Genomic DNA, 113,875 nt, shown 5'->3' on the forward strand with positions numbered 1-113,875 from the left:
CTCGGCGCCGAACAGCAGCTCCGCCCGCGGCCCGGTCACCAGCATCCGGTGCTGGCGGCTGACCCGCATGTCGCGCGCCGGCAAGCCGGGGCCGAGCGCGCCGGCCCGGATCAGCACCGGCTGCAGCTTCGGCTCGGCGGCCAGTTCGGCCGGGCCGAGCAGCTTGCGGCCGACCCAGCGCAGCTCTTGCAGCCCATGGTCGCGGGTCATCACCCGGTCGCCGGGGCGCAGGTCCTCGACCAGCCGCTCGCCGGTCTCGCAGGCGATCAGGGTGCCGGGGGTGAAGCAGGGGATGACGTTCTCGATATTGCTGAACGTCATCGTGCCGATGACCTGGCGGAGACCGTTGTAGAAGGTGACGGTGCCGTTTTCCGGGTTCAGCGGGTCATAGGTGACATGCAGCGGGCCGAGGCCGGTCAGGTCCAGCACGTCCCATTCGGACCCGCCCTCGCCGCCGTCGATATGGTCGGCGGGAACGCCCTGGAACAGGTCGTTGCCCGAGCCGCCGTAAAGCGATGCGGCGCCCGAGCCGATGAAGACGTTGTCGCCCGCCCCGCCGTAGACGGTATCGCCCGCGGCCACGGTGAGACTGTCGTTGCCGTCGCCGCCGTAGATCAGGTCGTTGCCGTCGCCGCCCGACAGGACATCGTCGCCCGCATCGCCGTAAAGCGTGTCGTTGCCGGCGCCGCCGTGGATGACATCGTTGCCCTGGCCGCCATAGAGCGAGTCGTGGCCCGCGCCGCCGTCCAGGCTGTCGTTGCCGAGATCGCCGTAAAGCGTGTCCTGTCCGTCGCCGCCCAGCAGCGTGTCCTGACCCGCGCCGCCGGTGAGAAGGTCCTGCCCGGTGCCGCCGGACAGGCTGTCGTTGCCCGTCCCGCCCGACAGCGTGTCGTTGCCCGTCCCCCCGAAGAGCCGGTCGTCGCCCTCGTCGCCGGCCAGCAGGTCGTTGCCGTCGCCGCCGTCGACGCTGTCGTTGCCCTCGCCGCCCTCGGCGGTGTCGTCGCCCGCGCCGGCCAGGATGGTATCGTTGCCGGTGCCGCCGTAGAGGCTGTCGTTGCCGGCGCGGCCGTCGATGTGGTCGTTGCCGCCGCCGCCGTAGAAGAGGTTGGTGTAGATGTCGCCGGACAGGCCGACCTGGTCGAAGCCGATCAGCGTGTCGTCGTATTCCGAGCCGATGATCCCGTCGATGCCCTGCAGCACATCGCCGGTGGCGTGGCCGCCAGAGGCCGTCCAGTCGGTCAGGTCGATGTTCACCGCCGCGTTCGAGGTGCTGTAGTCGGCGATATCCAGCCCTTCGCCGCCGGTCAGCGTGTCCCGGCCCTCGCCGCCCTGCAGGGTGTCGTCGCCCTCGCCGCCGTAGATCTGGTCGTTGCCGGCGCCGCCGTAAAGGTAGTTCGCCCCGGCATCGCCGGTCAGCGTGTCGGCATAGTTGGAGCCGAGGATGTTCTCGATCCCCGAGAGCGTGTCACCCGCGGCCTCGTTGCCGCTGCCGCTGCCCGAGGAGAGGTTGATGTTCACCCCGCCGGTGGCGCCGGAATAATCGGCGGTGTCGATGCCGTCGCCGCCGTAAAGCGCATCCGCCGAGGTGCCGCCCCGCAACGTGTCGTCGCCGTCGCCGCCGTAAAGCGTGTCGAAGCCGGCGCCGCCCGACAGGAGATCGTTCCCCGCGCCGCCCTCCAGCCGGTTGGCGCCGGTGGTGCCGGTCAGGGTGTCGGCATGGGCCGAGCCGGAAAGGTTCTCGATCGACGAGAAGCTGTCGCCCTGCGCATCGCCGCCGCTGGCGGTGTTGGCGCCCAGATCGACGTTCACCCCGGCCGAGGAGTCGGAATAATCCGCGGTGTCGGTGCCGTTGCCGCCGTAGAACTGGTCCGCCCCCGCGCCACCTTGCAGGGTGTCGTTGCCGGACCCGCCGTAAAGCCGGTCGTTCCCGGCCCCGCCCGACAGGCTGTTGGCGCCGCTGTCCCCCGTCAGCGTGTCGGCGAAGGCCGAGCCGACAAGGTATTCGATCCCGGTCAGCGTGTCGCCCTGCGCATCGCCGCCGCTGCCCGTGCTGCCCAGGGTGACGTTCACCGCCGCCCCGGAGCCCGAGTAATCCGCAACGTCGGCCGAGCCCGTGCCGCCGTCCAGCAGGTCGTTGCCGGCCCCGCCGATCAGGACATCGTTGCCGTCGCCGCCGTAAAGCCGGTCGTTGCCGGCGCCGCCGTCCAGCACATCGGCGCCGCTGCCGCCATAAAGCGAATCGTTGCCGATGCCGCCGTCCAGCGTGTCATCGCCATTGCCGCCGGTCAGCGTATCGTTGCCGCCCAGACCCGAGAGAGAGTCCGCGCCGGTCGTGCCGCCAATATTGTCGTTGCCCGCCGATCCGCTGATCGTCGCCACTTGCCCTTGCCCGCCTCATTCGCGGCGGGGTTGTTCCCCGCCTGTTCTGGGCGCGAGATTGCGGTCAAATTGTGTCAAAATTTGGACGGACGCCGCGGGGCGCACCGGGCAGAGGCGCGAAAATCACTTGCGCGGCTTGCCCTTCCAGCTGCCCAGCCAGCCGGTGAAGCGGCCCCAGACGCCCTTCACCTCACCCGCCGCGGCATCGGCCCGGGCATCCACCCGGTCCCAGGCGTCGCCGGCCCGGTCCAGCGCCGGGTCCACCGTGCGTTCGCGGAACTGCAGCCACATCTTGCGGATCATCAGCAGGACGAAGGCGAGGAAGCCGAGAATGACGATGTTGACCCAGGGAATAATCGTCGCATCCGGCCCCTCGACCTGCTTCACCGCCACCGCATTGGGGAAGATGGTGAACAGCTTGTTGCGCCAGCCGTAATGGGTGACCGAGACCCAGATCGGCTTGTCCACCGTCGAGATCAGTTCCTTCGCCTGGGTCTGCAACCCGAAGCTGTCGACCTTGAAATAGGGCGGCCAGCCCCAGCCGGTGTCCTCGTTGCGGTATTCCATCGTCTTGCCGTTCGGGTAGACGGCATTGATGAAGAACACGTCGCGGCTGGTGCTGTCCGCCATGCCGACCTCGGCCCGGCTCCAGAAGATCGAGTTGTCGCCGATGTCGACCCGACGGTTCTCGGTGCCGACGATGCGCACGATGTCGTGCTGCGGCAGGGTGTAGTGGAAGAAGCCGAAGACCAGCAGCGCCAGCAGCAGCCAGACCGTCCATTTCACATAGCGCATCGCGTCAATCCCAGTTCACATAGAAGAAGATCGCGGTGAAGGCCGCCATCGGCAGGATGTAGATAAGCCAGAGGAGCCGCCTTTTCAGCCCCCCGTCATAGGCTTTCATCCCCGCCTCGATCCAGGCGTCGCGGTCGCCCTCCATCTGCTCGGCCGCCCAGCGTTTCTCCAGCTTCTCGCGCCGGACCGAGCGGGAGTAGATGCCGACGAGGAAATAGGCGACCGTCAGCACGATCATCGCCATCGCCGCCAGCCGCAACCATCCCAGGATCATCTGCGCCCTCCCCAGGGTCCTGCCGCCGGTGCGCCCCAGGGCCCGCGGATGCCCGGGGCCGCCTTCGGCCCCTCGCGCATCTCGGGCCGGCTGAGTTCGTCCATCTTCGGCTCCGGCCCGAACAATGCCTCACGCGCGCCCTCGCGGTCCACCTTGTATTCGCGGGCGAGGAAGTCGGCGACATAGGTCTTCTTGGCGTCGGACCAGCCGGCATATTCCTCGTAGAAGCGTTCCTTGTGGGTGATGAACATCTGCCGCACGTCCATCGGCGACAGTTCCGCCAAGAGCATGTTCACCAGGTCGCGGTCGCGGCCCGGCCTTGCCCGCAGGGTATAGAAATAGGCCGGATGTTCGCTGGAAATCTTCGGCCATGCCCCCGCCCCCTCCACCCACCGCAGCATGGCGGCGAGGCCCAGGAACTCGGGCGGCAGCGCCGTGCCCAGTCGGTAGGCCACCTTGCGCAATTCGGTGCGGCGGGCATCGCCGACCTCGATCCCCAGCCGGTCGGCGGCATCGACCAGGATGAAGTCCATCTTCTGCCGCAGGATGGCGCCGGCATCGGCGCCCCGGGCCTGCACGATGGGCTCCACCAGCTGGTTGCGGTCCAGCCAGTCGGCGATGTGGTTGCGGTGGCTGAAATCCATCACCTGCGCCACCGGCACCTTGCCGAGCGAGCCGATGCCGAGGCGGCTGATGGCGGCGGGGAACTTCACGTCGCGGAAGACATAGATGCCGCCGAAGAAGCCGGTCCAGAAATTGCCCTGCTCGAAGGTCATCGCCGGCAGGCTGATCGGCACCCGCGTCACGTCGCCGGTCTTCCGCGCCAGCCCGATCATCTCGGTGACCAGCGCCTCGTCGCGCCAGCCGTCCGGCTCGCGCCGGAACGTCTCGATCAGCCCGGCCAGCTTGCCCGCATCCGCGACATGGCCGCCGATGGTATCGGCCTCGACCGTGACCTGCCTGATCTCGAACAGCTGCGCCGGGGTATCGACGGCATAGACCGAGCCCTGCAACTCTCCCGCCACCACGTCCCGCGCCGTCAGCGCGAACAGCTGCGCCTCGTTCTTCTCGATGAACTGGGTGAGGATGCCGCGGCTGGTGGAGAACTTGATGTTCAGAAGCGGCGCCTCCTTCTGCGCCGTGGTCAGCAGGATGAACTGCCGGTTGGCCCCGGTGGGGTTCAGGTAGACCGGATCGCCGAATTCATCGCCGATCTCGGGGGAATAGCCGGAGAGGTCGATGTGGAAATCCTTCAGCGCGGTTTCCCTGCCGGTGAGGTGCTTCAGCGCCCGGTTGTAGCGATCCACCAGTTGGGGAGAGGAGACCTCGATGAGGTTCCCGAACATCAGGCCGCGCTGGATGAGGCGTTTCATAGTTTAGACCAACTTAATACCGTCTCTAGTCTTTGGTTCATTTGGTTTCGGACGCCTGATCCTGACCTTGGCTGGGCCAAACTCTGAAACAGTCTTTCGTAGAGTCGTGAGAAATTCGTCATCGTATGACTTATTAATATTTTTCCTGATAATATGGAAGCTTACAAGTCTGAGGCCCATTCGATTCAAGTATGCCTTGATCTCATCTCTTGCTTTTACCTGCTTTTCTGACAGATTCGTTTCTGTGATGGAGTCGCCATCAATCGATCCTCCTTCTGGATCACTCGGCACATCGTCGACCTTCTCAGACGCTTCTAGAACTTCTCTGATCCGCTGAATAAGCTCCTGCCAACTTGCGTCAGAGTGTTGGCGAAAGTCCATATACTGTAGAGGTTCCAATTTTGGATGCAGGTCACAAGTTTCAAGTAGAACCGGAATAATTGGCTTTAGCTTTGCCATCGCGGTGGCCCACTCGTAAGTGACGTAGTGTGATGCACTTGAGTCTTTGGAGAGCGCAAGAATGAGAGCATCAGCACTCTGAATTCCTTTATCTATAGATTGCCTCCAATTATCGCCAGCCCGAAATGACCTTGTATCTCTCCATACGCCAATGTTGCTTGCTTCAACCTTCAGTTGAAGCAGTTCTGCAAAGAACTTATCGCTGTGAGCGTAGCTCAAAAAGACTGTGACGCTCACCCCCGCCCCTCCTGATACCGCCGCCTCGCCTCTTCCATCCGCCGCATGTCCCGCATGGCATTCTCGATGGCCACCTCGTCCGACTTGTCGGCATAGCGGAATTCGGAATCGGCGTAGCGGTTGACCTCCTGGATCACCATCTCCACCGTGATCGGCTGCATCAGCCCCTTGATCATCGCCAGCTTCTCGTCATAGGGCCGGAACAGGAACAGCTCCGGGTCTTCCATCCATTCGTCCGGCAGCTCGAAGTCCATCGCGCGGACCTTCACCGCATCGGTGATGTTCTTGATCGCCCGGCCGGTGAAGCGCTCGTCCGCCCCCTGGATCGCCTTCAGATAGGCGCCGATCTTCGCAATCGTATCCAGCGGGCCGATCTCGGCGGCGGTCTGCTCCCAGACCCGCAGCAGCCCCTCCTCATGCGGCTTGGAGTGCCCCTCGAAACTCGCCGCCACCGCCTTCCTGATCTCCTGCGCCGCGAACAGGTCGTGGTCGCCCACCGGGATGGCATGGTTCTTGCCCAAGAGCAGCGAGAGGATGTCGATGTAATCCTCCTTCGTCTGCGGCCCGTCCACCAGGAAGCGCGCGCCGGCCCTTTGCCGCAGGGCATCGTCCACGTTCTCGGGGTAGTTCGAGAACATGCCGAAGGTGCAGTTCCCCCGCACCACCGTGCCCGCCCCGGCGAAGGCCTGCATGAAGACCGCCGTCACCTCCTGCTGGCCGGCGCTGGACTGCCGGTCCCCCCGCTTGCCCGCCACCTGGTCGATGTCGTCGATGGTGCCGAAGCCGATCACCGTCGGGTCCAGCACCGCGTCGATGAAGGCCTTGGCGTTCTGGCCCGACTTGCCCTGATAGCTGTCGATCTGGTCGATGGAGAAGTTCTGGTAGCGGAACGGATAGCCCGCCGCCTTGCAATAGCCGTCCAGCAGCCCCGCCATCATCTGGATCAGCGTGGTCTTTCCCGTCCCCGGCTTGCCGTCGCCCATGAAGGTGAAGATGAAGCCGCCGAGTTCGGCGAAGGGATTCAGCCGGCGGTCGAAGTCATAGGCCATCAGCATCTTCGCCAGCCGCAGGCTCTGGTATTTGGCGATGTGGTTGCCCACCACCTCATGCGGCTGCTTGAAGGCCATGGCGATCTGCCCGCCCTTCGCCGCCTTGGCCGGCTTGAAGCCGGCGATGGTCAGCTGGTCCGCCTCCACCTTCCAGCTGCCGGAGGTGAAGGCCGAGGTCCGCGCGCCGTTCTCGGCCCGGATCTGCACCTTCTTCATCAGCGCCTCGGCGAAGCCCGAGATCACCGCGACCAGCCGCGCATCGTCGGTCGCCAGCGCGCCGATGTCCTGGTCCAGCTCCCACAGCACGCCTTGCAAGGCCAGCGGCGCGTTGTCGGTCAGCACTTCCTCCACCTCGCCCAGTTCCACCGGCTGGCTGCCGACATGGGGGGCGATCAGATAGGCGGTGGCATTGGCGAAAGTGAACAGCACCACCAGCGCCTCGGCCTGCAGCAATTCGCCGAATTCCGCCCGCTTGGCCTCCGGCACCCGGCCTTCCAGATTGGCCCGCTTCAACTCGGCCAGCCCGGATTGCGCCGCGAAGGTCTCCCCCATCGCCAGCGCGATCGCCAGCGCCCGCCGCAGGGCGTTCAGCGCCGCCGCCTGCACCGGCGAGACGAGGCCGTCCGACAGCCCCTCCACCCGCTCGGCGATCCGCACGCCGCCGGGCCGCACGGTGGACCGCGCCGCCATCCCCGGCACGGTGGAGCGGAACCGCGGCCGGGTGCCGATGCCCGGAGACCGCTCGGCCGCCACCGCCGCCTCCAAAGGCTTCGCCAGCCGCGGCGCATGGTCGAAGCCGGAAATCAGCCCGAGCGCGGCGTCATACTGCGCCCGGATCGCCTCTTCCTTCAGCTCCATCGTGTCGCGCACGCTCATCGGCAAACCCCTTCATCTGTCCACAAATATCCCGGGGGGCCCGGGGGGCTGGCCCCCCGGCGCCTGCCACCGGGCTCAAACCCCCGGGATCAGCCGCCCCCCGGCCCCCACCACGAATTTCCGTATCCCGCGCAGGCCGGGCGGGTCCTGCTCCACCAGCACCTGATAGGGCCGCTCGGGCAGGATGATCATCCGCTCCTGCAGCGTCGCGCCCGTATCGGCGCCGGTCAGCGGGTCCAGCCGGTAGATCTGCTTCGGGCGCGAGGAGAACCAGCCGTCCTTCACCACCTCCTCGCGGTCGGACACCAGATCCTCCACCGTCCAGACCAGCGCCCAGTCCTGTCCCTCCGGCGCGCGGGCATCCTCCAGCACGCGGGAGATCGGGCCGGATTGCAGGGTGAAGCCGGCCGAATACATCGGGCCGAGGGTGATCCGCCGCAGCCGCTTCGGGTGCAGCGCTTCGAAATCGGTGTCGAAGCCGGTGGCGATGGTCAGCAGTTTCAAGCCCCCCACCGATTGCGCCAGCACCTTCTGCTGCAGCTGCGGCCAGCGGTAATCGTCGTTCGGCAGCGGCTTCTTCCCGGAATCCTCGACATCCATCAGATAGACCACCGGCAGGTTCACCCCGGTGTCCCAGACCGCCCAATGGACCAGATACTTCCGCCGCTCGCCCTCCTGCCCCAACCATTGCGCATCGGCATCGTTGCGCAGCCAGAACAGGCCGCCTTCCTTCAGCGCCTCGAAGTAGAGCCGCTGCGACAGCGCGAATTGCAACCCCACCGGCAGCTTCAGCTCGCCGACGATGGTGCGGATCATGCGGTCCTTCAGCTCGGCCTCCGAGGCCATGCCGGCCAGGTGCTTGTCGGCCTGCTGGGCGTCGACCGCCATCATCATCAACTCCTGCGCCACCGGGAAGCCGCTCTCGTGCCGGTCGATGGTCAGGCGCGAGGCCGCCTCGGCCTTGCCGGTCATCAGGTATTTGTCGTTCAGCGCCCGGAAGGTGGCGATGATCCCGGCCAGATACTGGCCGAGGATGCGCGCCTCGGTCCGCGTCAGCCGCCCCTCGGCCTCCAGCTCGGCCGCGACCCGGGCCAGATGGCCGCCGATGGTCTGGAACTTGGCGAAGTAGCGCCGGGCGACCAGCGGATCGTAAAGCTCGGCATGGTCCGAGGTCAGGGCTTCCTTGACGCTGTTATCCGACATCGCGGTCCCGTCCGTTCCCGTCCACCCACAGCCACCAGCGCAACGCAGGCCGGCGCAGCGCGAAGCCGCGCAGCCGGCCGGAGGGCATTCCGTGGCGGAACATCCGGCGCTGCGCCGGGCGGACCACGCCGCCCGCCAGCCCCAGCATCGCCCCGCCCGCAATCAGCCCCATGGTCGCCATTCCCGTCACGCCCGACATCAGCCGGTATTCCCGCGCCTCAAGCAGGACCGAGACGAAGGCCAGCAGCACCCCCGCCAGCCCTGCCCCGACGCCCCATCTCAGCGCCCGCCGGACCTGAGCCGCGAAATTCATCCGCCATAGGCGTTCTTGTCGTGCTTCTCGACGATGGCCGCGAACCGCCGGGCAAAGCGCTCATCGGCCTTGGCCTTGTCCTCCAGGATCTTGCGGGCAAAGACCATGTGGCCCTCATGCGCCTCCAGCATGTCGGCCATCTTCGCATTGGTCGCGGCGCCGATCCCGGCCATGGCGGCCTGCGCCTCCTGGTCGGTCTTCACCCCGATCTCGTTGATCCGGTGCGCCACGTCCTGCTGCTGCGCCGTCTTCAGCGAAGAGGTCAGCGCATCATACAGCACCACCCGCTGCTTGGTGTCGGTCTGCAGCTTGTTGATCAGCACCAGCTGCGTCGCCGCCTGGTTGGTCAGCGAATCCACCCAGGTCTTGCCCTTCTCGATATAGCGCTCCAGCGTCTGAGACCGCGCCAGCTTCACCTGCTCGTCCTGCACCAGCGCGTTGTGCTTGGCGTTCAGGTTGGCAAGCTCGGTCTCCAGCTTTGTCCGCGCCGCCGCGTCGGTCTCGACCGCGATCTTGTTCTCCAGCTCGATCAGCTGGGGGTCCATCGCCGCGATCTCGACCCGCACCGCCTCCAGCGCCGCCACCGTGCCCTCGCGGTCGGTCAGGGTGGAGGCGAGGTTGGCCTCCACCTTCGACTTCTGGCCGTTCAGCAGGTCCAGCTGGCCCTGCAGCAGCTTCACGATCACGTCCGACTTGGCGATCAGGTCCTGCAGCTTGTCGTCGATGCTGGCGTCCCGCAGCCGCTCCTGCCGCAGGCTTTCGGACTTCCCGCGCGAGAAGATGCCGATGAAGCTTTCCCAGCCGGTCTTCGAGCGCATCTCGTCGAAGTCCTTCGAGAACCCCGCCGTCACGTCGTCGAGGCCCATGATCAGTTCGGCGATATTGGCGTTCATCACCTCGGTGTGCTTGTGCACATCCTCCAGCGTGGCGTTCTCCACGTCGATGGCGACGCCCTCGTCCAGCTTGATCCGCGCCTTCTCGATGGTCTCGGTGATGGCGCTGATCTTCGCCTGCGCCGCGGCCACCTGGGCCTGGCTTTCCTTGATCTGGGTCTCGAAATCCGCCATCGCGCCCTCCAGCTTGCGTAATCCCAATTCACATAAGAATGTAATGCGTCATTACATCCCCGGCATGGGGGAATTTTGCGTGCCCCGCCGCATCCCGGCAAGGCGGGCATTCCGCATCCGCCGACACGCCATTCTTGCCGCAGAGACCGCCCGCCGCCAAGAGCGGATCGGCATGGGCCGGGCACCCGATTTTTCGCCGAAAAATCGTGCCGCTCAGACCGGGATGTTGTCGATCAGCCGCACCCCGTCCAGCCAGGCCGCCGCCAGCATCCGGCGCGGCCGCGCGGGATCGTCCGAGGGCATCAGCGTGGCGGCATCGCGCAGTTCGATATATTCCACCCGGTCGAAGCCGGCGTGGCGCATCGCCTCGGCCGCCTCGCGGATCGCCATGCGGTCGGACTGGCCGGCGCGGATGTCGTCGGCCGCCGCGGTGATCGCGGCGTAAAGCACCGGGGCCTTGCGCCGCCCCGCCGCCGTCAGCCGGACATTGCGCGAGGACATGGCGAGGCCGTCGCCTTCGCGGATGGTCTCGCAGCCGACGATCTCGATGGGCAGGTTCAGGTCGCGGGTCAGCCGCAGCACCACCTGCAACTGCTGCCAGTCCTTCTGGCCGAAGTAGCCGCGGTCGGCCAGCGTCATGCCGAAGAGCTTGGTCACCACCGTCGCCACGCCGTCGAAATGGCCCGGGCGCATCCGGCCCTCCAGCGGCTCGGCCACGCCGCCCACGGAAACCGTGGTGATGAAGCCCTCGGGATAGACCTCCTCCGGTTCCGGCGCGAAGATCGCATCCACCGGAACCGTGCCCAGCAGGGCGGCGTCGGCCTCCTCGCTGCGGGGGTATTTCTTCAGGTCCTCGGGGTTGTTGAACTGCTTGGGGTTGACGAAGATCGTGGTGATCACCCGGCCGCATTCCGCCCTTGCCCGGCGCGCCAGGCTGAGATGCCCGTCGTGCAGCGCGCCCATGGTCGGCACCACGCCGATGCTGTCGCCCGCCTGCTTCCAGCCGCGCGCAAGGGCGCGGACCTCCGCCACCGTCCGCAGGATGGGGATCATTTCTTCACCGGCAACTCGTCAGGGAAGGCATGTTCCGCCGCCGGGAAGGCGCGGGAGCGGACATCGGCGGCATAGGCGGCGATGGCCTCGTCGGCGGCCTTGCCCAGTTCGGCGTAGCGCTTGACGAACTTCGGCCGGAAATCGGTGAAAAGGCCGAGCATGTCGTCGACCACCAGCACCTGCCCGTCGCAGCGCACCCCGGCGCCGATGCCGATGGTGGGGATGGTCAGGCTTTGCGTGATCCGCGCTGCCAGCCCCTCGGGCACCTTCTCCAGCACCACCGAGAAGGCCCCGGCCTCCTCCACCGCGCGGGCGTCGGCCATCACCTTCTCTGCCTCTTCCGCCCGGCCCACCACCTTGTAGCCGCCAAGGGTGTTCACCGCCTGCGGGGTCAGGCCGACATGGGCCATCACCGGCACGCCGCGGGCGGTCAGGAAGGCGATGGTCTCGGCCATGTGCAGCCCGCCCTCCAGCTTCACCGCCGGGGCGCCGGTCTCGGCCATCAGGCGGCTGGCGTTGCGGAAGGCCTGGCTCGGGCTTTCCTCGTAGCTGCCGAAGGGCATGTCGATCACCGGCATCGCCTTCTGCGCGCCCCGCACCACCGCCCGGCCGTGCAGGATCATCATCTCCATCGTCACGCCCAGGGTCGAGGGCAGGCCATGGATCACCATCCCCACCGAATCGCCGACCAGAACGATGTCGCAATGGGCGTCGACCAGCCGGGCGACCGGGGTGGAATAGGCCGTCAGCACCACCAGCGGCGCAGCCCCCTTGCGGGCGCGGATGTCGGGGGGCAGCACGGGCCGGAGGGGGGAGGTGGCGCTCATGGCTGGCCTTCCTTTGGGCGAACTGCCCGCATTTAGGGCACAGCGCCGCCGCCCTTGCAAGAAGATTACGCCGCAGCGCAGCGTCACACCCTTGCAGCCGCAGGCTTGACGCCGCCCGCCCGGCGCGGGCCAATGGCGCGAAACCGGAAAAGGAAGCTCCCGATGTCCCTGCTCCAGCGCGTCGCCCGCGACGGCATCACGCCCGAAGTCACTCGCCCCGAAGCCGCGAAGGTGCTGGCCGGCGATCCCGTCCACAGCACCTGGAGCCTGGAAGAAGCGGACGGCCTCTACTGCGGCCTCTGGCAATCCACCCCCGGCACCTGGCGGGTGTCCTATGCCGAGTGGGAATATGTCTACATCCATGAAGGCCATTCGGTGCTGACCGATGCCGGGGGCAAGGCCACCCATCTGCGGGCCGGTGACAGCTGGATCATCCGCCCGGGCTTCGAGGGCACCTGGGAGGTGATCGAGACGACGCTGAAGGACTATGTGATCCGGACCTGAGGAGCGGCAGAGGCAAGGTGCTCCTCACCCCCTCAGTTCGGGCGGAAAAAGGCGAGGCATTGCCTCGCCCCGCCCGTGCGAGTGAGATCACCCGGAGACGGTGGCAGCCCTGAACCCCGAGAGGCCAGCGCCCGACCCGGCGGGCGAGAAGCGCCCGCCGAGGGCGGGGCGGGCGCTGGCCGGGCCTTTGAGGCCCGGCCGGGATAAGGAGAAGCGATGCACTGTGGCGAAGGCACGCGCCTTCGCCAACGCACAGGCGGAATGGCGGGGTGAACCCCGCCCTACGGCAGTTCGCGGCCGGTCCGATGGACGGAGGCCGGTAGGGCGGGGTTCACCCCGCCGTCTGACCCGCACCCCTCTCACGCAAAAGGCCGCCCCTGCGGGCGGCCCCTCTCGTGTTGTGTTGCCGCAAAGCGCTCACCCATGCGCGCCGCTGGTGCCCGCCATGGCTTCCACCGCCTCGATGTCCTCGACATGCAGCGGCGGGCAGTCGTCTTCCGGGATGCCGCGGCGCTTGCACTGGCGCAGGCGCTTCGCCTCGGCCTTCTCGGCGGCGACGCGATCCTCTTCGGCCTTCCGCGCCAGCTTCTCCTCGTCCTCGGCCCGCTTGGCGCGGTTCTCCGGCGTGTCGGGCATCACCCGGCCGAAGGCGTCGTCCATGTAGGGCCCCTCGACCGCCAGGCTTTCCGCCTCGGTCCGCACCTTGACCCGGGTGCCGATGGGGGCCTTCTCGAACAGGTCGAGCGCATCCTGGTTGAACAGCCGGATGCAGCCGGCGCTGGTGGCGCGGCCCACGCTGGCATTGTCGATGGTGCCGTGGATGCGGAACATCGTGTCCCGCCCGCCGCGGTAGAGATAGAGCGCCCGCGCCCCCAGCGGATTCTCCAGGCCGCCCGGCAGGCCGCCGGCATATTCGGCGTAAAGGTCGGGGCGGGTGCGGATCATGTTGGCGGTCGGCGTCCAGCTGGGCCATTCCGCCTTGCGCCCGACATAGCCGGTGCCGCGGAAGCTGATCCCCTCGCGCCCGACGGCGATGCCGTAGCGGGTGGCGGTGCCGTCGCCATGCACCCAGTAGAGCTTGCGCGCATAGACATCGACCACGATCGAGTCCGCCGGGTCGTCGGCAGTATAGGGCACCACTTCCTTGACGTTGCCCTCGATCAGGTATTTCGGGTCCACCGCCGGGATCAGGATGTCGCCGTCCTGCACCGCCTCGTAGCCCGGCACCCCGGCGGGGGGCGCTTCCGGCTCGGATCGTGGGCCGCAGGCGGCAAGCGCCGGGATCAGAAGGAAAACTGCAAGACGCAGGGCAAGGCTGTTCACGGTGAGACTCGATGCTTGCGGCGGATTGACACGGCACCATGTCCCTGCCCGCCCCCCCGGCGTCAAGACCGCAATGCGACATTTCCGAACAAAGCGCGGGGCTGGTGCCACAGGGGACGGCGGTTTCCCGCCATTTTCCGGCAGGCGGACCCGGGGCGGCCCCTTGCAGCCGGAAAAAGCCTGCCCATGTAAAGGGCTGCAACATGAGAGGGGATCGACCAAGATGCAATGTCCGGTGGATGGCGAGACGCTGGTGATGGCCGACCGTGGCGGGGTGGAGATCGACTATTGCCCCAAATGCCGCGGAGTCTGGCTGGACCGCGGGGAACTGGACAAGATCATCGACCGCGCCGGCGCGGCATCTCCTGCCCCGCAGGCGGTGGCGCCCCAGCCGGCCGCGCCGGTCTACCAGCCCGAGCCCCGCAGCGCCGCCCCGCAGGAGCGCCGGCGGTCGCGCGATCACGACGATGATGACGACGACTACCGCTACGGCAAGCGCAAGCGGCGCGAGAGCTTCCTCTCCGACCTCTTCGACTTCTGAGCCTTTCCGGCTAGTCTGGCCGCAAAGGGGCGGAGGAAGACGATGCGGCCGGGCAGACGGAACCTGATCACCGATGTGCCGGGCCTGCTGGTCGGCAATGCCGAGGACGCGGGCCTGCGCTCCGGCGTGACCGTGCTGACCGCGGAGCGGCCCTTCGTGGCGGCGGTGCAGGTGATGGGCGGGTCGCCAGGCACCCGCGAGACCGACCTGCTGGCCCCCGACCGCATGGTCGAGCGGGTGGATGCGCTTTTCCTCTCCGGTGGATCGGCCTTCGGGCTGGATGCCGGCACCGGGGTGATGGCGGCGCTGCGCGAGGCCGGACGGGGCTTTCCGGTCGGGCCGGTGCGGGTGCCGATCGTGCCGGGAGCGATCCTGTTCGACCTGCTGAACGGCGGCGACAAGGACTGGCGCGACAGCCCCTATCCCGCGCTCGGCCGTGCCGCCTTCCTTGCGGCGGCGGATGTGTTCGCCTTGGGCACCGCCGGCGCGGGCTTCGGGACGATGACCGGAAATCTGAAAGGCGGCCTCGGCTCGGCCTCCTGCACCCTGCCCTCGGGCGTCACGGTGGGGGCGCTGGTCGCGGTGAACGCGCTCGGTTCCGCCACGGTGGGCGAAGGCCCGCAGTTCTGGGCCGCGCCCTTCGAGGAAGGGGCGGAGTTCGGCGGCCTCGGCCCCGCGCCGGCGATACCGCAGGACGCCCCGCTGCCGCGCAAACGGCTCGGTGAGGCCACCACCATCGCCATCGTCGCCACCGACGCCGCCCTGACCAAGGCGCAGGCGCAGCGGATGGCGGTGGCGGCGCATGACGGCATGGCGCGGGCGCTGGTGCCCTCGCACACGCCGCTGGACGGCGATCTGGTCTTCGCCGCCGCCACCGGAGCGCGGCCGCTGGCCGACCCGACGACCGAGGGCTTCCAGATCGGCCATGCCGCCGCCACCTGCCTGGCCCGCGCCATCGCCCGGGCGGTCTTCCTGGCCCGGCCGATGCCCGGCGACCTGCAACCCTGCTGGGCCAGCCGCTTCGGCTGACGTTGCGTCCCCCTTGCGGGAACGCCGTCCCGGGCGCAGGCTTCCCCCTGTCAGCGAGGGAGGAGACGATGCTTGGCGGACGCCCGATGCAGGACTGGGTCGAGGATTATCGGCGCAGCCACATGAACCGCTGGAACCAGCTGACCCACAGCATCGGCATCCCGATGATCGTGATCTCGCTGGCGCTGTTCCTGCTGTCCCCTTTCATCTCCGGCCTCTGGCCCTGGGCACTGGCCCTGTTCGTCGTCGGCTGGGCGCTGCAATTCATCGGCCATGCCATCGAGGGCAAACCGCCCGAGTTCTTCCGCGACTGGCGCTTCCTGCTGGTCGGCACCCGCTGGTGGTGGGCCAAGGTGACCGGCAAGATAAGATAAGGGCCGCCCCTGCGGAGCGGCCCCGGTTCTTTCCCGTGTCCTGCAACGAACGTCAGCCGTCCACCCGGATGCGGGCGTTGGTCGGGTCGAAGGGGCTGTCCTCGGTCACCACCGCGTCCCATTCCTTCAGCTGGATCTTCACCTTCAGCTTCGTGCCCGGTTCGGCCAGGTCGGGGCGGACATAGCCCATGCCGATCTGCTTGCCGAAGGCCACCGAATACCCGCCCGAGGTCAGCCGGCCGATCTTCTGGCCGTCATGGATCAGCGCCTCCTTGCCCCAGGGATCGGTGTCCGAAGGCCCGTCGATCAGCAGCGTCACGCATTTGGCGCGGATGCCGGTCTCCAGCATCTTCGCCTTGCCGCGGAAGTCTTTCGACAGGTCGACGAAGCGATCCAGCGCGGCCTCCAGCGGGGTGGCGTCGCGGCCGAGTTCGTTGCCGAAGGCGCGGTAGCTTTTCTCCTGCCGCAGCCAGTTCTGCGCCCGGGCGCCGACGGGTTTCAGCCCGTGCTTCTCACCCACAGACCAGATCAGGTCCCAGAGGTAGCGGCCGAATTCGATCGGGTAGTGCAGTTCCCAGCCGAGTTCGCCGGTATAGGCCACCCGGATCGCCCGGACCGGGCACATGCCCAGTTCGATGTCGCGGTAGCTGAGCCAGGGGAAGCGCTTGTTGCCCAGCACGGTCGCCGGATCGCGATCCTTGACGATGTCCTTGAGCAGGGCGCGGGCATTCGGACCGGCCAGCGCATAGACGCCCCATTGCGTGGTGATGTCGTGGATCTCGATATGGCCGCCGCCATCCGCCATCCAGTCGTCGGCGCATTTTTGCAGGAAATCATAGTCATAGGCCGTCCAGGCCCCGGCCGAGATCAGGTAGTATTCGTCCTGTTTCAGCCGGACGATGGTGTATTCCGTCCGCGTGGTGCCATGCTCGGTCAGGGCATAGGTCAGGTTGATCCGGCCCACGTTCGGCAGCTTGTTGCAGGTGAAATGGTCGAGGAAGGCCGTCGCCCCCGGCCCGCGCAGCAGGTGCTTGGTGAAGGCGGAGGCGTCGATGATGCCTACGGTGTTCCTGACCGCCTCGGCTTCGGCCTTGGCATAGGGCCACCAGGCGCCGCGGCGGAAGCTGCGGCTGTCATGGTCGAAATTCGCCGGCGCATCCTTGGGCCCGTAGTAGTTCGGCCGTTCCCAGCCGTTCACCTGCCCCATCTGCGCGCCCATGCCGATCTGGCGGTCATAGGCCGGCGCGGTGCGCAGCGGCCGGCAGGCTTCGCGCTCCTCGTCCGGATGGTGCAGGATGAAGACGTGGTTGTAGCATTCCTCGTTCTTCCGCGCCGCATATTCCGTGGTCATCCACGACCCGTAGCGTTTCGGGTCCAGGGAGGCCATGTCGATCTCGGCCTCGCCTTCCGTCATCAGCTGGGCCAGGTAATGGCCGGTGCCGCCCGCCGCGGTGATGCCGAAGCTGAACCCTTCCGCCAGCCACATGTTGCGCAGGCCCGGGGCCGGGCCGACCAGCGGGTTGCCGTCGGGGGTGTAGCAGATCGGGCCGTTGAAATCGTCCTTCAGCCCCACGGTCTCGGAGGACGGCAGTCGATGGATCATCGACATGTATTCCGCCTCGATCCGTTCAAGGTCCAGCGGGAACAGGTCGGCGCGGAAGCTGTCGGGCACTTCATACTCGAACCGCGCCGGGGCGCCGTATTCGTAAGGCCCCAGAATCCAGCCGCCGCGTTCTTCCCGGACATACCACTTGGCATCGGCATCGCGCAGGACCGGATGCTCCGGGTGGTTTTTCCGATATTCCACCAGCATCGGGTCCGGCTCGGTGACGATATACTGGTGCTCCACCGGGATCGCCGGGATCTTGATCCCCAACAGCCGCGCCGTGCGCTGCGCGTGGTTGCCGGTGGCGGTCACCACATGCTCGGCATGGATCTCGTATTTCTCCTCGGACGGAACCAGCATCCCGCCCTTCTCCTCCATCCGCATCACCGAGACGATCCACTCGCTGCCGGTCCAGCGATAGGCATCGACCTGGATCTTCCGCTCGATGGTCACGCCGCGCTGGCGGGCGCCCTTGGCCATGGCCTGGGTCACATCGGCCGGGTTGATATAGCCGTCCTGCGGGTGGAACAGCGCGCCCACAAGGTCCTCGGTCCGCACCAGCGGCCAGCGCTCCTTGATCTGCGCCGGGGTCAGGAATTCATGGTAGACCCCGGCGGTTTCCGCCACCGAGGAATACAGCATGTATTCGTCCATCCGCTCCTGCCGCTGCGCCATCCGCAGGTTGCCGACGACGTAGAAGCCCGCGTTCAGCCCGGTCTCGGCCTCCAGCCCCTTGTAGAAATCCACCGAATACTTGTGGATGTGGGTGGTGGCGTAAGACATGTTGAACAGCGGCAGCAGCCCCGCGGCGTGCCAGGTGGAGCCCGAGGTCAGCTCGTCGCGCTCCACCAGCATGGTGTCCCAGCCGGCCTTCGCCAGGTGATAGGCGATCCCCGTGCCCACGGCACCCCCGCCCACCACCAGCGCCTTCACATGCGTCTTCATCGGACCGACTCCCCGGAAAGTTTCGGCCCATATCTGCCAGAGCGCGCCCCCGCCGGACAAGCCGGCCCGACCCTTCGCATCCGAAAACGACATGCGCCACATGTCGCAGGCAGGCAAGGCCGCGCTTGACCGCCCGCCCCGTGCGGCTGTAGCGCTGGCGGCATGGCAAGGGGAATGCGACAGGGCCTGCGGGCCGCGCTGGTCTGGGTGCTGCTTGCGCCCTTCCTGCTGATGTCGCTGCTGCCTGCCGCAGCCATGCCCGCCCGCACCGCCGAGGGCACGCTGATCATGGTGCTTTGCACCGACGGCGGCCCGGTCGAGATAGTGCTGGACCTGGCCACCGGCCAGCCCGCCGAAAAGGCGCCGCAGGGCAAGACCGGCCATTGCGACTGGTCCTGCGGCCAGTTCGCCGCCGATCTGACGCCCGCCCCGCTTGCCGTCCTGACGGCAGTGCTGTCCACGACACGGCTGGCCCCGCCCGCCCCGCCGCCGGTGCTGGCCGATGCCGCCGCCACCGGCCTGCCGCCCGCCACCGGCCCCCCGCCCGCTGCCTGACGTTTCCCGACGAAACCTCAGACAACGGAGCAACCATGACCGACACCTTCCGGGGGGCGAGCGCCCCCGCGGCCCCCGCAGCCGCAAGCAAGCTCTATTTCGCCGCCTGGCGCTGGCATTTCTACGCCGGGCTCTATGTCATCCCCTTCCTGCTGATGCTGGCCGTCACCGGCCTGATCATGCTGTGGATCGCCTTCCTCTCCGGCATCGGCGACGAGCGGATGACCGTCGCGCCCTCGGGCGCGCCGCTGGCCGTCAGTGCCCTGCAGGCCGCGGCCGAGGCCGCCGTGCCGGGCGGCAAGGCCACGCAATATGTCTCGCCGCTGTCGCCCGCACATACCGCCGCCTTCGCGGTGGCCGATGGGGAAGCCACCACCGGCGTCACGCTGGACCCCTATACCGGCGCGGTGCTGAACACCTTCCCCTGGCGGGCCGGGTGGTATGATTTCGCCACCACCCTGCACGGCACGCTGATGCTGGGCACGCTCGGCGACCGGCTGATCGAGGCCGCGGCCAGCCTGGGCCTGCTGCTCTGCGCCACCGGCCTCTACCTGCACTGGCCCCGCGGCGGCACAGGCTGGGGCCGGGCGCTGAAGGTGCAGGCCTCCGCCCGGGGCCGCGCCTTGTGGAAATCGCTGCACGGGGTGGTCGGCCTCTGGGTCTCGGCCCTCCTGGTGCTGTTCCTGATCTCGGGCCTCAGCTGGTCCGGGGTCTGGGGCGAGAAGTTCGTCCAGGCCTGGTCCACCTTCCCGGCCGAGAAATGGGACAACGTGCCGCTGTCCGAGGACCTGCACGCCAGCATGAACCACGGCGCCGCCAAGGAAGTCCCCTGGGGGCTGGAGCAGACGCCGCTGCCGGAAAGCGGCTCGCTGGCCGGGGCGGCGGCGATAGCCGGGCCGGTGACGCTGGATGCGGTGGCGGGTTTCGCCGATGCCCTGGGCTTCCGGCACCGCTACCAGATCACCCTGCCGAAGGATGGCACCGGGGTCTGGACCGTCTCGCACGACAGCATGTCGAACGACGGGCCGGACCCGGCGGCGGACCGCACCCTCCACATCGACCGCCATACCGGCAACGTCCTGGCCGACGTGCGCTATGCCGATTACTCCGCCTATGCCCGGGCGATGGCCTGGGGCGTCGCCTTCCACGAGGGCGACCTGGGCCTGTGGAACCTCGCGCTGAACACCGGCTTCTGCCTGTCGGTGATCTTCCTTGCCGTCTCGGGGCTGGTGCTGTGGTGGAAGCGCCGGCCCGCCGGGGCGCTGCGTCTTGCCGCCCCGCCGCGGCCCGAGGACCTGCCCTATGCCAAGGGCGCGCTGCTGATCATGCTGGCGCTGTCGATGGCCTTCCCGATGCTGGGGCTGGCGCTGCTGGCGGTGATCGCACTGGACCTTGCGGTGCTGGGTCCGATCCCGGCGCTGAGGCGGGCGCTGTCCTGACGGCAGGCGTCCAGCGCAGAAGGTTCGGCCGGGCGGGAACAGGCGAGGCACTGCCTCGCCCCGCCCGTGCGCAAGGGTTGCACCCGGAGACGGTGGCAGCATGAACCCCGAGAGGCCAGCGCCCGACCCGGCGGGCGAGAAGCGCCCGCCGAGGGCGGGGCGGGCGCTGGCCGGGTGCTTTGGGCACCCGGCCGGACAAGGGGAAGCGTTGTGCTGTGGCGAAGGCACGCGCCTTCGCCATGGAGGCCAGGCATTCCCGGCCTCAGGGCCGCCGCATCCGCCCGAACAGCGCTGCCGCCGCGAAGACCGCCGCGGCGGCGACCACCATCGACGGCCCGGCGGGCGTGTCCTGCCACAGCGACAGCCGCAGCCCGGCCAGCGCCGAGACCGCCCCCACCGCCACCGCACCGAGGGCCATCCCCTCCGGGCTGCGCGCCAGCCCGCGCGCCGCCGCCGCCGGGATGATCAGCATGGCCGAGATCAGCAGCGCCCCCACCACCTTCAGCGCCACGGCGACCACCAGCGCCAGCGCGATAACCAGCACCAGCCGCTCGCGGGCCGGGCGGATGCCGGCGGAATGGGCGAGGTCCTCGTTCAGCGTCGAGGCCAGCAGCGCCTGCCAGCGCCAGGCCAGAAGCGCCACGACCGCCGCCGCGCCGCCCCAGATCAGCGCCAGGTCCGCCTTCGACACCGCCAGGATGTCGCCGAACAGCCAGGCCGACAGGTCAGTGCGCACCTGCGGCAGGAAGCTGACCGCCACCAGCCCGAAGGCCAGCGCCGAATGCGCCATCACCCCCAGCGTGGTGTCCAGCGCCCAGCCCTTTGCCGCCAGCCCGGCCACCGCGACCGCCATCGCCAGTGCCACCACCAGCGTGCCCGCCGCCACCGGCAGGTCGGTCGCCAGCGCCAGCGCCACGCCGAGGATCGCGGCATGGGCGGTGGCATCGCCGAAATAGGCCATCCGCCGCCAGACCACGAAGGCGCCCAGGGGGCCGGTGGCCAGCGACAGCCCCACCCCGGCCAGCGCCGCCCGCACCAGGAAATCGTCAAGCATGATGGTGGCCGTGATGATCGTGCCCATGATCGTGATCATGGACGTGCGGATGGTCGTGGTCGTGCTCGTGGCGATACAACGCCAGCGCGCCTTGCGTCCCCAGCCCGAACAGCGCCCGGTATTCCGGGGCCGAGGACACCACCTGCGGCGTGCCCTCGCAGCAGACATGGCCGTTCAGGCAGACCACCCGGTCGCTGGCCGCCATCACCACATGCAGGTCGTGGCTGACCATCAGCACCGCGCAGCCGGTATTGGCCCGCACCTCCTCGATCAGCCGGTAGAACGCCGCCTCGCCGGGCTGGTCCAGCCCCTGCGTCGGCTCGTCCAGCATCAGCACCTGCGGCCGCGACAGCAGCGCGCGCGCCAGCAGCACCCGCTGCAACTGCCCGCCCGACAGCGCCGCCATCTGCAAGGCTCCGCTGTCCTCCATGCCCACCCGGGCCAGCACCTCGGCCGCCTGCGCATCGGTGACGCGCAGCGGCAGCGACAGGAAGCGGCGGACCGTGATCGGCATCGAGCGGTCGATCTGCAACCGCTGCGGCACATATCCCAGCCGCAGCCCCGGCGCCCGCACCACCTGCCCCCCGGCCGGCGGCAGGATGCCGAGAAGCGCGCGCAGCAGCGTCGACTTGCCGGACCCGTTCGGCCCGACCACGGTGATGATCTCGCCCGGCCGCACCGCCAGCGAGATGTCGTGCAATATCTCCGCCCCGCCCAGCCGGACGCAGAGATGCCGCGCCTCGATCAGGTTCATTCCTGCGCCTCCCGGCAGGCGGGGCACAACCCCAAAGCCTCGATGTTCGACCGCTCGACGGTGAAGCCGACCGCGCCCGCGGCGGCCTCCAGCGCGACGCGGACCGGGGCGGCGGGGGCCTCGGCCACGGCGTCGCAGCCGCGGCAGATCAGGAAGGCGGGGGCATGGGCCTCGCCGGGGTGCATACAGGCGGTGAAGGCATTCAGCCGGCGGATGCGATGGGCGAAGCCCTGGTCCACCAGGAACTCCAGCGCCCGATAGGCCACCGGCGGCTGGTTGCCGAAGCCCTCGGCCGCCAGCCGCTGCAGCACGTCATAGGCGCCAAGCGCCTTGTGCTCCTCCAGCAATATCTCCAGCACCCGGCGCCGCACCGGGGTGAAGCGCGCGCCCTGTTCCGCCGCCAAGGCCTCGGCCCGTTCCAGCACATCCGCCGCGCAATGGCCGTGGTCATGGGTCGAGAAGGCCGCGCCGGGATCGGCGCAGCCGGGGCAGGTTTCGGCATGGGAATGCGGTGCGGCCATGATCGCCCCTTGACACGTTATGATATAACATACATACCCCTCGCCATTCCGACAAGCCCGGGGTCTTCCGATGCGTTATATCATATCCTTCCTGCTGACCAGCGCCGCAGCGCTTCCCGCCCTCGCCGAGGTGCCCGCGGTGGTGGCCGATACTCCGCCGGTGCATTCGCTGGCCGCCGCGGTGATGGGCGACCTCGGCACACCGGTGCTGCTTCTGGACCGCGGCGCCTCGCCGCACGGATTCCAGCTGCGGCCCAGCCAGATGGAATCGGTCGTGGGCGCAGACCTGGTGCTCTGGGTCGGGCCGCAGCTGTCGCCCTGGCTGAAAAAGGCGCTGGCCGCCCGGCCCGAGGGAGCGGAGGCGCTGGCCCTGCTGGAAGCGCCCGGGACCTACCGGCAGGACTTCGCGGCGCAGGACGAGCATGGTCACGATCATGCGGAAGGCGAGGCGCATGAGCACGGCGACCATGACCACGAAGCGGAGCATGATCACGACCACGACGACGCCGAGGGCCATGATCATGTCCACACCGGCCTCGACCCCCATGCTTGGCTCGACCCCGAGAACGGCAAGCTCTGGACGCAGGTGATCGCGGCGGAACTGTCGCGGCTGGACCCGGAGAACGCCGCCGCCTATGCCGCCAATGCCGCCGCCGCCGTGGCCGCCACCGAGGCCGCCGATGCCGAGGCCGCCGCGCTGCTGGCGCCGGTGAAGGACCGGCCCTTCATCGCCTTCCACGACGCCTACGGCTATTTCACCGCCCATTACGGCCTGACCGTCGCCGGCACCGTCTCGGCCGGCGATGCCGCCGCCCCCGGCGCCCGGCACCTGGCCGAATTGCAGGAAAAGGCCGGCGCCGCCGCCTGCCTCTTCCCCGAGGCGCAGCACGACCCCGCGCTGGTCACCCGGCTGGCCGAGGCGACCGGCGCCAAGGTCGGCGGCGCGCTGGACCCCGAGGGCACGACCTTCGAGCCCGGCCCGGCGCTCTACCCCGAGATGATCGTGACGCTGGCCCGCACCATCGCCGCTTGCAATCCCTAGAGCATCCGGCGTTCCCGCCTGTGCTGGCGAAGGCCATCGCCTTCGCCACAGCGCACGGTTTCAACCTGGACCGGACGGGACCACAAGTCCCGGCCAGCGCCCGACCGCCCCTCGGCGGGCGCTTCTCGCCCGCCCGGGCGGACGCTGGCCTCCCGGGGTCTTGCGTTGCCTTCGTCTCCGGGTGAACCCGCTCGCACGGGCGGGGTGAGGCAATGCCTCGCCGGTTCCCGCCCGGCCACCCATCCTTCCCAGACCCCTTGCATCCGCCGCCGCTTTGCGATCAGCCTGCGGCGCATGGACTGGGTCAAGATCATACATATCCTCTGCGTCATGGGCTGGATGACCTCCATCTTCGCCGTGCCGCGCGCGCTGATCTACTGGCGGCGCGAATGGCAAAGGCTGGGGGAGTTCGGCCCGCTCGGCGATCTGACGGTGCGGCTTTACCGCTTCTCCGCCGGCTTGGGGGTGATCGCGCTGATCACCGGCCTGTGGCTGGCCTGGAGCGTCTGGGGCTTCGAGCCTTGGGTCCACCTGAAGCTGACCCTGGTCGTCCTGCTGGCCGCGCATTACGTCTGGACCGGCGTCCTCGTGGTCCGCGCCCGGCGGGGGGAGTTCCGCGAGAGCGAGATGTTCCTGCGCATCTTCAACGAGATCAGCGTGATCGGCGTGATCGCCATCCTCTGGGCGGTGGTGGTCAAGCCGTTCTGACCGGCTCAGGCCGGGATCGCCGCCATCACCTCGGCCGCCACCGCGGCGCCCGACAGCCGCGCCCCCGCCGCGGTCTGCATCAGCCCCTGCCCGGCCAGCGCCTCGCCGGCGAACCAGATACGGTCGCCGACCGGCCGGCGCAGCACCTCGCGTGCCGCCGCCCGCCCGGGCCGCGCCGCGGCATAGGCGCCGCGGACATGGCGCTCGGCTGCCCAGTTGGTCATGCTGCCGTGGCCGACGGCGCGCCGCACCTCGGACCCGAACAGGTCGGCCAGCCGGCCGATGGCGAAGTCCACCGCCGCTGCCCTGCCCGCCGCCTCGATCTCCCAGGCGAAATCGCCGCCGACGAAGCCGACCATCAGGTCGAGGTCGAAGGGGAAGCACAGGAAGAACAGGTCGTTGCGTCCCCGCCCCTCGATCAAGAGATCGTCGAAGGCCCGCAGCCCCAGCCGGTCGCCCTTCACCTGCAGCGGGATCTTGGTCAGGAGGCCCATCGGCAGGTCGAAGACCGCCTCCTGATGCGCCTCGGGCAGGGCCGGGTAGAAGCCGGGGCTGCCGAATTGCAGCACCCCGGGCGAGACGGTGATGATCGCCGCCCGCCCGCGCAGGGTGCCCTGCGGCGTTTCCACCTCCACCCCCGGCCCGTCCCAGCGGATGCGGGTGGCCGGGCAGCCGGTCGTCACCGGCACGTCGGCGCCCCAGCGGTGGACCAGCGCGCCGAAGCCCTCGCGGGTGAAGAAGTTCGGGTCCAGTTCCGCCGCGGCGTTGAAATCGGCGATGCTGATCTCGTCGTCATCGGCGGCGAAATCCATCGGCCCGCAGAAGGTGGCATTGGCGCGCAGGCAGTGGCAGTCGGCGATCAGCGCGGCCAGCCGGTCGTCGGCCCCGGAATGCGCCGCCATCGCCGCCGCCAGCGCCGCATCGGCGGCCTTCACCCGCGCCATCTCGTCGTCGCTGGCGCGGCGGTTGCCGAAATAGAGGTGGTCCAGCCCCATGTCGTGGTGATAAAGCGTCCAGCCCGCCGCCAGGGCCTCGGGGTAGAAGGGATTGCGGTCACCGGCATGCAGCCAGGCGCAGCCGATGTCGAAGGGCACGCCGAAGTCGCTGTCGGTGGTCCAGGCCCTTCCGCCGATGCGGTCCATCGCCTCGACCACCGCGAAGGAGCGGCCCGCCGCCCGCAGCGCCTTGGCCGCCGCCAGCCCGGCGCAGCCGGCGCCGACCACCACCACATCCACATCGCCCATGGCAAATCCCCCGGGTGAAATACGGTCTGAAATGCCGCCAGCATGGCCCCGCCGGGGGATTCGGCAAAGCCCTTTCCCCGGGGCCGGTTGTCAGAGCCCGTAGGACCCTGGAAGGATCGGAGATCGACGGGTCGGCCGGGCGGGATCAGGCGAGGCACGGCCTCGCCCCCGCCCGTGCGCGACGGTTGCACCCGGAGACGGTGGGGGCACCAGACCCCGAGAGGCCAGCGCCCGACCCGGCGGGCGAGAAGCGCCCGCCGAGGGCGGGGCGGGCGCTGGCCGGGACTTATGGTCCCGGCCGGGACAAGGGGAAGCGTTGCGTTGTGGCGAAGGCGATGGCCTTCGCCAAGGAGGCCGCGCGGGAGGGGAGTTTCCCCTGCCGAAGCGATTGCCGTAGGCCCCTAGACCTTCGCGCCCTTGCGCCCCTCGACCAGCCAGGCCGCCACTGCCAGCCCCGCGGCCAGCAACAGCCAGGCCCAGCCGGGCAGCAGCGCGGCGACCCGGATCTCCTCGGTCTCGTAGGCGCCGCGCGGGGTGATGCCGATCCAGCCGCGGCCGGAGGCGGGGCGGCCCTCGGCCACCTGACGGATGTCCGGCACCCCGTCCTCGATCCGCGCGACGGAGCCGCCCGCACCGTCCGCCACCGGCTCCAGCATCCCGCCCGAGGCGATGGTCTCGACGAATTCCCGCGGCGCGGCCGGGCCGACGCCGATCACCCGGGTCAGCTCGCCCTGCTCCAGCCGGTAGAGGCCCAGAAGCGGCGCATCCCATTCCACCTCGAACCGGCCCGGGCGGGTCTGGCGCATCTCCAGCACCACCTGCGCGCCGTCCGGTCCGGTCACCGTCAGCGGCCCCGGCACCGCCTCCTCGATGCTGCGGCGGACGATGGTCAGGTGCTGGCCCTCCGCCGTGGCGGTCAGGGTCTCCTCCTCCAGCTCCGGCTCCTTCAGCATCCAGTGCGCCAGCCGGCGCAGCAGCTCCAGCTGCGGCCCGCCGCCCTCGTAGCCGCGGCCCCAGAGCCAGGCCTGGTCCGAGGCCAGCACCGCGATCCGCCCCTCGTCCACCCGGTCCAGCACCAGCAGCGGCAGGCCCTGCGGCCCCTCCATCACCGTCTGACCCGACAGCTTCTCGACCTCGGCGATGCGGAACCAGCGGCCCCAGCCGGGCGCGCCTTCCTCCCCCTCGGGGGCGAACTTCTCCAGCCCCTCGGTCACCGGATGGCGCTTGCCGATCTCGGTGATCTTCGGCTTGAACCCGCCCTCGATCACCTGCGCCGTGGGCGCCACCGGCAGGATTTCCGCCAGCGGCGAACGGTAGAGCGAATCCACCACGCCGAATTCCGGCCCCGCCGCCACCAGCACCGTGCCGCCGTTCCGCACATATTGCACCACGTTGTCCAGATAGGACATCGGCAGGATGCCCCGCATCCGGTAGCGGTCGAAGATGATCAGGTCGAATTCCTCGATCTTCTCGACGAACAGCTCGCGGGTCGGGAAGGCGATCAGCGACAGCTCGTCCACCGGTACGCCGTCCTGCTTCTCCGGCGGGCGAAGAATGGTGAAATGCACCAGATCGACCGAGGCATCCGATTTCAGCAGGTTCCGCCAGACCCTTTCGCCGGCATGGGGCTCGCCCGAGACCAGCAGCACCCGCAGCCGGTCGCGCACGCCGTTGACCTGCACCACCTGGGCGTTGTTGCGGTCGGTCAGTTCTCCCTCAATCGGGTCGACGCTGAACTGCAACACGTTCATGCCGCCATGCGGCAGCGTCACCGGCAGGTCCAGCTCCACCCCCACCGGGATGGTGTAGACCTGCGGCGGCTCGGCATCCACGGCGATGGTCAGGTCGACCTCGGCCCCGGCCGAGGACGGCACGGCGCCCACATCCTCGACCATCAGCTTCATCACGAATTCCTCGCCGATGATGGCGAAGGCGGGGGCGTTGCGGATCACCAGCCGGCGGTCCCAGTCGGCCTCCTTCCCGGTCAGCAGCACATGCAGCGGCGCGGGAACGGAGGGCGTCATCTCCATGTCGTGCACCCGCCCATCGGTCACCAGCAGCACCCCGGCCACCCTTGCCCGGGGTTCCTCGGCCAGGGCCTCGGCCATCGCCGTCATCGCCAGGGTGCCGGCATCCTCCTCGCCGTCCGAGAAGCGGCGGATGCGCAGTTCCGTCCCCGGCATGGCGGCGATCTCGGCTTCCACCCGCGCCACCGCCTGCATCACCTGCGCCGGGCGGCCGCCGAGGGTCTGGCTGGCGCTGTCGTCCACGATCAGGATCACGATGTCGTTCAGCCCGGCGCGTTCCTCCTCCTGCAAGGAGGGGTTGGCCAGCGCCGCCACCAGCGCCGCCACCGACAGGCCGCGCAACAGCCAGCCGCCGAGGCCCCGCCACAGCGCCAGCGCCAGCAGCAAGAGCCCCGCGCCGGCAAGCGCCCAGATCACCGGCCAGCCGACCAGAGGATCGAAGACCAGCGTCATTGGCCCAGCCTTTCCAAGAGCGCAGGCACATGCACCTGGTCCGACTTATAATTCCCGGTCAGCACATGCATGATCAGATTGATGCCGAAGCGATAGGCGATCTCGCGCTGCCTTTCGCCCGCGAACCCCCGCCCCACCGGCAGCATCGGCACACCGCTGTCATCGGTCGCCCAGGCCGAGGCCCAGTCGTTGCCGCCGATCACCACCGGGGTCACGCCGTCGTTCAGGTTGCGGAACGGCATCCCCTCCTCCAGCGCCACGTCCGGCGGCGCGGCCTCGACCCAGAGGCTGCCCTCCTGGAAGCGGCCGGGGAAATCCTGCAGCAGGTAGAAGGTGCGGGTCAGCACGTGGTCCGGCGGGATCTGCTCCAGCGGCGGGATGTCCAGTCCGGCGGCAATCCGTTGCAGCGCCTCGCTTTCCGGGGTGGCGCCGCCGAAGGACGCCACATCGGCATCCCGCGTGTCGAACAGGATCAGCCCGCCCGAGCGCAGGAACTGGTTCAGCTTGTCATAGGCCGCGGCCGAGGGGGTGGGGCTGTCGGCGGTGACCGGCCAGTAGAGGAAGGGGAAGAAGGCCAGCTCGTCCTTCTCGATGTCCACCCCCATCGGCATGGCGGGCTCGATCGAGGTCCGCTCCCAGAGCCGGTCGCCGAGGCCGCGCAGCCCGGCCTCCGCCAGTTCGTCCACCTGCGCATCGCCGGTCAGCACATGGCCGAGCACCACCGCCGAGGTCGCCTCGATGGCGAAATCGTCGCCGGGCAGCGGCTCCTGCGCCCGGCCCTCCTGCGGCTGCAAGGACAGCACCGCCACGGCCAGCACCGCCGCCCCCCGCCGCAGGCCGGAAAGCCGCCCGGCCACCCAGAGCGCGGCCAGGATGTCCACCAGCAGCAGGGCCAGCGCGCCCGCCAGCAGCGGCCCCTTCAACGACTGCTCCGCCGCTTCTTCCAGCGTCTCCACCGCCACGCCCGCCGGCCAGACCGCCGGCTTCAACTCGGTCTCCGCCCCGATCACGTTCAGCGCCACCCGCCGTTCCTGCCCGGCATAGAGGCCCGGCGGCTGGTCCGGCCCCGGGCCCTCCTTCAGCGCCTGCGCCAGCACCGCCCCTTCGACCCCGGCCACCTCGCCGGCATCCCGCGCCGCACCCCAGGCGTCCAGCACCTCCTCGGGCACCCAGGTCTGGCCCTCAAGGTCCCCCGCCTCCGGCATCGCCGGCCGGGTGGAGACCGCCAGCCGCTCCAGCATCTGCACGAAAAGGCCCGACAGCGGCAGCGTCGACCATTCGGCATTCGCCGTCACATGCACCAGCACCACCTGCCCCTGCCCCACCGCCTTGCGGGTGACCAGCGGCGTGCCGTCCTCCAGCGCGGCGATGGTGCGTTCGGCGAGGTCGGGGTCCGGCTGGGCCAGCACCTGCTCCTTCACCTGCACGTCATCGGGCAGGGCCAGACCATAGAACGGGCTGCCCTCGGGGAAGGGCGCCAGCGCCTTCGGCTCGCCCCAGCTCATCGCACCGCCCACCGTGCGCCCGCCCTCGCGCAGCCGCACCGGCAGCAGCGGGTCCTCCTCGAACCGGCTCACGTCGCTGGCCGCCAGCCGGGGGCCGGCGAAGCGCAGCAGGAGGCCGCCCTCCTCCAGCCAGTCCAGCATGGCGTCCTGCTCGGATTGCGTCACCCGGGCCACATCGGCCAGCACGATCACATCCGGCTTCGCCACCAGCACCTCGGAGAGCGAGCCTTCGACCAGATCGGCCACCGGCACCAGCGCCTGCCGCAGGTAGTGGGTTGGGGACAGCAGTTGCAGCCCCTCCTGATCCGCTCCTGCGCCGATGATCGCCACCTTGCGCCGCTTCAGGCTGTCGTCGGTCAGGCTGACCGCTCCCGCAGACCGCATCCCCGGGATCTCGAACCGCGTCACCCGGTTGCGCAGCTCGGGCGGCAGCTCCATCGCCGCCTCGGCCTTGGCCTCTCCGGCCGCGAAGGTCAGTTCCACCCGCGCCAGTTCCCGCTCGATCCCCGCCGGGTCCGGCCCGCGCGCCGCCACTTCGACGGCGACCGCATCCGCCGCCGGCACGCGGGATGCCGAGACCATCACCTTGCCCTCGGCGAACCCCGCCGGATGCAGGGCGAAGACCGGCCGCGGGCTCTCGATCACCGTCACGTTGCCGCGGTCGCGCAAGGCCTGCGCCAGCGTCTCGCGCCCTGCATGGGCCAGCCCGTCCGCCAGCCAGACCGTATCGAAGCCGCCCTCCGGCAGCGCGGCGATCCAGCTCTCCATTCCCGAGGGCGCCCAAGCCGCCGGTTCCATCCCCGCCAGCCGGCCCGCCCAGGCCTCGGCGGACTGGAACACCGTCTCGCCCGGCCGGTCGGTCAGCCGGATCACCGCCACGGTGCGGCCCTCGCGCCCGGCTTCCTCGACCAGCTGCCCGGCCCGGGCCACCCGCCGCGCCCAGTCCCGCGCCTCGGCCCAGCCTCCGTCCAGCACCACCAGAAGGGGGCCGGAGCCCGCCTGCCGCTCCTCGGGGTTCAGCACCGGGCCGGCGAAGCCGATGATCGCCGCCGCCACCGCCAGCACCCGCAACAGCAGCAGCCACCACGGCGTCTTGTCTGTCTCGGCGTCCTCGTCCTTCAGGCCCAGAAGCAGCGCCACCCCCGGGAACCGCCGCCGGATCGGCGCCGGCGGCACCGCGCGGAGAAGCAACCACAGGATCGGCAGCGCCACCAGCACCGCCAGCAGCCAGGGGTTCAGGAAGCCGATGGGGCCGAGCGTGAACATCTACCGCCCGCCCTCCAGCGCCCGATAGAGCCAGAGCAGCGCCGCTTGCGCCGGCTGCCCGGTGTGATGGGTGGAGAAATGCCAGCCGACCGCGCGGGACAGTTCGGCCATGCGGTCCTTCCGCTCGGCCAGCCGGGCGAGATAGCGGTCGCGCAACTCGCCCGCCTTGCGGGTCTCGTGCCGGAGACCGCCGCCCATCGACTCGAAGATGGTGCGGCCGTCGAAGGGGAACTCCTCCTCCGCCGGGTCCAGCACCATCAGCGCCGCACCCTTGACGCCGCGGTCCGAGGCACGGGCGAACCCCGCCTCCACCGCCGCGATGTCGCCCATGAAATCCGACAGGAACACCGCGCGGCCGTGGGACACCATCCCCTCGGCCTCCGGCGCGCCGTAGTCGGCGGTCTCCTCCGCCCCAGACAGCCGCGCCGCCAGCCGCACCAGCTGCGTCCGGCCCGAGCGCGGCGCGGCCAGCCCGGCCAGCCCCACCCGCTCGCCGCCGCGCAGCAGCAGCACCGCCAGCGCCAAGGCCAGCAGCCGCGCCCGGTCGGCCTTGGCCACCCGGCCCTTGGCGCCGGTGAAGGACATGCTCTTCGACGGATCGACCCAGAGCGTGACCGACTGCGCCGCCTGCCATTCGCGTTCCCGCACGAAATGCGCATCCGACCGGGCCGAGCGGCGCCAGTCGATCATCCGCGCCGGATCGCCCTGATGCGCCGGGCGGTATTGCCAGAACTCGTCGCCCAAGCCAGCCCGCCGCCGGCCGTGTTCGCCCAGCATGACGGTATGCGCCAGCATCTCCGCCTCGGCCAGAAGCGGCGGCAGGGTCTGGCCCAGGGTCTCGGCCCGGGACCGCAGGTCTCCGCTTTGCCCGGTCGGGATCACGCTGCCGCCTCTAGCCCCAGCACGCGGGTGGCGGTGCGGGCGATGATGCCGGTCAGCGTCTCGCCCCGTGCGCGGGCGGCGAAGGACAGCGCCATCCGGTGTTCCAGGCAGGCCTGCGCAAGCGCCGCCACATCCTCGACCGAAGGCGCCAGCCGCCCCTGCAGCAGCGCCCGCGCCCTGACGGTCAGCATCAGCGCCTGCGCCGCCCGCGGCCCCGGACCCCAGGCGAGGCTGTCGGCGAGGTCGCGCCCCTCCGGCTCGCCCGGGCGGCAGGCGCGGACCAGATCGAGGATCGCCTCCACCACCTTGTCGCCCACCGGCATCCGGCGAACCACCGACTGCGCCGCCAGCAGCGCCTCGGTGGTGAAGACCGGATGCGATTCCGCCTCCTCGGCCCCGGTGGTGGCGATCAGGATGTCGCGCTCCACCGCGCGGGCGGGATAGTCCACGTCCACCTGCACCAGGAAACGGTCCAGCTGCGCCTCGGGCAGGGGATAGGTGCCCTCCTGCTCGATCGGGTTCTGGGTCGCCAGCACATGGAAGGGGCGGCCGAGCGGGCGGTGCTCGCCGGCGATGGTCACTTCCTTCTCCTGCATCGCCTGCAACAGCGCCGATTGCGTCCGGGGGCTGGCGCGGTTGATCTCGTCCGCCAGCAGAAGCTGGCAGAACACCGGCCCCTCGATGAAGCGGAAGGCGCGGCTGCCGTCGGCGCCGGTCTCCAGCACTTCGGAGCCGAGGATGTCGGCCGGCATCAGGTCCGGGGTGAACTGGATGCGGCCCGCCTTGAGGCCCATCACCGTGCCCAGGGTGTCCACCAGCCGGGTCTTGCCCAGGCCCGGCAGGCCGACCAGCAGCGCATGGCCGCCGCACAGGAGGGCGGAAAGGACAAGGTCCACCACCCCGTCCTGCCCGATGAAGCGCCGGTTTATCGAGACCTTGGCCCGGCCCAGGGTCTCGCCCAGGGCTTCGATCTCGGCCACCAGCGCGTCTTCACCAGCCATCATCGGTTCCTTCCTGCAAGTGTCGGGCACATTAGACCGGAGTCTCGGGCCGGGCACAAATGGCAAAAAGCGACTTGACACAAATGATCGTGACAGCGGCGCGAGCCCGCCTGCCGCAAGTCGGCGGCATTCTGCCCCGGCCCCCTTGAGGATATTTATGGTCCAGAAAGAGGAAAGCGCCCTGCCTCTTTCTGGACGACAAATATCCCCGCCGGAGGCATCCGCCGCGTGTCCCGGGAGACCGGCCCGATAGAAGCGCCCTTGCCGTTCGGGCCGCATCGCGCGACAGTCGCGCCATGACCAAACCCACCGCCGACACGCTTGCCGCCGCCGCCAGGGCCGCCTCGAAGGAGAAGGGTCTGCCGCCGGTCCACCTGTGGAACCCGCCCTTCTGCGGCGACATCGACATGCGGATCGCCCGCGACGGCACCTGGTATTACCTCGGCACCCCCATCGGCCGGGCGCCGATGGTCAAGCTGTTCTCCTCGATCCTGAAACGCGAGGGCGACAGCTATTTCCTCGTCACCCCGGTCGAGAAGGTGGGGATCAGGGTCGACGACGCCCCCTTCCTGGCGGTGGATTTCGAGGTGGAGGGAAAGGGCCGCGACCAGCGCCTGACCTTCGTCACCAGGACCGAGGACCGCGCCGCCGCCGGGCCGGAGCATCCGCTGCGGGTGGAGCGGGGCGAGGACGGCGAGCCCGCGCCCTACGTGCTGGTCCGCAGCGACCTCTGGGCGCTGATCGACCGGAAATCCTTCTACCGGCTTGTCGATCTGGGTTGCCATGAGACCCATGAAGGGGATAGCTGGTTCGGCCTCTGGTCCGGCGGGGTCTTCTTTCCGGTCATTCCCTCTTCCGAGCTGCCCAACCCCTAGATGCCCCGTTTCGCCGCCAACCTGACGCTGCTCTTCACCGAAGTCCCGATGCTCGACCGGCCCGACTGGGCGCGACGCACCGGCTTCGACGGGGTGGAGGTTCTGTTCCCCTACGACCACCCGGTGGCCGAGTGGGAAAAGGCGCTGGCCGGCCTGCCCTTGGCGCTGATCAACGCGCCCCCGGGGGACTGGGCCAGCGGCGACCGCGGCTTCGCCGCGCGGCCCGGCTACGAGACCGCCTTCCGCGACAGCTTCCTGCGCGCCGCCGACTATGCCACAAGGCTGGGCGCACCGCGCATCCATGTCATGGCCGGCGTCGCCAAGGGACCGCAGGCCGAGGGCACCTATGTCGAGAACCTGACCTGGGCGCTGGCGCAGGCACCGGACCTGGGGATCTGCATCGAGCCGCTGAACCCCGAGGACATGCCGGGCTATTTCCTGAACGACTACGACCAGGCGGCGCGGATCCTCGACGACATCGGCAATCCGCGGATCGGGCTGCAATTCGACCTCTGGCACGCGGCGCGGCTGCACGGCGACCCGGGCGCGGTCTGGCGCGACCATGCCTGCCGCACCGCCCATGTGCAGATCGCCGGCTTCCCCTCGCGCAACGAACCCGGCGGCGGCGGCTTCTCGCTGCCCGCCCTCTGCGATGCGGTGGACGGGATGGAGGGGGTCTGGATCGCCGCCGAATACCGCCCCGCCCGCGGCACGGCGCAGGGTCTGACCTGGCTGCAGGCGCTGAAGTCGCGCGGGATGCCGATCGGCGGCTGAGGCCTCAGATCGACCGCAGCAGGATGGTGTTCGACCGCACCGCCGTCGAGATCGCCACGAAGCCCGCGGCCTCGGCCGAGGTCTCGGAGGACCGCAGCAGGATCGTCCCGGTCTCCTCGATCACGCCGATCGCCGCATCCGTCGCCACCTCCATGCGCGAGGTCTCCACCGCCCGGATCGGCCGCGGCGTGGCATGGCCGGAGTCCCGCGCCACCCCCGCAGGCAGCGAGGAGGAGCGGTTGTCGGTCACGATCTTCGCCAGCTTGCGCGAGCCGTCCTTCAGCGCCGCCTTCGCCGGGGCGTATTCCGGGGTCGAGGGCAGGGCATCGGCCGCCGAATCCATCTCGGCCGCAAGGCAGTCGATCACATATTCCTTGCGCTTCAGCCGGCTGCAGAAGTCGCGCGCAAGGTTGATCTCCTCCACCGCCTGCGCCACCGCCGAGGGTTCGGCCTCGGCCAAAGGCGGCACGAAGACCGGGCCGACATCCACCGCATCCTTGCCCGCCAGCGCCGGCACGCCCGAGACCGGAACCAGCGCGAAGGCCAGCGCGCCGCTCAGGGCCATCCATTCCGCCTTCCGCATCAGAACTTCCCTCCGAACAGCCTGTCGGTCGTCAGCGTCACCTGCAGGGTGAAGCGCCTTGCGTCGTTCTGGTCGAAGGCATCCTCGACCGAGGCGGTGAACTGCATGTCCGGCAGCGCCGCCAGCCGGAAGCCGGTGCCCAGCGTCACGTCCTCGCCGGTCCAGGCCGCCGACAGCGCCCAGTTGTCGTTCATCGCCATGCCGGCGCCGAAATAGACGCCCGGGTCGCTGTCGTTGTTGCGGATGTTGGTGCCGGCGCCCAGCGTCAGCATCAGCCGCCGGTCCACCCCGCCGATGGCCGCGGTGGGAAAGGCGGTCAGCGTCAGGTCGAAGCTTTCGTCCGGGGACTCGGCCACGCCCCAACCGGCGATGTGATCGGCGGTCACGCCCAGATACATCGGCGTGCCGCCGCCCTGCAGCCGGGTCGCCGCCTTCAGCGTCAGGTAGCCCGCATCGCCGAAATCGTCCTTCAGCGAGGTGATGTTGGCCGTCACCTGGAAGCCCAGGCCCTGGTCCGCATTGCCGAAGCCCATGCCGAGGGCGATGGAGCCGTCCCTCTTGTCCCAGAACCCGCCGGAGGTTGCATAGCCGGTGCCGATGTCGCGCCGCGACGACAGGCTGACCGAGACGAAGGCCAGCCCGCCGGGCGCCACGGTGCCCGCCCGGATGCCTGCGATGGTGACGTAGTTGGCGTCCTCGGCCCCGGCGCTGCCCGCCATCAGCGCGGCAAGGACGACGGAAGTGGAAAACCGCGCAATCCCCTGCATGAAAACTCCTTAACGTTACGTCAGGCCCTTGCAGCGTGAACCGACTTCCCACAACTGTCGAGCGATTTCATTTTCCCCAACTCAGGTTTCTTCGATGCCGAAGGCCTTGCGCATCGCCGCGGCGGTTCCGGGGCCGATGGCGCCGTCTTCTTCGCCATCGTAGAAGCCGTTCTGGCGCAAGGCGCGCTGCAGGGCGCGGCGGGTCGCCGGCTCGAACTGCTCTTCCATCTTCGGGATCATCGCCAGCACCGCCGCATTGCCCGACCGCAGCGCCTGGTAAAGCAGCACCGCCGCATCCTCGGGGCCGCGGCCGGGCACCGCGCCGTCGTCGATCAGCGCCGCCAGGTTGTATTGCGATTCCGGGTCGCGCTCGGCGGCGGCGAGGGTGAAGTAATGGATGCCCTTCACCGGATCGGCGGGCAGGCCGTAGAGCCCCTGGTAATGGATGAAGCCCAGTTCGTTCAGCGCATTGCCGTAGCCCTGGTCGGCCGAGGCCTGGTAAAGCGCCAGCGCGCGCGCCGGATCGGCCGGGCCGCCGATGCCCTTCTCCACCAGCCGGGCCAGCTCGAACTGCGCCTCGGGAGAGCCCGCTTCCGCCGCGCGCTCGAAATACCCGCGCGCCTCGGCGGCATCGAACTTCGGGTCGTTCCGGTTCAGCCGGATGTAGCCCAACCCCAGCAGCGAGCGGGTGTCGCCGCTGTCGGCCAGCGCCAGCAGCAGGTCCTCCTGGTCCGGGGCCAGCTTCGCCCAGCCGTCCTCGCGGTCCGCCGCAAGGCTGACATCCGCCTCGCCCTCGCGCGCGCCGGCCAGGTAGAACGGCGTCCCGGGCAGCGAGCCGTAGGAGAACGGCTCCTGCAGGTTGCCGGTCGAGGCCAGCACCTCGTCGCGCACCCGGCGCAGCATCACCCCGATCTCCAGCCCCGGCACCTGCATGTTGTCGATCAGCGCCTGGGCGAAGGGGCTGTGGCTGCCGCCCACGCCGTCCAGCGCCGCCATGCCGTGGCGGGCGGCGTAGAACACCACCGTGCCGCGGTCCGGGTCGGTCGGCGCCAGCCCCGCGGTGCCGCCGCCGCGGGTGCCGCTGTCGCCCGCATCGGCCGCGGCGTCCACGGGCGAGATGCCGCCGCCGAAGGGGTTGTCGCGGCAGCTGTCCAGAAGGATCACCCCCATCCGCCGCGCCTTGCCCACCGCCGCCTCCAGCTGCCGCAGCGAGATCGAGGCCGCCTGCACGTCCTGGTTCGAGGCCACCTTGGCATCCACCGGGATCAGGAAGTTCTCGCCCTGCACCTCCACCCCGTGGCCGGCGTAGTAGACCAGCGCCAGTTCCGCCGTCTCGGCGCGGAAGGCGAAGTCGTCCAGCGCCGCCTGCACCTCGGCCAGCGGCGCGTCGGTGACCAGCACGACCTCGAACCCCGTCTTCTCCAGCGTGTCGGCGATGCCCCTGGCGTCGTTGACGCTGTTGGCCAGCGCCGGGATGCGCGAATAGGCCCCCATGCCGATCACCAGCGCCAGCTTCTCGGCCAAGGCCTGAAAGGGAAGCGTCAGCAGGAACAGGGTCAGGACCAGAAGGCGAAGCATGTCACGGATCCGGGAAACAAGCGGTTCTTGGTCAAAGCGGCAGGGGCGGCCGGGACGGCGACCGCCGGGAATGCGGGGATGATGCCCGATCCGCGGCGGATTGCAATTCAACTCTGCCGCACCGCCTCTGGCACCGATTCGGCCCCGCCTGCCCGGCGCCCGTTGCGGCCCCTCCGGCCCCAGCCGGCGCGACAGCAGGCCGCCCGGCATCGGCCGGACCGGCGCAGCGGGCGATTTCGCCGCGATCTCATCGGTTTACGCCGCCCGTTGGCCCCCTGCGGCAGCGCTACTCTTGCCCGCCCCCGCCGCATCCGTAATATGCCGCGGGCCTAGCCCAAGCCAAGGATGCAAGCGATGACCCTCGACGCCCCGGAAACCCAAGTCGTCACCACCTGGAAAGTGGCCTGCGACGGCGGCGAGGGCGCGCTCGGCCATCCCCGCGTCTGGCTGACCATCCCGGCCGACACCGGCTTCGTCGAATGCGGCTATTGCGACAAGAAATACGTGATCGACCGCGACCACGCCCACGACGACCACTAGGCAGACCGGTGTTTGGCGATGCCGCGCCCGTCCCGACTGGCGAAGGCCATCGCCTTCGCCACGGCGCACCATGGCAACCGGGACCGGCCGGACCTCAATGGCGCGGCCAGCGCCCGCCCGCCCCTCGGCGGGCGCTTCTCGCCCGCCCGGGCAGGCGCTGGCCTATCGGGTCTCGTGCCACCGCAGTATCCGGGTGATCCGCCGCGCACGGGCGGGGGCGAGGCAGTGCCTCGCCTTCTCCCGCCCGGCCAAGCCGCGGAATTTCCGGTGCTGAATGCCGCTCCGCGTTAAGGCCGCCTTGCGGCTTCTCCTCCGCGCCCTCACCACGCTGGTCGCGCTGCCGGTGCTGTTCTTCCTTGCGGGCTTCGCCGGCGCCCTGCTGCCCGGCGGCGGCAGCTGGCAGGACGACCCGCCCGAGGTCCGCATCGGCCTGCTGCACGGCCTGATCCACTACGACTTCGTCCTGCCGCTGGACGACCGCCTGCGCGCGGACTTCGCCTTCGCCGGCGGGGCCGCGGGCGAAACCGGCTGGCTTCTGGTCGGCTGGGGGGCCGAGGGCTTCTACACCTCAACCGGCAGCTATGCCGACATCTCGCCGGCCATCGCCTGGCAGGCCGCCACCGGCGACGCCGCGGTGATCCGCATCGACCACCTGCCCCATATCCCCGAGGATTTCGAGGCGGTGACCTGGCTCGACCTCAGCCGGCGCCAGTATGACGCCCTTGTGCAGGGCATCCTGGCCGACCTGCCCCGCGACGCGGAACGACGGCCCCTGCCCGATTCCGCTCCCGGCTTCACCGCCACCGACAGCTTCTGGCAGGCCGAGGGCCGCTTCTCGCTGCTCGATCCCTGCAACCAGTGGATCAGCCGCCGGCTGCGCGCCGCCGGGGTGCCCTTCGGCCTCTGGACCCCGACCATCCAGGCGGTGGACCTGTCGCTGTGGCGGAACGCCCGCCCCGAGGCTGGAAGCGACCCCCTCTTCGTGCCATAGAAAGGCCGACACAGGGGGGAGAGACCGCATGACCTTCGGCAAGGGCCATCACCTGCATCTGATCGACGGCTCGGCCTATATCTTCCGCGCCTACCACGCGCTGCCGCCGCTGACCCGCCAGTCGGACGGGCTGCCGGTGGGGGCCGTGGCGGGCTTCTGCAACATCCTGTGGAACGAGATCTCGCGCTCGAACGGCGCTGCCGCCACGCATCTGGCGGTGGTCTTCGACCATTCGCCGAAGACCTTCCGCAACGAGATCTATCCGCAATACAAGGCCAACCGCCCGCCGCCGCCCGAGGACCTGCGGCCGCAGTTCCCGCTGACCCGCGACGCCACCCGCGCCTTCAACGTCGCCTGCCTGGAGCTGGAGGGCTACGAGGCCGACGACATCATCGCCACCCTCGCCCGCCGGGCGGCCGAGGCCGGGGGCAGCTGCACCATCATCTCCTCGGACAAGGACCTGATGCAGCTGGTCCGCCCCGGGATCGACATGTTCGACCCGATGAAGAACCGCAGCATCGGCCCCGACGAGGTGCTGGAGAAGTTCGGCGTCCCGCCCGAACGGGTGATCGATGTGCAGGCGCTGGCCGGCGACAGCACCGACAACGTGCCCGGCGCGCCGGGGATCGGGCTGAAGACCGCGGCGCTGCTGATCCAGGAATACGGCGACCTGGACGGGCTGCTGGCCCGGACGGGAGAGATCAAGCAACCCAAGCGGCGCGAGGCGCTGGAGGCCAATGCCGAGCTGATCCGCATCTCGCGGCAGCTGGTGTCGCTGGAGGACGACGCGCCGGTGTCCGAGACGCTGGACGAACTGGAGATCACCCCGCCCGATCCCGAGAAGCTGCTGAAGTTCCTGACCGAGATGGAGTTCCGCTCGATCACCCGCCGGGTGGCGGAGCGGCTGAAAGTGGCGGTGCCGGCCATCACCACCGCCACGCCGCCCGACGATACGCCGGTGCAGGAAGAGCCGCCGAAGCCTTTCGACCATTCCGCCTATGTCGCCATCCGCGACCGCGCCACGCTGGACCAGTGGATCGCCCGCATCCGCGAGGCCGGTCATGTCGCCGTGGACACCGAGACCACCAGCCTGGACGAGATGCGGGCCGAACTGGTCGGCATCTCGCTTTGCGTCGAGGCGGGGGATGCGGCCTACATCCCTCTGGGCCACCGGCAGGGCGGCGGCGACCTGTTCGGATCGAACGCGCCGGTCGAGGGGCAGCTGGACCTGGACGAGGTGCTGGCGGCGCTGAAGCCGGTGCTGGAGGACCCGGCGATCCTGAAGATCGGCCAGAACATGAAATACGACTGGAAGATCTTCGCCCGCCACGGCATCCGCACCGCCCCCATCGACGACACCATGCTGATGAGCTACGCGATGCAGGCCGGGCTGAACCTGCACGGGATGGACGTGCTGGCGGAAAAATACCTCGGCCACCAGTGCATCCCGATCAAGTCGCTGATCGGCAGCGGCAAGGCGCAGGTCACCTTCGACCGGGTCGCCATCGAGGATGCGGTGAAATACGCGGCCGAGGATGCCGACGTGACCTTCCGCCTGTGGGACCTGTTCAAGCCGCAGCTGCACCGCGCGCGGGTGACCACCGTCTACGAGATGCTGGAACGGCCGCTGGTGCCGGTGCTGGCCGAGATGGAGATGGCCGGCGTCCAGGTGGACCGCGACACGCTTGCGCGGATGTCGAACGCCTTTGCCCAGACCCTGGCGCGGCTGGAGGACGAAATCCAGGACATCGCCGGCGAGAAGTTCAACGTCGGCTCGCCCAAGCAGCTGGGCGAGGTGCTGTTCGACCGGATGCAGGTGCCGGGCGGCGAGAAGGGCAAGACCGGGGCCTACGGCACCGGGGCCGACGTGCTGGAGGACATCACCACGCTGGAGGACAGCCACCCGCAGGGCGCCCGGCTGGCCGCGCGGGTGCTGGACTGGCGGCAGATCGCCAAGCTGAAATCCACCTATACCGACACCCTGCAGGAGGCGATCAACCCCGATACCGGCCGGGTCCACACCTCCTATTCCATCGCCGGGGCCAACACCGGGCGGCTGGCCTCGACCGACCCGAACCTGCAGAACATCCCGGTGCGGACCGAGGAAGGGCGGCGGATCCGCGAGGCCTTCATCGCCCCGCCGGGCAAGGTTCTGGTCTCGCTCGACTACAGCCAGATCGAGCTGCGCATCCTGGCCCATATCGCCGACATTCCGGCGCTGCAGCAGGCGTTCCGCGACGGCATCGACATCCATGCGATGACGGCCTCCGAGATGTTCAACGTGCCCTTGGACCAGATGACGCCCGAGATCCGCCGCAAGGCCAAGGCGATCAACTTCGGGGTGATCTACGGCATCTCGGGCTTCGGCCTCGCCCGCAACCTCCGCATCCCGCGGGCCGAGGCGCAGGGCTTCATCGACCGCTATTTCGAGCGGTTTCCGGGCATCAAGGAATACATGTCCGAAACCATTAAGTTCGCGCAGGAGAACGGCCATGTGCAGACCCTGTTCGGCAGGAAAATCCACACGCCCGAGATCAACGCCAAGGGGCCCGGGGCGGGGTTCGCCCGCCGCGCCGCGATCAACGCGCCGATCCAGGGCACCGCGGCCGACGTGATCCGCCGCGCCATGGTGCGGATGCCCGAGGCCACCCGCGACCTGCCGGCGAAGATGCTGCTGCAGGTCCACGACGAACTGCTGTTCGAGGTGGAGGAGGCCGCCGCGCCCGATCTGATCCGCATCGCCCGCGGGGTGATGGAGGGGGCGAACCTGCCCGCGGTGGAACTGAAGGTGCCGCTGACGGTGGACGCCGGCCAGGGCCGCAACTGGGCCGAGGCGCATTGACATGATCCGCGACTGGGCAGAACTGAAGGCCTTCGCCCTGTCGCTGGGCCTGCCGCGGGTCACGCTGGAGCATCCCTGGGGCAACGAGGCGCTGAAGGCCCACGGCCGGATGTGGTGCTGGTGGAGCCCCTTCGAGGACGCCGCCGTCTTCCGCGCCGGCCGCGACGAGCGCGAGATGCTGATGGAGGCGGACCCGGAGACCTTCTTCCTGCATCCGCACTACCGCAACCACGACCTAATGCTGGTCCGCGCCGGCCGGATCGACCCGGACTGGGCCCGGCCCCGGCTCATCCGCGACTGGCGGGCGGCGGCGCCGAAGCGCTGGCTGAAGGAGTGGGACGCGGAAAACCCCGCGACCTAGGTGGGTCGACATCCGTTCCGGCCCGTCTGGCGAAGGCGCGTGCCTTCGCCACGGCGCAACGGTTCCGCTTGACCGGCCGGGACCATCAGTCCCGGCCAGCGCCCGACCCGGCGGGCGCTTCTCGCCCGCCGGGTCGGGCGCTGGCCTTCCGTGGTCTCGGGCTGACAGGTCTACAGGGTGAACCCATCCGCACGGGCGGGGGCGAGGCAATGCCTCGCCTTCTCCCGCCCGGACAGGCCGCGGGCCTGGCCGGTGGGGATGGCGGTGAAACGCATCGGGCTCTCCTTCCGGGACCGGGGCCGGAAGATGGCCGGGCCGGGGCGCGGCGGCGACCCGGATGTTGCGGCTTCGGCGCTCAGCCGTCCATGTCGACGATGCGGAAGGCATGGACCTCGGCCCGCATCAGCCCCTCGGCCACCGCCGGGTCGGCTTCGGCCACCGCGCGGGCCTCGGCCTCATCCGCCGCCTCGACCACCGCCAGCCCGAAATCGCCGTTCTCGGCCCGGCCGACGAAGCGCAGCCTGCCCGCCGCATGGAGCCCTTGCAGATAGCCGAAGTGCCGGCCCATCACCGCCATCTCCGCCTCGGTGACCGTCGCCGCGAAATCGGCGCGCGGCGGCAGGATGCGGTAGAGGAAGGTCGGCATCAGGCCGGTCTCACCAGCATCGGCCCCAGCGGCCGGCCGGCGAGGATGTGCAGGTGGTAATGCGGCACCTCCTGATGGCCGTGGGCGCCGGCGTTGGTGATGGCGCGGAAGCCGTCGCCGTTCACCCCCAGCATCTCGCAGACCCGGGCGCAGGTGCGGTGGAAATCGGCGATCTCGGCCTCGGTCGCCTCGGCGGCGAAATGCGCGAAATCGACATAAGCGCCCTTCGGGATCACCAGCACATGCACCGGCGCCTGCGGGCGGATGTCGTGGAATGCCAGGGTGTCGGCGGTTTCCAGCACGGTCTTGTTCGGGATCTCGCCCCTCAGGATGCGGGCGAAGATGTTCGAGGTGTCATAGGTCCAGGGCATGTTCTCAATCCACGAAAAGATACTCGGTCGCCACGATCTCCCGCGCCTTTTCCACCGGAATGTCAAGGAACTCGGCCAGCGGCAGGGTGTTCTCGTCCACGCTCGCCGACTGCCGGATGCGGTGGAAGCCGGGAAAGTCGAACTCGCGGATGCGGTCGGACTCGAAGCGCACATCGTAGCGGATGGTCGGCAGCAGGCGGTCGATGGTCTCCTGCGGGGTGCGGTCGCCGGCAAGTCCCACCCTGCGGGCATGGCCGATCAGGTAATCGTCGGTGAAGTCGCATTCGATCTCCAGCAGCCGCACCTTGGCCCGGTCGTTGTAGAAATCCTGCATCAGCTCGGTCGAGGCCGGGTCGATGCAGAAGATCAGCCGGTCGGTCTGCCAGTAATCGAACAGCATCCGCACCAGCGCCCGGCGGTGCCGGGTGCGCTTCTCCAGGTTGGACTGGATGCCGCCCAGGTCGGGCAGCTGGGTCGCGGCCTCGTTGAACAGGTAGTCGATGGCGGGCGTGTTGGTGACGTTCCTCACCCGTTCGACCAGCCGCTTGGCGACGTGCCATTTCTTGCAGGTCACCATCATCAGCGTGCGCTCGCGGCCGATGCTGGTCTCGGCTTCCCAGAACCGCGGCGCGAAGCGGCGGCCGATGCGGCCGCGGCCGGTCAGGAACTTGAACAGGCTGCGGCCCTCGTTCGAGATCTGGAACCGGGTGCCGGTGGCGGAATAGAGCTTGCCCAGCCTTTCCTTCAGCTCCTTCGCCTCGGGGCTGATCTTGCGGGCGAAGAGGTAGTCCTGGCTGATCAGCAGCTCGTAATGGTCGTTGTAGAAGGTCACCGGCATCCCGTAGTCGGTGAACATCAGGAAGGTCAGCGGCCGGGTCCTGATCTCGCTTTCGCGCACCAGATGGCGGACGATGGTCTGGAAGAAGGTCTCGTCCGGGATCCAGGTGGTGCGGAAGAAGCGCAGCACGTCGGGGCGCTTCCTGATGAACTCCAGCACCCATTCGACGGTGCGCCGGCGCAGGCACCACCACTGGCTGCCGATCTGCATCACCAGATCGGCGGGCACCTTGCGGGCCAGCCCCAGCTTCTTCTGCCACTCCATCGAGCGGTAGAACCAGTCCTTGCGGTTCCGCTCGTTGAACCAGTGGCGGTAGATCAGCCGCTCTTCCTTGATGCCGGTCTTGATCCAGTCGGAATTGTAGAAATCGAAGCTTTCGATGTAGTCGACATCCTCGCGTTCCAGGAAGGACCGGGCATATTCCGCCGATTTGATCGGCATGCAGTCGCCCGACAGCATGTAGAAATGCGTCGCCCGCGGAAAGGCGTCGACCGCGGCGCGGACCGCACCCAGCGTGGCCTCGACCAGCGACCATTCGCCCCAGCCGCATTTCACCCGCCGCCGGGCGAAGGCGACCGAGGGGTTCTCGGCCAGCGCCGCCCTGATCCGGTCGAAATCCTCGCGCTTCGCGTTGGCGTCGAAATGGATGGCGATGAAGTCGCCCGCCGCCGTCAGGCGCTCGGCCTGGGCGATGATCCCCTCGGGGTCCTTGTGACAGAGAAGGATATAGGCGATCTTGGCCATGTCGGGGTGGGTCGGCGCTGCCTCTGCTGCTGACTGTTTCCATAAAGTGCTTTGTGCTTCCTTGAAAAGTCAAAGTTTCTTTGCTTTTTTGCCGGGGATTGGTTCCAGGCCGGAAATAACGGCCGGACGGCAGCGACGGGCAGGAGTGTGTGGCGATGGGGTTCCCCGGCACCTGGATGACGGAAAGCGAAAGCGTGGTCTACCGCGTGGTGCCGAAATGCGCCTGCTCGACCATCGGGCAGATCATGTTCTATTCCGACCATGGCCGCTTCTTCGACGGCGACATCCACGACGCCATGTCGGGGATGCACAAATGGGCGATCGAGGCCAGCCAGCCGCTGATCGAGAAGAACGTCAAGAAGCACAAATCCTACGCCTTCACCTGCGTGCGGAACCCCTATACCCGGATTCTCTCGTCCTTCTTCGACAAGATCTGCGGCATCCAGCGGAACGGCAAGCGCTACCGCGGCAACCTGGTGCCGCTTCTGGTGCAGAAATACGGGGTCGAGGTCGGCGGCGACGACGGCAAGCAGGAGTTCGATCAGATCAAGAGCTTCCGCCGCTTCCTGCTGTTCGCGCGCGACACCATCCGTTTCAGGAAGCCGATGGAGCCGGACATCCACTGGTCGGCGATGGCGGGGCATATCAGCACCTTCATCGTCAACGGCGGCCGCTACGACCACATCTTCTTCACCGAGGATTTCAACGCCGGAATGCAGGTGGTGCTGGACAACATCAAGGTCAAGCATCCGGTCGACCTGAAGAAGATCCCCCGCTTCAACGAGAGCGAGGGCCACGGCCCCGCCCGGGCGCATCCGGTCGAGGATTACTTCGACGACCTGTCGATGCACATCGTCTGGGAAATCTACAAGCGCGACTTCCAGCTGTTCAAATACGATTTCGACAACCCGGGCAACAAGATGCCCAAGGCCGAGGTCGACCTGGACGAGGTCCACGCCAAGCTGGGCGACTGAAGCGGAACTTTCAAAAATTCCGCAGCGGAGCCTTTGAAGGCTCCGCCCGATTTCTCCAAAGAAATCGGCTCAGGCCTCGTCGGGCAGTTGCCGGACCGCGCCCTTGTCGGCGGAGGTGGCCAAGAGAGCATAGGCCTTCAGCGCCGTGGTCACCTTGCGGCTGCGCGGCGCCGCGGGCTTCCAGCCCTTGGCATCCTGCTCGGCCCGGCGGGCGGCCAGTTCGGCGTCGGAAACCCGCAGGCTGATCTTGCGGCCCGGGATGTCGATGTCGATCATGTCGCCCTCGCGCACCAGGCCGATGGCGCCGCCGGCCGCCGCCTCGGGCGAGACATGGCCGATGGACAGGCCCGAGGTGCCGCCGGAGAAGCGCCCGTCGGTCAGGAGCGCGCAGGCTTTCCCCAGGCCCTTCGACTTCAGGTAGCTGGTCGGATACAGCATCTCCTGCATCCCAGGGCCGCCCTTCGGCCCTTCGTAGCGGATCACCACCACGTCGCCTTCCTTGATCTTGCTGGTCAGGATGGCCGAAACCGCGGCATCCTGGCTCTCGAACACCCGCGCGGGACCGGAGAAGACCAGGATCGACTCGTCCACCCCCGCGGTCTTCACGATGCAGCCGTCCAGCGCGATATTGCCCTTCAGCACCGCCAGCCCGCCATCCTTGGAGAACGGATGCTTCGCGGACCGGATCACCCCGTTCTCGCGGTCGAGGTCCAGCTCGACATAGCGGGCGGCCTGGCTGAAGGCGGTGGCGGAGCGGACGTTGCCCGGGGCGGCCATGAAGAACCGGCGGACGTTGTCGTGGTTGCTGCGGCTCACGTCCCAATGGTCCAGCGCCGCGCCCATGGTCGGGCTGTGCACGGTGGTGCAGTCGCGGTTCAAGAGGCCCGCATTGTCCAGCTGGCCGAGGATCGCCATGATCCCGCCGGCGCGGTGGACATCCTCCATATGCACGTCCTGCTTAGCGGGCGCGACCTTGCAGAGGCAGGGCACCTTGCGGGACAGCCGGTCGATGTCCTCCATGGTGAAGTCGACCCCGCCCTCATGCGCCGCCGCCAGGATGTGCAGCACGGTGTTGGTGGAGCCGCCCATGGCGATGTCCAGCGCCATCGCGTTCTCGAAGGCCTGCTTGTTGGCCACGTTGCGCGGCAGGACCGAGGCGTCGTTCTGCTCGTAGTAGCGGCGGGTCACGTCGACGATCAGGTGCCCGGCCTCGATGAACAGCCGCTTCCGGTCCTCATGCGTCGCCAGGGTAGAGCCGTTCCCGGGCAGCGACAGGCCCAGCGCCTCGGTCAGGCAGTTCATGGAATTCGCCGTGAACATGCCCGAGCAGGAGCCGCAGGTCGGGCAGGCCGCCTTCTCGATGGTGGCCACGTCCTCGTCGCTGTAGCTGTCGTCCGCCGCCACGACCATGGCGTCCACCAGGTCCAGCGCGATCTCCTTGCCCTTGACCACCGCCTTGCCGGCCTCCATCGGCCCGCCGGAGACGAAGACCGCCGGGATGTTCAGCCGCATCGCGGCCATCAGCATTCCGGGGGTGATCTTGTCGCAGTTGGAGATGCAGACCATGGCATCGGCGCAATGGGCGTTGACCATGTATTCCACGCTGTCGGCGATGATCTCGCGCGAGGGCAGCGAATAAAGCATCCCGTCGTGGCCCATGGCGATGCCGTCGTCCACCGCGATGGTGTTGAATTCCTTCGCCACGCCGCCCGCCGCCTCGACCTCGCGGGCGACCAGCTGGCCCAGGTCCTTGAGGTGGACATGGCCCGGCACGAACTGGGTGAAGGAGTTGACGATGGCGATGATCGGCTTGCCGAAGTCGCCGTCCTTCATCCCCGTCGCGCGCCAGAGCCCGCGGGCGCCGGCCATGTTGCGGCCATGGGTGGTGGTGCGGGAACGGTAAGCGGGCATGGGGATTCTCCGGCGTCTGGCTGCGGAAGAGGTAGACCCGCAGGGCGTCGGATACAATGCCTGTTGCAGGAAAGGCACCGGCCCCGCCGTGCCGGAGGCACCGGGTTTTCGCCGAAAACCCGAAAATCCGATCCTTCGGCGAAGGATCGTGCCCCTCAGCCCTGCCCGGCGGCGCGGAACCAGTCGACGATGGCCTGCCGCTCCTGCGGTTCCATGAACGACAGATTTCCGGGCGGCATGGCGTGGGAATAGCCCGACTGCATGGCGATGCGGCGGGCCTCGTGGGCGATCTGCGCCTCGGTCTCCAGCACCACGCCCTTCGGCGGCCAGTGCAGCCCCTCCCAGACCGGCTCGGCGGCGTGGCACATGCTGCACCGCCCCTGGACGATGCCGACCACATCCTCGAACCCCGCCGCGCCGGCATAGAGCTGCGCGGTGGCGTCCAGCTGCGCCTCGGCCTCGGGCACGGTGCGCATCGGCGCGGTGGACAGCCAGGCGATCAGCAGGAACAGCACGGTGGTCGCGGCCCAGGTCCAGTGCGGGCTGCCCTGGCGGGCGTGGCGGGTGTTGAACCAGTGCCGGATCGTCACCCCCATCAGGAATACCAGGCTGGCGATGATCCAGTTGTAGCTGGTGGCGAAGATCAGCGGGTAGTGGTTCGACAGCATCAGGAAGATGACAGGCAGCGTCAGGTAGTTGTTGTGGGTGCTGCGCTGCTTGGCGATCTTGCCGTATTTCGGGTCCGGCTTGCGGCCCGCCTTCAGGTCGGCCACCACCACCCGCTGGTTCGGCATGATGATGAAGAACACGTTGGCCGACATGATGGTGGCGGTGAAGGCCCCCAGGTGCAGCATCGCCGCCCGGCCGGAGAACACCTGGGTGTAGAACCAGCTCATCCCCACCAGCACCGCGAACAGCGCCAGCATCAGCGCGTTCTGGTTGGCGTTGACGAAGACCTTGCACAGCGTGTTGTAGGCGATCCAGCCGAAGGCCAGCGAGGCCATCGAGATCGCCACCGCCTGCCAGACCTGCAGCTCCATCACCGCGGGGTCGATCAGGTAAAGCTCGGCCCCCAGGTAATAGACCAGCACCAGCATGGTGAAGCCGCTGATCCAGGTCATGTAGCTTTCCCACTTGAACCAGATCAGGTTGTCGGGCATCGCCGCCGGGGCGACGAGGTATTTCTGGATGTGGTAGAAGCCGCCGCCATGGACCTGCCATTCGTCGCCGTCCGCCCCCGAGGGCAGGTTGCGGTCGCGGTGCAGGCCCAGGTCCAGCGCGATGAAGTAGAAGCTGGACCCGATCCAGGCGATGGCGGTGATGACATGCAGCCAGCGGAATGCGATCTCGACCCATTCCCAAAGAACGACCCAGTCATACATGGCGGCCCTCTCCCCCGTTGATCCCGAAACGCTATACCGGCAAGGGTTTTGCTGTTAATCCTGTCAAATGCCGGATCACTTTCAAGCCACCGCGTAAAATCGCAGGCCGCCGATGAGCTACGTCAACAATATCCGCATGTTCGTCCGGGTCTACGAACTTGGCAACATGAGTGCTGCGGCGCGGGACCAGCGCACCTCGCCCGCGGTGGCCTCGGCGCGGATATCCGAGTTGGAGAAACACCTCGGCGTGCGACTCTTCAACCGCACCACCCGCAGCCTGCAAGCGACCGAGAACGGCCGCATCTTCTACGACGGCGCCCGCAAGATCCTGGATGCCATCGACGAGGCCGAGGCGGCGGTGATGGACGTGACCCAGAACCCGCGCGGCACGATCTTCGTGGCGGCGCCGCTGGGGATCGGCCGGCGGCTGATCGCGCCGCATGTGCCGGCGTTCAAGGACCTGTATCCGCAGATCGACGTGCGGCTGAGGCTCAGCGACCGCTCCATCGACGTGGTGAGCGAGGGGATCGACGTGGCCTTCCACCTGGGCCTCCTGGACGACAGCACGCTGAAGGTGCGGCTGATCGCCGATTGCCCCCGGGTCCTCTGCGCCTCGCCCGATTACGTGGCGCGGCGGGGGATGCCGGCGGACGGGGCGGCGCTGGTGGCGGACCGGCACGATTGCCTGAACCTGCGCTTCCCGGGCGCGAAGGAATTCCAGTGGACCTTGCAGACCCCGGAAGGACCACGGCGGTTCGAGATCACCGGCCCCTTCGAATCGGATGACGGCGACGTGCTGACCGGCTGGGCGCTGGACGGGCGCGGCATCGTGCTGAAGCCGATCTTCGACGTGGCCGACCACCTGCGCGCGGGCCGGCTGGTGCCGGTGGCCACCGCCACTCCGCCGCTGCCGACGCAGCTCTCCAGCCTGTCGCAGCACCGGCGGCTGAAGGACCCCAAGGTGCGGCTGTTCACCGATTTCATGGCCGCCCGCGTCAAGGACGAGATGCGGCGGGCGACCGAGGGGTAGGCCGGTCCTGACCGGGCGGGAGAAGGCGAGGCATTGCCTCGCCCCCGCCTGTGCATGCGGTTTCCACCGGAGACCTGTCAGCACGAGACCCCGAGAGGCCAGCGCCCGACCCGGCGGGCGAGAAGCGCCTGGCCCAAGGGCGGGGCGGGCGCTGGCCGGGCCTTGGAGGCCCGGCCGGGATGGTTGATATGGCGGGATGTGGCGAAGGCGATGGCCTTCGCCATGGATGCCCCCCAAAGAAAAAGGCGCGGGGTTTCCCCCGCGCCCGGTTCCGCCCGCAGGCGCAGTCTCACATCGGCAGCGGCTGGCCGTTCACCAGGATCTGCATCCCCTCCTTGACCTCGATGTCCGAGGTCAGGCTGTCGTCGCCGTTGCCCGAGGGCTTCATGAACATGCCCATCATCATGCGCACGCCCATGGCGTCCTGCTCCTGCACCAGCCCGGTCTTGATCAGCCCGTCGATCAGCGCATTGGCGCCGTCCACGTTCACCTTGGCGGTGCCGACCGGCATCGGCATCCCCATGGAGTTGTCGAAGGTGAAGGCCCCGGTCGCGTTCAGCGCCGCGCCCGCCACCTTCAGGGTGATGTCGGTGATGTCCAGCTTCTCGGGCGCCGGCACCGGCGGCGTGGCGCCGGTTTCCTCGGCCTCGGCCATCGCCAGAAGGTCCAGCGTGGTGCGGCCGCTGACGTCGATGTTCAGGTCCAGCGGGTCGCGCTTCAGCGCCGCGCCGGGGTCGAACATGCCCCAGACGCCCTCGCTCAGCGCCAGCTGGTCCAGCTTCATCTTGATCCAGGCGTCCTGCGCCTCGGTGGCGATCACCGGCAGGTTCAGGTCCATGGCGGCCTCGGCCAGCGTCATCTCCATCGGCGCCGGGAAGGCGGTGCTGGTGATGTTCAGCTGCACGTTGCCGCTTTGCGAGACCATGGTGAACTTGTCCTTGTCGAACGAGGCCGAGCCCTCGCCGCCGGCGCTGGCCATGGTCATCTCGTAGGGGAAGAACTCGCTCTCCTGCTTGGCGGAGCCGGTGCCGGCGCCCTGGCCGAAGGTCAGCGCGATGGCGAAGCCCTCTTCCAGCGCCTTGCGGAAGCCGGCCGGGCCCTGCAGCTCGGCCAGCGGGGTGGTGGAGGGCAGGGTCACGTCGAAGCCGGCGGTGAAATCCGCGGTCTCGCTGACCGAGGAGGTCTTCATCCCCATGCCCGGGTCGTCGGTGGTGCTGTCGAACAGGAATTTCGCCGCCGTCAGGTCCAGGCCGAACATCCGGTTGTCGCCGGGCGTGTCGGAATAGGAGCCTTCCAGCGCCTCGAAGCCGACCTTGCCGCCGTTCTTGACCACCGGCGCGGGGGCGCTGTCGTCGAAGGAATAGCCTTCGCTGGCGATGTCGTAGGTGACATCCAGCTTCGCGGCCTCGAAGTCGTAGACCAGCGCGCCGGCGTCTTCCGAGGCGGTGATGACCAGCCCGTCATGCACCAGGTCGACCTTGGCGGCATTGGCGCCTTCGCTTGCAGCAATGCCGATGGCGGCGCCCGGGGCGATGGTGACGGTGCCGTCGCTGTTCTCGGTCAGGGTCATGTCCGAGATGGTGAAGGGATTGGCCGCCCCCTCGGGCGCGATCGAGACGCCGTTCAGCGTCAGCACGCCGCCGGCGTTCGATTCGGTCGCGGCGGTGACGGTCAGCCCGGCCATGGCGCCGGCATCCTTCCAGGATTGCCAGACCTGATCCGCGGTCAGGGCAGCGTGGGCGGTTCCGCCCATGAGAAATACCAGTGCCGGCACGGCGGCCAAAGTCCTGAATTGAAACATGTTGCTCTCCTTGGGCAAGTTCACTGAATGCGGCGGGAGAAAACCCTTTTTGCCTTGCCTCCGCAAGGCCGGGAATCATCACTGCTGCGGCATCGGCGGAAAGGCGGGGCGGCCATGGACAGGGGCCAGAAGATCAGGGTGCCAGAGGCCGCGCGCGGCGGCAAGCGGGCCGTGCCGGCGCGCGTTTTCCAGCCGCTGGCGGCGTCCTTTCCGTGGTCGGTGCAGCTCCTGCCCGGGCCGGGCGAGGCGCTGGTGGTCTCCTTCGCCTCGGTCGGACACGATCCCTTGCGCACGCCCTCGCCCGAGTTCGTCGGCTCCGCCACCGCGGGCGGGCGGCCGGCGCTGTTCCTGTCGGACGCAAGCCGCAGCTGGTGCAATGCGCCCGGCTTCGCCGAGGTGCTGGCCGGGGCGGTCGATGAGGTGAAGGCGCGTCGGCCGGAGCGGCAGGTGCTGCTGATCGGCCAGTCGATGGGGGCCTTCGCCGCGCTCGCCGCCGCCAGCCTGATCCCGGCGGATGCGGTCATCGCCATCAGCCCGCAGTTCTCGGTCGATCCCGCGGTGATGCCGGAGGAGCGGTGGAGCGGCTGGACCCGCCGCGTCGCCGCCTTCCGCTTCCCCGCCGCGCCTCTGCCCGAAGGACCGCGCATCATCCTGATGCACGGGATGGCGGACGACCTGCCGCAGGCGCTGGCCTTCCCGCAGCGCAAGGGGGTGGATCACATCCTCTTTCCCGGCCTGACCCATTCCGCGCTGGCTCCGCACCTCAAGGCCCGCGGCTGCCTGCCCGGGCTGATCGAGGCGGCGCTGGAGGCCGACCGCCGCCGCCTGCTGCGCATCTGCGCCAGCGCCGGAGGGCGGCTGCGGCAGAGGATGACGGATCGGGATTCGGCGCCGGACGCTCCGCCCCCGGATCGGGCGGGATAAGGCGAGGCAATGCCTCGCCCCCGCCCGTGCGTATCGTATCAACCGGAGACGCTGGCGGCACATTCCCCGAGAGGCCAGCGCCCGACCCGGCGGGCGAGAAGCGCCCGCCGGGGGCGGGGCGGGCGCTGGCCGGGCCTTGAGGGCCCGGCCGGGACAAGGGGAAGCGTTACCCTGTGGCGAAGGCGATGGCCTTCGCCAAGGCGAGGGAGCGGATACCGATCCGGTCCGGCGACTCAGCTGCCGCGGTAGGTGGAATAGGCGAAGGGAGAGATCAGCAGCGGCACATGATAGTGTTGCCCGGCATCCGGCACCCCGAAGCGGATCGGGATCTGGTCGAGGAACAGCACCTCGCCCGCCGCCTGCCCGCTGCTCCGCAGGTAGTCGCCGGCGAAGAACACCAGCTCGTAGCTGCCCTCCTCCAGCTTGTCGCCCGCCAGCATCGGCGCATCGGTGCGGCCGTCGGCATTGGTCACCGTCTCGGCGATCTTCCGATGCGAGTTCCCCGTCACCCGGTAAAGCGCGATCCTCACTCCCGCCGCCGGTTTCCCCCGCGCCGTGTCCAGCACATGCGTCGTCAACCGCCCGCCTGCCATTGCCATTCTCCCCTGCCGGTTTGCCTGCCCCATACTAGCCATCTCGGCGGCCCGGGCGAGCATGGCTGCGAAAGAAAGGTCTTTCGCCGATTTCTTGAAAGAATATTCTGCGGGCGCCGACTAATCTTCGCCAAAGATCAGGAGAGCCCCATGAACCGCTATCCCCGCGATTTCCGTGGCCACGGGCCGAACCCGCCGGATGCCGCCTGGCCGGGCGGCGCGAAGATCGCCATCTCCATCGTGCTGAACTACGAGGAGGGCGGCGAGAACTGCCTGCTGCACGGCGATGCGCAGTCCGAGGCCTTCCTGTCCGACATCGCCGGCGCGGCGCAATGGCCGGGCCAGCGGCACTGGAACATGGAATCGATCTACGACTACGGCGCCCGGGCCGGGTTCTGGCGGCTGCACCGACTTTTCGTCGAAAAGTCGATCCCGGTCACCATCTACGGCGTCACCTCGGCGCTGGCCCGCAACCCCGAGCAGGTGGCGGCGATGAAGGCGGCCGGCTGGGAGATCGCCTCGCACGGGCTGAAATGGGTGGAGCACCGCGAGATGCCCGCCGAAGAGGAAGCCCGCCAGATCGCCGAGGCCTTCCGCCTGCATGAGGAAGTGGTCGGCGAGCCGCCGCTCGGCTGGTATACCGGGCGGTGCAGCATGAACACCGTGCGGCTGACGGCCGAGACGCAGCGCCTTGCCTGGATCTCCGACACCTATGACGACGACCTGCCCTGGTGGCTGGAGGTCGGCGACCACGATCAGCTGGTGATCCCCTATACGCTGGAGGCGAACGACATGCGGTTCGCCACCGCGCCGGGCTACATCACCGGCGAGCAGTTCTTCCAGTATCTGAAGGACAGCTTCGACACGCTCTATGCCGAAGGGCAGGACGGCCGCGCCAAGATGTTCTCGATCGGGCTGCACAACCGGCTGATCGGCCGCCCGGGCAAGTTCGCCGGGCTGAAGCGCTTCCTCGACTATGCCCAGGGGCACGAGGGCGTCTGGTTCCCCCGCCGCATCGACATCGCCCGGCATTGGGCGGCGGTGCATCCGCCGAAGCGGATCGAGCGGCCATCGCAGATGACCCGCGAGCGTTTCGTCGAACGCTTCGGCTCGGTCTTCGAGCATTCGCCCTGGATCGCCGAACGCGCCTTCGACCTGGAACTCGGGCCCGCGCATGATTCCGCCGCCGGCCTGCACAGCGCGCTGGCCCGCGTCTTCCGCTCGGCCGGCCGCGACGAACGCCTCGGCGTCCTCAAGGCCCACCCCGATCTGGCGGGCAAGCTGGCGGCGGCGAAGCGGCTGACGGCGGAAAGCACCGCCGAACAGGCCAGCGCTGCGCTGGACGCGCTGACCGACGACGAACGCGCCGCCTTCCAGCGGCTGAACGCCGATTACGTGGCCAAGCACGGCTTCCCCTTCATCATCGCCGTGCGCGACAACACCAAGGCCTCGATCCTTGCCGCCTTCGCGGAAAGGATCGGCAACGACACCGAGACCGAATTCGCCACCGCCTGCCGGCAGGTGGAACGGATCGCCGAGCTTCGCCTGAAGGACCAGCTGCCATGACCGGATACTACGCCCCGAAAGGCGGCCTGCCGCCGCAGACCGCGCTGATGACGCAGCGCGCCGTCTTTACCCCGGCCTATGCCTTCATCCCGAAGGGCTGCTTCTCCGACATCGTCACCAGTTGCCTGCCCGGCTGGACCGGCACCCGGCTCTGGGTGATCGCCCGGCCGATGTCCGGCTTTTCCGAGACCTTCAGCCAGTATGTGATGGAAGTCGCCCCCGGCGGCGGCTCGGATTCGCCCGACCCGGAAACCGGGGCCGAGCATTGGCTGTTCTTCACCGAAGGGCTTGCCACCCTGACCATCGGCGGCACCGGCTACGAGATGGAGGCCGGCAGCTACGCCTATATCCCCGCCGGCACCGCCTGGAAGCTGCTGGCCGAGGGCAAGGACCACGCCCGCTTCCACTGGCTGCGCAAGCTCTACGAGCCCGCGCCGGGCGTGGCGGTGCCCGGGCCGCTGGTGATCAACGAACGCGACGTGCCGGTGCGCTGGATGCCCGACACCAACGAACACTGGGGCACCACCCGCTTCGTGGAGCCCGAGGACGTCCGCCACGACGCCCATGTCAACATCGTCACCTTCAAGCCGGGCGGGCTGATCCCCTTCGAGGAAACCCATGTCATGGAGCACGGGCTCTACGTGCTGGAGGGCAAGGCGGTCTACAAGCTGAACCAGGACTGGGTGGAGGTGGAGGCCGGCGATTTCATGTGGCTGCGCGCCTATTGCCCGCAGGCCTGCTATGCCGCCGGTCCGGGGCCGTTCCGCTACCTGCTTTACAAGGACGTGAACCGCCACGCCAAGCTGCGCGGCCCGGGCGCCTTCGGGCCGCCGCGCTGATCCCGGGTTTTCGCCGAAAACCCGCAATCCCCGAATTTTCGGCGAAAATTCGTGCCACCGGAGACGTGACCATGCGCCAGATCCTTGCCGCACCGCTGACCGCCGAAGCCTTCGCTCCCTTCGGCGAGGTGCTGGAGGCCGGCGGCGATTTCCGCCTGATCAACGAGGGCCTCTGCCGCCGCCACCACGACCGGGCGCGGCTGGACTTCGGCCCGGAAGGCCGCGCCGGCATCTCGGTCTTCGATGCCGAACCGCGCGCCCTGCCCTACAGCTTCGACCTGGTCGAGCGCCACCCGGAGGGAAGCCAGGCCTTCATCCCGATGACCGCCGCGCCCTTCCTGGTGATCGTCGCCGCCGACACGGCAAGCCGGCCGCTGGCCTTCCTGACCAATGGCGCGCAGGGCATCAACCTGCACCGCGGCACCTGGCACGGGGTGCTGACGCCGCTGTCCGCGCCCGGCCTTTTCGCCGTGGTGGACCGGATCGGCGCCACGCCGAACCTCGAAGAACACCGCTACGCAGAGCCGTGGACGGTCCTTGCCCCCTGACCGGGGCTTCTAACCGGATCGCGCGCAGGGGCAGCGCGAAGACGGCGCGAAGATAACGCCCCGAGGGAAAAGGATAACCAAGGGATGACCACGCACGTTCATCCGGTGGACGAGGTTCTCGCGCCGCCAAAACTCTTCACGCTCGGCCTCCAGCATGTCCTCGTGATGTATGCCGGTGCCGTAGCCGTGCCGCTGATCATCGGCCGCGCACTCAGCCTCAGCCCCGAGGATGTGGCCTTCCTGATCTCGGCCGACCTCTTCGTCTGCGGCATCGCCACGCTGATCCAGTCGATGGGCGCCACGAAATACCTGGGCATCCGGCTGCCGGTGATGATGGGCGTCACCTTCGCCGCCGTGGGCCCGATGGTCGCGATGGCGGGCAACAATCCCGGCCCCGATGGCGCGCGGACCATCTTCGGCGCCATCATGGCGGCGGGGGTGATCTCGATCCTGATCGCACCGCTGATGTCGAAGCTGCTGCGCTTCTTCCCGCCGGTCGTCACCGGCACCATCATCCTCGTCATCGGCGTCAGCCTGATGCGGATCGGCATCAACTGGATCTTCGGCAACCCGGTCGGCCCGACCGCGCCGCAGATCGTGGACCCGGCCCATGCCGAATGGCTGAAGGCCGTGACCGAGGGCGCCGCCGCCGCCGGCCTGCCCGAAGCCCCCGGCGGCCTGTCGCTGGCGCCGAAGCTGAACAACCCGGCCTATGCGCCCCTTGGCAACATCGCCGTCTCGGCGGTGGTTCTGGCCTCGATCCTGCTGATCGCGCGCTTCGGGCGTGGCTTCGTCGCCAATATCTCGGTCCTCCTCGGCATCGTGATCGGCGCGGTCATCGCCTTCGCCATCGGCGCGATGTCCTTCGGCAAGGTTGGCGAGGCACATTGGTTCGGCCTGATCACCCCCTTCCACTTCGGCACCCCGGTGTTCGAATTGGTGCCGATCATCACCATGTCGCTGGTGATGATCGTGGTGATGATCGAATCCACCGGCATGTTTCTCGCCCTGGGCGAGATGACCGACAGGAAGGTGACGCAGCCGATGCTGTCGGCGGGCCTGCGCACCGATGGCGTCGGCACGCTGATCGGCGGCATCTTCAACACCTTCCCCTATACCTCGTTCAGCCAGAACGTCGGCCTCGTCGGCGTGACGGGGATCAAGAGCCGCTATGTCTGCGTGGCGGGCGGCATCATCCTGATCGTCCTCGGCCTGATCCCGAAGATGGGGGCGCTGGTGGAATCGATCCCGACCATGGTTCTGGGCGGGGCGGGGATCGTGATGTTCGGCATGGTCGCCGCCACCGGCATCCGCATCCTGTCCGGCGTGGACTTCGCGAAGAACCGCAACAACCTGTTCATCGTCGCGGTTTCCCTGGGCTTCGGGATGATCCCGCTGGTCGCGCCGGCCTTCAAGCAATGGATCTGGCACGACCTGCATCCGCTGATCGAATCCGGCATCCTGCTGGCCTCGATCGCCGCGGTTCTGCTGAACGCCTTCTTCAACGGCGCCTCCGGCTCGCTGGACGAGATCAAGGCGGCGGCATCGAAGGCCGATCACTGAAGCCCGGCCCCTGCAAAGCAAAAGGCCCCGCATCTGCGGGGCCTTTCCGTTTCCGCCGGGGCGGAAAGCTTATGCCAGCGCCAGGTTGATCGCCGATTCGCGGCCGTCGCGGCCACGCTCGACGTCGAAGGTCACCGCCTGCCCATCGGGCAGCTCACGGATGCCGGCGCGTTCCATCGCCGAGATGTGGACGAACACGTCCTTCGAGCCGCCTTCCGGGGCGATGAAGCCGAAACCCTTGGTGCTGTTGAACCATTTCACGGTGCCATTGGCCATCGTGGATACTCCTGTCATGTCGCCACCCGCGGAATGCGATGGCCCGGCTTCGTCACGAGAAAGATCGAGTGCCTGAAGCCGCAAGGGAGACAGAAGTTCGATGATCGAGTGGTGTCGCCCTTCCCACATGGGGCATCGGCGGCCTCATTGCAAGCCCGGCGTGGAAACACGGGCCGATTTGCGCCGGCCCGGCACAAAGATCACAGCCGCAGGTCGTAGGTGGTCCAGCGGGTCTTTTCCGCCACCCGGTCGTAAAGCCCGCGGGCGCGGTAGTTGTCTTCCGCCGTGATCCAGCGGATCGCCGTCCAGCCGCGGGCGCGGCCCTGATCGGCCACCGCCCGGATCAGCGCCGCCGCCGCGCCCGATCCGCGCGCCCCGGGGTCCACGAACAGATCGTCGAGAAAACCACCCACCGAAGCCGAGAGCGGCCGCGCGAAGGCGCGGAAATGCGCAAGGCCGACCAGCCGGCCGTCGACCTCGGCCACCAGCCCCTCGGTCTCGTGCCCCGGATCGTGCAGCCAGCTCCAGACCCGGTCGCGCATCGCGCCGGTCTGCTCCACCCGGTAGAATTCGGCATAGCCGGCATAAAGCCGGTCCCAGCCCTCGCGGTCGCCCGCCGCCACCGGCCGCACCGTCACCTGTCCCATATCGCTCACCCGCATCTGGAATGGCCGCAGGCGCCGCAGGTCATGCAGCCCTCGACCATCCGCATCTCCTGGGCGCCGCAGGCGGGGCAGGAGGCCCCGCGCGCGCCGACCGCCATCACCGCCGCCTTCGGATCGGACTTCAGCCCCAGCCCCTCTCCGGCGATGAAGCCGATGTCGATCAGGTGCCGCTCGATCACCCCGCCGATGGCGGCCAGGATCGAGGGGATATACTTGCCCTCCATCCACGCGCCCCCGCGCGGGTCGAACACCGCCTTCAGTTCCTCGACCACGAAGGAGATGTCGCCGCCGCGCCGGAACACCGCCGAGATCATCCGGGTCAGCGCCACGGTCCAGGCGAAATGCTCCATGTTCTTCGAGTTGATGAAAACCTCGAAGGGCCGCCGGTGGCCGGCGATGATGATGTCGTTGATGGTGATGTAGAGCGCGTGCTCCGACCCCGGCCACTTGATCTTGTAGGTCTGCCCCTCCAGCGCCGCCGGCCGGTCCAGCGGGTCCGACAGATAGACCACCTCGCCCCCGGTCTGCGGTTGCGCGGCGGGCGGCACCGCGGCGGTCTCGGAGACCGTCAGCACCGACCCCGTCACCTCGTTGGGGCGATAGGTGGTGCAGCCCTTGCAGCCCTGATCCCAGGCGGCCATGTAGACCTCCTTGAAATCGTCGAAGGAGATGTCGGCCGGGCAGTTGATGGTCTTCGAGATCGAGGAATCCACCCATTTCTGCGCCGCCGCCTGCATCCGCACATGATCGAGCGGCGGCAGGGTCTGGGCATCCACGAAATGGTCGGGCAGGGGCGCATCGCCGAATTTCTCGCGCCACAGGCGGACGGCGTAATCGACCACCTCCTCCTCGGTCCGCGACCCGTCCTTCTGCAGCACCTTGCGCTTGTAGGCATAGGCGAAGACCGGCTCGATTCCCGAGCTGACATTGCCGGCGTAAAGCGAGATCGTTCCGGTCGGCGCGATCGAGGTCAGCAGGGCGTTGCGGATGCCATGGGCGGCGATGGCCTCGCGCACATCGGCATCCATATGCCGCATGTTGCCCGAGGCCAGATAGCCCCCGGCCTCGAACAGCGGGAAAGCGCCCTTCTCGCGGGCCAGATCGACCGAGGCCAGATAGGCCGCGCGGGCGATGGCGTGCATCCACCGCTCGGTCACCTCCGCCGCCTCTTCGGAACCATAGCGCAGCCCCAGCATCAGCAGCGCATCGGCAAGGCCGGTGACCCCCAGCCCGATCCGCCGCTTGGCCTGCGCTTCCTGCGCCTGTTCGGGCAGCGGGAAGCGGCTGACGTCCACCACGTTGTCCATCATCCGCACCGCGACCCGCACCAGCCGGTCCAGCGCCTCCAGGTCCATCGCGGCCCCGGGCGCGAAGGCCCCGGCCACCAGCCGCGGCAGGTTGATGCTGCCCAGCAGGCAGGCGCCATAGGGCGGCAAGGGCTGCTCGCCGCAAGGATTGGTCGCGGCGATGGTCTCGGCATAGCCGAGGTTGTTCATCGCGTTGATGCGGTCGATGAAGATCACCCCCGGCTCGGCATAGTCGTAGGTGGACCGCATGATCCGGTTCCACAGGTCGCGCGCCTGCACCGTGCGGTAGACCTTGTCGCCGAAGACCAGCTCCCAGGGGCCATCCGCCTTGACCGCGGCCATGAAGGCATCGGTTACCAGCACGCTGAGGTTGAACATCCGCAGCCGGGCCGGGTCGCGCTTGGCCTCGATGAAGGTCTCGATGTCGGGGTGGTCGCAGCGCATCGTCGCCATCATCGCGCCGCGGCGGCTGCCGGCTGACATGATGGTGCGGCACATCGCGTCCCAGACATCCATGAAGGACAGCGGCCCGGAGGCATCCGCCGCCACCCCCTTCACCTCGGCCCCCCGCGGCCGGATGGTCGAGAAATCGTAGCCGATGCCGCCGCCCTGCTGCATGGTCAGCGCGGCTTCCTTCAGCGCGTCGAAGATGCCGCCCATCGAATCCGGGATCGTCCCCATCACGAAGCAGTTGAACAGCGTCACCTGCCGCCCGGTGCCCGCCCCCGCGGTGATCCGTCCGGCGGGCAGGAAGCGGAAATCCTCCAGCGCCTCGTAGAAGGGCTGCTCCCACCGCGCCGGATCGGCCTCGGGCTCGGCCAGCGCGCGGGCGATGCGGCGCCAGCTGTCCTCGACCGAGCCGTCGAGGGGCGTGCCGTCGGCCTCCCTGAAGCGATACTTCATGTCCCATATCTGTTCGGCAATCGGGGCATCGAAGCGCGACATCGGGCGAGTCGTCCTTGAACTTGTGGATAAGCCGGGCGGAAGGCCCAAGATACGCCCGCTGCGGCCATGGGTCAACTTGCGGCGGCCGGCGCAAAGGTTAATCTGGCAGGCGATGGAACAGCTGCACATCCTGAAGCTCTGCGTCGGCGCCGAAAGCGTCGAGGACCTGGACCAGTGGCAGGCCGCGCAGGCACCGCGCTGGCCGGCGGGCTGCGCCGTCCACGTCACCCGGATGTGGCCGAAGCGCGAGGCGGAACTCTTGTCCGGCGGCTCGCTCTACTGGGTGATCAAGGGGGTGATCCTCTGCCGCCAGCGGCTGATCCGGCTGGAAGAGCGGCGGGGCGACGACGGCATCCCCCGCTGCGCGCTGGTGATGGACCGGCAGATCCTGCGGACCGAGGCGGCGCCGCGCCGCCCGTTCCAGGGCTGGCGCTACATGCAGGGCAAGGATGCGCCGCGCGACCTGGCCCCGTCCCGCAGCGGCGACGATTCGATCCCCGAGGACCTGGCCCGGGCACTGGCCGAGATCGGGCTGCGGTAGCGCAAGGCGATATCCAGCGCCGTGCTTTGGCCGGGCGGGAGAAGGCGAGGCACTGCCTCGCCCCCGCCCGCGCGCAGGGGTTGCACCCGGAAACATTGTTCACGAGAAACCCGAGAGGCCAGCGCCCGACCCGGCGGGCGAGAAGCGCCCGCCGGGGGCGGGGCGGGCGCTGGCCGGGCCTTTGGGGCCCGGCCGGGACAAGGGGATGCGTTGCGCGGTGGCGAAGGCGATGGCCTTCGCCAGGGAGGCCGGGCAGGTTCCCGCCGCAGACCCACCCGGCCGCCCCTAATGCACCCGCGCCGCCAGCCAGTCGCGCCAGTTGTCTTCCGACCCGGCGAAGACGTTGATGTCCACCTTGCCCGGGATCCCCGGCACCAGCCCGGTGGAGGTGTATTGCCAGAAGGTCCAGGGGTGGCCGTCATACAGTTCCGCCGGGTGCTTCGCCACCGCGCGCAGCCAGAAATCCGCGCCCTCCACCCGCCACATCTGGTTGTCCTCGAAGAAGTCGATCGAGGTGTAGAGGATCGGCCTTTGCCCGTAATGCGCCGTCACCGCGCGCAGGAAGATGGCGGCGTCGCGGCGGATGTCCTCGGGCGGGCGGCGGATGGTGCAGGTGGGCGAGAACGGCGTCCATTCCATGTCCAGCACCGGCGGCAGCATCCCCGGCGTCTTCGGGACGTGGCGGATGAACCACTGCGCCTGCTCGATGGCCGGGCGGCAGTGGTAGAAGAAGTGATAGGCGCCGCGCCGGACCCCGGCGCGATGCGCGCCGCGCCAGTGGTCGCGGAACATCTCGTCCACCCGGTCGCCGCCCTCGGTCGCCTTGATGAAGGCGAAGTTGACGCCGTTGGCCCGGGCCTCGGCCCAGTCGATGCCGGTCTGGTATTTCGCCACGTCGATGCCATGCACCGGATAGGCCCGCGGCGGCCTGCCGCCGTGGTCGGCAGGCTTGGCATCGCCGAAATTGGCGCTGACCACCCGGTCCGCCGGCACGGCCACGGCAGGCCGGGCATCGGGACGGTCGGGGGAACGGGAGCCGCCACAGGCGGCAAGGACAAGGCAGAACACAAGCAGCAGGGCGTTTCTCATGCCCGCACCATGGCGGCAGATCGGCGCCCTGTCACTCCGGAATCGGTCAGCCGGCGGGCGCCGCCAGCTCGTCCCAAGCCGCCAGCGCATGGGCGGCATACATCAGCGCCGGGCCGCCGCCCATCTGGATGCACATTCCCAGCACATCGCCCAGGTCCTCGCGCGTCGCGCCCGCCTTCATCAGCGCCTCGACGTGGAAGTTGATGCAGGGCTCGCAGCGCTGCGAGATGGCGATGCCGAGCGCGACATATTCCTTCTCCTTCACCGACAGCGCCGGCCCCTCCTTCGCCGCCTTCGACAGTTCGGCGAAACCGGCGGCGACCGGCGGCATCAGCTTGTTCATCACCCGCAACTCGGCCCGCATCGACTGGATCTTTTCCCGGTAGCCCATGGCGCATCTCCTGCTTCTGACAGGGGGGGTCCTGCCATGGGCCGCGGCGGGCGGCCTTGACACATATCAAATCTTGAATGCGATCAGCATCAGGTTGTTGGCGGGCATCGGCGTGACCTCCACCCCCAGCCCGGCGGCACCCATCCGCGCCATGACCCAACCGAGGTCCTTGTAGCCCAGCCGGGGGTCCTGCGCCCGGAGGTCGGCGTCGAAGGCCGCATCGCCGGCCGAGGTCGCCCGCCCCTCGCGCAGGAACGGCCCGTAGACCGCCAGCCGCCCGGCCGGAGCCAGCGCTCGGGCCGCCTCGGCGATCAGCACCGCTGCGCCTTCCTCCGGCACCAGATGCAGCAGGTTCACCGCCAGGATGGCGTCCCACTCCTCCCCCGCCGACCATCCCGGCGCGCAGGCGTCCAGCAGCCGCGGGGCGCGCGCCACCGCTCCGGACCAGGCGGCGATGGAGGCGAAGTTGCCCGGCTCCACATCCGTTGGCTGCCAGTCCGCCGCCAGCGCCGGCGCGAGGGCCGCAGCGTGCTGGCCGGTGCCGGAGGCCAGTTCCAGCACCCGCGCGCCCGGGCGGACCACCCGGCGCAGCACGGACAGGATCGGCCCGGCATTCCGTTCGGCCGAAGGGGCGTGGCGGCGGCCGTCCGCCCCGACCTGCGCCCCGCTGTCGGGCAGCCGCAGGCTCATCCGAACCGCCCGGGCGACAGCGCCGCCACCAGTTCGGGCCGCAACTCGGGCGGGCGGCCGAGGATCAGGTCGGCGGCCAGCCGGCTGGCGCCGCCGCTGGACTGGAAGCCGTAGCCGCCCTGCCCCGCCAGCCAGAAGAACGACGGCTCGCGCGGATCGCGGCCGATCACCAGCACCCGGTCGGGCGCGAAGGTGCGCAACCCGGCCCAGTTGGAGATCACCCGCGTCACCGGCGCGGTCACGAATTCCTCGTAGCGCGCCAGACCCTCGGCCAGCACCATGTCGTCGGCCCAGGCGTCGTGGGGGTCCATCGGGTGTTCCTCGGCGGGCGAGACGATCAGCGCCCCGGCGTCCGGCTTGGCATACCAGTCCTCGCCCGGGCCGAAGATCATCGGCCATCCCGATACGTCCAGCCCGCCCGGCGCCGGGATGCGCGCCATCGACCGGCGGTAGGGCTGGAATCCCAGCGGCCGCACCCCCGCCATCCGCGCCACGCCGTCGACCCAGGCCCCGGCGGCGTTGACCAGCAGCGGCGCCTCCGCCTCGCCGCCCGGCCAGAGGACGCGCCAGCCCTTGGCCGTGCGCTCGATCCGCTCCACCCGCGCGCGGGTGACGATCCGCCCGCCATTGGCGCGAATCTCGCGGGCGAAGCCCTGCAGCAAGAGGTCGGTGTCGATGTCCTCGGCATGGCTGGCATGGCCCGCCATCCTGACCACATCGGAGTTCAGCACCGGCACCAGTTCCAGCGCCCGCTCCACCGGGATCGGCTCGAAATGCATCCCCTCCAGGTCGGCATCGAAGGCCGCCCGCTGGTCCTCGCGCCCCACCAGCAGCAGGCCTCGCGGCGACAGGATGCCGGGGACCGAGCGGAAATAGTCTTCCGAGGCCAGCGACAGCTCCACCACCGCGGGGGCGCCATAGCGCGGCTCATACAATGCCGCCGAGCGGCCCGAGGCATGATGGCCGAGCGCCTCTTCCGCCTCCAGCACCAGCACCCGGGCATGGGGGGCGAGCCGGGCGCCGGCCGAGATCCCGGCGATGCCGCCGCCGATGAGGATGATGTCGGGGGCGCTGTCGGCGGTCATCTGGTCTTTCCGTCCGGGGTGGGGCTATCCCCGGCATATAACCCCGCCTTGCGGGGGAAATGAAGCACCGCTTGTCAGGAGACCGGAGCGGGCGGGAGAAGGCGAGGCACTGCCTCGCCCCCGCCCGTGCGTGGCATGTCAACCGGAAACATGTCGGCCCTAAACCCCGGGAGGCCAGCGCCCGACCCGGCGGGCGAGAAGCGCCTGGCCCAAGGGCGGGGCGGGAGCTGGCCGGGCCTTTGGGGCCCGGCCGGTGTGGGTTGAACTGTTGCGCTGTGGCGAAGGCACGTGCCTTCGCCAAGGCGAGCGCCCCGGCCCTACCCCTTCCGGCTTTCCTTCAGCTTGGCGATCCCCATCGCCTTCATCGCCAGCGTCTCGTAGAACGGCTCCGAGGTGCCCTTCTTCAGCTTGCGCATGAAGTATTTCTCGAAGCCGACCTTGGCCAGATGCACCCATTTGCCGCTGGAGGACCAGTTGACGTTGCGCGGCGGGATCTGCGGCTGCGCCACGAAGGCGATGCCCCCGTCGCCGAAATCGGCCAGGCAGACCGCGTTCCAGGTGCCGACCTGGTCGGGCTCCTTGCCGCGCAGCAGGTTGCCGATGTTATGGGCCGTGGCCGTCACCATGCTTTCGATCATGAAGCCGGTCTTCGGCACGCCGCAGGGCACCGGCGTCGGCCCCATCGGCGGGATCGCCACGCAGACGCCGACGGCGAAGATGTTGGGGAAGGCCGGGTTCCGCTGGTGCCGGTCGACGATGGTGAAGCCGCGGGGGTTGGACAGCCCCTCGATGCCGCTGACCGCCGGGACGCCGCGGAAGGCCGGCAGCATCATCGAGAAGGCGAAGGGCAGTTCGCGGGTGGCGCGGAGGCTGCCGTCCTCGGCCACTTCCTCCACCCACATCTTGCCCTCCTCCACCTTCTTCACCCGGGCCGAGGTGATCCATTTGATGTGCTTCTCGCGCATCTGGCTTTCCAGCAGGCCCTTGGTGTCGCCCACCCCGTCGAGGCCGAGATGGCCGACATAGGGCTCGGCGGTGACGAAGGTCATCGGCACCCGGTCGCGGATCTTCGCCTGCCGCAGCGCGGTTTCCAGGATGAACAGGAATTCGTAGGCCGGGCCGAAGCAGCTTGCCCCCTGCGCCGCGCCGATCACCACCGGGCCGGGGTCCTTCAGCAGCCGCTCGTAGACCTCGCGGGCCTTCAGCGCGTGGTCGATGTGGCAGACCGACTGGGTATGGCCGCCGTGCGGGCCGAAACCCTCGATCTCGTCGAAGGCGAGGTCGGGGCCGGTGGCGATGATCAGGTAGTCGTAGTCGACCGAGGAGCCGTCCTCCAGCTCCACCCGGTTCTCGGCCGGATGGACCTTGCGGGCGGCGGTGGGGCGGAAGCCGATGCCCTTCTTCGCCATGGTCGGAGCCAGGTCGACGGTGATGTCGTCGCGCTCGCGCCAGCCGACGGCGATCCAGGGGTTCGAGGGCACGAAGTGATAGGTCGGGTCGCGGGTGACGACGGTGATCCGGTCCTCGGGCCGGAGTTGTTCCTTCATCTCGTAGGCCATGATGGCCCCGCCCAGGCCCGCCCCCAGAACCACCACATGCGCCATTGCGAATCCTCCCCCTCGCGCCCCGCCTATCATCAGTATACATTCGCATGTTTGAATTTCAAAACAGGAAATGCGCGGCGGCGAGGTTTGCCCAAGCCTGGGCCGGGCGGGAACAGGCGAGGCACTGCCTCGCCCCCGCCCGTGCGCGAAGGTTCAACCGGAGACATTGGTCACGCTAAACCCCGAGAGGCCAGCGCCCGCCCGGGCGGGCGAGAAGCGCCCGCCCGGGCGGGGCGGGCGCTGGCCGGGCCTTTGAGGCCCGGCCGGGACAAGGGGAAGCGTTGCACTGTGGCGAAGGCGATGGCCTTCGCCAATGCCCCGGCGGAGCGGCGGGGTGAACCCCGCCCTACGGCCATTCGCGGCCGGTCCGATGGGTGGAGTCCGGTGTAGGGCGGGGTTCACCCCGCCTCCTCCGCCGCAAAGCGAAAGGCCCGCGCGAGGCGGGCCTTTCCCTTGTCATCCGCGAAGGATCACTTCGGCAGTTCGGCGGTGATGCCTTCGACGAAGAAGTCCATCCCCAGCAGGTCGCCGTCCGGCGCGGTCGCGCCCTCGGCCAGCCAGTCGCTGCCGTCCTGCTTCTTGATCGGGCCGGTGAAGGGGTGCAGCGTGCCCGCGGCGATGTCGTCGCGCACCTTCTCGGCCGCGGCCTTCACCTCGGCCGGAACCGCTTCGGTGATCTCGCCGATCAGCACCTCGCCGCCGGCGATGCCGGCCCAGACGTCCTTCTGCTCATAGGTGCCGTCCAGCAGCGCGCCGATCCGCTCCACGTAATAGGGCGCCCAGTTGTCGATGATCGAGGACACGCGGGGCGAGGGCTTGTAGGCCTCCATGTCGGACGCCTGGCCGAAGCCGATCACCGCGCCGCCCGCCTTCGCGGCCTCGGCCAGCGGGGCGGTCGAGTCGGTATGCGCCGCGATCACGTCGACGCCCTGGTCGATCAGCGCCTTGGCGGCATCGGCCTCTTTCGCCGGGTCGAACCAGGTGAAGGCCCAGACCACCGAGACCTGCACATCGGGGTTCACCTTCTTCGCCGCCAGATAATAGGCGTTGATGCCGTTCATCACCTCGGGGATCGGGAAGGACCCGATGTAGCCGATCTTGTTCGACTTGGTCATCATGCCGGCGATGGTGCCCTGCACCGCGCGGCCCTCGTAGAAGCGGGCGTTGTAGGTGGAGACGTTGGCATGGTCGCGCTTGAAGCCGGTGGCATGCTCGAACTTCACGTCGGGGAACTTGGCGGCCACGGCATTGGTGGCGTCCATGTAGCCGAAGGAGGTGGTGAAGATGATGTTGCAGCCGCCAAGCGCCATCTGGGTCAGCACCCGCTCGGCATCGGCGCCTTCCGGCACGCTTTCCTGATACTGGATCTCGACCTTGTCGCCGTATTTCTCCTGCACGGCCAGCGCGCCCTGGTGGTGCTGGTAGGTCCAGCCGCCGTCGCCGATCGGGCCGACATAGACGAAGCAGGCCTTCACCTTGTCCATGCCCTGCGCGAAGGCGCTGCCGCCGAGGGCCAGGCCGAGGGCCAGCGAGGCGCTTGCAAGCAGGTGTCTGCGTTTCATTCGGTAGTCTCCCCGTTGTGGCGAGGCCTTTTCGCGGCCCCGCAATGTTGTGCCGCTTCTAGCGCGCGGCGTGAAAGTTCTGTCCCAGGCTGGCGGGCGCCCCCATCGAGGCCTTGCCGCGTCCCGAGGACATGATGACCAGCACCACGATGGTTAGCAGATAGGGCGCCATGGACAAGTATTCGACCGGGATCGCGCTGCCCGCTGCCTGCAGGTTCAGCTGCAGCACCGAGATGCCGCCGAAGAGCCAGGCCCCGGCCAGCACCCGCCAGGGCCGCCAGCTGGCGAAGACCACGATGGCAAGGGCGATCCAGCCGGCGCCGGCGGTGATCCCGTCCACCCATTGCGGCACTCGCACCAGGCTGATGTAGGCCCCGCCGATCCCCGCCATCGCGCCGCCGAACATGATGCAGAGCAGCCGGATGCGGTTGACCTTGTAGCCGAGGGCATGGGCCGCGTCGTGGTTCTCGCCCACGGCGCGGATGATCAGGCCGACCCGGGTGAACTTCAGCACATACCAGGTGGCCGCCGTCATCAGGATCGAGAAATAGACCACCCAGTCGTGGCCGAAGAGGATCGGCCCGGCCACCGGAATCTTCGCCAGCGCATCGGGCAGCAGGCCCACGGTATGCGGCGGCTTGATGCCGTTGTAGCCCTGTCCGCCAAGGCTGCTGAGCCCCAGGCCGAACAGCGTCAGCGCCAGCCCGGTCGCCACCTGGTTGGCCAGGAACACCTGGGTCAGCGCGGCGAAGATCAGGCTCAGCGCCGCCCCCGCCACTGCCCCGCCGAGGAAGCCGGCGAAGGGGCTGCCGGTATGGACCGCCACGACGAAGCCGCCGAGGGCGCCGACGATCATCATCCCCTCGACGCCGAGGTTGAGGACGCCCGAACGCTCCACCACCGCCTCGCCGAGCGCGGCCAGCAGGATCGGCACCGAGGTCGCCATGAGGCCCGCGATCAGGATGACCGGATTGATACCGCCGAAATCCATCACTTCGCCCCCGCGGTTGCAGCCGCCGCCGGCAGGCGGAAGCGGTAGTTGGTCAGCACGTCGACGCCCAGCAGGAAGAACAGCAGCATTCCCTGGAACACCTGGATCGCCGCCGAGGGCAGGCCGAGGTTGGTGGAGGCCATCTCACCGCCCACGTAGGTCAGTGCCATCAGGAAGCCCGCCAGCACGATCCCCAGCGGGTTCAGCCGGCCGAGGAAGGCGACGATGATCGCGGTGAAGCCGTAGCCGGTGTTGAAGTCGATGCTGATCTGCCCGGCCGGGCCCGCCACCTCGAACAGGCCCGCAAGGCCCGCCAGCGCGCCGGAGATGCCCATGCACATCACCACCAGCCGGGTCGGGTTGACGCCGTGGAAGCGCGCCGCCCGCGGCGCCTGCCCCGCCAGCCGGATCTGGAAGCCGGCGATGTGGCGGGTCAGCAGGATGTAGATCAGCACCGCCGTCACCAGCGCCGCCACCCCGCCCCAGTGCAGGCCCAGGCTCTCGATCAGATAGCCGTTCTTCGCCGCCGGATAGGTGTTGAAGTTGCGGCTGCCGGGGAAGCCCATGCCTTCCGGGTTCTTCAGGAACGAGGTCGAGGCCTTGGCAAGGATCGTCTGCGCCACATAGACCAGCATCAGCGAGACCAGGATCTCGTTGGTGTTGAACCGCGTCTTCAGGATCGCCGGGATCATCGCCCAGAGCCAGCCGCCGAAGGCGCCGGCAATCACCATCGCCGGGAAGATCAGCCGGTTCTCGGTCGGGAACACCGCCAGCCCCACCGCCGCGCCGCAGATGGCGCCGATGATGTATTGCCCTTCCGCCCCGATGTTCCAGATCCCGGCCCGGAAGCCGAGCGCGAGGCCGATGGCGATCAGGATCAGCGGCCCCGCCTTCACCAGCAGTTGCCCGCGCAGGTAGAAGGCGAATTCGCCGAAGATCGGGTCCCAGAAGATGGTGCGGATCACCTCGATCGGGTTCTTGCCCATGGCGGCGAAGAGGATGCCGCCCACCACCATGGTCAGCAGCACCGCGACCGGCGGCGTGGCGTAAAGCCAGAACCGGCTGGGGTTCGGGCGTTTCTCAAGCCGGATCATGCGGACACCCCCGATTTTTCGGCGAAAAATCGCATTCCCTCATTCCGCATGATGCGCAACCTCCATCCCGTGGGCGCCGCCCATCATCAGGCCGATCTGGTCCATGGTCAGGCCCTGAACCGGCACCGGCTTCGTCAGCCGCCCCTCGTTCAGCACCGCGAAATTGTCCGAGACCTCCAGCAGTTCGTCGAGGTCCTGGCTGATCACCACCACCGCGGCGCCTTCCGCCGCGCGGTCGAGGATCGCCTGCCGGATCGCCGCCGCGGCGGCGGCGTCCACCCCCCAGGTCGGTTGGTTGATCACGATCACCGAGGGCGACTGGTTCAACTCGCGCCCCATCAGGAACTTCTGCAGGTTGCCGCCCGACAGCGCCCGCGCCGCCACCTCCGGCCCCGGGGTGCGCACGTCGTATTCGGCGATCACCTCCTCGGCGAAGGCGCGGGTCTTGCCCCAGTCGATGAAGCCGCGGTTCACCAGCCCGCGCCGGATCGCGCCGGTCAGGAAGGCGTTCTCGATCAGGCTCATGTCCGGGGCCGCCGCATGGCCGTAGCGGTCCTCGGGGGCGGAGACGAGGCCCGCCTTCCGCCGCTCCACCGGGCCGAGGTCGCCCGCCGCATGGCTGGCGATGCGCAGCCGGTCCGGCTCCACCCGCAACTCGCCCGACAGCGCCAGCAGCAATTCGTCCTGCCCGTTGCCCGCCACCCCGGCGATGCCGAGGACCTCGCCCTTGGCCACGGTGAAGGAGACGTTCTTCAGGCTGGTGCCGAAGGGAATGGGCGAGGCGACCGACAGGTCGCTGACGCCGAGCGCGACTTCGCCCTTGTCGACCGGGTGCCGCTCCGGCGGGGTCAGGGTGGTGCCGACCATCAGCTCGGCCATCTCCCGCGCCGTCCGCTCGCGCGGGGTGCAGGTGCCCACCACCTTGCCGCGGCGCAGGATCGTCGCCTCGTCGCAGAGCGCCTTGATCTCCTCCAGCTTGTGGCTGATGTAGAGGATCGCCGTGCCCTCGGAGGACAGCTGCCGCAGGGTCTTGAACAGGATCTCCACCTCCTGCGGCGTCAGCACCGAGGTCGGTTCGTCCATGATCAAGAGCTTCGGGTCCTGCAGCAGGCAGCGGATGATCTCCACCCGCTGGCGCTCGCCCGCCGACAGGTCGCCCACCATCCGCGCCGGGTCCAGCGGCAGGCCGTATTCCTCGCTGACCGCGCGGATGCGGCTGGCGAGTTCCCGCATCGGCGGCGGGCTTTCCATCCCCAGGGCCACGTTCTCGGCCACGTTCAGCGCCTCGAACAGGCTGAAGTGCTGGAACACCATCGCCACCCCCAGCCGCCGCGCCTCGGCCGGCTTGGCCGGCTGGTAGGGCTGGCCGCGGAAGGTCATGCTGCCGCTGTCGGGCCGGACCAGCCCGTAGATCATCTTGACCAGCGTGGATTTCCCCGCGCCGTTCTCGCCCAGCAGGGCATGGACCTCGCCCTCGCCGACGGTGAAGCCGACATCGCTGTTGGCGATCACCCCCGGATAGGCCTTGGTCACGCCGCTGATCTTCAGCAGCTCAGGCCGTCCGGCCCCGCCGCCCTTTTCCGTCCCCGTTCCCGTCATCCGCGATCTCCGTCTCGGATTTTCTTTTCATTTTGAGTAGCTGGACCGCGACACCCAATGCAATCGCCTGCGGAAGCTTGCCCAGGGATCGGTCCCCGATGGGACAGGTGATGCGGTCGATGGCAAGGGGCTGGTGCCCCAGTGCCCGCAGGCGCGACCGGAACCGCGCCCATTTGGTGGCCGAGCCGATCAGGCCCAGCCAGCCGAAGCCCCGCAGCAGGAGCCGGTGGCAAAGCTCCAGGTCCAGCGCGTGGGAATAGGTGACGATCAGATGCAGCGCCTCGGCCGGCGCATGGGCCGCCAGCGCCTCGGGCGCGGGGGACCAGACCGGGGTCACGCCCTCGGGGATGTCCTCGGGGAACCGCTCGCGGCCGGTGTCGACCCAGGTGATCTGGAATTCCGGCAGCGGCGCGATCACCGAGACCATTGCCCGGCCGACATGGCCGGCGCCCCAGATCCACAGCTGCCGCTTCGCCACCGCCACAGGCTCGACCAGCCAGCCCTCGACCAGCCGCGCCGCCGGAAGCTGGCCCTGGCCGCGCGCATCGGCCAGCAGGCGGTGCACCGCCAGCGGCATCTCCCCCGTGCCGGTGGCCACCGCCGCCCGGCCTTCCATTTCCGCCAGCGCCGCCTCGTCCACCACCGCGGTGACCAGCGTCACCGCCCCGCCGCAGCACTGGCCGAGCGCCGGCCCCAGCGGCACCCGCGTCCCCACCGGCCCGCCGCGCCGCGCCAGCAGCGCCCGCGCCTTCTCGGCCGCATCGTATTCCAGCGTGCCGCCGCCGATGGTGCCGCTCTGGCCCCCCGGCCAGACCAGCATCTCGGCCCCCGGCTCGCGCGGGGAGGACCCGTCATGCGCCGCGACCACGACGCGCGCGACCGGGCCATGCGCCGCCACCGCGGCGCGCAGGGCGACCGGATCAAGCATCGGCATTCCCCCGATTTTTCGCCGAAAAATCGTGCCCGGCCCGCACCCGATCCACCGCCGCCAGCACCGCCTCAGCGGTCGCCGGCGCCCGCAGGTCGGGATAGACCGAGCCGTCGCCGCAAGCCTCGACCGCATGGGACAGGGCCAGGAAGGCCGAGATGCCCAGGTTGAACGGCGGCTCGCCCACTGCCTTCGACTTGCCGACCGAATCCTCGGGGTTCGGCCGTTCCCACAGCTTCACGTTGAACACCCGCGGCCGGTCGGAACAGGCCGGGATCTTGTAGGTGCTCGGCGCATGGGTCGCCAGCCGGCCCTTGCCGTCCCAGACCAGCTCCTCGGTGGTCAGCCAGCCCGCGCCCTGGACATAGGCGCCCTCGACCTGGCCGATGTCCAGCGCGGGGTTCAGGCTCGATCCGGTGTCGTGCAGGATGTCCGCCCGCAGGATGCGGTTCTCGCCGGTCAGGGTGTCGATCACCACCTCGCTGACCGCCACGCCATAGGCGAAGTAGAAGAACGGCCGGCCCTGTCCCTTCACCCGGTCCCAGGTGATCTTCGGCGTGGCGTAATAGCCGGTGGAGGACAGGCTGACCCGCGCCTGATAGGCCCAGGCCGCGACCTGCTCGAAGGGATATTCCGCCCCCTCGACCCGGACCATGCCGTCCTCGAACCGCACCTTGTCGGCGGTGACCTGATGCTTCTCGGCAAGGAAGGCGGCCATCCGGTCGCGGATCGCCTCGGCCGCCTGTTTCGAGGCCATGCCGTTCAGGTCCGACCCCGACGACGCCGCGGTGGCCGAGGTGTTCGGCACCTTGCCGGTATCGGTGGGCGTGATCCGCACCTTTTCGGCGTCCAGCCCGAAGACATGCGCCACCACCTGCGCCACCTTCTGGTTCAGCCCCTGCCCCATCTCGGTGCCGCCATGGTTCAGGTGGACGGACCCGTCCTGATAGACATGCACCAGCGCGCCGGCCTGGTTCAGCCAGGTCAGGGTGAAGGAAATCCCGAACTTCACCGGGGTGAAGGCGATCCCGCGTTTCAGCACCGGGCTTCCGGCGTTCCATTCGGCAATCTCGGCCTTGCGGCCCCAGTAGTCGCAGGAGGCCAGCAGCTCGTCCATCATCGCCCGGCCGATGAAATCCTCGACCGGCATCCGGTAGGGGGTGGTCTGCACCTCCGGTTCCGCCGCCTTCGGCGAATGCGCCCCGGCATAGCGCTTGCCGGTGCCCGGACCCGTCTTCACATCGCCCATCTCGCGGTAATAGTTGACGCGGCGCACCTCCACCGGGTCCTTCTTCAGCGCAAAGGCGATGTGGTCCATCACCCGTTCCGCCCCGATGATCCCCTGCGGCCCGCCGAAGCCGCGATAGGCGGTGCCGCTGGCGGTGTTGGTCTTCAGCCGATGGCTCTCGATGCGGATGTTCGGCATCCAGTAGCAGTTCTCGGCGTGCAGCATCGCCCGGTCGGCCACCGCCAGGGACAGGTCCTGCGACCAGCCGCAGCGGATCAGGTGGACGTATTCGATGCCCAGAACCCGACCCTCGTCGTCATGGCCGACCTTGTAGCGGACCTTGATGTCATGGCGCTTGCCGGTCACCACCATGTCGTCGTCGCGGTCGTAGCGCATCTTGCAGGCGCGCCCGGTCATGCGGGCGGCCAGCGCGCAGGAGATCGCCAGCCAGTTGCCCTGCGCTTCCTTGCCGCCGAAGCCGCCGCCCATCCGCCGGGTCTCCACCCGCACCGCCGACATCGGCAGGTGCAGGGCATGGGCGACCTTGTGCTGCACTTCCGTCGGGTGCTGGGTCGAGGAATAGACATGCACCCCGCCGTCGTCGCCCGGCACCGCCGCGGCGATCTGGCCCTCCAGGTAGAAATGCTCCTGCCCGCCGACCTCCAGCTCGCCCTCGATCACATGCGGGGCGGCGGCGATGGCCGCGGCAGCATCGCCCATGGTCCAGACCGAAGGCCCGTCCTCGAAGCGGGAATTGGCGGCCAACGCCTCTTCCGGCGTCAAGAGGGCCGGGGCTTCCCGATACTCGATCTTCGCCCGCCGAGCCGCCTTGCGGGCGGCGAGGTGGCTTTCCGCCACCACGATGAAGATCGGCCGGGAGTGGAACTCGATCTGCTTCGAGGTCAGCAGCGGCTCGTCGCCCAGCGAGGGCGAACAGTCCGGGATGCCGTGGAACTCGCGCTCCAGATCCTCGGCGGTGATCACCGCCACCACGCCGGGGGCGCTGCGCACCGCCGAGAGGTCCATCGCGGTGATCTCGCCGCAGGTGATGGTAGACAGGCCGAAGGCCAGGTGCAGCACCCCCGCCGGCAGCGGGATGTCGTCCAGATAGCGCGCCTGCCCGGTCACATGCAGCGGCGCGGAATCGTGGGGAAGCGGCTTGCCGATGCTCATGCCTCCACCTCCAGCACCGAGACCGGAACCCCGGCCAGATCGTGGAAATAGCGCCGCATCATGTTCTGCGCGGTCTTCATCCGGTAGGCGGAAGAGGCGCGCATGTCGGTCAGCGGTGCGAAGTCCTGTGCCATGGCCTGCATGGCCCGGGTGATGGTCGCTTCGGTCCACTCATGGCCCTGAAGGGCCGCCTCGGCGTGGGAGGCGCGCTTGGGGATGCCGGCCATGCCGCCGAAGGCGATCCGCGCATCCGTCACGCGGCCATCCGCGATGGTGACGTTGAAGCAGCCGCAGACCGCGCTGATGTCCTGGTCGAAGCGCTTCGACAGCTTGTAGCAGCGCAGGGCGGGCGCGGTGACGGGAATGCTCACCGCCTCGACGAATTCGCCCGGCAGACGGTTCTGCTTGCGGTATTCGATGAAGAACTGCTCCAGCGGCATCTCGCGCCGGTCGTTGCCGCGCCGCAGGTGCAGCGTGGCGTCCAGCGCGATCAGCGCCGGCGGGCCGTCGCCGATGGGCGAGCCGTTGGCGATGTTGCCGCCGATGGTGGCCGCGTTCCGGACCTGGGTGCTGGCATAACGCCGCAGCATCTCGGCGAAGGAGGGGTGCAGGTCCTGCACCGCCGCCCGCAGATCGGTGATCGTCACCCCGGCGCCGATGCGCAGGGTGTCGCCCTGCCGCTCGATCCGGCGCAGGTCGGCGATGCCGTTCAGGAAGGCCACCGGCGTCAGGTCGCGCAGCTGCTTGGTCACCCAGAGACCGACATCCGTTGCCCCCGCCACCAGCACCGCGTCCGGATTGGCCAGATACCACTCCGCCAATTCTTCCGAGGTCGTGGGCCGGAACGCCCCCGGCACCTCGGTCGCGGCCAGTTGCGCAAGCCCGGCGCGGTCGGCCGTCATCCACTCCGGCACGGGCGCCTCAACCGCCGCCTCCGCCGCGCGGATGATCGGGGCATAGCCGGTGCAGCGGCACAGGTTGCCCGCCAGCACGTCGTCATGCGCGCGGTCGCCGTTGGCATGGGCCACCGCCATCGACACCACGAAGCCCGGGGTGCAGAAACCGCATTGCGAGCCGTGATGTGCCACCATGGCGGATTGCACCGGATGCGCCTGGCCTTGCGGGCCGGCGATCCCCTCGACCGTGCGCACCGCCTTGCCCTGCAGCTGCGGCAGGAACAGGATGCAGGCGTTCAGCGCCTTCGATCCGTCCTGATCCGTCACCATCACGGTGCAGGCGCCGCAATCGCCCTCGTTGCATCCTTCCTTGGTGCCGCAAAGTCCCCGTGTCTCGCGCAGCCAGTCCAGCAGCGTCCGCGTCGGGCTTTCGCCCGTCACGCGCACCGGCGCCCCGTTCAACAGGAACGCGATCCCAGACTCTGGCCCATCTGCTGGCCCGGTCATATGTCAGTCCGCCGCCTTCTCCCCGGTCAGGGCATTCTGCATGGCCGCCCGATGCGGCGTAAAGCGGGCCATGCGCCCTTTATCGTTGCCTCCATCAAGGCCCCGGGGGCGATTCAAGGCAAGCGGAATTTTATTCCACGGGCGCGAAGCACTTTTGCCCTTTGCCTGAAAGTCGCCCCCTGCACGACTTGCCCTCAACCGCCCCGGCCCCTACCCTGTTCCCATGTCCGGCGCGCCCCGATTCATCCACCTCCGCACCCATACCGAGCACAGCCTTCTGGAAGGCGCGGTGCCGGTGAAGAAGCTGGTCAAGATGGCCGCGGCGTTGAACATGCCCGCCATCGCCGTCACCGACACCAACAACATGTTCTGCGCGCTGGAATTTTCCAGCCACGCCAAGGATGCCGGCGTCCAGCCCATCGTCGGCTGCCAGCTTTCGCTGGCCCACGACCCGGCCGCGCCGGGCGAGAAGCCGCGCCTGCCGGCGCCGGTGGTGCTGCTGGCGCAGTCCGAGCCGGGCTACATGAACCTGATGAAGCTGAACTCCTGCCTCTACCTGCGGGGCGACGGCCAGCTTCCCCATGTCACGCCCGAGGAACTGGAGACCCATGCCGAGGGCCTGATCTGCCTGACCGGCGGCCCGGAAGGCCCGGTCGGCCGGCTGCTGCACGCCGGCCAGTTGCCCAAGGCCCGCGCCCTGCTGGAACGCCTCGCCGCCGCCTATCCCAACCGGCTTTACGTCGAACTGCAGCGCCACCCCGGCGAGGGCGGCCGCCTGCCCGAGGCCGAGGCCGCCACCGAGCGCCCGCTGATCGAACTGGCCTACGAGATGGGCCTGCCGCTGGTCGCCACCAACGACGTCTATTTCCCGAAAGCCGAGATGTTCGAGGCCCACGATGCGCTGCTTTGCATCGCCGAGGGCGCCTATGTCGACCAGATGGAGCCGCGCCGCCGGCTGACCCCGCAGCACTACTTCAAGTCCGAAGCCGAGATGTGCGCGCTTTTCGCCGACCTGCCAGAGGCGCTGGAGAACACGGTGGAGATCGCGAAGCGCTGCGCCTTCATGGCCGGGAAGCGCAAGCCGATCCTGCCCGTCTTCGCCGAGAACGAGGTCGAGGAACTGCGCCGCCAGGCCTGGGAGGGGCTGGAACGGCGGCTGGCGGTGATCGAGCTTGCCGCCCCGCGCGAGGATTACGAGGAACGGCTGCGGTTCGAGATCGGCATCATCGAGAAGATGGGCTTCCCCGGCTACTTCCTGATCGTGTCCGACTTCATCAAATGGGCCAAGGACCAGGGCATCCCGGTCGGCCCCGGCCGCGGATCCGGCGCGGGGTCGCTGGTGGCCTATGCCCTGCTGATCACCGACCTCGATCCCCTCCGCTATGCCCTGCTGTTCGAGCGCTTCCTGAACCCCGAGCGGGTCTCGATGCCCGACTTTGACATCGACTTCTGCATGGACCGCCGCGAAGAGGTGATCCGCTACGTGCAGGAGAAATACGGCCGCGACCGGGTGGCGCAGATCATCACCTTCGGCGGCCTGATGTCCAAGGCGGCGGTGCGCGACGTGGGCCGGGTGCTGCAACTCTCCTACGGCCAGGTCGACCGGCTGTCGAAGATGATCCCGATGGAGGGGGTGAAGCCGGTCTCGATCACCAAGGCACTGGCCGACGAGCCGCGGCTGCGCGAGGCCGCGAAGGAAGAAGTCGTCGGGCGTCTGCTTGGGTATGCCGAGCAGATCGAGGGGCTTTACCGCTCGGCAGGCACCCATGCCGCCGGCGTGGTCATCGGCGACCGGCCGCTGGACCAGCTGGTGCCGCTCTACCGCGACCCGCGCTCGGACATGCCGGCCACCCAGTTCAACATGAAATGGGTGGAAGCCGCCGGGCTGGTGAAGTTCGACTTCCTCGGCCTGAAGACCCTGACGGTGATCCAGGAGGCGATCCGCCTGATCCTGAAATCCGGGCGTCCGCTGCATGTGGCGCAGGACGGCCGCACCCTCTACGACCCGAAGCCGGGGGCCGAGAACGACATCGGCCATATCCCCTTGGACGACAAGGCCAGCTACGAGCTTTACTCCGCCGCCCGCACCGTCGCCGTGTTCCAGGTGGAAAGCTCGGGGATGATGGACGCGCTGCGGAGGATGAAGCCGACCTGCATCGAGGACATCGTGGCGCTGGTGGCGCTGTATCGCCCCGGCCCGATGGAGAACATCCCCACCTATTGCGAGGTGAAGAACGGCCTCCGCCCGATCGAGTCGATCCACCCCACCATCGACCATATCCTGGCCGAGACCCAGGGCATCATCGTCTATCAGGAACAGGTGATGCAGATCGCCCAGGTGATGGCGGGCTATTCGCTCGGCGGCGCCGACCTGTTGCGCCGCGCCATGGGCAAGAAGATCGCCGAGGAGATGGCGAAGGAGCGGCCGAAGTTCATCGAGGGCTGCACCAAGACCCACGCCATCGACCCGAAGAAATCCGGCGAGGTCTTCGACCTCTTGGAGAAATTCGCCAACTACGGCTTCAACAAGTCCCACGCCGCCGCCTATGCCGTAGTCAGCTACCAGACCGCCTGGCTGAAGGCGAACCACCCGGTCGAATTCATGGCCGGGGTGATGAACTGCGACATCCACCTGACCGACAAGCTGGCGATCTACAAGCGCGAGCTGGACAAGCTGGAGATCGAGACGGTCCCGCCCTGCATCAACCGCTCCCTCGCCACCTTCGACGCCCGCGACGGCAAGGTGGTCTACGGCCTGGGCGCGCTGAAGAACGTCGGCGTCGAGGCGATGCGGCTGATCGTCGAGGCGCGTCAGGTGGACGGGCGCGAGAAGCCCTTCGCCACCCTGTTCGACTTCGCCCGCCGGGTGGACCTGAAGCGGATCGGCAAGCGCCCCTTGGAGATGCTGGCCCGCGCCGGCGCCTTCGACCAGCTCGACCCCAACCGCGCCCGGGTGTTCGAGGCTTTGGACGCCCTTGTGGCCTATTCCGCCGCCATCCACGACGCCCGCGCCTCCGACCAGGTGTCGCTGTTCGGCGACAGCGGCACCGACATCCCCGAGCCCCGCCTGCCCTGGCGCGACGACTGGCTGCCGGTGGAGCGGCTGGGCAACGAACACCTGGCGGTCGGCTTCTACCTGTCGGGCCACCCGCTGGACGACTACATGTCGGCACTGAGGCGCAAGGGCGTGAAGACCCTGGCCGAAGTCACCAACGCGGTGCTGGCCAAGGGCTCGCCCAGCGTCGAGAAGCTGGCGGGCTCGGTCTCTGCCCGGCAGGAGCGGAAGTCGGCCAAGGGCAACCGCTTCGCCTTCGTCTCGCTGTCCGACCCGACAGGGCTTTACGAGGTCACCGTCTTCTCCGACGTCCTGGAAGCCTGCCGCGAGTTCCTGGAGCCGGGCCGCAACGTCGTCCTCACCGTCCGCGCCGACCCGGACGGCGAGGGGGTGAAGCTGCTGGCCAATGCCGTCTCTCCCATCGACGCGGTGGCCGAGCAGGCCGGGGCGCAGCCGATCCGCATCCACCTGAACCGGGCGGAGGCGATCCCTTCCCTCGCCGCGCTGCTGTCCAAGGTCGAAGGCCGCACCCGTGCGCAAGTCACCCTCTGCGTCCCCGACGACCAAGGCCGCGAGGTGGACCTGCTGCTGCCGCAGCCCTATCCGGTGACCCCGCAAATCCGCGGCGCGATCAAGGCGATGCAGGGGGTGGTGATGGTGGAGGAGGTGTAGAGGGCGCCGGCATTCCGCACCGGAACCGCCGCGGTCTGTCCGGGCGGGAGCAGGCGAGGCACTGCCTCGCCCCCGCCCGCGCGGGCGGGTTCACCCGGAAACAGAAGGTGACACGGGACACGGGAGGCCAGCGCCCGACCGGGCGGGCGAGAAGCGCCCGCCGAGGGGCGGGCGGGCGCTGGCCGGGCCTTGAGGCCCGGCCGGACAAGGGGAAGCGTTGCGAGATGGCGAAGGCGATGGCCTTCGCCACGGGAAGCGGCAGGGCAGCACGGAAATGTCGTCCCGCAGGCCCCGCACCTTACCAATGCGGCGGCTTCACGTTCGCCGCCGGCCCCTCGCCCTGCAGCGCCTCTTCCTCGGCCGCACGTTCCATCAGCAGGCGCACCCGGCGTTCCAGCACCTCGATCTCGCGCGCCTGGCGGGCGGCCACGTCGGACAGGTCCTCCACCGCCCGCATCAGATGCGCGACCTTCTCCTCCAGCACCTCGACCCGATCCATCGCCACCCCCGCTTGCCCGCACGAGGCCCATCCGCTACAGGAAGCGCCGACCGATGCAAGGGTTCCCTCCATGTCGACCGGAAAAATCCGCCGTCCCCGCGCCGAGACGCCCAAGGGCTTTCGCGATTATTTCGGCGCCGAAGTCACCGAGCGCAAGGCGATGCTGGACCGCATCGCCGAGGTCTATCACCGCTACGGCTTCGACCCGCTGGAAACCTCGGCGGTGGAGACGGTGGAGGCGCTCGGCAAGTTCCTGCCCGACGTGGACCGCCCGAACGAAGGCGTCTTCGCCTGGCAGGACGAGGACCAGGACTGGCTGGCGCTGCGCTACGACCTGACCGCCCCGCTGGCGCGGGTGGCGGCGCAGTATCGCAACGACCTGCCGTCGCCCTATCGCCGCTATGCCATGGGTCCGGTCTGGCGCAACGAGAAGCCGGGGCCGGGGCGGTTCCGGCAGTTCTACCAATGCGATGCGGATACGGTGGGGTCCGGCTCGGTCGCGGCGGATGCGGAAATCTGCGCCATGCTGGCGGATGTGTTCGAGACCCTCGGCCTCGGCGGCGACTATGTGGTCAAGGTCAACAACCGCAAGGTGCTGAACGGGGTGATGGAGGTCGCCGGTCTGGCCGGCGACGACAGGGAGGCCGAGCGCGGCATCGTGCTCCGCGCCATCGACAAGATCGACCGGCTGGGCGAGGACGGCGTGCGGGCGCTTCTCGGCGAGGGCCGCAGGGACGAGAGCGGCGACTTCACCAAGGGCGCCGGGCTGTCGGCGGAGCAGGCCGGGGTGGTGATGGGCTTCACCTCCGCCAAACGCGCAACCGGGGCCGAGACCTGCGCCCGGCTGCGCGAACTGGTCGGCGCATCGGCCGTGGGCGCCGAGGGCGTGGCGGAGCTGGAAACCATCGCGGCGCTGCTGGAGGCGCAGGGCTACGGTTCCGACCGGATCGTGCTGGATCCGGGCGTCGTCCGCGGCCTCGGCTACTATACCGGGCCGGTGTTCGAGGCGGAGCTGACCTTCGAGATCCTCGACGACAAGGGCCGCAAGCGGCAGTTCGGCTCGGTCGCCGGCGGCGGGCGCTATGACGGGCTGGTCAAGCGCTTCACCGGGCAGGACGTGCCGGCCACCGGCATCTCCATCGGGATCGACCGGCTCCTGGCCGCGCTGCGGGCCAAGGGGCGCAGCACCGGCGATACCGCCGGGCCGGTGGTGGTGACGGTGATGGACCGCGACCGGATGGCCGATTACATGGCGATGGTCGGCGAATTGCGCGCCGCCGGGCTGCGGGCCGAGGTCTATCTGGGCAACCCGAAGAACTTCGGCAACCAGCTGAAATATGCCGACAAGCGGCAGTCGCCGGTGGCGGTGATCCAGGGCTGGGACGAGGCCGGCAAGGGCAGCGTGATCCTGAAGGACCTGATCCTCGGCGCCAGGATCGCCGAAAGCGCCACGCTGGAGGAATGGAAGGACCGTCCCGCCCAGGTGGAAGTGCCGCGGGCCGATCTGGTCGCCGAAGTGCGGAAGATGCTGGGCAAATGACGCCGAAAGCCGCCACAAGGGCCGAGGCGGAGCGGCTGCACGCCGCCTTCCTGACCGCGGGTGCGGTGGCGGTGGAGGCCGACATCCTGCTGCCCGCCGGCACCCTGCTGGACCTCTATGGCGAGGACATCCGCGCCCGCGCCTATGTCACCGCCGACCCGCTGAACGGCGAGATGATGCTGCGGCCGGACTTCACCGTGCCGGTGGTGCAGGCGCATATGTCCGGCGGGGCGGAGCCGGCGCGCTATGCCTATATGGGCGAGGTGTTCCGGCGGCAGGAGCATCTGGACGGCCGCGCGCGGGAATACATGCAGGTCGGCTACGAGGTCTTCGACCGCGACGCCACCGCCGCCGATGCCGAGGTCTTCGCGCTGTTCAAGGGGGTGCTGGCGGGGATGGACCTGCGCCCCGCCACCGGCGACATCGGCATCCTGATGGCCGCCGTGCGCGGGCTGTCCACCACCGAGCGGCGCAAGGCCGCGCTCCTGCGGCACATCTGGCGGCCGCAACGGTTCCGCGCCCTGCTGGACCGTTTCGCCGGCCGCGCGCCGATGCCCCCCGCCCGCGCCGCCCTGCTGGAGCGGCTGCGCTCCGGCAGCCCCGAGGCGCTGATCGAGGCCGCCGGCCCGCTGGTCGGCCTGCGCAGCCCCGAGGACATCGCCGCCCGGGCCGAGGCGCTGATCGAGGACGCCAAAGCGCCCGCCATCGCCGCGCCCGAGGCCGCGCTGCTTTACGACCTGCTGTCGCTGGAGGCCCCGGCGCAGGCCGCCCTGGCCCACCTGCGCGGGATCGCGCCGCTGCTGCCGGCCATCGGCCCGGCGGTGGAGGCCTTCGCGGCAAGGCTCGACGCGCTGGCGGCGCGGGGGATCGACGTGGCGGCGCTGCCCTTCGAGGCCAGCCACGGCCGCACCACGCTGGAATATTACGACGGCTTCGTCTTCTCCTTCCACGGGCCGAAGGGGATGCCCCCCGTCGCCTCGGGCGGGCGCTACGACGCGCTGACCGCCGTCCTCGGCGCCGGCCGGTCCATCCCCGCCGTGGGCGGGATCGTCCGGCCGGGGCTGGTGGCGCGGCTGAAGGGGGCCATCTGATGCTGAAGATCGGGGTGCCCTCGAAGGGCCGGCTGATGGAGAAGTGCTTCGACTGGTTCGGCGCCCGCGGCGTGACCATGGCGCGCACCGGCAACGAGCGGGAATATTCCGGCGCGGTGGACGGGATCGCGGGGGTGGAGCTGGTGCTGCTGTCGGCCGGGGAAATCCCGCGCGAGCTGGCGGCGGGGCGGGTGCATCTGGGCGTGACCGGCTCCGATCTGGTGCGGGACAAGCTGGCGGACTGGTCGGCGCAGGTGCTGGACTGGGCGCCGATGGGCTTCGGCCATGCCGATCTGGTGATCGCAGTGCCGGCGGGCTGGATCGACGTGGACACGCTGGACGACCTGGACGCGGCGGCGGCGGCGTTCCGGGCCGCGCATGGCCACCGGCTGCGGATCGCCACCAAATACCACCGGCTGGTGCGCGAGTTCCTGACCGCGAACGGGGTGGCCGACTATGCGCTGGTCGACAGCCAGGGCGCGACCGAGGGCACGGTGAAGAACCTGACGGCGGAAGCCATCGCCGACATCACCTCGACCGGCGAGACGCTGCGGGCGAACCACCTGAAGATCCTGTCGGACGGGCTGATCCACCAGAGCCAGGCGGTGCTGTTCCTGTCGCGCGCGGCGGGTTGGGGCGCGGCGGAGCAAGCGGCATTGGCAGAACTGGCCGGACGGCTGGGGCTGGCGGTGCCGGAGGTCTGACCGCTCGTCGATGCCCTTCGGGCACTCCTCGCGACGACTAGCCGAAGGCGAAGGAGGAGCTTACCAGCGGGTCAGCGCATCCTCGTCGCTGTCCTTCGCCGCCACCCATTCCGCGCCGCCCGGGCCGATCTCCTTCTTCCAGAACGGCGCGCGGGATTTCAGCCAGTCCATCAGGAACTCGGCCGCGGCGAAGGCCTCGCCCCGGTGCGGGGCGGCGGTGGCGACCATCATGATCGGCTCGCCCGGCACCAGCCGGCCGTGGCGATGGATCACCAGCGCGTCCAAGAGCGGCCAGCGGCCGGCGGCCTTGTCCAGCATGGCGGCGATGGCGCGTTCGGTCATGCCGGGGTAATGCTCGATCTCCATCGCGGCGATGCGGCCGCCGTCGCCGCGCACCAGGCCGGTGAAGGTGACGATGGCGCCCGCCTCTGCCACCCCGGCGGCGAAAGCCGTGGCCTCGGCGCCCGGATCGAAGGGCGCGGTCTGGACCGCGACCCGCATCCTAGCCCCCGGTCATCGGCGGGAAGAAGGCGACCTCGCGCACCCCCGCCAGCGGCGCGTTGAAGGCGGCAAGCTCCTGATCCAGCGCCACCCGCAGGGCGGTAAGGTCGGCGAAGGCCAGCGCATAGCGCTCTTCCCGCGCGCGCAACTCCTCGACCAGCGCCGCCACGGTGGGGGCCGCGGTCTCCACCTTCTCGCGCGGCAGGCCGATGCGTTCGCGCACCCAGGCGAAATAGAGCACCTCGATCATCGCTCGTCCCGCAGATAGGGCATCGCCTTGCGGAAATATTCCCAGCCGGTCAGCGCGGTCAGGATCCCGGCCAGCCAGAGCAGGCCGATCCCCACCAGATTGGCATAGGAGGCGCAGTCGCGGTTGCCGCAGGTGCGGATCGCCTCGGCCTGCCCCGCGGCGACCGCCTCGATATGCTGCTCGGGCGTCATCCCCTCCAGCGCCAGCACGTTCAGGTATTCCAGCCCGGTGCCGAGGAACAGCACCGCGATGGCGACCATCTGGGCGGTGGTCTTCCACTTGGCCAGCCTGGTCACCTTCAGCTGCACCCGCGGGCCGAGGTATTCGCGCAGGCCGGAAACGCAGACCTCGCGGAACAGGATCACGGTGGCGGGAAGGATCAGCCAGGGATTCATGCCGTTGTAGCCGGTGATGACCATGATGGCGATCACCACCATCGCCTTGTCGGCGATCGGGTCCAGCATGGCGCCGAACTTCGACTCCTGCTTCCACAGCCGGGCGAGGTAGCCATCGAACCAGTCGGTGATCGCGGCGCCGACGAAAAGCGCCAGGGCGAACCAGTCCGCCCAGGGACGGTGGAAATAGAGGAACATGATGGCAACGCCCGGGGCGGCCAGCAACCTCAGGACCGTCAGCGTGTTCGGGATCGTCCAGGTCATGCCGCATTGGTAGCCCACCCCCGACCGGGGGGGAAGGGGGCATCGCCGCCGCAGGGCAGCATGGCCGGCGGCGTGTTCCGCTGCTGCCGGCGGGGGACCGGAAACGCTGCGATGACAGGCGCGGACGGAGAACCGGGGACCGGCGGCCGGTGCGCGCAGTTGCTGACCGGAGCCGGGGATGCCGGGGCGCTGCAAGAACCGTTGCGGGCGGAGGACCGGGACAAGCTCGTCCACCGGAAGAAAGGACGCCTTGCGGACTGGGAAATCCTCGGCCCGGGGTCAGCAGTTGCGCCCGACGGGAGAAGCGGCATCGCCGCCGCAGAAAGGCATGACCGTCGGCGCTACTCCGCCGCCACCGGCAGGGTGCCGGGGCGTTGCAGCAGCGACAGTTGCAGGTGGATGGCCGAGGTCAGGTCGGTCAGGACCTTCAGCCCTTCGGAAATCCCGCCCTGCACCGCGTCGATCCGGTCGATGGTGGCGGACATCGCGGCCTCGGACAGCAGGTCGCGGCGGCTTTCGACCCGGCCGAGGATGCGGATCGTGTCCAGCCCCAGCACCATCCGCCGCACCTCGCCGGAGGCCGCGCTGAGGTCGGCGGCCACCCGCCCCGCCTGTGCCAGCGCCTCCTGCGCCTGCCGGATGCAGCAGGCCGCCACCTCGCGCAGGATGCCGTCCTCGGCCCGGCGTTCCTCTGCGTCCAGCGCGCGGTCCTCCTCGTTGCCGCGGGCCACGACTTCGGCCTGCAACCGGGCGCAATGGGTGAGGACGAGGCTGCACCGCACCCCCGCGGCCATGCGGGCGGAGAGGTTGGACTCGCCGAGGACGAAGCTGGAGAGCCTGCGGGCGATCTCGTCCGAGGCGGTCTTGTAGTTCATCGAGATCTGGCTGATCGGGCCGCCCTGCGGCTCCAGCCGGGCGGCGATCAGGCGCATGTTCACCGGCAGCAGCATCAGCGCCGAGAATTGCTGCACCAGCGCGGTCTGCACCTGCTGCACCTCGGACAGCAGCGCCAGCAACCGGGCGAGGTGTTCGCCGTCGGCATCGTCCTGCCGGGCCAGCGCCAGGTTGCGGGCGCGCATCTCCTCGGCCAGCGCCCGGGCCATGAATTCCATGTAGCTGGCGAAACCCAGCTGCGCCAAGCGGGTCAGCAGGGCGGCGGCGGAGGCTTCCGGCGACAGCGCCTCGGCCTTCTCGCGCCGGCGCAGGGCGGCATATTCCTCGCGCAGGATGGCGAAAAGCGGCGAGGCGGCGCGGATGCGGATCGAGAAGAAGCCGCCGGCGCAGGAGATGGCGCAGGCCAGCACCCAGTAGAAGCCGCCGTCCCGGCTGCGGTTGCGGACATAGCCGACCGCCGGTTCGCCCGCCTTCAACAGCGACCAGAACAGGTGGAAGAAGCCGCGCGGCATGTCGGGGTGGCGGACGATCTTGTGCGGCGCGCCGCGCAGTTCGGCCAGGTCGTAGCCCGCCAGCGCCCGGAACAGGGTGTTGGCCGAGAGGATCAGACCGTTGGGATTGGTCCGCGAATAGATCAGCCCGTCGGCCGGGACCGGGATTTCAGGACCGGAAGCCTGTCTGTCAGGGGGGCGGTGCATGGCAGGGCCTGCTGCTGGAACGGCCCCGGTCTGCCATGGCAGCGGTTCAGAAACCGTTACCCGCCGTCAGTCGCGGTGGAAAAAGTTGTAGACGGTCTCGGCCATCGCCTCGGAGATGCCGTCCACCGCCATCAGGTCCGGCAGCGCCGCGCGGGCCACCGCCTTGGCCGAGCCGAAATGCGCCAAGAGCGCGCGCTTGCGCGCCGCGCCGACGCCGGGGATTTCGTCCAGCGGCGTGGCGCCCACGGCCTTGGCCCGCTTCGCCCGGTGGAAGCCGTTGGCCCAGCGGTGCGCCTCGTCGCGCAGGCGCTGGATGAAGTAGAGGACGGGGTCATTCCGTTGCAGCGCGAAGGGGGCCTCGCCGGGGCGGTGGAATTCCTCTTTCCCGGCGTCGCGGTCGATGCCCTTGGCGACGCCGACCACGGGAATGTCGTCCACCCCCATCTCGGCCAGGATTTCCGCCACCGCCGAGACCTGCCCGGCGCCGCCGTCGATCAGCAGCAGGTCGGGCCAGGCCTCGGTCCTGCGGTCCGGGTCTTCCTTCAAGAGCCGGTCGAAGCGGCGCGACAGCACCTCCTTCATCATGCCGAAGTCGTCGCTGTTCGCCCCCGCCTCGCTGCGGATGTTGAACTTACGGTATTGCGACTTGACGAAGCCCTCCGGCCCCGCAACCACCATGCCGCCCACCGGGTCCGAGCCCTGGATATGGGCGTTGTCGTAGATTTCGATCCGCTGCGGCGGGCCGTCCAGCCCGAAAGCCTCGGCCAGCCCCTGCAGCAGCCTGTTCTGCGTCGCGCCCTCGGCCATGCGGCGAGCGAGGCTTTCGCGGGCATTGCGGGCGGCGTTCTCGACCAGCTCGGCCTTCTCGCCGCGCAGGGGAACCGCCAGCTCCACCTTGCGGCCGGCCCGGTCGGACAGGGCCTGGGTGACCAGATCGGGGTTTTCCACCGGATGCGACAGCAGGATCAGCCGGGGCGGGTCCTTGTCGTCGTAGAACTGGGTCAGGAAGGCTTCGAGGATTTCCGGCTCCTCGGCGCCGGAGCCGGTGCGGGGGTAGAAGTCGCGGTTGCCCCAGCTCTGGTTGGCGCGGATGAAGAAGACCTGCACGCAGGCCTGGCCGTGATCCAGGTGCAGGGCGATCACGTCGGCCTCGGTCACGCCGCGGGGGTTGATGCCCTGCGCCGATTGCACCGCCGTCAGCGCGCGGATGCGGTCGCGCAGCGCCGCCGCCCGCTCGAACTCCATCGCCGCGCTGGCCTCGGCCATGGCCTTGGCCAGATCGGCCTGCACGGTGGTGGACTTGCCGGACAGGAAGCGTTCGGCATCGGCAACCAGCCCGGCATACTCCACCTCGGAGATCCGGCCGACGCAGGGGGCGGAGCAGCGCTTGATCTGGAACTGCAGGCAGGGCCGGGTGCGGCTTTCGAACATCGGGTCGCTGCAGTTGCGCAAGAGGAACACCTTCTGCAACTGGTTCAGCGTCCGGTTCACCGCGCCGGCGCTGGCGAAGGGGCCGAAATAGCTGCCCTTCTCTTTCTTCGCGCCGCGGTGCTTCTTGATCTGCGGGAAGGGATGCTCCTTGCCGATCAGGATGTTCGGGAAGCTCTTGTCGTCCCGCATCAGCACGTTGTAGCGCGGCTTCAGCTGCTTGATCAGGTTCTGTTCCAGCAGCAGCGCCTCGACCTCGGTGCGCGTGGTCAGGAACATCATCGAGCAGGTCTCGGCGATCATCCGCTGGATGCGCAGCGAATGGCCGGTGGGCCGGGCGTAGCTGGAAACGCGCGCCTTCAGGTTGCGCGCCTTGCCGACGTAAAGCACCTCCGACGCCGCATTCAGCATCCGGTAGACGCCGGGCGAGGCGTCCAGCGTGCGCAGGTGATCGGCGATCACCTCGTGTCCGGTGCGGGGCTTTTCGGTCATGCGGAAAGGTCGGTTTCGGATGCTGCGATTCTGGCGGCTGGCTGCAATGAACCATGGCCGGGGGCAAGAGGAAAGCTGTCCACCGTTTCTGTGGATAACCCTGCGGAGAAGATTTGCCGACCGCAGGATTCTCGTTGTTTTCGGCTGGATTCCGTGATCTGCCTAAATTTTAGGCAGATATGCAACCGAATGATTTTCAACGAAAGATTCTTTACCGATTGGCAAACGCTTGAGAAATCAGGCCTTTTCGTAACAGCCATGTGAAGCGCGGGGCCAAGGTGGACAACTTTGCCGCACCCCTTGGCGGCGCGGGTCCTGGCGGCGCCCCCGGGGGCTATTCGGGGCCGAGCACGTCGGGCGTCCGCCAGCCCAGGTGCTGCCCCCCATCCACCGCGATCATCTGCCCGGTGACCGAGGGGCTGTCGAGGAAGAACCCCAGGGCGGCCGTCACATCGGCGGGGTTCGCGCCGCGGTTCAGGATGGTATTGGCGCGCTGGCGGGAGAAGTGGCTTTCGGACTGCCGGGCGCCCTGCATCGTCGGGCCGGGGCCGATGGCATTGACTCGGATGTGCGGCGCCAGCCCCTGCGCCGCGGTGCGGGTCAGTGCCCAGAGGCCCATCTTGGCGATGGTATAGGTCGAGAACTCCGGCGTCGGCTTCCACACCCGCTGGTCCAGCATGTTGACGATCAGCCCCTTCGCCAGCGGCTCGCCGGCCTCGTCGGGTTCGGCGGGCGGGCATTGGCGGGCGAAGTGCTGGATCAGCACATAAGGCGCGCGCAGGTTGGATTCCATATGCCGGTCCCAGCCGCGGCGGGTAGAGGTGTCGATCCGGTCGTATTCGAAGATCGAGGCGTTGTTGACCAGCACCGTCAGCGGGCCGAGGTCGTCGGTGGCGCGGGGGACGAGGGTCTCCACCTGCGCCTCGTCCAGCAGGTCGGCCTTCAGCGTCACGGCGCGGCGGCCGAGGGCGCGGATGTCGCGGGCGACCTCCTCGGCCTCGTCCTGCGAGGTGGCGAAATGGATCGCCACGTCATGGCCGCGCTGCGCGAGATACAGCGCCATGGCACGGCCCAGCCTGCGCCCCGCCCCGGTAACCAGCGCCGTCATGCCTTGCCCTTGCAACTGCAGGACTTGCCGATCAGCGGCCGGCCGCAGTCGGGGCAACGCCCCCGGCGGCGGGTCATCCGCGGCAGGGCGGAGGGGAACAGCAGCTTGCCGATCATGCCGACCAGCACCATCGCCAGCAGGAAGACGAGGATGATCTTGACCAGCATCCCTTCAAAGCCCGTATCGCGCCCAGAGGGCCCGATCTTCCACCGCGCCCAGCGTGCTGTCCACCACCGAAAGCCCCATCCGCTGCAGGAACCCGCGGCGCGGGCCGTAGGACACCAGCCGGACCTTCGGCCCGAAAAGCTCCATCAGCTTCGGCTTCAGATGGGCGATGCCATCGACCAGACCCAGGAAGGCGGCCTCGTCCCCCAGCCAGATGTCGGCGTTGAAGAAGTCCTTGCCCGGCGCCAGCCTGTCGGCCCGGCGCGACTGCACCTGGTCGATGAAGATCTGGTGCATCGGCGTCAGCAGGGCGCGGATGCGGGCGATGTCCTCTTCGGTCTGCGGGCGGAAGGGATCGGCGAAGCTCTTCGACTTGCCGGCGGTTTCCACCCGCCGCTCGATGCCATGGCGGGCCAGGAACTCGGGGAAGCCGAAGCCGGCATGGATCACGCCGATGGAGCCGATGATCGAGGCGCGGTCGGCCCAGATGTGATCGGCGGCGGTGGCGAGCCAGTAGCCGCCCGAGGCGGCGATGTCCTCGACGAAGGCATGGACCGGGACGCGCTTTTCTTCGGACAGCCGGCGGATGCGGGCGGAGATCAGGCTGGACTGCGCCGGCGACCCGCCGGGCGAGTTGATCGCCAGCGCCACCGCCGCGGGTTTCGACCGGAAGGCCTTCTCGATCAGCGGCGCCAGCGCGGCATCGCTGAGGTTGCGGGGGCCGGTGCCGATGGTGCCGTGGAGCCGGATCACCGGCACGGTGGCGGGCTTCGGCAGGAAGGGGATAAGGTGCCTCATGCGCGACAGGTAAGCCCTTGGCCCCGCCGCGGCAAGCAATCCCTGATTCTCGCCGAAAATCAGGGCGTCCGGCTTGCCCCGCCGCGCCCGGCGGGGCAGGCTGGCGGCCATGATCGACAAGCTGGAGATGTTCATCGCCCTTGCGCGCGAGCGTCACTTCGGACGCGCGGCGGAATCCTGCGGGGTGACGCAGCCCTCGCTGTCCTCGGCCATCCGCCAGCTGGAGGATCAGCTGGGCGTGCAGCTGGTGTTCCGCGGCAGCCGCTTCCAGGGCCTGACGCCGGAGGGGCAGCGGGTGCTGGACCGGGCGCAGAAGATCGTCGCCGATGCCCGGGCGCTGCGCGACGAGATGCGGTCGGTCCGCGCCGGCCTGTCGGGCAACCTGCGGCTGGGGGTGATCCCCACCGCCCTGCCGATGGTGGCCGAGTTGACCGGCCCCTTCACCGCCCGCCATCCGAACGTCAAGGTCACCGTGCTGTCGCGCACCAGCGTGGAGATCCTGGCCCAGATCGAGTCGCTGGAGCTGGACGCCGGGGTGACCTATCTGGACAACGAGCCGCTCGGCCGGGTGCTGCAGGTGCCGCTCTATACCGAGTTCTACCGCTTCCTCTGCGCCCCCGGCACCCCGCTGTCCGGGCGCAGCAGCGTGACCTGGGCAGAGACGGCCGAGCAGCCCCTGTGCCTGCTGACCGGCGACATGCAGAACCGCCGCATCCTGAACCAGCATCTGGGCGAGGCCGGGGCGCAGACGGCGGCGCAGATCGAATCGAACTCGACCATCGCATTGATTTCCCATGTGATGACCGGACGTTGGGCCTCGATCGTGCCGATGCGGCTGGCGCGGCTTTTCGCCGAGACCGGGCGGCTGGTGGCGGTGCCCATCGTCGATCCCGAGGCCGAGCATGTCGTCGGCCTGATCGCCGCCCGCCGCGACCCGCAGACGCCGGTGCTGTCGGCTTTGATCGACGAAGCGTCGCGAGGGATGCGGCGTTACTCCTGATAGGACTTTCCTATCAATCAACGGCATATTGGGATTGAATTTCCTATCGTTCGGCCCCATCCTTGGGAGAGCTAGCTAAAGGCCGCCCGCATGTTGGATTCCCTCGACCTCGAAACCCGCGTCCGCGAGATCCTCGATGCCCATCGGGGCATGGAAGGTCCGCTGCTGCCCATCCTCCACGCCGTGCAGGAGGCTTTCGGCCATGTGCCCGAGGCCGCGCTGCCGATCATCGCGGCGGACCTGAACATCTCGAAGGCCGAGGCCCATGGGGTGATGACCTTCTACCACGATTTCCGCGCCCGCCCCGCCGGGCGGCATGTGCTGAAGCTGTGCCGGGCCGAGGCCTGCCAGTCGATGGGCGCCGATGCGCTGGCCGATCAGGTGAAGGCCAAGCTGGGGCTGGACTGGCACGAGACCAGCCGCGACGGCGCGGTCACGCTGGAGCCGGTGTTCTGCCTCGGCCTCTGCGCCTGCGGCCCCTCGGCGATGGTGGACGGCAAGCTGGTCGGCCGGGCGACGGCCGAGGCTCTGGTGGCGAAGGTGACGGCATGAAGGTCTGGCTCCCCCTCGATTCCGCCGCGGTCGCGCTTGGCGCCGACGAAGTGGCCGCCGCCCTGCAGGCCGAGGCCGCGCATCGCGGCGTGGCGCTGGAACTGGTGCGCAACGGCAGCCGCGGCATGGTCTGGCTGGAACCGCTGGCCGAGGTGGACATCGGCGGCGTGCGCTTCGGCTTCGGCCCGATGACGGTGGCCGATGTGCCCAGCCTGTTCGGCGACCTGGCGGCGCATCCGAAGGCGCTCGGCGTGGTCGAGAACCTGCCCTGGATGAAGGCGCAGACCCGGCTGACCTTCGCCCGCTGCGGCGTGATCGACCCGCTGTCGCTGGCGGATTACCGGGCCCATGGCGGCCTGGCGGGGCTGGAGCGGGCCAAGGGCATGACCAAGGCCGAGATCGTGGCCGAGGTCACCGAGTCCGGCCTGCGCGGCCGCGGCGGCGCGGGCTTCCCCACCGGCATCAAGTGGAAGACTGTCTCCGAGGCGCCGGGGGCGCAGAAATACATCGTCTGCAACGCCGACGAGGGCGACAGCGCCACCTTCGCCGACCGGATGCTGATGGAGGGCGACCCCTTCACCCTGATCGAGGGCATGGCCATCGCCGGCCTCGCCTGCGGGGCGACCAGGGGCTATGTCTACATCCGCAGCGAATATCCCGTCGCCATCGACATCATGGAACGGGCGGTCAGGATCGCCCGGGCGGAAGGCGTGCTCGGCCCGGTCTTCGACATGGAGATCCGCACCGGCGCCGGCGCCTATGTCTGCGGCGAGGAGACCAGCCTGCTGAACAGCCTGGAAGGCAAGCGCGGGGTGGTGCGGGCCAAGCCGCCGCTGCCGGCGCTGCAGGGCTTCATGGGCCGGCCGACGGTGGTCAACAACGTCATCTCGCTGGCCTCAGTGCCGGTGATCCTGGCCAAGGGGGCGGCGCATTACAAGGACTTCGGCCTCGGCCGGTCGCGCGGCACCATCCCGCTGCAGATCGCCGGCAACGTCAAGCACGGCGGGCTTTACGAGGTGGCCTTCGGCCTGACCCTGGGCGAAATCGTCGACCAGATCGGCGGCGGCACGGCATCCGGCCGTCCGGTGAAGGCGGTGCAGGTGGGCGGCCCGCTGGGCGCCTATTTCCCGCGCGCGCTGTTCGACACCCCCTTCGGCTACGAGGAATTCGGGGCCAAGGACGGGCTGATCGGCCATGCCGGGCTGACCGTCTTCGACGACACCGCCGACATGCTGGCGATGGCGCGCTTCGCCATGGAGTTCTGCGCCATCGAATCTTGCGGCAAATGCACCCCCTGCCGGATCGGATCCACCCGCGGGGTGGAGACGCTGGACCGCATCGCCCGCGGCGACGCCGCGGCGCTGCCGGTGCTGACCGACCTGTGCAACACCATGAAGCTGGGCTCGCTCTGCGCCCTCGGGGGGTTCACGCCCTATCCGGTGATGAGCGCCCTGACCCATTTCCCCGATGACTTCGCCCGCGCGAAGGAGGCCGCCGAATGAAAGACTTCATCATCCCCGACGACCGCGATTTCGGCACCCCCGCCTCGAAATCGAAAACCATGGTCACGCTGACCATCGACGGCTTCGACGTGACGGTGCCGGAAGGCACCAGCATCATGCGCGCCGCCGCCGAGCTGGGGATCAGCGTTCCCAAGCTGTGCGCCAGCGACAACCTGGAAGCCTTCGGCTCCTGCCGGCTCTGCCTGGTGGAGATCGAGGGGCGCAACGGCACCCCCGCCTCCTGCACCACCCCGGTGGCGCCCGGGATCAAGGTCAAGACCCAGACCGGCAAGCTGAAAGAGCTGCGCAAGGGGGTGATGGAGCTTTACATCTCCGACCACCCGCTGGACTGCCTGACCTGCGGCGCCAACGGCGACTGCGAGCTGCAGGACATGGCCGGCGCCGTCGGCCTGCGCGACGTGCGCTACGAGGCGCCGCCGGAAGGCCGCCTCGCCAACCACTTCGCCCCGCGCGAGACCAGCGGCCTGGCCAACCCGGAATGGCTGCCCAAGGACGACTCGAATCCCTATTTCACCTTCGAGCCGTCGAAGTGCATCGTCTGCAACCGCTGCGTCCGCGCCTGCGAGGAAGTGCAGGGCACCTTCGCGCTGACCATCGAGGGCCGCGGCTGGGACAGCCGGGTCCATGCCGGCGCGGCGACCGACAATTTCCTGACCTCGGACTGCGTGTCCTGCGGCGCCTGCGTGCAGGCCTGCCCGACCGGCACCCTGAACGAGAAGTCGGTGATCGACATCGGCACCCCGGAACATTCGGTGCTGACGACCTGCGCCTATTGCGGCGTCGGCTGCCAGTTCAAGGCCGAGATGCGCGGCGACGAACTGGTGCGGATGATCCCCTACAAGCACGGCAAGGCCAACCACGGCCACAGCTGCGTCAAGGGCCGCTTCGCCTATGGCTATGCCGCCCACAAGGACCGCATCCTGAATCCGATGATCCGCGCCTCGATCAACGATCCGTGGCAGGAAGTCACCTGGGACGAGGCGCTGACCTATGCCGCCGACCGGATGAAGGCGCTTCAGGAGAAATACGGCCGCCAGTCGATCGGCGTCATCACCTCCAGCCGCTGCACCAACGAGGAAACCTACCTGGTGCAGAAGCTGACCCGGGCGGTGTTCCGCAACAACAACACCGACACCTGCGCCCGCGTCTGCCATTCGCCCACCGGCTATGGCCTGGGCCAGACCTTCGGCACCTCGGCCGGCACCCAGGACTTCGACTCGGTCGAGCATTGCGATGTCGCCCTGGTCATCGGCGCCAACCCGCATTCGGCCCACCCGGTCTTCGGCAGCCGCCTGAAGAAGCGGCTGCGCCATGGCGCCAAGCTGATCCTGGTCGACCCGCGCCGGACCGAGATGTATGAGGGCCCGCATTACAAGGCCGCCCACCATCTGGCGCTGAAGCCCGGCACCAACGTCGCCATCCTGACGGCGCTGGCGCATGTGATCGTGACCGAGAAGCTTTACGACGAAGCGTTCATCCGCACCCGCTGCGACTGGGACGAATTCCAGGACTACATGGATTTCGTCGCCGAAGAGCGCCACTCGCCCGAGGCGGTGGAAGCCTTCACCGGCGTTCCGGCGGCAGAGGTGCGCGGCGCGGCCCGGCTCTATGCCACCGGCGGCAATGCAGCGATCTACTACGGCCTCGGCGTGACCGAGCATTCGCAGGGCTCCACCGCCGTCATCGCCATCGCCAACCTCGCCATGCTGACCGGCAACATCGGCCGGCCGGGCGTGGGGGTGAACCCGCTGCGCGGCCAGAACAACGTGCAGGGCTCCTGCGACATGGGGTCCTTCCCGCACGAGCTGCCGGGCTACCGCCACGTCAAGAACCCCGAGGTCCGCGCGATCTACGAAAAGGCCTGGGGCGTCGAGATCGACCCCGAGCCCGGCCTGCGCATCCCGAACATGCTGGATGCGGCCGTGGAGGGCACCTTCAAGGGCCTCTACTGCCAAGGCGAGGACATCCTGCAATCCGACCCCGACACCAAGCATGTCGCCGCCGGCCTTGCCGCGATGGAATGCGTGATCGTCCACGACATCTTCCTGAACGAGACGGCGAACTACGCGCATGTGTTCTTCCCCGGCTCGACCTTCCTGGAGAAGGACGGCACCTTCACCAACGCCGAGCGCCGCATCAACATGGTGCGCAAGGTGATGGCGCCGCGGGCGCAATACGCCGACTGGGAAGTGACCCAGATGTTCGCGAACGCCATGGGCGCGGACTGGAACTACACTCACCCCAGCCAGATCATGGACGAGATCGCCATGACCACGCCGTCCTTCGCCGGCGTGACCTACGAGCGGATCGAGACCCTGGGCTCGGTCCAGTGGCCCTGCAACGAGAAGGCGCCGGAAGGCACGCCGCTGGTCCATGTCGATGGCTTCGTGCGCGGCAAGGGCAAGTTCATCCGCACCGAATACGTGGCGACGGACGAGAAGGTCGGCCCGCGCTTCCCGCTGTTGCTGACCACCGGGCGGATCCTCAGCCAGTATAACGTCGGCGCGCAGACCCGGCGCACCGCGAACGTGGTCTGGCACGACCAGGACGTGCTGGAGATCCACCCCCACGACGCCGAGGACCGCGGCATCCGTCAGGGTGACTGGGTGCGGCTGGCCAGCCGCTCCGGCGAAACCACGCTGCGGGCCGAGATCACCGACAAGGTGTCGCCCGGCGTGGTCTACACCACCTTCCACCACCCCGACACCCAGGCCAACGTCATCACCACCGACTTCAGCGATTGGGCGACCAACTGCCCGGAATACAAGGTGACGGCGGTGCAGGTGGCGCCCTCCAACGGGCCCTCGGAATGGCAGGAGGAATACAACGCCCAGGCGGCCCTGTCGCGGCGTATCCTGGCGGCGGAATGAAGGGCGCGAGGGCCACGCCCCGGCTGGCCTTCGGTCCCGCTCCGGTGGCCGGCGAACGGGTTTTGCCCGTGGAAACCGCCGTGGCGCTGTCCTTCAACGGCTCCACCCAGGCGGTGATGATGGCGACGCCCTCGGACCTCGAGGACTTCGCCCATGGCTTCGCCCTGACCGAGGGGATCGCCTCGCCCGAGGAGATCCAGTCGGTCGAGGTGGTCGAGGCCGGCACCGGCATCGACGTGCAGACATGGCTGGCGCCCGCGGCCGAGGCCCGGCTGGCCGCCCGGCGGCGGACCATGGCCGGCCCGGTCGGCTGCGGCCTTTGCGGCATCGATTCCATCGGCCAGGCGCTGCGCGAGCCGGACCCGGTGCCGCATGGGGGCTTGGGGATGACGCCGGCGCAGGTGATGGCCGCGGTGGCCGCGCTGCCGCAGGGCCAGCCGCTGCACGACCTCACCCGCTCCGCCCATTGCGCCGGTTTCTGGACCGGCGGCGCGCTGGTGGCCACGCGCGAGGATGTCGGCCGCCACAACGCGCTGGACAAGCTGGCCGGATGGGCCCTGCGTTCGGGCGCGGCGACCGACCGGGGCGCGGTGGTGCTGACCAGCCGCGTCTCCATCGACCTGGTGCAGAAGGTGGCGGCGATGCGCTGCGGCATCCTGATCGCCGTCTCTGCCCCCACCGCCGATGCCGTTGCCCTGGCCGACCGCGCCGGGATCACCCTGATCGCCATGGCCCGACCCGACAGGTTCGAGGCCTTCACCCATACCGACCGAATCGTGACGGAGCCTGCCCATGTCGGCCAACACCGCTGAAAAGATCATCCGCATGGCCAACCAGATCGCCATGTTCATGGAAACCAAGCCGCATGAAGAGGGCTTGGCCGGCCTCGCCAACCATATCAACGACTTCTGGGAACCGCGGATGCGCACGCAGCTTTTCGCGCTGCTGGATCAGGGCGGCGCCGGCCTGCGCCCGCTGGTGATCGAGGCGGCGGGGCGGATCAGGCGCCCTCAGGCGGCCTGACCCGGTTCCAGCGTGCCGGATCGCTGCGGCGCGCCAGTTTCAGATAGGTGAAGACCCCGGTGAACAGCCCCGCCGCGGCCAGGATCATGGCCGTGGTGATCTGCGCGCTGTCCTCCACCCCGGCGGAGAGGGCGAGGTAGCCGAAGGCCCAGAATCCGGCCCAGCTGATGACGCAGGTTATTGCGATCAGTTTGTTCATGTGTCGTCCCGTTGCGGCGCGGCCGGATTTTCCGGTCCATTGGACCCGCAGAATAGCGGCCCCGCCGCGCTTGTCGCGGCAAATCGTCGCTGCGGCGCGGCGTCAGAGGGCGACGACGGTCAGGACATGGCCTGCCGCCCGGCCCCAGCGGCCCTGCAGCCGGTCGCCCATGGCGAAGGGGGCGGCGGCGGCGCGGAAGGTGGCGGTGAAACCGTCGCCATGGAAGGACAGCGCCAGGGTGTCGAAGCCGAACAGCCGCCGGCTGCGGGCATATTGCGCCTTGTAAGCGGCTTCCTTGGCCGAGAAGGCCAGCTTCGCCGCCCGCCCCGGCGCCGCCTGCCCGCGCGCCCAGTCCTGTTCCTCGGGCAGCAGCACACTGTCCCACAGGTCCGCGGGCAGGTCTTCGTCCTCTTCCAGGTCGATCCCCAGCCCCCCGCCCCGCCGGGCCGCGGCCAGGCAGGCGCGGCGGGTATGGGTGATCGAGCCCGCCACCCCCTTGGGCCAAACCGGGGCGCGGTCCGCCGCCATCGGGATCGCCGCAGGCGGCAGGCCGAGTGCCTGCAGCGCAGCCCGGGCGGCATGGCGGCCGGCGGAGAACTCCGCCAGCCGGGCCGGCACCGCGGCAGGCGGGGCCTCGCCCGCCAGCAGCGGCCAGAGACGCGCGGGATCGGCGGCGGCCACCGCGGTTCCCGGCGGCAGCAGCTGCCGGGCCAGCGCCGTCAGGGCGGCGTCAGGCATCGACCCCGCGCCGCGCCAGCCGCATGGCGCGGCGGCGCTCCATCGCGTCGGCAAGGGAGTCTCCCTGCGCCACGGGGGCAACCGGCGGCGGCGCGGCCGGAGCAGCCTTCGGCCCCTCGATATGCGCCGCCAGCTGCTCCAGCACCGGGAAGCGGAAAATGTCGGTGATCGAGACCTTCGCCGCCCCCATCCGGTCGCGGATTTCCCGATGCGCCTGCACCGCCAGCAGCGAATGCCCGCCGAGGGCGAAGAAATTGTCCTTCGCGCCGACCTTCGCCACCCCCAACACCCGCGCCCAGATCGCCGCCAGATCGGCCGCGACCGAGGAGGCGGGCGCCTCGAAGGCCGGGACACCGGCCTGCGGGGCGGCGGCCGAAGAGGGTTTCGGCAGCGCCTTGCGGTCCAGCTTGCGGTTCGGCGTCAGCGGCATCGCCGCCAGCGGCACGAAATGCTGCGGCACCATGTGGTCCGGCAGGTCCGCCGCCAGCGCCGCCCGCAGCGCCGGTTCCGCCGCCGTGCCCACCACATAGGCCACCAGCCGCGGGTCGCCGGGGCTGTCCTCGCGCACCAGCACCGCCGCCTGCGCCACCCCGGGCTGGCGTTCCAGCGCCGCCTCGATCTCGCCCAGTTCGATCCGGTAGCCGCGCAGCTTGACCTGGTGGTCGGCCCGGCCCAGGAAGTCCAGCCTGCCGTCCGCCCGCCGCCGCACCAGATCGCCGGTGCGATACATCCGGCCCGGGTGGAAGGGGTTGTCGCGGAAGCGTTCCGCCGTCAGGTCCGGCCGCTGCCAGTAGCCGCGCGCCACGCCCTCGCCGCCGATCCACAGCTCGCCCTCCACCCCGGGCGGCACCGGCTGGCCGGTCTCGTCCAGCACGTAGAGCTGCTGGTTGGCCAAGGGCAGGCCGATGTTCACCACCGGCTCCGGCGCGCCCACCTCCTCGACCGAGGACCAGATCGTCGTCTCGGTCGGGCCATACATGTTCAGAAGCCGCTTCACCCCGGCCTGCCGCAGGTCCTCGGCCAGCGCGCCGGGCAGCGCCTCGCCGCCCACCAGCATCGTCTGCACCTGGCCGAGCGCCATCCGGCTGTCCTCGTTCAGCGCGATCATCCGGGCCATCGACGGCGTGCATTGCAGATGCGTCACCCCGTGCCGCAGGATCTGCGCGGCGATGGAGAAATCGTCCGCCTCCACCCCGCCGCCGGCATTGGCGCGCTTCACCACCTCGGCCAGCGGATAAAGCCCCTCCATCACCTTCTCCGGCGCGATGCCGTAGTCGATCAGGCAGGCGACTTCGGAAACGCCGATCCGCTTCAGCTGCTCCACCCGGGCCAGCGCATCCTCAACGGCGCCGAACAGGCCGGATTCGTCGAAATAACGGTGGAAGGCGTAGTCCAGGATCGCCGCCGCATCCTCCTCGGACAGGTCGCGGGTGTCGATGTCCATCGGCTTGGTCGCGCCCTTCGGCTTCTTGAAGGCCGGGAAGGTCCAGGCATATTGCTTCACCAGCGCGGTGGCGGCGCCGAGATAGGCCTTCATCGGCCCCTCGGCGATGCGCTTCACCTGCTCGCGGTCGCGGCCGACACAGGTGTGCAGCATCAGGGTGACCTTGAAGCGCGCCGGGTCGTGGCCCGCCTTTCGCAGCGCCTCGTGATAGATCGCGATCTTGCCGGCCACCTCGTCGATCGACTGGCCGAGAAGGTGGGTCAGCACATGTGCCCCCATCTCGCCGGCCTCGCGCCAGGTGTCGGGGTTGCCGGCGGTGGTGACCCACATCTCCAGTTCCGGCGACACCGGGCGGGGCTGGGTCTTCACCGTGAAAGTGGTGCCGTCGGCTTTCGGGAAATCCACCCCCTCGCCGCGCCAGAGCCGGCGGATCTGCTCGGCCGCCTCATACATCTTCGCCTTGTTCTGCGGCGGCGCATTCTCGGGCCGCAGCACGAAATCGTCGGGATGCCAGCCGGAGGCGATGGCAAGCCCGGCGCGGCCGTTGGTCAGGTTGTCGATCACCGCCCATTCCTCGGCGATCCTTGCCGGATGGTGCAGCGGCACCACGCAGGACCCGGCGCGGACGGCGATGTTCTTGGTCACCGCCGCCACCGCCGCCCCGGTGACCGAGGGGTTCGGATAGGGCCCGCCGAAGGCGTGGAAGTGCCGCTCGGGCGTCCAGACCGCGCAGAAGCCGTGGCTGTCGGCGAAGCGGGCGCCTTCCAGCAGCAGCTCGTATTTCTTCGGCCCCTGCCCGTCGTCGTTGCCCCAGTAGTAGATCGAGAAATCCATCCTGCGGTCGCTGGCGATTCGGCCCGAGGAGACCAGCGCCCGGTTCTCGTCCGAGGAGATCACCACCTTGAAGCCGCGGGAAAGCGTCCAGAACAGCTCCAGCACCGAGATGTCGAACGACAGCGAGGTGACGGCCAGCCAGGTGCCCGGCTCGGTGCCGAGCCGGTCGTCCATGCCGGCGAAGAAGTTCGCCACGTTGCGGTGTTCGACCTGCACCCCCTTCGGCCGCCCGGTCGATCCGCTGGTGTAGATCATGTAGGCCACGTCTTCCGGCCCGACGCCGGTGACAGGGTTGGCCTCCGGCGCCTGCGCCAGCCGGCCGTCGGTGTCGAGGCAGAGCATCTCCACCGCGGCGGGCAGGCGCGGGGCAAGGTCGCTCTGGGTGACGATCACCGGGCAGGCGCTGTCTTCGGCGAAAAGCGCCAGTCGGTCGGCCGGATAGGCCGGGTCCATCGGCACATAGGCGCCGCCCGCCTTCTGGATCGCCAGCGCGCCGATCACGAGGTCGAGCCCGCGGCGGGTGGACAGGCCGACCAGCGTGCCGGGCCCGACGCCCATGGCGATGAGGGTATGGGCGGCACGGTTGGCGCGGGCGTTCAGCTGGGCATAGGTCAGGGTGCGGGCCTCGAAGGCCAGCGCCGGGGCATCGGGGGTCTTCGCCGCCTGCGCCTCGAAGGCGGTATGGACCATCAACCCGCGGTCGTGGTCGCGGGCGGTGGCGTTCCAGCGCTCGATCACCTCATGGCGCTCGGCCTCGGTCAGGGCGGGGATCGCGGAGAGCGGGGTCTCCGGCGCCGCCACGGCGATCTGCGCGGCGACATGGGCGATGCGGGCGGCCAGCGCCTGCGCCGCCTCGGGCGCGATACGGGCGGCATCGTAATGCAGCGCCCCGGGGGTCAGGGTGACGGCGGTGCCGGGGATCGGGCCGGCCTCGGACAGGCCGAGCGGCGGCGGGGTCAGGCCCTGCAGCGCCGTGTCGCGGGTCATCAGGTCCAGCGGCCAGCCTTGCGCGGGTTCGGCCAGCGCCGCGGCGGTGGCGGCAAGCGCCTGCCCCAGCGGGCCGGAGTCCAGCCGCAGCGGCTCCCACCCCGCCAGATAGCCGGGCAGGCCGCGGGCGGCGCGGGCCACATCGGCCGCCGCGCTGCCGGAGGCGCGCAGGGCGGCAAGCGCGAGGGTCGGCAACTCACCCGCCAGCGGCAGGCTGTGCCAGTCCGGCGCGGTCCCGGGCTTCGCCGCCAGCGGCAGCGGGTCCAACCCGGCCAGCGCCGCGCGCAGGGCGCCATCGCGCGGGGCCGCCTCGGCCAGCGCAGCGGTCAGCCGCGCCGCCTCCTCGGCGGTCAGCCGCGGAAGCGTGGCTTGGGTGACGGTGGAGGGGCAGACCGGACCGCCCTTGATCTGGCAGCTCAGCCGGTTCAGCCGCACCGCGCCAGAGCCGCAGGCCACCACCAGCCCCTCCGGCGTGGCGGACAAAACGGTGCCGGGGGCGCCCTGCCCCTGCGCCACCTCGGCCGCGCCGACGTTCAGAACGCGCGCGCCGGTGTCGATTTTCGCCGTGGTCAGCGGGTTCCAATAGCGGCCATGGTCCAGCGCGCGGACCAGCCGGACGACCTCGGCCGCCGGGCGGGCGAAGTCGATCCGGCCGAAGGCGGCGGGACGGTCGCTGCGCCTGTGCAGGGCGCCGGGGACGGCGGGCTGCGGGCGGGGGTTCACCCCGGTTTCCAGCTGCGCCAGCACGGCGGGGAAGCTCTCCAGCCCGGCCTCGAAGCAGCGGCTGTTCAGCGTCAGCGCGGTGTCGTCCCCGGCGATGGCGAAGCGGCGCTCCTCCAGCACCCGGCCCCGGTCCACCCCGCCCTCGATCAGGTGCCAGGTGATCGCGTGCTCCGCCTCGCCGGCCAGGATCGCCCAGACCGGCGCGTTCAGCCCGGCATGGGCGGGCAGCGGGCCGTCGTGGAAGTTGACCGCCCCCTTCGCCGCCCGGGCCAGCACCGCGGCGGGCAGCACGGTCAGGTTGGCGACCGAAAGCAGCCAGTCGGCCGCGGGCAGGCGGTCGGCGAGGTCGGGCCCGTAGGGCTCCACCCGCAGGCCCTGCGCCATGGCCCAGGCCCGGACCTCGGCGCTGCGGGTGACCACGGCGGCGATGCCGTGGCCGCGCCGCAAGAGCAGCGCCCCGCATTCCGAGGTGAGGGTTTCGTTGCCGATCAGAAGTGCCGAGAAGCTCATGTCATTCTTCCTTGCCCCTTGACGGCGGGGCGATCCTGGGGGTGCGCGTTCCCTGGGAGTCCGATGGCGGGCCGGAAAAGATGCCGCAGGTGATGGGCGGCAAGGTCGCGCAGATAGCGCGGCGGGTCGCCGCGGTCCTTGCGCTGGATCAGCAGCCGCAGCCGCCACAGCATGCCGCCCGCCAGCGTGGCGAGGGTGGCAAGCAGGGCATGGGCGCTGCCGTGGTTCTTGGTGAAGTAATGCAGCCGGGAGTCGAGCCAGAACCGCGGGATCCTGGTCCAGCCCTTCATCCCGGTGGAGGCCGATCCGATATGCGCGACCCGGCTTTCCACCACGTAATCGGTGGGCCAGCCCGCCAGCGCGGCGCGGCGGCAGAGGTCGGTCTCCTCGAAATAAAGGAAGAAGGTCTCGTCGAAGAGGCCGATGCGGTCGAGGACCGAGCGGCGCATCATCAGGCTGGCCCCGGCCAGCCAGTCCACCCGCGTGGTGGCCTCGGGGATCGGCTGCGCGACGATATGGCGGGACAGCAAGCGCGAGACCGGGCCGAAGCGGACCTGCGCCTCGAACTCCCCAGGGATCGAGGGGAAGCGGAAGGCGGTGCGGTGCGGCTCGCCCTCCGGCCCGTGGATGTAGCTGCCGGCAAATCCGGTCTGCGGATGGGCCTCCAGATGGTCCAGCAGCGCGCGGATGGCATCCTTCGCCGGAAAGGCGTCGGAGTTCAGCAGGTAGACGTAGTCCGGCTGCGACCCGTCCGGCAGCCCGGCGCGGATGCCGAAGTTGTTGCCCGCCCCGAAACCGCCGTTGCGGCCCGATTGCAGCACCCGCACCCGCTGCGGCCCGGTGGTCCAGCCGCGCGTCTCGGCCTCCGCCGCCAGCCGCTCGTAGGACCCGTCGCCCGAGGCGTTGTCGACGATGACCAGCGCGCCCTCGATCCCCTCCAGCGCCGCCAGCGCCGCCTCGGCGGAGCGGAGGGTCATCTCCGGCGTGCGCCAGTTCAGGATGACGGTCAGGAGACTGGGCATGGCGCTACTCCGCCGCCTGGGCCAGCGGCGCGGGGGCCGCCTCGGCCGCCTCGATCACCTGCCGCATCCGGGCGGCCAGCACGCGGACGTTCGGCTCCAGCACCATCGAGTCGTGGTCGCCGGGAACTTCCTCCACCCGCAGGGCGGGGGCGAAGCGGGTCAGGTCGTTGTCGGGCAGGACATATTCCTTGGCCGAGGACACCCATCTGCCGCCAGAGACCTGCCAGCGCCGGTCCAGCGGCGGGCGGAACAGCACCGTCGCGCCCTCGCGCTGCGGCATGGCATAGCGCGGCAGGGCGGCGCGGAAGGCAGCCTCGATGGCGGCATCGTGGAAGGCGGCCTCCTGCGGGGCGGCCTGCAGCTGGCGTTGCCGGCGCTTCCATTCCGCCCGGGCGCGGGCCCAGTCCAGCAGGTAGCGTGGGCCCTTGGCCCGCAGTTCCGCCAGCTTGATCAGCGCCCTGTCGGTGCGGGTCAGCACCGGCCGCAGCGGGACCGGCGTGTCCAGCAGCACCAGAAGCGGCACCTCTTCCCCGGCGACCTCCAACTGCCGGGCGATCTCCCAGGCGATCAGCCCGCCGCCAGAGAAGCCGCCCAGCAGGTATGGCCCCTGCGGCTGCACCTGCCGCATCTCGGCAATGTAGTCGCTTGCGGCTTCGGTGAAGTCGTCATGCGGGGCATCGTCGCCCAGCAGGCCGCGGGCCTGCAACCCGTAGAACGGCCGGTCGCCGCCGAGCAACTGGGCCAGGTGGCGCAGGTTCAGCACGTTGCCGAACATGCCGGCGACCAGGAAGAACGGCGTCCTCGGCCCGCCCTCGCCGCGGTGCATCGGCACCAGATGGGTGAAGCGGCGCTGCGGGGCGCGGGGCTTCGCCTCCTCGGGGCCTTGCGGCGCCTCGTCGGGGGTGCCGACCTGTTCGGCGATCAGCTTCGCGCAGGCGGCTATGGTCGGCGCCTCGAACAGGACCGAGATCGGGAAATCCACCCGGAAGGCCTTCTTCACCATGGCGAACAGGCGCACGGCGATCAGGGAATGGCCGCCGAGATCGAAGAAGCTGTCCTCGATACCGACGCGGGCCACGCCGAGCAGGTCCTGCCAGAAACCGACCAGCCGCTTCTCAATGTCATTGCGCGGCTCGACATATTCGGTGTCGAGGTCGGGGCGGTCGAACCCCTGGCCCTCGGGGCGCGGGGCCTCGGCGGCGGCGGTCTGGCGGATCAGCGCCGGCAGGTCGAGCGAGGAGACGATGACCTGCGGGGCATTCATCGCCAGCACCCGGGCGAAGGCGCGGGGGCCTTCCTCGGGGCGGATGCCCTGGGTGAAGGCGTGGATCAGCCGTTCTTCCGCGGGGGAGAGCGGCTTGGCGGTGGCGTCCATCTCCAGCGCCCGCGGGTCCGGCGGCGGGAAGCTGAGCGCGCCGTCGAGGCGGTGGATCGTGAAGCCCTCGATCTCGACGCAGACTTCGCCTTCCGGGGTGGCAAGGGTGATGTCGAAGCTGGCAGTGGGACGGTCCGCCGCGTTGGCGGCAGCGTTGCGGACATGGCTGACGATCTCGGCCGGCAGCGGGCGGAAGGCGCGCAGCCGGGCGTAGGAGACCGGGACCCAGAGCCGGTCGGGCCGGTAGCCGGCGATCAGCTCCATCGCCCAGCCGGTCGCCAGATCCATCAGCGCCGGGTGCATCAGCCAGCCCTGCTCTGGCTCCCCCGCGAAGGCGGCGGGCAGGCGCAGGCGGGCGAGGCCCTCGGCGGCGCCGGTCGCGCGCGAGGCCAGCACCCGCCAGCGCGGGCCGAAGTGCAGATGCGCCTCCTGCGGGCTCGGGAGTCCTTCGCCGGTCTCCGGTGCGGGCAGGCGGGCGGCGATGGACTGCGGGTCGATCCTCGCCGCGGTCTCGGACAGCGGCAGCAGCCGGGCCGAGGCGTGGTGCAGCCAGCCCTTGCGGCCCTGCACTGTCACCGCGGAGTGGATGTCCAGCGCATAGCCCTCGTCGCTGCGGGTCAGGCGGGCGCGGATTTCACGGGCCTCGGTCTCGCCGATGTCCAGCGCCCGGAAGAAAGTCAGGTCGCGCAACTCGAACCCGCCCGTCTCGCCCTGCGCCGCCCAGGCTTCGGCGGCGATCTCCAGGTAGCCGGTGCCGGGGATCAGCGCGGTGCCTTCGGCGGTGCGGTGGCCGTCCAGCACCCAGCGGTCCATGGCGTAGGTCGCGGTGAAGATGCGGTTCCCTTGCCCGTCGAAACCGGCCTCGTCCAGCATCGGGCGACGGATCGGCAGGCGCGGCGCCTCGGGCCGGCCCAGCCGGTCGGCCAGGCTTTCGGCCGCCATGCCGACGCCCTGCCAGATGCCCCAGTCCAGCGCCACCACCCGGGTCTTGCCGCCCACGCGCGACTTGGCGAAGGCGTTGAGGTATTCGTTCGCTGCCACATAGTCGATCTGCCCCGCCGGGCCGGTGACGGTGGAGGTGGAAGAGAACAGCACCATCAGCGCCAGCGAGCCGTCCGGGAACAGCCGGTCCAGCACCTGCGTGCCGTGCAACTTCGGCGCGAAGACCTCTTCGACCTCGGCCGGGGTCTTGGCCATGAGGGGGCCGTCGTCGACCACCCCGGCGGCATGGATCACCGCATGGACCGGGCCGAAGCGTTTCACCCCCTCGTCGCGGGCGGCCTGCATTTCCACCACATTCGCCACATCGGCCTGCGCCACGAAAACCTCGCCGCCAAGCGCCTCCAGCCGTTGCAGGGCGAGGATGCGGCGGGCCACCGGGTCGGCCGGGTCGTGGCCGGCCAGCAGCCGCGGCCAGAGCGCGCGGTCGGGCAGCGGGCGGCGGGCGATCAGGGTGATCTTCACACCATGGCGGCGGATCAGGTCCTCGGCCAGCGTCAGGCCGATGCCGCCGAAGCCGCCGGTGATCAGGACATGGGCGCCTTGCGGGAAGGACAGTTCCTCCTCCGGCAGCGGCGAGGGCTTCAGCCCCAGTTCGTAGCGGCGTTCCCCGCGCAGGGCGGCAAGGGTCGGCTCTCCGATCAGCTCCTCCAGCACCCGGTCCACCAGCGGCACGGGGTCCTTCGGCAGCGGGCCGAGGTCCAGTGTGCCGACGGAGAGCCCCTGCACCTCGCGCGGGATCACCCGGGCGGGGCCGAGGATCATTGCCTTTTCCGGGTAGGGCAAGGCTTCCGCCTTCACCTGCACGGCGCCGGTGGTCAGGGCGGTCAGCCGGATCGGGCCGGGCAGCCCCTCGTCGGCGATGGCCTGGGCCAGGAACATCAGGCTGTAGAAGCCCTGCTCGATGTTGCGGTGCAGGAAGCTGGAGCCGGGGCGGAAGGTCTCTCCCTTCGTCACCAGCCAGAAATGGGCGATGCGGTCGGGGGTGAGGCCACGTTGCCCCAAGTCGCGGATCAGGAGATCATAGCCCTCGCGGCCGCGTTCCGGCGACAGGATGTAATTGCCGCGGTCGTCGCGGGCGAAGGTATCCCCGGCGCGGACGGTGACGACGCGGTGGCCGGCGGCCCGCAGGCGCCCGGCCGTGGCGGCGGCGAGGCCGGTGTCGTCGGCGAAGAGCAGCCATGTCTGCGGCGGCAACTCGGCCAGGTCCTCGATTTCCGCCGCAGGCACGGGCCGCCAATGCGGGCGCCAGCCCCATTGCGCGATGTCCGGCAGGCGGGCGGGCAGCGCCTCGGGCTCTTCCGCCGCGGGTTGGCCGGGTTCGATGAAATAGGGCTTCTTCTGGAAGGCATAGCCCGGCAGCGGCACCCGCAGCCGGCGCTTGCCGCCCCAGACCGGCGTCCAGTCCACCGGCACGCCGCAGGCCCAGAGCCGGGCGATGGAGGCGATGTGCCAGGCGTCGTCGGCCATCCGCTGCTCGGGGTGGCGAAGCGCCGGGACGACCTGGCCGGAGGCGATGCCGTTGGCCTGCGCCAGCGAGGACAGCGCCCGGCCCGGGCCCATCTCCATGTAGACGCGGGCCGGGGTGGCGGCCAGCGTCCCGATGCAGGCGCGGAAATCGACGGTGTTGCGCAGGTGGCGGACCCAGTAGTCCGGGTCGGTCGCTTCCTCGGCGGTCAGCGGCTGGCCGGTCCGGTTGGAGATAATGGGAATCGTCGGCGGGTTCAGGCGGATGCGGCGGAGGTAGTCGCCGAAGGGTTCCAGGATCGGCTCCAGCATCCGGGAATGCGCGGCGATGTCGATGGCGATGCGTTGGGTCTCGATGCCTTCGGCGGCAAGCGCGGCCGCAAGCGATTGCAGCGCGGCATCGGGGCCGGAGACGACGCAGAGGCCGGGGGCATTGACCGAGGCCATGTCGAGATCGCCGGTCAGCCGGGGGCGCAGTTCCGCCTCGTCCAGCGGCACCGAGAGCATCCCGCCGGGGGGGATGGTGTCGAACAGCCGCCCACGGAGGAGGACCAGGCCGATGCAATCCTCGAAGGACATCACGCCCGCTAGCGCGGCGGCGGTGTTCTCGCCCATGCTGTGCCCGACAAGGGCGGCAGGGGTGACACCCCAGCTTTCATACAGCTTCGCCAGCGCGTATTCGGTGATCATGATCAGCGGCAGCTGGACCGAGGGGCGTTTCAGCGCCTCGTTCGCGGCGGCTTCAGCCCCCGGTTCCGGCAGCCAGAGCGCGCGGAGGTCGTAGTCGAGCTGCGGTTGCAGGATCGAAAGCCCGCGGTCCATCCAGTCGGCGAAGACAGGCTCGGTCTCGTAGAGGTCGCGGGCCATGCCGGCGAATTGCGCGCCGCCGCCGGGGAACATGAAGACCATCTCGGGCGCGTCCAGCCGGTCGTGGCTGAAGACGCGGCGGGGGTCGGCGCCCTCCAGCAGGGCAGCGGCTTCCTCGTGGGTCGAGGCGACCAGCACCCGGCGCCTGTCGAAGGCGCGGCGGCCTTCCTTCAGGGTCCAGGCCACATCGGCCAGCGGCTGTTCGGGATGGGCGCGCAGATGGGCGGCGAGGCGTTGTGCCTGCGCATCCAGTGCGGTCTTCGTGCGGGCGGACAGGACCAGCGGCTGGAAGGGCCAGTCGCTGTCCTCGGACGCCGGCCTCGGCGGCGCCTCCTCCAGCACCGCATGGGCATTGGTGCCGCCGACGCCCAGCGAGTTGACGCCGGCCCGCAGGATGGGAGCCTGCCAGTCGGTCAGGCGATCGTTGACGCGGAAGGGCGAGGTCTCGAAGTCGATGGCGGGGTTGGGGGCCTCGTAGCCCAGCGACGGCGGCAGTTGCCGGTGGTGCAGCGACAGCGCCACCTTGATCAGGCTGGCCACCCCGGCGGCGGTGTCCAGATGGCCGATGTTGGTTTTGACCGAGCCGATGCGGCAGGTCCCCACGCTGTCAGAGGTCTCCCGGAACGCCTGCGCCAGCGCGGCGACCTCGATCGGGTCGCCGAGATAGGTGCCGGTGCCGTGGCATTCGACGTAGCTCACCGTATCCGCCGAGACCCCGGCGATCATCTGCGCCTCGGCGATGCAGGCGGCCTGCCCGTCGACCGAAGGCGCCAGATACCCGGCCTTCGCCGCGCCGTCGTTGTTGACGGCGGAGCCCTTCAGGATCGCCCAGATATGGTCGCCGTCGCGGATGGCGTCCTTCGCCCGCCGCAGCACCACGCAGCCGGCGCCGGAGCCGAAGACCGTTCCTTCCGCCCGGTGGTCGAAGGCATGGCAATGGCCGTCGGGCGAGAGGATCTCGCCCTCGGTGTAGAGATAGCCGCGGGCATGGGGCAGCTCGATGGTCACGCCGCCGGCCAGCGCCATGTCGCATTCGCCCGAGAGCAGCGCCTGCGCGGCATAGTGGACCGCCACCAAGGAGGTGGAACATGCGGTCTGGACGTTCACCGACGGCCCGCGCAGGTCGAAAATATGGCTGACGCGGGTGGCGAGGAAATCCTTGTCGTTGCCGGTATGGCGCAGCAGGAACATGCCGGTCTGGTCGACCAGATCGCGGTTCGAGCAGAGGTTGAAGTAGAAATACGACCCCATGCCGCAGCCGGCATAGACGCCGATGGCGCCGGGGAAATGTTCGGGCGGGTGGCCGGCGTTCTCCAGCGCCTCCCAGGCCACTTCCAGGAACTGGCGGTGCTGGGGGTCGAGGATGGCGGCCTCCTTCGGGGAAAACCCGAAGAACTCGGCGTCGAAGTCCTTGAAGCCGTCCAGCACGGCGGCGGCGGGGACGTAGTTCGGGCGGCGCAGGCGGGCGGGGCTTTCGCCGGCGGCCAGCAGCTCCTCCTCCGACAGCACGCGGATGGATTCCACCCCCGCCGAGAGGTTCCGCCAATAGGCGCCGATGTCGGCGGCGCCGGGCAGATGCGCGGCCATGCCGACAATGGCGATGTCGGTCTCGGCCACGCCGGGGAAATCCGTCTTCACAGTCATCACACGTCCTTGCGGCCCGCCGGGATATGGGAAGGCTGGCACGGCCGCGCCAGCCCCTGCCCGGACAGCCCCCGGACTCTACCCCAGAACCCCCCGCGGCGATACCCGCGGCGCCCCGTTCCGGGGATCATGTCGCAGTCTTGGACAATGCCACGGAATTGCCACAAAGCTGCCCGGATCGCCGCCGGAAAGTGGCGGGCGGCGCTACCAGAACCCGGCGCCGGTGCCGCGGGCCATGCGGATTTGCGCCCTGAGGTAAACAATCGCGTCGAAGCCGAAGCCCATAAGCGCAACCGGAAGACGGGACAGCCGGGCCCGGGACAAGCGCTTGAAAAGGAAATGGAACGGGACATAGCCATGGGGCAGCCGCGGCAGGCCGGCACGCAGCACCTGCGGCAGGGCGGCGGGATCTGTCGCCAGCCTTGCGGTCTCCGCCGCCGGGTCGGGCGCGGCGCGGAGATGGGCGAAGAGGACGGCATTGATGGCGGAGCCGATGACGATCCGCTCCTGATGGCGGATCAGGCCGCGCAGGGTGGTTTCCGAGGCGTAGACGTGGCGGACACCCTCCGCCCCGTCGATGCGGGTCAGGTCCTCGGGGCCGGTCAGGCCGTCGGTCAGCACCATCGCCCGCAGGAAGCCGTCCTCGACCGGCAGGCCGATGGGCAGCCGGAACCGCCGCGCCCGGGCGGCGGGCATGGCGTAGAGCTGGCCGCAGATCGCGGTCTTCCAATCGTCGAGGCCGCCCGAGGCCTTCAGCGCCAACCTTTCCACCAAGGTGCGCGGCCCGCGGAGCGCGGTGTCCTTGACCGGCTGGCTGTTCAGCACCCAGAGGCCGGGACGGGCGGCGAGGCCGGCGATCAGGCGGGCCAGCGCATCCTTCTCCGGCAGGGAGATGTCGGCATCGGCGAAGACCAGCAGGTCGGCCTCGGGGCGCGACAGGTCATGGGTGAAGCGGTTCCAGGTCCGGCTCTTGCCGCCCTCGGGCAAGTCCACGACCTCGGCCCCGGCGGCGCGGGCGCGGGCGGCGGTGTCGTCGGTGCAGCCGTTCGCCAGCACCAGCAGGCGCAGGTCCACCCCGGGCGGCAGCTCCTGCGCCCGCAGGCCCGCGACCATGGCGGCGATGCCTCCGGCCTCGTCATGGGCGAAGACGCCGAGGTCGACCTTCAGGGGGGGGTTCACGGGAGCCCCCTCTCCGCCGGCGCGGCGGGCGGGATCAGGCGAGGCACTGCCTCGCCCCCGCCCGTGCGCATCGCATCAACCGGAGACCTGTCAGTTCTCAACCCCGGGAGGCCAGCGCCCGACCCGGCGGGCGAGAAGCGCCCGCCGAGGGCGGGGCGGGCGCTGGCCGGGCCTTGGAGGCCCGGCCGGACAAGGGGAACCGTTGCGCTATGGCGAAGGCATGCGCCTTCGCCAAGCCAGCCGAAACGAATGTCGATCCGCCCTAGCATCGGATCACCGCCTGCACCGGCGGCGCCTTCGGCCGGGCCGCCTTGCGGGCCGCCCGCAGCGCCTCGGCATGGCCGAGGAGCGCCCCGGCGATCAGCCAGCTGAGCGGGACCAAAGTGCCGTTCGGCAGCAGGTCCAGCATGTTGAAGGCGAAGATCAGCGCCAGCCCCGCCACCTCGGGCGGGAAGGCCGTGGAGCGTTGGACCAGTGCCTCGCGGCCAAGGAGCCAGAGCGGCAGGCAGAGAAGCCCGAACTCGGCCAGGTAGCCCAGCCAGCCGTAGGTGCCGATCTGGATCACCCAGGCGCCGTCGGCTATGTTGGTCATCTCGCCGGTGACCGGGTCGTGGACGAAGTTGCGGGCATAGCCGCCCCAACCGAACCAGGGCCGCTCGCCGGCGCGGGCCAGCAGGATCTCTTCGTTCTCGATGCGGAACTGCAGCGACCAAGCCCGGTCCGGCGACAGACTGCGGGCCTGGTCGAGAATGGCGTCCAGCGGCACCAGATGCGCGCCGCGCAGCAGCGGATAGGTCATCACCACCACGGCGACCAGCGCCGCCGCCAGCACCTGCCAGCGGCGCGGCGCGAAAAGGATCAGCGGCAGCATGGCAAAGGCGTAGACCAACACCCCGGCCGACTTGCAGACCACCAGCATCAGAAGCAGGTAAAGGAACACCGCCAGTTGCTTCGGCCGCGCCTCGGCCGGGCCCATCCGCAGGAAGACGGCCGAGGCGGCCAGGCAGATCAGGGTGAACATGGCGACCCAGAGCCCGTGCGGCAGGAAGACCACCGGACGATAGCCGCCCTGCCTTATGGTCTGGAAGAAATCGTGCTGGAAGAAGCCGTAGACCCAGACGTTCATCTGCGGCGAGAGCCGGCTTTCCACCAGCATCGGCAGCGAATAGGCCAGCCCCGCCGCCACCAGCGCCGCCAGCAGCGCCCGGGCGGCCTGCGGCGTGGCCAGGTAGCGGCGGCCGAGGAACAGCGGCAAGGCATAGATCACATGGTTCGCCACCGCCGCCACGCTGTCGTAGACCCGCATCCCGGGGATGTCCTGCCCCTGCCGGACCGGAATCGGGTCGGCGTTGGCCAGAACGGTGACGAAGGGCGAGAGGACGAACATCAGGATCAGCGCCTTGCCCAGCCGGCCTGCGGGCAGGAAGCCTATGCGGTCGCGCAGCAGGAAGATCGACAAGGCCAGGGCCAGCAGCACGGGCAGGCTGTCCTTGTCGAAATCCGGCACCACCGGGAAATCGAACTTGGTGGCCGGCGGCAGGATCAGATAGCCGGCGAGGATGGTCCAGATCAGCGCCCGCGCCGGATCCAGCCGGCGGTAGAGCTGCCAGGCCACGAAGGGCCAGGCCAGCAGCATCGCATAGGCTATGATGTTCGGCTGCGCCACGGGCTTTGCGGTCCGTCCGGGGAAAGGATCGGGCCGGGTGATAGCACGGAACGGCCGGGCAGGCCACGCGGGCGGCGGCGGGGTTGGAAACACTCTGTTGCCGGGCGCGCAGCGTCGCCCCGGCCGGGGAAAGCTGCTATAGCGCGGCCGAAGGAGGCCCGCGTGCAGTTCAGGTTCCAGACCACGACCATCCGCATCACCCATCCCGACGCGCCCTCGGTGCTGGCCGAGGTGGCGGCGCGGCTGGCCGCCGGGCGGGGCTTCGCGCTGGCGACGGTCAACCTCGACCATCTGGTGAAGCTGCGGCGCGATCCGGCCTTCCGGGCGGCCTATGCGGCGCAGGACCTGGTGGTGGCGGACGGCAACCCGATCGTCTGGCTGTCGCGGCTGGCCGGGCGGCCGGTGCGGC

General features: G+C 69.4%; 95 protein-coding genes (2 of these 95 cut by a window edge). 33 read left to right on the top strand and 62 right to left on the bottom strand.

Annotated elements, in window-relative coordinates:
- The 11 genes from G5B31_RS21440 to panB form a co-directional block, all read right to left on the bottom strand.
- Positions 1-2,379, bottom strand: the 5' portion of a protein-coding gene (locus tag G5B31_RS21440; protein ID WP_165012647.1) for a Hint domain-containing protein. 288 nt of this gene lie to the left of the window's left edge; the window shows 2,379 of its 2,667 coding nt (coding positions 1-2,379); the start codon lies at positions 2,377-2,379; its stop codon lies off the left edge, out of view.
- A gap of 123 nt (positions 2,380-2,502) precedes the next feature.
- On the bottom strand, positions 2,503-3,174 hold the full coding sequence (locus G5B31_RS00280; protein ID WP_165012649.1) for a DUF1523 family protein: 672 nt from the start codon (positions 3,172-3,174) through the stop codon (positions 2,503-2,505).
- Positions 3,175-3,178: 4 nt separating this feature from the next.
- Complete coding sequence (locus G5B31_RS00285) at positions 3,179-3,448, bottom strand: hypothetical protein (protein WP_165012651.1); 270 nt, start codon at positions 3,446-3,448, stop codon at positions 3,179-3,181.
- The gene (locus G5B31_RS00290; RefSeq protein ID WP_165012653.1) at positions 3,445-4,821 is read right to left on the bottom strand and encodes a DUF6638 family protein; all 1,377 of its coding nucleotides are present in this window, start codon (positions 4,819-4,821) and stop codon (positions 3,445-3,447) included. Before G5B31_RS00290 ends, G5B31_RS00285 begins: the two co-directional genes overlap by 4 nt.
- 3 nt (positions 4,822-4,824) lie before the next feature.
- A complete protein-coding gene (locus G5B31_RS00295) occupies positions 4,825-5,517 on the bottom strand; it encodes a toll/interleukin-1 receptor domain-containing protein (RefSeq protein ID WP_165012655.1) in 693 nt (230 codons plus the stop codon).
- Complete coding sequence (locus G5B31_RS00300; RefSeq protein ID WP_165012657.1) at positions 5,514-7,442, bottom strand: ATP-binding protein; 1,929 nt, start codon at positions 7,440-7,442, stop codon at positions 5,514-5,516. Before G5B31_RS00300 ends, G5B31_RS00295 begins: the two co-directional genes overlap by 4 nt.
- Positions 7,443-7,517: 75 nt before the next feature.
- A complete protein-coding gene (locus tag G5B31_RS00305; RefSeq protein WP_165012659.1) occupies positions 7,518-8,645 on the bottom strand; it encodes a hypothetical protein in 1,128 nt (375 codons plus the stop codon).
- Positions 8,635-8,958 carry a hypothetical protein gene (locus tag G5B31_RS00310; protein ID WP_165012661.1) on the bottom strand — a complete coding sequence of 108 codons (324 nt, stop codon included), beginning with the start codon at positions 8,956-8,958 and terminating at the stop codon, positions 8,635-8,637. Before G5B31_RS00310 ends, G5B31_RS00305 begins: the two co-directional genes overlap by 11 nt.
- Positions 8,955-10,025: a hypothetical protein gene (locus G5B31_RS00315; RefSeq protein WP_165012663.1), complete on the bottom strand. Its 1,071-nt coding sequence runs from the start codon at positions 10,023-10,025 to the stop codon at positions 8,955-8,957. The genes G5B31_RS00310 and G5B31_RS00315 overlap by 4 nt, the downstream gene beginning before the upstream one ends.
- Before the next feature lie 213 nt (positions 10,026-10,238).
- Positions 10,239-11,078: a pantoate--beta-alanine ligase gene (gene panC / locus G5B31_RS00320; protein ID WP_165012664.1), complete on the bottom strand. Its 840-nt coding sequence runs from the start codon at positions 11,076-11,078 to the stop codon at positions 10,239-10,241.
- Positions 11,075-11,905: a 3-methyl-2-oxobutanoate hydroxymethyltransferase gene (gene panB / locus G5B31_RS00325; protein ID WP_165012666.1), complete on the bottom strand. Its 831-nt coding sequence runs from the start codon at positions 11,903-11,905 to the stop codon at positions 11,075-11,077. Before panB ends, panC begins: the two co-directional genes overlap by 4 nt.
- Before the next feature lie 162 nt (positions 11,906-12,067).
- On the opposite strand from panB, the gene G5B31_RS00330 reads away from it, so the two are divergent.
- On the top strand, positions 12,068-12,409 hold the full coding sequence (locus tag G5B31_RS00330; RefSeq protein ID WP_165012668.1) for a cupin domain-containing protein: 342 nt from the start codon (positions 12,068-12,070) through the stop codon (positions 12,407-12,409).
- Positions 12,410-12,826: 417 nt separating this feature from the next.
- On the opposite strand, the gene G5B31_RS00335 is transcribed toward G5B31_RS00330, so the two are convergent.
- The gene (locus tag G5B31_RS00335; protein WP_165012670.1) at positions 12,827-13,732 is read right to left on the bottom strand and encodes a L,D-transpeptidase; all 906 of its coding nucleotides are present in this window, start codon (positions 13,730-13,732) and stop codon (positions 12,827-12,829) included.
- A gap of 223 nt (positions 13,733-13,955) precedes the next feature.
- Between G5B31_RS00335 and G5B31_RS00340 the strand changes: the two genes are divergently transcribed.
- The 3 genes from G5B31_RS00340 (at position 13,956) to G5B31_RS00350 (ending at position 15,676) form a co-directional block, all read left to right on the top strand.
- Positions 13,956-14,273, top strand: coding sequence for a zf-TFIIB domain-containing protein (locus G5B31_RS00340; protein WP_165012672.1), 318 nt, complete (start codon positions 13,956-13,958; stop codon positions 14,271-14,273).
- A 42-nt stretch (positions 14,274-14,315) separates the two neighbouring features.
- A complete protein-coding gene (locus G5B31_RS00345; protein ID WP_165012674.1) occupies positions 14,316-15,302 on the top strand; it encodes a P1 family peptidase in 987 nt (328 codons plus the stop codon).
- A gap of 68 nt (positions 15,303-15,370) precedes the next feature.
- On the top strand, positions 15,371-15,676 hold the full coding sequence (locus G5B31_RS00350) for an Mpo1-like protein (RefSeq protein WP_165012676.1): 306 nt from the start codon (positions 15,371-15,373) through the stop codon (positions 15,674-15,676).
- Positions 15,677-15,728: 52 nt separating this feature from the next.
- On the opposite strand, the gene G5B31_RS00355 is transcribed toward G5B31_RS00350, so the two are convergent.
- The gene (locus G5B31_RS00355) at positions 15,729-18,227 is read right to left on the bottom strand and encodes an FAD-dependent oxidoreductase (protein ID WP_165012678.1); all 2,499 of its coding nucleotides are present in this window, start codon (positions 18,225-18,227) and stop codon (positions 15,729-15,731) included.
- Positions 18,228-18,401: 174 nt separating this feature from the next.
- Between G5B31_RS00355 and G5B31_RS00360 the strand changes: the two genes are divergently transcribed.
- Positions 18,402-18,782, top strand: a complete 381-nt coding sequence (locus G5B31_RS00360; RefSeq protein ID WP_165012680.1) for a DUF2946 family protein — start codon at positions 18,402-18,404, stop codon at positions 18,780-18,782.
- A gap of 35 nt (positions 18,783-18,817) precedes the next feature.
- A complete protein-coding gene (locus G5B31_RS00365) occupies positions 18,818-20,221 on the top strand; it encodes a PepSY domain-containing protein (RefSeq protein WP_165012682.1) in 1,404 nt (467 codons plus the stop codon).
- Positions 20,222-20,483: 262 nt separating this feature from the next.
- On the opposite strand, the gene G5B31_RS00370 is transcribed toward G5B31_RS00365, so the two are convergent.
- The 3 genes from G5B31_RS00370 to G5B31_RS00380 are packed head-to-tail and all read right to left on the bottom strand — an operon-like array spanning position 20,484 to position 22,550.
- Positions 20,484-21,275 carry a metal ABC transporter permease gene (locus tag G5B31_RS00370; protein ID WP_165013707.1) on the bottom strand — a complete coding sequence of 264 codons (792 nt, stop codon included), beginning with the start codon at positions 21,273-21,275 and terminating at the stop codon, positions 20,484-20,486.
- Positions 21,268-22,029 carry a metal ABC transporter ATP-binding protein gene (locus G5B31_RS00375; protein WP_165012684.1) on the bottom strand — a complete coding sequence of 254 codons (762 nt, stop codon included), beginning with the start codon at positions 22,027-22,029 and terminating at the stop codon, positions 21,268-21,270. Before G5B31_RS00375 ends, G5B31_RS00370 begins: the two co-directional genes overlap by 8 nt.
- Positions 22,026-22,550, bottom strand: coding sequence for a transcriptional repressor (locus tag G5B31_RS00380; RefSeq protein WP_165012686.1), 525 nt, complete (start codon positions 22,548-22,550; stop codon positions 22,026-22,028). Before G5B31_RS00380 ends, G5B31_RS00375 begins: the two co-directional genes overlap by 4 nt.
- Positions 22,551-22,620: 70 nt before the next feature.
- Between G5B31_RS00380 and G5B31_RS00385 the strand changes: the two genes are divergently transcribed.
- A complete protein-coding gene (locus G5B31_RS00385) occupies positions 22,621-23,592 on the top strand; it encodes a zinc ABC transporter substrate-binding protein (RefSeq protein ID WP_165012688.1) in 972 nt (323 codons plus the stop codon).
- A 294-nt stretch (positions 23,593-23,886) separates the two neighbouring features.
- Positions 23,887-24,300: a CopD family protein gene (locus G5B31_RS00390; protein ID WP_165012690.1), complete on the top strand. Its 414-nt coding sequence runs from the start codon at positions 23,887-23,889 to the stop codon at positions 24,298-24,300.
- 5 nt (positions 24,301-24,305) lie between these two features.
- Here the strand turns inward: G5B31_RS00390 and G5B31_RS00395 are convergent, their stop codons facing one another.
- From G5B31_RS00395 to G5B31_RS00415, 5 genes are all read right to left on the bottom strand, one after another.
- On the bottom strand, positions 24,306-25,544 hold the full coding sequence (locus G5B31_RS00395; protein ID WP_165012692.1) for an FAD-dependent oxidoreductase: 1,239 nt from the start codon (positions 25,542-25,544) through the stop codon (positions 24,306-24,308).
- 401 nt (positions 25,545-25,945) lie between these two features.
- Positions 25,946-28,024, bottom strand: coding sequence for a hypothetical protein (locus G5B31_RS00400; RefSeq protein WP_165012694.1), 2,079 nt, complete (start codon positions 28,022-28,024; stop codon positions 25,946-25,948).
- Positions 28,021-30,795 carry a DUF4159 domain-containing protein gene (locus G5B31_RS00405; protein ID WP_165012696.1) on the bottom strand — a complete coding sequence of 925 codons (2,775 nt, stop codon included), beginning with the start codon at positions 30,793-30,795 and terminating at the stop codon, positions 28,021-28,023. The genes G5B31_RS00400 and G5B31_RS00405 overlap by 4 nt, the downstream gene beginning before the upstream one ends.
- Complete coding sequence (locus G5B31_RS00410) at positions 30,796-31,677, bottom strand: DUF58 domain-containing protein (RefSeq protein WP_394352104.1); 882 nt, start codon at positions 31,675-31,677, stop codon at positions 30,796-30,798.
- Positions 31,674-32,678, bottom strand: a complete 1,005-nt coding sequence (locus G5B31_RS00415; RefSeq protein ID WP_165012698.1) for a MoxR family ATPase — start codon at positions 32,676-32,678, stop codon at positions 31,674-31,676. Before G5B31_RS00415 ends, G5B31_RS00410 begins: the two co-directional genes overlap by 4 nt.
- A gap of 296 nt (positions 32,679-32,974) precedes the next feature.
- Here G5B31_RS00415 and G5B31_RS00420 point away from each other — a divergent pair, with 296 nt between their 5' ends.
- Positions 32,975-33,553, top strand: coding sequence for a DUF1285 domain-containing protein (locus G5B31_RS00420; protein WP_165012700.1), 579 nt, complete (start codon positions 32,975-32,977; stop codon positions 33,551-33,553).
- A complete protein-coding gene (locus G5B31_RS00425) occupies positions 33,554-34,327 on the top strand; it encodes a hydroxypyruvate isomerase family protein (protein ID WP_165012702.1) in 774 nt (257 codons plus the stop codon). It abuts the gene before it with no gap.
- Between the two features lie 4 nt (positions 34,328-34,331).
- Here the strand turns inward: G5B31_RS00425 and G5B31_RS00430 are convergent, their stop codons facing one another.
- From G5B31_RS00430 to G5B31_RS00440, 3 genes are all read right to left on the bottom strand, one after another.
- On the bottom strand, positions 34,332-34,910 hold the full coding sequence (locus tag G5B31_RS00430; protein WP_165012704.1) for a hypothetical protein: 579 nt from the start codon (positions 34,908-34,910) through the stop codon (positions 34,332-34,334).
- Positions 34,910-35,677 (bottom strand): hypothetical protein, encoded by a 768-nt coding sequence (locus tag G5B31_RS00435; protein WP_165012706.1) that lies wholly within the window; start codon positions 35,675-35,677, stop codon positions 34,910-34,912. Before G5B31_RS00435 ends, G5B31_RS00430 begins: the two co-directional genes overlap by 1 nt.
- An 81-nt stretch (positions 35,678-35,758) precedes the next feature.
- On the bottom strand, positions 35,759-37,255 hold the full coding sequence (locus G5B31_RS00440; protein ID WP_165012708.1) for a caspase family protein: 1,497 nt from the start codon (positions 37,253-37,255) through the stop codon (positions 35,759-35,761).
- A 354-nt stretch (positions 37,256-37,609) separates the two neighbouring features.
- On the opposite strand from G5B31_RS00440, the gene G5B31_RS00445 reads away from it, so the two are divergent.
- The 4 genes from G5B31_RS00445 to G5B31_RS00460 all read left to right on the top strand — a co-directional run bounded on the left by G5B31_RS00445 (position 37,610) and on the right by G5B31_RS00460 (position 41,989).
- Positions 37,610-37,795, top strand: a complete 186-nt coding sequence (locus G5B31_RS00445) for a zinc-finger domain-containing protein (protein ID WP_165012710.1) — start codon at positions 37,610-37,612, stop codon at positions 37,793-37,795.
- 274 nt (positions 37,796-38,069) lie between these two features.
- Positions 38,070-38,786: a DUF2459 domain-containing protein gene (locus G5B31_RS00450; protein WP_165012712.1), complete on the top strand. Its 717-nt coding sequence runs from the start codon at positions 38,070-38,072 to the stop codon at positions 38,784-38,786.
- Positions 38,787-38,814: 28 nt separating this feature from the next.
- Entirely contained in the window at positions 38,815-41,628 is a 2,814-nt protein-coding gene (gene polA / locus G5B31_RS00455) for a DNA polymerase I (RefSeq protein ID WP_165012714.1), read from the top strand.
- Position 41,629: 1 nt separating this feature from the next.
- Complete coding sequence (locus G5B31_RS00460; protein WP_165012716.1) at positions 41,630-41,989, top strand: MmcQ/YjbR family DNA-binding protein; 360 nt, start codon at positions 41,630-41,632, stop codon at positions 41,987-41,989.
- Between the two features lie 355 nt (positions 41,990-42,344).
- On the opposite strand, the gene G5B31_RS00465 is transcribed toward G5B31_RS00460, so the two are convergent.
- The 3 genes from G5B31_RS00465 to G5B31_RS00475 are packed head-to-tail and all read right to left on the bottom strand — an operon-like array spanning position 42,345 to position 44,588.
- Complete coding sequence (locus G5B31_RS00465; RefSeq protein WP_165012718.1) at positions 42,345-42,635, bottom strand: YciI family protein; 291 nt, start codon at positions 42,633-42,635, stop codon at positions 42,345-42,347.
- Positions 42,635-43,006 carry an HIT domain-containing protein gene (locus G5B31_RS00470; RefSeq protein WP_165012720.1) on the bottom strand — a complete coding sequence of 124 codons (372 nt, stop codon included), beginning with the start codon at positions 43,004-43,006 and terminating at the stop codon, positions 42,635-42,637. The genes G5B31_RS00465 and G5B31_RS00470 overlap by 1 nt, the downstream gene beginning before the upstream one ends.
- 4 nt (positions 43,007-43,010) lie before the next feature.
- Entirely contained in the window at positions 43,011-44,588 is a 1,578-nt protein-coding gene (locus G5B31_RS00475) for a DUF5928 domain-containing protein (protein WP_165012722.1), read from the bottom strand.
- Between the two features lie 155 nt (positions 44,589-44,743).
- On the opposite strand from G5B31_RS00475, the gene G5B31_RS00480 reads away from it, so the two are divergent.
- Entirely contained in the window at positions 44,744-45,562 is an 819-nt protein-coding gene (locus G5B31_RS00480; protein WP_165012724.1) for a sulfotransferase family protein, read from the top strand.
- Positions 45,563-45,631: 69 nt separating this feature from the next.
- Here the strand turns inward: G5B31_RS00480 and ilvD are convergent, their stop codons facing one another.
- Both ilvD and G5B31_RS00490 read right to left on the bottom strand, forming a co-directional pair.
- A complete protein-coding gene (ilvD, locus tag G5B31_RS00485) occupies positions 45,632-47,473 on the bottom strand; it encodes a dihydroxy-acid dehydratase (RefSeq protein ID WP_165012726.1) in 1,842 nt (613 codons plus the stop codon).
- Positions 47,474-47,628: 155 nt separating this feature from the next.
- Positions 47,629-48,855, bottom strand: a complete 1,227-nt coding sequence (locus G5B31_RS00490; RefSeq protein WP_165012728.1) for a urate hydroxylase PuuD — start codon at positions 48,853-48,855, stop codon at positions 47,629-47,631.
- Positions 48,856-48,967: 112 nt separating this feature from the next.
- Here G5B31_RS00490 and G5B31_RS00495 point away from each other — a divergent pair, with 112 nt between their 5' ends.
- Positions 48,968-49,885, top strand: a complete 918-nt coding sequence (locus G5B31_RS00495; RefSeq protein WP_165012730.1) for a LysR family transcriptional regulator — start codon at positions 48,968-48,970, stop codon at positions 49,883-49,885.
- Between the two features lie 289 nt (positions 49,886-50,174).
- On the opposite strand, the gene G5B31_RS00500 is transcribed toward G5B31_RS00495, so the two are convergent.
- Positions 50,175-51,686, bottom strand: coding sequence for a DUF2125 domain-containing protein (locus G5B31_RS00500; RefSeq protein ID WP_165012732.1), 1,512 nt, complete (start codon positions 51,684-51,686; stop codon positions 50,175-50,177).
- Positions 51,687-51,800: 114 nt separating this feature from the next.
- Between G5B31_RS00500 and G5B31_RS00505 the strand changes: the two genes are divergently transcribed.
- Positions 51,801-52,610 (top strand): serine aminopeptidase domain-containing protein, encoded by an 810-nt coding sequence (locus G5B31_RS00505; RefSeq protein ID WP_165012734.1) that lies wholly within the window; start codon positions 51,801-51,803, stop codon positions 52,608-52,610.
- A 233-nt stretch (positions 52,611-52,843) separates the two neighbouring features.
- Here the strand turns inward: G5B31_RS00505 and uraH are convergent, their stop codons facing one another.
- A complete protein-coding gene (gene uraH / locus G5B31_RS00510) occupies positions 52,844-53,203 on the bottom strand; it encodes a hydroxyisourate hydrolase (RefSeq protein WP_165013711.1) in 360 nt (119 codons plus the stop codon).
- Positions 53,204-53,353: 150 nt separating this feature from the next.
- Between uraH and puuE the strand changes: the two genes are divergently transcribed.
- The 4 genes from puuE (at position 53,354) to G5B31_RS00530 (ending at position 57,719) form a co-directional block, all read left to right on the top strand.
- Complete coding sequence (puuE, locus tag G5B31_RS00515) at positions 53,354-54,769, top strand: allantoinase PuuE (RefSeq protein WP_165012736.1); 1,416 nt, start codon at positions 53,354-53,356, stop codon at positions 54,767-54,769.
- On the top strand, positions 54,766-55,608 hold the full coding sequence (locus G5B31_RS00520; RefSeq protein WP_165012738.1) for a bifunctional allantoicase/(S)-ureidoglycine aminohydrolase: 843 nt from the start codon (positions 54,766-54,768) through the stop codon (positions 55,606-55,608). Before puuE ends, G5B31_RS00520 begins: the two co-directional genes overlap by 4 nt.
- A 71-nt stretch (positions 55,609-55,679) precedes the next feature.
- Positions 55,680-56,156: an ureidoglycolate lyase gene (locus G5B31_RS00525; RefSeq protein WP_165012740.1), complete on the top strand. Its 477-nt coding sequence runs from the start codon at positions 55,680-55,682 to the stop codon at positions 56,154-56,156.
- An 84-nt stretch (positions 56,157-56,240) separates the two neighbouring features.
- Positions 56,241-57,719 carry a nucleobase:cation symporter-2 family protein gene (locus G5B31_RS00530; RefSeq protein ID WP_165012742.1) on the top strand — a complete coding sequence of 493 codons (1,479 nt, stop codon included), beginning with the start codon at positions 56,241-56,243 and terminating at the stop codon, positions 57,717-57,719.
- A 69-nt stretch (positions 57,720-57,788) separates the two neighbouring features.
- Here the strand turns inward: G5B31_RS00530 and G5B31_RS00535 are convergent, their stop codons facing one another.
- The 3 genes from G5B31_RS00535 to G5B31_RS00545 all read right to left on the bottom strand — a co-directional run bounded on the left by G5B31_RS00535 (position 57,789) and on the right by G5B31_RS00545 (position 60,912).
- Positions 57,789-57,995, bottom strand: a complete 207-nt coding sequence (locus G5B31_RS00535; protein WP_165012744.1) for a cold-shock protein — start codon at positions 57,993-57,995, stop codon at positions 57,789-57,791.
- 200 nt (positions 57,996-58,195) lie between these two features.
- Positions 58,196-58,657 carry a GNAT family N-acetyltransferase gene (locus tag G5B31_RS00540; protein WP_240904222.1) on the bottom strand — a complete coding sequence of 154 codons (462 nt, stop codon included), beginning with the start codon at positions 58,655-58,657 and terminating at the stop codon, positions 58,196-58,198.
- Positions 58,648-60,912: an adenosylcobalamin-dependent ribonucleoside-diphosphate reductase gene (locus G5B31_RS00545; RefSeq protein WP_165012746.1), complete on the bottom strand. Its 2,265-nt coding sequence runs from the start codon at positions 60,910-60,912 to the stop codon at positions 58,648-58,650. Before G5B31_RS00545 ends, G5B31_RS00540 begins: the two co-directional genes overlap by 10 nt.
- A gap of 112 nt (positions 60,913-61,024) precedes the next feature.
- Here G5B31_RS00545 and G5B31_RS00550 point away from each other — a divergent pair, with 112 nt between their 5' ends.
- Positions 61,025-61,453: a DUF1489 family protein gene (locus G5B31_RS00550; protein WP_165012748.1), complete on the top strand. Its 429-nt coding sequence runs from the start codon at positions 61,025-61,027 to the stop codon at positions 61,451-61,453.
- Positions 61,454-61,738: 285 nt separating this feature from the next.
- Here G5B31_RS00550 and G5B31_RS00555 read toward each other — a convergent pair whose 3' ends face one another.
- The 12 genes from G5B31_RS00555 to xdhA all read right to left on the bottom strand — a co-directional run bounded on the left by G5B31_RS00555 (position 61,739) and on the right by xdhA (position 76,290).
- Entirely contained in the window at positions 61,739-62,542 is an 804-nt protein-coding gene (locus G5B31_RS00555) for a GH25 family lysozyme (protein ID WP_165012750.1), read from the bottom strand.
- Positions 62,543-62,588: 46 nt separating this feature from the next.
- Entirely contained in the window at positions 62,589-62,933 is a 345-nt protein-coding gene (locus G5B31_RS00560; RefSeq protein ID WP_165012752.1) for a carboxymuconolactone decarboxylase family protein, read from the bottom strand.
- Positions 62,934-62,999: 66 nt separating this feature from the next.
- Positions 63,000-63,623 (bottom strand): DUF938 domain-containing protein, encoded by a 624-nt coding sequence (locus G5B31_RS00565; RefSeq protein ID WP_165012754.1) that lies wholly within the window; start codon positions 63,621-63,623, stop codon positions 63,000-63,002.
- Positions 63,620-64,708, bottom strand: coding sequence for an FAD-binding oxidoreductase (locus G5B31_RS00570; protein WP_165012756.1), 1,089 nt, complete (start codon positions 64,706-64,708; stop codon positions 63,620-63,622). Before G5B31_RS00570 ends, G5B31_RS00565 begins: the two co-directional genes overlap by 4 nt.
- A gap of 317 nt (positions 64,709-65,025) precedes the next feature.
- Positions 65,026-66,312, bottom strand: coding sequence for an NAD(P)/FAD-dependent oxidoreductase (locus G5B31_RS00575; RefSeq protein ID WP_165012758.1), 1,287 nt, complete (start codon positions 66,310-66,312; stop codon positions 65,026-65,028).
- Between the two features lie 470 nt (positions 66,313-66,782).
- A complete protein-coding gene (locus tag G5B31_RS00580) occupies positions 66,783-67,874 on the bottom strand; it encodes a BMP family ABC transporter substrate-binding protein (RefSeq protein WP_165012760.1) in 1,092 nt (363 codons plus the stop codon).
- 58 nt (positions 67,875-67,932) lie between these two features.
- A complete protein-coding gene (locus tag G5B31_RS00585; protein WP_165012762.1) occupies positions 67,933-68,865 on the bottom strand; it encodes an ABC transporter permease in 933 nt (310 codons plus the stop codon).
- A complete protein-coding gene (locus G5B31_RS00590; RefSeq protein ID WP_165012764.1) occupies positions 68,865-69,959 on the bottom strand; it encodes an ABC transporter permease in 1,095 nt (364 codons plus the stop codon). Before G5B31_RS00590 ends, G5B31_RS00585 begins: the two co-directional genes overlap by 1 nt.
- A 39-nt stretch (positions 69,960-69,998) precedes the next feature.
- Entirely contained in the window at positions 69,999-71,558 is a 1,560-nt protein-coding gene (locus tag G5B31_RS00595; RefSeq protein ID WP_165012766.1) for an ABC transporter ATP-binding protein, read from the bottom strand.
- Positions 71,512-72,486, bottom strand: a complete 975-nt coding sequence (gene xdhC, locus G5B31_RS00600; RefSeq protein WP_165013715.1) for a xanthine dehydrogenase accessory protein XdhC — start codon at positions 72,484-72,486, stop codon at positions 71,512-71,514. The genes G5B31_RS00595 and xdhC overlap by 47 nt, the downstream gene beginning before the upstream one ends.
- Positions 72,479-74,887, bottom strand: coding sequence for a xanthine dehydrogenase molybdopterin binding subunit (gene xdhB, locus G5B31_RS00605; RefSeq protein ID WP_165012768.1), 2,409 nt, complete (start codon positions 74,885-74,887; stop codon positions 72,479-72,481). The genes xdhC and xdhB overlap by 8 nt, the downstream gene beginning before the upstream one ends.
- Entirely contained in the window at positions 74,884-76,290 is a 1,407-nt protein-coding gene (gene xdhA, locus G5B31_RS00610) for a xanthine dehydrogenase small subunit (RefSeq protein WP_165012770.1), read from the bottom strand. The genes xdhB and xdhA overlap by 4 nt, the downstream gene beginning before the upstream one ends.
- 223 nt (positions 76,291-76,513) lie before the next feature.
- Between xdhA and dnaE the strand changes: the two genes are divergently transcribed.
- A complete protein-coding gene (gene dnaE / locus G5B31_RS00615) occupies positions 76,514-80,017 on the top strand; it encodes a DNA polymerase III subunit alpha (protein ID WP_165012772.1) in 3,504 nt (1,167 codons plus the stop codon).
- Positions 80,018-80,315: 298 nt separating this feature from the next.
- Here the strand turns inward: dnaE and G5B31_RS00620 are convergent, their stop codons facing one another.
- A complete protein-coding gene (locus G5B31_RS00620; RefSeq protein ID WP_165012774.1) occupies positions 80,316-80,516 on the bottom strand; it encodes a SlyX family protein in 201 nt (66 codons plus the stop codon).
- A gap of 70 nt (positions 80,517-80,586) precedes the next feature.
- Here G5B31_RS00620 and hisS point away from each other — a divergent pair, with 70 nt between their 5' ends.
- From hisS to hisG, 3 genes are read left to right on the top strand one after another with little or no spacing between them, the layout of a single operon-like run.
- Positions 80,587-82,056, top strand: a complete 1,470-nt coding sequence (gene hisS / locus G5B31_RS00625; protein ID WP_165012776.1) for a histidine--tRNA ligase — start codon at positions 80,587-80,589, stop codon at positions 82,054-82,056.
- Positions 82,053-83,147, top strand: a complete 1,095-nt coding sequence (locus G5B31_RS00630; protein ID WP_165012778.1) for an ATP phosphoribosyltransferase regulatory subunit — start codon at positions 82,053-82,055, stop codon at positions 83,145-83,147. The genes hisS and G5B31_RS00630 overlap by 4 nt, the downstream gene beginning before the upstream one ends.
- Complete coding sequence (gene hisG, locus G5B31_RS00635) at positions 83,144-83,851, top strand: ATP phosphoribosyltransferase (RefSeq protein WP_165013717.1); 708 nt, start codon at positions 83,144-83,146, stop codon at positions 83,849-83,851. Before G5B31_RS00630 ends, hisG begins: the two co-directional genes overlap by 4 nt.
- A 60-nt stretch (positions 83,852-83,911) precedes the next feature.
- Here hisG and G5B31_RS00640 read toward each other — a convergent pair whose 3' ends face one another.
- The 8 genes from G5B31_RS00640 to G5B31_RS00675 form a co-directional block, all read right to left on the bottom strand.
- Positions 83,912-84,352, bottom strand: a complete 441-nt coding sequence (locus G5B31_RS00640) for a molybdenum cofactor biosynthesis protein MoaE (RefSeq protein ID WP_165012780.1) — start codon at positions 84,350-84,352, stop codon at positions 83,912-83,914.
- A 1-nt stretch (position 84,353) separates the two neighbouring features.
- Positions 84,354-84,602, bottom strand: a complete 249-nt coding sequence (gene moaD, locus G5B31_RS00645; RefSeq protein WP_165012782.1) for a molybdopterin converting factor subunit 1 — start codon at positions 84,600-84,602, stop codon at positions 84,354-84,356.
- Positions 84,599-85,261, bottom strand: coding sequence for a CDP-diacylglycerol--glycerol-3-phosphate 3-phosphatidyltransferase (gene pgsA, locus G5B31_RS00650; RefSeq protein ID WP_165012784.1), 663 nt, complete (start codon positions 85,259-85,261; stop codon positions 84,599-84,601). The genes moaD and pgsA overlap by 4 nt, the downstream gene beginning before the upstream one ends.
- A gap of 341 nt (positions 85,262-85,602) precedes the next feature.
- Positions 85,603-86,853: a PAS domain-containing protein gene (locus G5B31_RS00655; RefSeq protein WP_165012786.1), complete on the bottom strand. Its 1,251-nt coding sequence runs from the start codon at positions 86,851-86,853 to the stop codon at positions 85,603-85,605.
- A 66-nt stretch (positions 86,854-86,919) separates the two neighbouring features.
- A complete protein-coding gene (gene uvrC / locus G5B31_RS00660; protein ID WP_165012788.1) occupies positions 86,920-88,773 on the bottom strand; it encodes an excinuclease ABC subunit UvrC in 1,854 nt (617 codons plus the stop codon).
- Between the two features lie 334 nt (positions 88,774-89,107).
- The gene (locus G5B31_RS00665) at positions 89,108-89,881 is read right to left on the bottom strand and encodes an SDR family oxidoreductase (protein WP_165012790.1); all 774 of its coding nucleotides are present in this window, start codon (positions 89,879-89,881) and stop codon (positions 89,108-89,110) included.
- On the bottom strand, positions 89,878-90,048 hold the full coding sequence (locus G5B31_RS00670) for a hypothetical protein (protein WP_165012792.1): 171 nt from the start codon (positions 90,046-90,048) through the stop codon (positions 89,878-89,880). The genes G5B31_RS00665 and G5B31_RS00670 overlap by 4 nt, the downstream gene beginning before the upstream one ends.
- A gap of 4 nt (positions 90,049-90,052) precedes the next feature.
- Positions 90,053-90,844: a S49 family peptidase gene (locus tag G5B31_RS00675; RefSeq protein WP_165012794.1), complete on the bottom strand. Its 792-nt coding sequence runs from the start codon at positions 90,842-90,844 to the stop codon at positions 90,053-90,055.
- A gap of 109 nt (positions 90,845-90,953) precedes the next feature.
- On the opposite strand from G5B31_RS00675, the gene G5B31_RS00680 reads away from it, so the two are divergent.
- The 6 genes from G5B31_RS00680 (at position 90,954) to G5B31_RS00705 (ending at position 97,812) form a co-directional block, all read left to right on the top strand.
- The gene (locus tag G5B31_RS00680) at positions 90,954-91,844 is read left to right on the top strand and encodes a LysR family transcriptional regulator (protein WP_165012796.1); all 891 of its coding nucleotides are present in this window, start codon (positions 90,954-90,956) and stop codon (positions 91,842-91,844) included.
- A gap of 90 nt (positions 91,845-91,934) precedes the next feature.
- Positions 91,935-92,396, top strand: a complete 462-nt coding sequence (locus G5B31_RS00685; RefSeq protein ID WP_165012798.1) for a formate dehydrogenase subunit gamma — start codon at positions 91,935-91,937, stop codon at positions 92,394-92,396.
- Positions 92,393-93,898 carry an NADH-quinone oxidoreductase subunit NuoF gene (locus tag G5B31_RS00690; RefSeq protein ID WP_165012799.1) on the top strand — a complete coding sequence of 502 codons (1,506 nt, stop codon included), beginning with the start codon at positions 92,393-92,395 and terminating at the stop codon, positions 93,896-93,898. The genes G5B31_RS00685 and G5B31_RS00690 overlap by 4 nt, the downstream gene beginning before the upstream one ends.
- Positions 93,895-96,789 (top strand): formate dehydrogenase subunit alpha, encoded by a 2,895-nt coding sequence (gene fdhF, locus G5B31_RS00695; protein ID WP_165012801.1) that lies wholly within the window; start codon positions 93,895-93,897, stop codon positions 96,787-96,789. The genes G5B31_RS00690 and fdhF overlap by 4 nt, the downstream gene beginning before the upstream one ends.
- On the top strand, positions 96,786-97,601 hold the full coding sequence (gene fdhD, locus G5B31_RS00700; RefSeq protein WP_165012803.1) for a formate dehydrogenase accessory sulfurtransferase FdhD: 816 nt from the start codon (positions 96,786-96,788) through the stop codon (positions 97,599-97,601). The genes fdhF and fdhD overlap by 4 nt, the downstream gene beginning before the upstream one ends.
- Positions 97,582-97,812: a formate dehydrogenase subunit delta gene (locus G5B31_RS00705; RefSeq protein ID WP_165012805.1), complete on the top strand. Its 231-nt coding sequence runs from the start codon at positions 97,582-97,584 to the stop codon at positions 97,810-97,812. Before fdhD ends, G5B31_RS00705 begins: the two co-directional genes overlap by 20 nt.
- Here the strand turns inward: G5B31_RS00705 and G5B31_RS00710 are convergent.
- The 7 genes from G5B31_RS00710 to G5B31_RS00740 all read right to left on the bottom strand — a co-directional run bounded on the left by G5B31_RS00710 (position 97,790) and on the right by G5B31_RS00740 (position 113,466).
- Positions 97,790-98,011, bottom strand: a complete 222-nt coding sequence (locus tag G5B31_RS00710) for a hypothetical protein (RefSeq protein ID WP_165012807.1) — start codon at positions 98,009-98,011, stop codon at positions 97,790-97,792. The two genes, G5B31_RS00705 and G5B31_RS00710, sit on opposite strands and share 23 nt — an antisense overlap.
- Positions 98,012-98,113: 102 nt before the next feature.
- Positions 98,114-98,749 carry a 4'-phosphopantetheinyl transferase gene (locus G5B31_RS00715; RefSeq protein ID WP_165012809.1) on the bottom strand — a complete coding sequence of 212 codons (636 nt, stop codon included), beginning with the start codon at positions 98,747-98,749 and terminating at the stop codon, positions 98,114-98,116.
- Entirely contained in the window at positions 98,742-103,247 is a 4,506-nt protein-coding gene (locus G5B31_RS00720) for a MupA/Atu3671 family FMN-dependent luciferase-like monooxygenase (RefSeq protein WP_165012811.1), read from the bottom strand. The genes G5B31_RS00715 and G5B31_RS00720 overlap by 8 nt, the downstream gene beginning before the upstream one ends.
- On the bottom strand, positions 103,244-104,269 hold the full coding sequence (locus tag G5B31_RS00725) for a glycosyltransferase (protein WP_165012813.1): 1,026 nt from the start codon (positions 104,267-104,269) through the stop codon (positions 103,244-103,246). Before G5B31_RS00725 ends, G5B31_RS00720 begins: the two co-directional genes overlap by 4 nt.
- 4 nt (positions 104,270-104,273) lie before the next feature.
- A complete protein-coding gene (locus G5B31_RS00730; protein ID WP_165012815.1) occupies positions 104,274-110,621 on the bottom strand; it encodes a type I polyketide synthase in 6,348 nt (2,115 codons plus the stop codon).
- 204 nt (positions 110,622-110,825) lie between these two features.
- On the bottom strand, positions 110,826-111,800 hold the full coding sequence (locus G5B31_RS00735; protein WP_165012816.1) for a glycosyl transferase group 2 family protein: 975 nt from the start codon (positions 111,798-111,800) through the stop codon (positions 110,826-110,828).
- Positions 111,801-112,062: 262 nt separating this feature from the next.
- Positions 112,063-113,466: a hypothetical protein gene (locus G5B31_RS00740; RefSeq protein WP_165012819.1), complete on the bottom strand. Its 1,404-nt coding sequence runs from the start codon at positions 113,464-113,466 to the stop codon at positions 112,063-112,065.
- Between the two features lie 162 nt (positions 113,467-113,628).
- Between G5B31_RS00740 and G5B31_RS00745 the strand changes: the two genes are divergently transcribed.
- A protein-coding gene (locus tag G5B31_RS00745) for a WecB/TagA/CpsF family glycosyltransferase (RefSeq protein ID WP_165012821.1) crosses the window boundary here: on the top strand, positions 113,629-113,875 show its 5' end (the start). Its footprint extends 527 nt past the window's final position; the window shows 247 of its 774 coding nt (coding positions 1-247); the start codon lies at positions 113,629-113,631; the stop codon falls past the right edge of the window.

It is taken from the genome of Rhodobacter sp. SGA-6-6 (assembly GCF_011043545.1).
GTDB lineage: Bacteria > Pseudomonadota > Alphaproteobacteria > Rhodobacterales > Rhodobacteraceae > Pseudogemmobacter.

Bases quoted from the DNA above. Each gene is read 5' to 3' on its own strand.
- G5B31_RS00280 (WP_165012649.1), bottom strand. From the start codon at position 3,174: ATGCGCTATGTGAAATGGACGGTCTGGCTGCTGCTGGCGCTGCTGGTC.
- G5B31_RS00285 (WP_165012651.1), bottom strand. From the start codon at position 3,448: ATGATCCTGGGATGGTTGCGGCTGGCGGCGATGGCGATGATCGTGCTG.
- G5B31_RS00290 (WP_165012653.1), bottom strand. From the start codon at position 4,821: ATGAAACGCCTCATCCAGCGCGGCCTGATGTTCGGGAACCTCATCGAG.
- G5B31_RS00300 (WP_165012657.1), bottom strand. From the start codon at position 7,442: ATGAGCGTGCGCGACACGATGGAGCTGAAGGAAGAGGCGATCCGGGCG.
- G5B31_RS00305 (WP_165012659.1), bottom strand. From the start codon at position 8,645: ATGTCGGATAACAGCGTCAAGGAAGCCCTGACCTCGGACCATGCCGAG.
- G5B31_RS00310 (WP_165012661.1), bottom strand. From the start codon at position 8,958: ATGAATTTCGCGGCTCAGGTCCGGCGGGCGCTGAGATGGGGCGTCGGG.
- G5B31_RS00315 (WP_165012663.1), bottom strand. From the start codon at position 10,025: ATGGCGGATTTCGAGACCCAGATCAAGGAAAGCCAGGCCCAGGTGGCC.
- panC (WP_165012664.1), bottom strand. From the start codon at position 11,078: ATGATCCCCATCCTGCGGACGGTGGCGGAGGTCCGCGCCCTTGCGCGC.
- panB (WP_165012666.1), bottom strand. From the start codon at position 11,905: ATGAGCGCCACCTCCCCCCTCCGGCCCGTGCTGCCCCCCGACATCCGC.
- G5B31_RS00330 (WP_165012668.1), top strand. From the start codon at position 12,068: ATGTCCCTGCTCCAGCGCGTCGCCCGCGACGGCATCACGCCCGAAGTC.
- G5B31_RS00340 (WP_165012672.1), top strand. From the start codon at position 13,956: ATGCAATGTCCGGTGGATGGCGAGACGCTGGTGATGGCCGACCGTGGC.
- G5B31_RS00345 (WP_165012674.1), top strand. From the start codon at position 14,316: ATGCGGCCGGGCAGACGGAACCTGATCACCGATGTGCCGGGCCTGCTG.
- G5B31_RS00350 (WP_165012676.1), top strand. From the start codon at position 15,371: ATGCTTGGCGGACGCCCGATGCAGGACTGGGTCGAGGATTATCGGCGC.
- G5B31_RS00355 (WP_165012678.1), bottom strand. From the start codon at position 18,227: ATGAAGACGCATGTGAAGGCGCTGGTGGTGGGCGGGGGTGCCGTGGGC.
- G5B31_RS00360 (WP_165012680.1), top strand. From the start codon at position 18,402: ATGCGACAGGGCCTGCGGGCCGCGCTGGTCTGGGTGCTGCTTGCGCCC.
- G5B31_RS00365 (WP_165012682.1), top strand. From the start codon at position 18,818: ATGACCGACACCTTCCGGGGGGCGAGCGCCCCCGCGGCCCCCGCAGCC.
- G5B31_RS00370 (WP_165013707.1), bottom strand. From the start codon at position 21,275: ATGCTTGACGATTTCCTGGTGCGGGCGGCGCTGGCCGGGGTGGGGCTG.
- G5B31_RS00375 (WP_165012684.1), bottom strand. From the start codon at position 22,029: ATGAACCTGATCGAGGCGCGGCATCTCTGCGTCCGGCTGGGCGGGGCG.
- G5B31_RS00380 (WP_165012686.1), bottom strand. From the start codon at position 22,550: ATGGCCGCACCGCATTCCCATGCCGAAACCTGCCCCGGCTGCGCCGAT.
- G5B31_RS00385 (WP_165012688.1), top strand. From the start codon at position 22,621: ATGCGTTATATCATATCCTTCCTGCTGACCAGCGCCGCAGCGCTTCCC.
- G5B31_RS00390 (WP_165012690.1), top strand. From the start codon at position 23,887: ATGGACTGGGTCAAGATCATACATATCCTCTGCGTCATGGGCTGGATG.
- G5B31_RS00395 (WP_165012692.1), bottom strand. From the start codon at position 25,544: ATGGGCGATGTGGATGTGGTGGTGGTCGGCGCCGGCTGCGCCGGGCTG.
- G5B31_RS00400 (WP_165012694.1), bottom strand. From the start codon at position 28,024: ATGACGCTGGTCTTCGATCCTCTGGTCGGCTGGCCGGTGATCTGGGCG.
- G5B31_RS00405 (WP_165012696.1), bottom strand. From the start codon at position 30,795: ATGTTCACGCTCGGCCCCATCGGCTTCCTGAACCCCTGGCTGCTGGCG.
- G5B31_RS00415 (WP_165012698.1), bottom strand. From the start codon at position 32,678: ATGGCTGGTGAAGACGCGCTGGTGGCCGAGATCGAAGCCCTGGGCGAG.
- G5B31_RS00420 (WP_165012700.1), top strand. From the start codon at position 32,975: ATGACCAAACCCACCGCCGACACGCTTGCCGCCGCCGCCAGGGCCGCC.
- G5B31_RS00425 (WP_165012702.1), top strand. From the start codon at position 33,554: ATGCCCCGTTTCGCCGCCAACCTGACGCTGCTCTTCACCGAAGTCCCG.
- G5B31_RS00430 (WP_165012704.1), bottom strand. From the start codon at position 34,910: ATGCGGAAGGCGGAATGGATGGCCCTGAGCGGCGCGCTGGCCTTCGCG.
- G5B31_RS00435 (WP_165012706.1), bottom strand. From the start codon at position 35,677: ATGCAGGGGATTGCGCGGTTTTCCACTTCCGTCGTCCTTGCCGCGCTG.
- G5B31_RS00440 (WP_165012708.1), bottom strand. From the start codon at position 37,255: ATGCTTCGCCTTCTGGTCCTGACCCTGTTCCTGCTGACGCTTCCCTTT.
- G5B31_RS00445 (WP_165012710.1), top strand. From the start codon at position 37,610: ATGACCCTCGACGCCCCGGAAACCCAAGTCGTCACCACCTGGAAAGTG.
- G5B31_RS00450 (WP_165012712.1), top strand. From the start codon at position 38,070: ATGCCGCTCCGCGTTAAGGCCGCCTTGCGGCTTCTCCTCCGCGCCCTC.
- polA (WP_165012714.1), top strand. From the start codon at position 38,815: ATGACCTTCGGCAAGGGCCATCACCTGCATCTGATCGACGGCTCGGCC.
- G5B31_RS00460 (WP_165012716.1), top strand. From the start codon at position 41,630: ATGATCCGCGACTGGGCAGAACTGAAGGCCTTCGCCCTGTCGCTGGGC.
- G5B31_RS00465 (WP_165012718.1), bottom strand. From the start codon at position 42,635: ATGCCGACCTTCCTCTACCGCATCCTGCCGCCGCGCGCCGATTTCGCG.
- G5B31_RS00470 (WP_165012720.1), bottom strand. From the start codon at position 43,006: ATGCCCTGGACCTATGACACCTCGAACATCTTCGCCCGCATCCTGAGG.
- G5B31_RS00475 (WP_165012722.1), bottom strand. From the start codon at position 44,588: ATGGCCAAGATCGCCTATATCCTTCTCTGTCACAAGGACCCCGAGGGG.
- G5B31_RS00480 (WP_165012724.1), top strand. From the start codon at position 44,744: ATGGGGTTCCCCGGCACCTGGATGACGGAAAGCGAAAGCGTGGTCTAC.
- ilvD (WP_165012726.1), bottom strand. From the start codon at position 47,473: ATGCCCGCTTACCGTTCCCGCACCACCACCCATGGCCGCAACATGGCC.
- G5B31_RS00490 (WP_165012728.1), bottom strand. From the start codon at position 48,855: ATGTATGACTGGGTCGTTCTTTGGGAATGGGTCGAGATCGCATTCCGC.
- G5B31_RS00495 (WP_165012730.1), top strand. From the start codon at position 48,968: ATGAGCTACGTCAACAATATCCGCATGTTCGTCCGGGTCTACGAACTT.
- G5B31_RS00500 (WP_165012732.1), bottom strand. From the start codon at position 51,686: ATGTTTCAATTCAGGACTTTGGCCGCCGTGCCGGCACTGGTATTTCTC.
- G5B31_RS00505 (WP_165012734.1), top strand. From the start codon at position 51,801: ATGGACAGGGGCCAGAAGATCAGGGTGCCAGAGGCCGCGCGCGGCGGC.
- uraH (WP_165013711.1), bottom strand. From the start codon at position 53,203: ATGGCAGGCGGGCGGTTGACGACGCATGTGCTGGACACGGCGCGGGGG.
- puuE (WP_165012736.1), top strand. From the start codon at position 53,354: ATGAACCGCTATCCCCGCGATTTCCGTGGCCACGGGCCGAACCCGCCG.
- G5B31_RS00520 (WP_165012738.1), top strand. From the start codon at position 54,766: ATGACCGGATACTACGCCCCGAAAGGCGGCCTGCCGCCGCAGACCGCG.
- G5B31_RS00525 (WP_165012740.1), top strand. From the start codon at position 55,680: ATGCGCCAGATCCTTGCCGCACCGCTGACCGCCGAAGCCTTCGCTCCC.
- G5B31_RS00530 (WP_165012742.1), top strand. From the start codon at position 56,241: ATGACCACGCACGTTCATCCGGTGGACGAGGTTCTCGCGCCGCCAAAA.
- G5B31_RS00535 (WP_165012744.1), bottom strand. From the start codon at position 57,995: ATGGCCAATGGCACCGTGAAATGGTTCAACAGCACCAAGGGTTTCGGC.
- G5B31_RS00540 (WP_240904222.1), bottom strand. From the start codon at position 58,657: ATGCGGGTGAGCGATATGGGACAGGTGACGGTGCGGCCGGTGGCGGCG.
- G5B31_RS00545 (WP_165012746.1), bottom strand. From the start codon at position 60,912: ATGTCGCGCTTCGATGCCCCGATTGCCGAACAGATATGGGACATGAAG.
- G5B31_RS00550 (WP_165012748.1), top strand. From the start codon at position 61,025: ATGGAACAGCTGCACATCCTGAAGCTCTGCGTCGGCGCCGAAAGCGTC.
- G5B31_RS00555 (WP_165012750.1), bottom strand. From the start codon at position 62,542: ATGAGAAACGCCCTGCTGCTTGTGTTCTGCCTTGTCCTTGCCGCCTGT.
- G5B31_RS00560 (WP_165012752.1), bottom strand. From the start codon at position 62,933: ATGGGCTACCGGGAAAAGATCCAGTCGATGCGGGCCGAGTTGCGGGTG.
- G5B31_RS00565 (WP_165012754.1), bottom strand. From the start codon at position 63,623: ATGAGCCTGCGGCTGCCCGACAGCGGGGCGCAGGTCGGGGCGGACGGC.
- G5B31_RS00570 (WP_165012756.1), bottom strand. From the start codon at position 64,708: ATGACCGCCGACAGCGCCCCCGACATCATCCTCATCGGCGGCGGCATC.
- G5B31_RS00575 (WP_165012758.1), bottom strand. From the start codon at position 66,312: ATGGCGCATGTGGTGGTTCTGGGGGCGGGCCTGGGCGGGGCCATCATG.
- G5B31_RS00580 (WP_165012760.1), bottom strand. From the start codon at position 67,874: ATGAAACGCAGACACCTGCTTGCAAGCGCCTCGCTGGCCCTCGGCCTG.
- G5B31_RS00585 (WP_165012762.1), bottom strand. From the start codon at position 68,865: ATGGATTTCGGCGGTATCAATCCGGTCATCCTGATCGCGGGCCTCATG.
- G5B31_RS00590 (WP_165012764.1), bottom strand. From the start codon at position 69,959: ATGATCCGGCTTGAGAAACGCCCGAACCCCAGCCGGTTCTGGCTTTAC.
- G5B31_RS00595 (WP_165012766.1), bottom strand. From the start codon at position 71,558: ATGACGGGAACGGGGACGGAAAAGGGCGGCGGGGCCGGACGGCCTGAG.
- xdhC (WP_165013715.1), bottom strand. From the start codon at position 72,486: ATGCTTGATCCGGTCGCCCTGCGCGCCGCGGTGGCGGCGCATGGCCCG.
- xdhB (WP_165012768.1), bottom strand. From the start codon at position 74,887: ATGAGCATCGGCAAGCCGCTTCCCCACGATTCCGCGCCGCTGCATGTG.
- xdhA (WP_165012770.1), bottom strand. From the start codon at position 76,290: ATGACCGGGCCAGCAGATGGGCCAGAGTCTGGGATCGCGTTCCTGTTG.
- dnaE (WP_165012772.1), top strand. From the start codon at position 76,514: ATGTCCGGCGCGCCCCGATTCATCCACCTCCGCACCCATACCGAGCAC.
- G5B31_RS00620 (WP_165012774.1), bottom strand. From the start codon at position 80,516: ATGGATCGGGTCGAGGTGCTGGAGGAGAAGGTCGCGCATCTGATGCGG.
- hisS (WP_165012776.1), top strand. From the start codon at position 80,587: ATGTCGACCGGAAAAATCCGCCGTCCCCGCGCCGAGACGCCCAAGGGC.
- G5B31_RS00630 (WP_165012778.1), top strand. From the start codon at position 82,053: ATGACGCCGAAAGCCGCCACAAGGGCCGAGGCGGAGCGGCTGCACGCC.
- G5B31_RS00640 (WP_165012780.1), bottom strand. From the start codon at position 84,352: ATGCGGGTCGCGGTCCAGACCGCGCCCTTCGATCCGGGCGCCGAGGCC.
- moaD (WP_165012782.1), bottom strand. From the start codon at position 84,602: ATGATCGAGGTGCTCTATTTCGCCTGGGTGCGCGAACGCATCGGCCTG.
- pgsA (WP_165012784.1), bottom strand. From the start codon at position 85,261: ATGACCTGGACGATCCCGAACACGCTGACGGTCCTGAGGTTGCTGGCC.
- G5B31_RS00655 (WP_165012786.1), bottom strand. From the start codon at position 86,853: ATGCACCGCCCCCCTGACAGACAGGCTTCCGGTCCTGAAATCCCGGTC.
- uvrC (WP_165012788.1), bottom strand. From the start codon at position 88,773: ATGACCGAAAAGCCCCGCACCGGACACGAGGTGATCGCCGATCACCTG.
- G5B31_RS00665 (WP_165012790.1), bottom strand. From the start codon at position 89,881: ATGACGGCGCTGGTTACCGGGGCGGGGCGCAGGCTGGGCCGTGCCATG.
- G5B31_RS00670 (WP_165012792.1), bottom strand. From the start codon at position 90,048: ATGCTGGTCAAGATCATCCTCGTCTTCCTGCTGGCGATGGTGCTGGTC.
- G5B31_RS00675 (WP_165012794.1), bottom strand. From the start codon at position 90,844: ATGAGGCACCTTATCCCCTTCCTGCCGAAGCCCGCCACCGTGCCGGTG.
- G5B31_RS00680 (WP_165012796.1), top strand. From the start codon at position 90,954: ATGATCGACAAGCTGGAGATGTTCATCGCCCTTGCGCGCGAGCGTCAC.
- G5B31_RS00685 (WP_165012798.1), top strand. From the start codon at position 91,935: ATGTTGGATTCCCTCGACCTCGAAACCCGCGTCCGCGAGATCCTCGAT.
- G5B31_RS00690 (WP_165012799.1), top strand. From the start codon at position 92,393: ATGAAGGTCTGGCTCCCCCTCGATTCCGCCGCGGTCGCGCTTGGCGCC.
- fdhF (WP_165012801.1), top strand. From the start codon at position 93,895: ATGAAAGACTTCATCATCCCCGACGACCGCGATTTCGGCACCCCCGCC.
- fdhD (WP_165012803.1), top strand. From the start codon at position 96,786: ATGAAGGGCGCGAGGGCCACGCCCCGGCTGGCCTTCGGTCCCGCTCCG.
- G5B31_RS00705 (WP_165012805.1), top strand. From the start codon at position 97,582: ATGTCGGCCAACACCGCTGAAAAGATCATCCGCATGGCCAACCAGATC.
- G5B31_RS00710 (WP_165012807.1), bottom strand. From the start codon at position 98,011: ATGAACAAACTGATCGCAATAACCTGCGTCATCAGCTGGGCCGGATTC.
- G5B31_RS00715 (WP_165012809.1), bottom strand. From the start codon at position 98,749: ATGCCTGACGCCGCCCTGACGGCGCTGGCCCGGCAGCTGCTGCCGCCG.
- G5B31_RS00720 (WP_165012811.1), bottom strand. From the start codon at position 103,247: ATGAGCTTCTCGGCACTTCTGATCGGCAACGAAACCCTCACCTCGGAA.
- G5B31_RS00725 (WP_165012813.1), bottom strand. From the start codon at position 104,269: ATGCCCAGTCTCCTGACCGTCATCCTGAACTGGCGCACGCCGGAGATG.
- G5B31_RS00730 (WP_165012815.1), bottom strand. From the start codon at position 110,621: ATGACTGTGAAGACGGATTTCCCCGGCGTGGCCGAGACCGACATCGCC.